The organism is Photorhabdus sp. RM71S, assembly GCF_042879355.1.
GTDB classification, from domain to species: Bacteria; Pseudomonadota; Gammaproteobacteria; order Enterobacterales; family Enterobacteriaceae; genus Photorhabdus; species Photorhabdus kayaii.
The window spans coordinates 1-82808 of sequence record NZ_JBHFKV010000020.1 but is presented as its reverse complement, the minus strand read 5'-3'; the positions used below and the strand labels follow the sequence as shown (position 1 = coordinate 82808).

The 82808-nt window shown below is 42.7% G+C and carries 76 protein-coding genes, 1 tRNA gene and 3 pseudogenes; 39 read left to right on the top strand and 41 right to left on the bottom strand.

Annotated elements, in window-relative coordinates; all coding sequences use genetic code 11:
• Positions 1-825: 825 nt before the first annotated feature.
• Positions 826-1248 (top strand): cupin domain-containing protein, encoded by a 423-nt coding sequence (locus ACGF5R_RS12585; protein WP_112879201.1) that lies wholly within the window; start codon positions 826-828, stop codon positions 1246-1248.
• 371 nt (positions 1249-1619) lie between these two features.
• Here ACGF5R_RS12585 and ACGF5R_RS12580 read toward each other — a convergent pair.
• Positions 1620-1811, bottom strand: a pseudogene (locus ACGF5R_RS12580) (hypothetical protein); the annotation flags it as partial.
• A 107-nt stretch (positions 1812-1918) separates the two neighbouring features.
• Here ACGF5R_RS12580 and ACGF5R_RS12575 point away from each other — a divergent pair.
• Together ACGF5R_RS12575 and ACGF5R_RS12570 are read left to right on the top strand one after the other, a co-directional pair.
• A complete protein-coding gene (locus ACGF5R_RS12575) occupies positions 1919-2122 on the top strand; it encodes a DUF4160 domain-containing protein (RefSeq protein WP_205068666.1) in 204 nt (67 codons plus the stop codon).
• An 84-nt stretch (positions 2123-2206) separates the two neighbouring features.
• Positions 2207-2458: a DUF2442 domain-containing protein gene (locus tag ACGF5R_RS12570; protein WP_112879200.1), complete on the top strand. Its 252-nt coding sequence runs from the start codon at positions 2207-2209 to the stop codon at positions 2456-2458.
• A gap of 260 nt (positions 2459-2718) precedes the next feature.
• On the opposite strand, the gene ACGF5R_RS12565 is transcribed toward ACGF5R_RS12570, so the two are convergent.
• The 5 genes and pseudogenes from ACGF5R_RS12565 to ACGF5R_RS12545 form a co-directional block, all read right to left on the bottom strand.
• The gene (locus tag ACGF5R_RS12565) at positions 2719-3186 is read right to left on the bottom strand and encodes a DUF6392 family protein (protein ID WP_112879199.1); all 468 of its coding nucleotides are present in this window, start codon (positions 3184-3186) and stop codon (positions 2719-2721) included.
• 107 nt (positions 3187-3293) lie between these two features.
• Positions 3294-3761, bottom strand: coding sequence for a DUF6392 family protein (locus tag ACGF5R_RS12560; protein WP_262980562.1), 468 nt, complete (start codon positions 3759-3761; stop codon positions 3294-3296).
• Positions 3762-3867: 106 nt separating this feature from the next.
• Positions 3868-4335, bottom strand: a complete 468-nt coding sequence (locus tag ACGF5R_RS12555; protein ID WP_262980561.1) for a DUF6392 family protein — start codon at positions 4333-4335, stop codon at positions 3868-3870.
• Between the two features lie 356 nt (positions 4336-4691).
• Complete coding sequence (locus ACGF5R_RS12550; RefSeq protein WP_262980560.1) at positions 4692-4880, bottom strand: CPCC family cysteine-rich protein; 189 nt, start codon at positions 4878-4880, stop codon at positions 4692-4694.
• Positions 4877-5617, bottom strand: a pseudogene (locus ACGF5R_RS12545) (S-type pyocin domain-containing protein); the annotation flags it as partial. The pseudogene ACGF5R_RS12545 and the gene ACGF5R_RS12550, both read right to left, overlap by 4 nt.
• A 215-nt stretch (positions 5618-5832) precedes the next feature.
• Here ACGF5R_RS12545 and flhB point away from each other — a divergent pair.
• The 10 genes from flhB to ACGF5R_RS12495 all read left to right on the top strand — a co-directional run bounded on the left by flhB (position 5833) and on the right by ACGF5R_RS12495 (position 20554).
• Complete coding sequence (gene flhB / locus ACGF5R_RS12540; protein ID WP_387691122.1) at positions 5833-6984, top strand: flagellar biosynthesis protein FlhB; 1152 nt, start codon at positions 5833-5835, stop codon at positions 6982-6984.
• The gene (flhA, locus tag ACGF5R_RS12535) at positions 6977-9058 is read left to right on the top strand and encodes a flagellar biosynthesis protein FlhA (protein ID WP_387691120.1); all 2082 of its coding nucleotides are present in this window, start codon (positions 6977-6979) and stop codon (positions 9056-9058) included. The genes flhB and flhA overlap by 8 nt, the downstream gene beginning before the upstream one ends.
• A 508-nt stretch (positions 9059-9566) precedes the next feature.
• Positions 9567-9986 carry a hypothetical protein gene (locus ACGF5R_RS12530; RefSeq protein WP_387691118.1) on the top strand — a complete coding sequence of 140 codons (420 nt, stop codon included), beginning with the start codon at positions 9567-9569 and terminating at the stop codon, positions 9984-9986.
• An 863-nt stretch (positions 9987-10849) separates the two neighbouring features.
• The gene (locus tag ACGF5R_RS12525; protein WP_112879191.1) at positions 10850-11293 is read left to right on the top strand and encodes a hypothetical protein; all 444 of its coding nucleotides are present in this window, start codon (positions 10850-10852) and stop codon (positions 11291-11293) included.
• A gap of 179 nt (positions 11294-11472) precedes the next feature.
• A complete protein-coding gene (locus tag ACGF5R_RS12520) occupies positions 11473-13044 on the top strand; it encodes a hypothetical protein (protein ID WP_387691116.1) in 1572 nt (523 codons plus the stop codon).
• Between the two features lie 18 nt (positions 13045-13062).
• A complete protein-coding gene (locus ACGF5R_RS12515; RefSeq protein WP_387691114.1) occupies positions 13063-13485 on the top strand; it encodes a hypothetical protein in 423 nt (140 codons plus the stop codon).
• 35 nt (positions 13486-13520) lie between these two features.
• A complete protein-coding gene (locus tag ACGF5R_RS12510) occupies positions 13521-15035 on the top strand; it encodes a hypothetical protein (RefSeq protein WP_387691112.1) in 1515 nt (504 codons plus the stop codon).
• An 84-nt stretch (positions 15036-15119) separates the two neighbouring features.
• Positions 15120-16631, top strand: coding sequence for a hypothetical protein (locus ACGF5R_RS12505; protein WP_387691127.1), 1512 nt, complete (start codon positions 15120-15122; stop codon positions 16629-16631).
• A 66-nt stretch (positions 16632-16697) separates the two neighbouring features.
• Entirely contained in the window at positions 16698-18185 is a 1488-nt protein-coding gene (locus tag ACGF5R_RS12500) for a hypothetical protein (protein WP_387691110.1), read from the top strand.
• An 860-nt stretch (positions 18186-19045) separates the two neighbouring features.
• Positions 19046-20554: a hypothetical protein gene (locus tag ACGF5R_RS12495; protein ID WP_387691108.1), complete on the top strand. Its 1509-nt coding sequence runs from the start codon at positions 19046-19048 to the stop codon at positions 20552-20554.
• A 149-nt stretch (positions 20555-20703) separates the two neighbouring features.
• Here ACGF5R_RS12495 and ACGF5R_RS12490 read toward each other — a convergent pair whose 3' ends face one another.
• From ACGF5R_RS12490 to flgA, 4 genes are all read right to left on the bottom strand, one after another.
• The gene (locus ACGF5R_RS12490) at positions 20704-21834 is read right to left on the bottom strand and encodes a hypothetical protein (RefSeq protein ID WP_112879186.1); all 1131 of its coding nucleotides are present in this window, start codon (positions 21832-21834) and stop codon (positions 20704-20706) included.
• Between the two features lie 340 nt (positions 21835-22174).
• Complete coding sequence (locus ACGF5R_RS12485; protein WP_112879185.1) at positions 22175-22615, bottom strand: flagella synthesis protein FlgN; 441 nt, start codon at positions 22613-22615, stop codon at positions 22175-22177.
• Between the two features lie 11 nt (positions 22616-22626).
• Positions 22627-22929: a flagellar biosynthesis anti-sigma factor FlgM gene (gene flgM / locus ACGF5R_RS12480; protein ID WP_112879184.1), complete on the bottom strand. Its 303-nt coding sequence runs from the start codon at positions 22927-22929 to the stop codon at positions 22627-22629.
• A 124-nt stretch (positions 22930-23053) separates the two neighbouring features.
• On the bottom strand, positions 23054-23713 hold the full coding sequence (gene flgA / locus ACGF5R_RS12475) for a flagellar basal body P-ring formation chaperone FlgA (protein ID WP_387691106.1): 660 nt from the start codon (positions 23711-23713) through the stop codon (positions 23054-23056).
• A 237-nt stretch (positions 23714-23950) separates the two neighbouring features.
• Here flgA and flgB point away from each other — a divergent pair, with 237 nt between their 5' ends.
• The 19 genes from flgB to ACGF5R_RS12380 all read left to right on the top strand — a co-directional run bounded on the left by flgB (position 23951) and on the right by ACGF5R_RS12380 (position 44793).
• Positions 23951-24364: a flagellar basal body rod protein FlgB gene (flgB, locus tag ACGF5R_RS12470; RefSeq protein WP_112879182.1), complete on the top strand. Its 414-nt coding sequence runs from the start codon at positions 23951-23953 to the stop codon at positions 24362-24364.
• 5 nt (positions 24365-24369) lie between these two features.
• A complete protein-coding gene (gene flgC / locus ACGF5R_RS12465; RefSeq protein ID WP_112879181.1) occupies positions 24370-24774 on the top strand; it encodes a flagellar basal body rod protein FlgC in 405 nt (134 codons plus the stop codon).
• Between the two features lie 12 nt (positions 24775-24786).
• The gene (gene flgD, locus ACGF5R_RS12460) at positions 24787-25482 is read left to right on the top strand and encodes a flagellar hook assembly protein FlgD (protein WP_112879180.1); all 696 of its coding nucleotides are present in this window, start codon (positions 24787-24789) and stop codon (positions 25480-25482) included.
• A gap of 27 nt (positions 25483-25509) precedes the next feature.
• A complete protein-coding gene (gene flgE / locus ACGF5R_RS12455; protein ID WP_387691104.1) occupies positions 25510-26724 on the top strand; it encodes a flagellar hook protein FlgE in 1215 nt (404 codons plus the stop codon).
• Between the two features lie 18 nt (positions 26725-26742).
• A complete protein-coding gene (locus ACGF5R_RS12450; RefSeq protein ID WP_387691102.1) occupies positions 26743-27498 on the top strand; it encodes a flagellar basal body rod protein FlgF in 756 nt (251 codons plus the stop codon).
• Positions 27499-27521: 23 nt separating this feature from the next.
• Entirely contained in the window at positions 27522-28304 is a 783-nt protein-coding gene (flgG, locus tag ACGF5R_RS12445) for a flagellar basal-body rod protein FlgG (protein WP_112879177.1), read from the top strand.
• Between the two features lie 76 nt (positions 28305-28380).
• Complete coding sequence (locus ACGF5R_RS12440; protein ID WP_112879176.1) at positions 28381-29133, top strand: flagellar basal body L-ring protein FlgH; 753 nt, start codon at positions 28381-28383, stop codon at positions 29131-29133.
• A gap of 12 nt (positions 29134-29145) precedes the next feature.
• On the top strand, positions 29146-30255 hold the full coding sequence (locus tag ACGF5R_RS12435) for a flagellar basal body P-ring protein FlgI (protein ID WP_112879175.1): 1110 nt from the start codon (positions 29146-29148) through the stop codon (positions 30253-30255).
• Positions 30255-31196 carry a flagellar assembly peptidoglycan hydrolase FlgJ gene (flgJ, locus tag ACGF5R_RS12430; RefSeq protein ID WP_387691100.1) on the top strand — a complete coding sequence of 314 codons (942 nt, stop codon included), beginning with the start codon at positions 30255-30257 and terminating at the stop codon, positions 31194-31196. Before ACGF5R_RS12435 ends, flgJ begins: the two co-directional genes overlap by 1 nt.
• A gap of 134 nt (positions 31197-31330) precedes the next feature.
• The gene (flgK, locus tag ACGF5R_RS12425) at positions 31331-32974 is read left to right on the top strand and encodes a flagellar hook-associated protein FlgK (RefSeq protein WP_387691098.1); all 1644 of its coding nucleotides are present in this window, start codon (positions 31331-31333) and stop codon (positions 32972-32974) included.
• Between the two features lie 419 nt (positions 32975-33393).
• Positions 33394-34359 carry a flagellar hook-associated protein FlgL gene (gene flgL / locus ACGF5R_RS12420; RefSeq protein WP_112879172.1) on the top strand — a complete coding sequence of 322 codons (966 nt, stop codon included), beginning with the start codon at positions 33394-33396 and terminating at the stop codon, positions 34357-34359.
• Between the two features lie 569 nt (positions 34360-34928).
• Positions 34929-36899 (top strand): type VI secretion system tip protein TssI/VgrG, encoded by a 1971-nt coding sequence (gene tssI / locus ACGF5R_RS12415; RefSeq protein WP_387691096.1) that lies wholly within the window; start codon positions 34929-34931, stop codon positions 36897-36899.
• Positions 36899-37825 carry a DUF4123 domain-containing protein gene (locus ACGF5R_RS12410; protein WP_262981640.1) on the top strand — a complete coding sequence of 309 codons (927 nt, stop codon included), beginning with the start codon at positions 36899-36901 and terminating at the stop codon, positions 37823-37825. The genes tssI and ACGF5R_RS12410 overlap by 1 nt, the downstream gene beginning before the upstream one ends.
• A 20-nt stretch (positions 37826-37845) precedes the next feature.
• A complete protein-coding gene (locus ACGF5R_RS12405; protein ID WP_387691094.1) occupies positions 37846-39441 on the top strand; it encodes a hypothetical protein in 1596 nt (531 codons plus the stop codon).
• Between the two features lie 49 nt (positions 39442-39490).
• Positions 39491-40465, top strand: a complete 975-nt coding sequence (locus ACGF5R_RS12400) for a hypothetical protein (protein WP_387691092.1) — start codon at positions 39491-39493, stop codon at positions 40463-40465.
• A gap of 181 nt (positions 40466-40646) precedes the next feature.
• Complete coding sequence (locus tag ACGF5R_RS12395) at positions 40647-41687, top strand: hypothetical protein (RefSeq protein ID WP_387691090.1); 1041 nt, start codon at positions 40647-40649, stop codon at positions 41685-41687.
• 181 nt (positions 41688-41868) lie between these two features.
• Positions 41869-42912, top strand: a complete 1044-nt coding sequence (locus tag ACGF5R_RS12390) for a hypothetical protein (protein WP_387691088.1) — start codon at positions 41869-41871, stop codon at positions 42910-42912.
• A gap of 181 nt (positions 42913-43093) precedes the next feature.
• Positions 43094-44137, top strand: coding sequence for a hypothetical protein (locus tag ACGF5R_RS12385; protein ID WP_387691086.1), 1044 nt, complete (start codon positions 43094-43096; stop codon positions 44135-44137).
• A gap of 386 nt (positions 44138-44523) precedes the next feature.
• Positions 44524-44793 (top strand): type VI secretion system PAAR protein, encoded by a 270-nt coding sequence (locus ACGF5R_RS12380; RefSeq protein ID WP_387691084.1) that lies wholly within the window; start codon positions 44524-44526, stop codon positions 44791-44793.
• A gap of 175 nt (positions 44794-44968) precedes the next feature.
• Here ACGF5R_RS12380 and ACGF5R_RS12375 read toward each other — a convergent pair whose 3' ends face one another.
• The 17 genes from ACGF5R_RS12375 to fliF all read right to left on the bottom strand — a co-directional run bounded on the left by ACGF5R_RS12375 (position 44969) and on the right by fliF (position 58586).
• Complete coding sequence (locus tag ACGF5R_RS12375) at positions 44969-45379, bottom strand: hypothetical protein (protein ID WP_387691082.1); 411 nt, start codon at positions 45377-45379, stop codon at positions 44969-44971.
• Between the two features lie 5 nt (positions 45380-45384).
• Positions 45385-45921, bottom strand: a complete 537-nt coding sequence (locus tag ACGF5R_RS12370; protein WP_387691080.1) for a LemA family protein — start codon at positions 45919-45921, stop codon at positions 45385-45387.
• Between the two features lie 11 nt (positions 45922-45932).
• The gene (locus tag ACGF5R_RS12365; protein WP_387691078.1) at positions 45933-46532 is read right to left on the bottom strand and encodes a hypothetical protein; all 600 of its coding nucleotides are present in this window, start codon (positions 46530-46532) and stop codon (positions 45933-45935) included.
• A gap of 543 nt (positions 46533-47075) precedes the next feature.
• Positions 47076-47483: a cytidine deaminase gene (locus ACGF5R_RS12360; protein ID WP_262981418.1), complete on the bottom strand. Its 408-nt coding sequence runs from the start codon at positions 47481-47483 to the stop codon at positions 47076-47078.
• A 186-nt stretch (positions 47484-47669) separates the two neighbouring features.
• Positions 47670-48452 (bottom strand): flagellar biosynthetic protein FliR, encoded by a 783-nt coding sequence (gene fliR / locus ACGF5R_RS12355; protein ID WP_387691075.1) that lies wholly within the window; start codon positions 48450-48452, stop codon positions 47670-47672.
• Between the two features lie 2 nt (positions 48453-48454).
• A complete protein-coding gene (fliQ, locus tag ACGF5R_RS12350) occupies positions 48455-48724 on the bottom strand; it encodes a flagellar biosynthesis protein FliQ (protein WP_049581963.1) in 270 nt (89 codons plus the stop codon).
• A 20-nt stretch (positions 48725-48744) separates the two neighbouring features.
• Positions 48745-49461 (bottom strand): flagellar type III secretion system pore protein FliP, encoded by a 717-nt coding sequence (gene fliP, locus ACGF5R_RS12345; RefSeq protein ID WP_262981421.1) that lies wholly within the window; start codon positions 49459-49461, stop codon positions 48745-48747.
• A 46-nt stretch (positions 49462-49507) separates the two neighbouring features.
• Positions 49508-49960, bottom strand: coding sequence for a flagellar biosynthetic protein FliO (gene fliO / locus ACGF5R_RS12340; RefSeq protein ID WP_112876879.1), 453 nt, complete (start codon positions 49958-49960; stop codon positions 49508-49510).
• Between the two features lies 1 nt (position 49961).
• Positions 49962-50381, bottom strand: a complete 420-nt coding sequence (gene fliN / locus ACGF5R_RS12335; protein WP_112876880.1) for a flagellar motor switch protein FliN — start codon at positions 50379-50381, stop codon at positions 49962-49964.
• Complete coding sequence (fliM, locus tag ACGF5R_RS12330) at positions 50374-51378, bottom strand: flagellar motor switch protein FliM (RefSeq protein ID WP_112876881.1); 1005 nt, start codon at positions 51376-51378, stop codon at positions 50374-50376. Before fliM ends, fliN begins: the two co-directional genes overlap by 8 nt.
• 5 nt (positions 51379-51383) lie before the next feature.
• Positions 51384-51860 (bottom strand): flagellar basal body-associated protein FliL, encoded by a 477-nt coding sequence (gene fliL, locus ACGF5R_RS12325; protein ID WP_112876882.1) that lies wholly within the window; start codon positions 51858-51860, stop codon positions 51384-51386.
• 173 nt (positions 51861-52033) lie between these two features.
• Positions 52034-53347: a flagellar hook-length control protein FliK gene (locus ACGF5R_RS12320; protein WP_387691073.1), complete on the bottom strand. Its 1314-nt coding sequence runs from the start codon at positions 53345-53347 to the stop codon at positions 52034-52036.
• Positions 53347-53790, bottom strand: coding sequence for a flagellar export protein FliJ (gene fliJ, locus ACGF5R_RS12315; protein WP_387691071.1), 444 nt, complete (start codon positions 53788-53790; stop codon positions 53347-53349). The genes ACGF5R_RS12320 and fliJ overlap by 1 nt, the downstream gene beginning before the upstream one ends.
• A 42-nt stretch (positions 53791-53832) precedes the next feature.
• Positions 53833-55197: a flagellar protein export ATPase FliI gene (fliI, locus tag ACGF5R_RS12310; RefSeq protein WP_387691069.1), complete on the bottom strand. Its 1365-nt coding sequence runs from the start codon at positions 55195-55197 to the stop codon at positions 53833-53835.
• Positions 55197-55901 carry a flagellar assembly protein FliH gene (gene fliH / locus ACGF5R_RS12305; protein WP_112876886.1) on the bottom strand — a complete coding sequence of 235 codons (705 nt, stop codon included), beginning with the start codon at positions 55899-55901 and terminating at the stop codon, positions 55197-55199. Before fliH ends, fliI begins: the two co-directional genes overlap by 1 nt.
• Positions 55894-56886: a flagellar motor switch protein FliG gene (fliG, locus tag ACGF5R_RS12300; RefSeq protein ID WP_112876887.1), complete on the bottom strand. Its 993-nt coding sequence runs from the start codon at positions 56884-56886 to the stop codon at positions 55894-55896. The genes fliH and fliG overlap by 8 nt, the downstream gene beginning before the upstream one ends.
• Positions 56883-58586: a flagellar basal-body MS-ring/collar protein FliF gene (gene fliF, locus ACGF5R_RS12295; RefSeq protein ID WP_112876888.1), complete on the bottom strand. Its 1704-nt coding sequence runs from the start codon at positions 58584-58586 to the stop codon at positions 56883-56885. The genes fliG and fliF overlap by 4 nt, the downstream gene beginning before the upstream one ends.
• A gap of 410 nt (positions 58587-58996) precedes the next feature.
• Here fliF and fliE point away from each other — a divergent pair, with 410 nt between their 5' ends.
• A complete protein-coding gene (fliE, locus tag ACGF5R_RS12290; RefSeq protein WP_088371893.1) occupies positions 58997-59308 on the top strand; it encodes a flagellar hook-basal body complex protein FliE in 312 nt (103 codons plus the stop codon).
• Between the two features lie 24 nt (positions 59309-59332).
• Here fliE and ACGF5R_RS12285 read toward each other — a convergent pair whose 3' ends face one another.
• On the bottom strand, positions 59333-59584 hold the full coding sequence (locus ACGF5R_RS12285) for a hypothetical protein (RefSeq protein WP_387691067.1): 252 nt from the start codon (positions 59582-59584) through the stop codon (positions 59333-59335).
• Between the two features lie 455 nt (positions 59585-60039).
• Between ACGF5R_RS12285 and ACGF5R_RS12280 the strand changes: the two genes are divergently transcribed.
• The gene (locus tag ACGF5R_RS12280; RefSeq protein ID WP_262981414.1) at positions 60040-60804 is read left to right on the top strand and encodes a DUF2829 domain-containing protein; all 765 of its coding nucleotides are present in this window, start codon (positions 60040-60042) and stop codon (positions 60802-60804) included.
• 384 nt (positions 60805-61188) lie between these two features.
• Here the strand turns inward: ACGF5R_RS12280 and fliT are convergent, their stop codons facing one another.
• From fliT to fliD, 3 genes are read right to left on the bottom strand one after another with little or no spacing between them, the layout of a single operon-like run.
• Entirely contained in the window at positions 61189-61563 is a 375-nt protein-coding gene (gene fliT, locus ACGF5R_RS12275) for a flagella biosynthesis regulatory protein FliT (RefSeq protein WP_112876891.1), read from the bottom strand.
• On the bottom strand, positions 61563-61973 hold the full coding sequence (gene fliS, locus ACGF5R_RS12270) for a flagellar export chaperone FliS (RefSeq protein WP_036775505.1): 411 nt from the start codon (positions 61971-61973) through the stop codon (positions 61563-61565). The genes fliT and fliS overlap by 1 nt, the downstream gene beginning before the upstream one ends.
• 12 nt (positions 61974-61985) lie before the next feature.
• The gene (gene fliD, locus ACGF5R_RS12265; protein ID WP_387691064.1) at positions 61986-63410 is read right to left on the bottom strand and encodes a flagellar filament capping protein FliD; all 1425 of its coding nucleotides are present in this window, start codon (positions 63408-63410) and stop codon (positions 61986-61988) included.
• A 274-nt stretch (positions 63411-63684) separates the two neighbouring features.
• Here fliD and ACGF5R_RS12260 point away from each other — a divergent pair, with 274 nt between their 5' ends.
• The 3 genes from ACGF5R_RS12260 (at position 63685) to fliZ (ending at position 66292) form a co-directional block, all read left to right on the top strand.
• Entirely contained in the window at positions 63685-64758 is a 1074-nt protein-coding gene (locus ACGF5R_RS12260) for a FliC/FljB family flagellin (protein WP_387691062.1), read from the top strand.
• A gap of 246 nt (positions 64759-65004) precedes the next feature.
• Positions 65005-65727: an RNA polymerase sigma factor FliA gene (locus ACGF5R_RS12255; protein ID WP_112876894.1), complete on the top strand. Its 723-nt coding sequence runs from the start codon at positions 65005-65007 to the stop codon at positions 65725-65727.
• A gap of 52 nt (positions 65728-65779) precedes the next feature.
• On the top strand, positions 65780-66292 hold the full coding sequence (fliZ, locus tag ACGF5R_RS12250) for a flagella biosynthesis regulatory protein FliZ (protein WP_011146218.1): 513 nt from the start codon (positions 65780-65782) through the stop codon (positions 66290-66292).
• A 630-nt stretch (positions 66293-66922) separates the two neighbouring features.
• On the opposite strand, the gene putA is transcribed toward fliZ, so the two are convergent.
• Positions 66923-70903, bottom strand: a complete 3981-nt coding sequence (gene putA, locus ACGF5R_RS12245; RefSeq protein ID WP_387691060.1) for a trifunctional transcriptional regulator/proline dehydrogenase/L-glutamate gamma-semialdehyde dehydrogenase — start codon at positions 70901-70903, stop codon at positions 66923-66925.
• Positions 70904-71389: 486 nt separating this feature from the next.
• Between putA and putP the strand changes: the two genes are divergently transcribed.
• Complete coding sequence (gene putP, locus ACGF5R_RS12240) at positions 71390-72874, top strand: sodium/proline symporter PutP (RefSeq protein ID WP_112876896.1); 1485 nt, start codon at positions 71390-71392, stop codon at positions 72872-72874.
• A gap of 175 nt (positions 72875-73049) precedes the next feature.
• Here putP and xylB read toward each other — a convergent pair whose 3' ends face one another.
• From xylB to cycA, 6 genes and pseudogenes are all read right to left on the bottom strand, one after another.
• Positions 73050-74561, bottom strand: coding sequence for a xylulokinase (xylB, locus tag ACGF5R_RS12235; protein WP_387691058.1), 1512 nt, complete (start codon positions 74559-74561; stop codon positions 73050-73052).
• 3 nt (positions 74562-74564) lie between these two features.
• Positions 74565-75593 carry an NAD(P)-dependent alcohol dehydrogenase gene (locus ACGF5R_RS12230; RefSeq protein ID WP_262981075.1) on the bottom strand — a complete coding sequence of 343 codons (1029 nt, stop codon included), beginning with the start codon at positions 75591-75593 and terminating at the stop codon, positions 74565-74567.
• A 472-nt stretch (positions 75594-76065) separates the two neighbouring features.
• Positions 76066-77082, bottom strand: coding sequence for an alpha-xenorhabdolysin family binary toxin subunit B (locus ACGF5R_RS12225; protein WP_262981074.1), 1017 nt, complete (start codon positions 77080-77082; stop codon positions 76066-76068).
• A gap of 42 nt (positions 77083-77124) precedes the next feature.
• Positions 77125-78351 carry an alpha-xenorhabdolysin family binary toxin subunit A gene (locus ACGF5R_RS12220; protein ID WP_315903391.1) on the bottom strand — a complete coding sequence of 409 codons (1227 nt, stop codon included), beginning with the start codon at positions 78349-78351 and terminating at the stop codon, positions 77125-77127.
• Positions 78352-78903: 552 nt separating this feature from the next.
• Positions 78904-79105 (bottom strand): annotated as a pseudogene (locus ACGF5R_RS12215) (NAD(P)H:quinone oxidoreductase); the annotation flags it as partial.
• Positions 79106-79463: 358 nt separating this feature from the next.
• Positions 79464-80870, bottom strand: coding sequence for a D-serine/D-alanine/glycine transporter (gene cycA / locus ACGF5R_RS12210; protein WP_262981072.1), 1407 nt, complete (start codon positions 80868-80870; stop codon positions 79464-79466).
• Between the two features lie 252 nt (positions 80871-81122).
• Between cycA and ACGF5R_RS12205 the strand changes: the two genes are divergently transcribed.
• Positions 81123-81198 (top strand) — tRNA-Lys (locus ACGF5R_RS12205).
• Positions 81199-81212: 14 nt separating this feature from the next.
• On the opposite strand, the gene ACGF5R_RS12200 is transcribed toward ACGF5R_RS12205, so the two are convergent.
• The 3 genes from ACGF5R_RS12200 to ACGF5R_RS12190 form a co-directional block, all read right to left on the bottom strand.
• Entirely contained in the window at positions 81213-82370 is a 1158-nt protein-coding gene (locus ACGF5R_RS12200; protein ID WP_387691125.1) for a site-specific integrase, read from the bottom strand.
• Positions 82253-82600 carry a helix-turn-helix domain-containing protein gene (locus ACGF5R_RS12195; RefSeq protein WP_387691054.1) on the bottom strand — a complete coding sequence of 116 codons (348 nt, stop codon included), beginning with the start codon at positions 82598-82600 and terminating at the stop codon, positions 82253-82255. Before ACGF5R_RS12195 ends, ACGF5R_RS12200 begins: the two co-directional genes overlap by 118 nt.
• A partial coding sequence (locus tag ACGF5R_RS12190) for a hypothetical protein (protein WP_387691052.1) occupies positions 82600-82808 on the bottom strand: 209 nt, incomplete at its 5' end. The genes ACGF5R_RS12190 and ACGF5R_RS12195, both read right to left, overlap by 1 nt.

Genomic DNA, 82808 nt, shown 5'->3' with positions numbered 1-82808 from the left:
CAGCAAAGACACTTAGCTTGAACGAAGAGAAAGCCGCGTCATTTAGGCGCAGTCGGTAACATGCCCTTATAGGGCTAGAGCAAACCACCCGCTATGCGGGTGGTTATGATTGTCTTATGTTTCCGTTTGTATTGAAAGAAGGTCCTCGGCGGATTTGGCTAAGAAAGTAGTATTTAATTAAAACGATGCTTGAGCAGTTAAAGGGTATTTCTCTAATGAGTATGTTAGCTGCTGTAGCATAATAAGATTTTTATTGAGAGTAGTAGTAGGATTAATTTTATATATTTCTTGGTTAAAATAAAAAATTTGTATTTATACCCGTCATCTTTCAAGTTGCCTCTTTGTTGGCTGCACTCGCTCACCCCGGTCACATAGTTATCTATGCTCCCGGGGATTCGCTCCCTTGCCGTCGCGATGCATCTTGAAATCCATAGGGTATATACATCTTTGAAATAGTTATTTTTAGTGAGGATTAAGGCCAGTTTGGTTAATGTTATTATTGTCCTGATTTAATAATATAATTAACCTAATTTTTGGATAATATCATTTTAAACTGAGGTTATCTTCTACAAAGATATTTAAAATAAGCGTTTTACAGTGATTGTTATCACAAAGTGAATATTTGTAAAATACTACTATGGAATTACATATTTCTGTTTGATATATTGTTAGTAACCAGTTAGTTTATTTGTCTATATGATTTGTGATGATTAAATTTTACTGGGAAATATTATTTACTTGATAGAGAGATAGTATTATTTCAATTAATAAAGAGAGATGATAGTTACTTTAAAATTTTATTTATAGAGATAAAAGGAAGGTAATATGGAATTTATTAAAAATAGGTTTTGTCACTGGAATGGTGAACATCTCGTTGTCGATACAATGGCTAGAAGTCATAAAATGGTTAACAGTATGGGAACGGGTGAGGGATTAGTTTCGTTTGATGGCTTTGGTGCTGATCTAATTCGTTTCAGCAAAGATGAAGGGATGCAGAATCATACTCACTTAGGGCATCATATCTTATTTGTGCTCGCAGGAACGGGTTATGTTATTTATGCGGGTGAAAAGCATGAAATAGAGCCTGGAGTTTGTTATTTTGTGAATGGACAAATAGATCACGCGATTAAAGCAACTAGCGATTTGGTCATGGTTGTTGTCGGTAATAATCATTGTGCGGTTGATTCGCAAGATAGGACGACGTTGGTGCCATATAGAGAGGGAACCCCAGAAGAATTAAAGGTTTAACTTGGGATAAATTGAATTAAACATGTGCTAGTGCTTGGTGAATTGCGAGAATGCCATGATATTCTGCCAGAGATAAAGTATCTAACATTATATTCATGAAGATAATTATAAATCAGGAGAAGTAATTGGAGTGATAAAAGGATGATATAAGATTTTTTCAATCAATATATATGAGCATCTCATGAAGGGGATCAGGTACTAGCCGATGAAACATTAGATTTACTGTAAATAAAATGGAGAAATATATTAGAGATAATATTCTATTGTAATGATAAAGGTGGAAATGACTATTGAAATTATTTTAATCTAATATTTAAATTGGAAAATAATTTCAATGGGTGGTGGTAATGAGTTTCCGGATGGAAATTAACTTAAATAACCTGAGTTCTGGTTAAGCCGTTACTAACATATCCATTTCTAAGCAGGAAATATTCAGTGACTTTGTTCTCTTTGTGACAATAAGCTATCTGTCCCTCTAACACATTTAACATTAATCCTTGCACACTACAGTGTCGTGAATGTTCTATCTGAGAAATATTGGGTATTCGTATTTGGGGATTGATGAACCAACTAAAGGATTCCTTTTCTCGATATTTATATCTCGTATTTAATGGTTGAGTAGTGTCAATCTTAGTGCTACTTTGAATAGCATTATGTGATTGGTGAAACATTGTTTCTCAGGCCATTACAAATGCCAACTATCAGTGAGTTTTTTGGCATCCTGATCCGGATGTACTACGACGACCATAATCCGCCTCATTTCCATGCTTACTACGGTGAACATGAGGCTATTATCTCAATTGAAACCTTGGAGGTCATGGAAGGCTCATTGCCCAAACGAGCAAAAGGCTATGGTCATCGAATGGGCGGTTGAGCACAGGCAGGATCTGCTGAATGACTGGCAACTGGCTGAGCAGCATCAGCCTCTCAACAAGATTGAACCGCTGGAGTGATTATCATGCGCAGAGTAACGAAAGTGGAAATAAAGCCAGAATACACCTTGGCGGTGACGTTCGATGATGGTACCTATGGAGAGGTGTGCATCGCGGATCGGTTGTTCGGACCCATGTTAGAGCCACTGAAAGAGCAGAAATTCTTTGCCCAAGCGCGTGTTGATGAGTGTGGCGCAGTGTGCTGGCCGAATGATGCTGATCTGGCACCCGACGCACTCTACAAAAAGCTCAAATCCCACTTAAGGGGTAATATATGATTGAACTGTTTGCATTGCTTGCGTTTGGATATTGGTAAAGGCGAGCGTTTTAGTCATTTTCTAGAAGGTTATTGATGGACTGACTAAAATACAATTTACGGATGAAAAATGGCGAGCATGGTTTAAGGGTGCTTTTTTTGCCTAAAATTCAATTAATTATTCCATTTTTGATTGAGTCAATTCAAATTCATTTTCAGTTTAATTTTTTAAACTACTGATTAATAAACTGGTTCTTAAGAAAAATCTTCTCTTTATGTTGACTACCAACGTACTTCTGAGGTGGGTAAGAATGTTATGTATTCTACACGGTCAAGTAAATCATAGGAGATCTGCATATTTGTCGGAATACGGAAATCAAGTAATGTATATAAGTCCTTACGACCAAACTGGTGCTTCATAATCATCTCAGGTGGATGCGACTTTTCAGGTTCTCCAAACTGTTCATGAACCCATTGACGAGACATCATCGAAATTAGGGGAGATGGCAACTCGTTGGAAAATTGATATGATGGCTTATCTCGATCAATTAAGGTAATTGTCACAACAAATAAAATCTTATTCTCTCTTTTAAATGCCAAATACACACTTTCTCTAACCATATTCAATGATACATAATCACAGCCTAAGTCACCTTTAAGCTTTGTTTTATAAGGAATTAACCCTTTACTATAAATTTCCTGATAAGTTCTACCTAAGTGATTAATTAACACTTCAATGTTAATCGTCATTATTTATATAACCTCTTTTCTCAACTAAGCCAATTAATTCATCTTCAATTTAACCTTTTAAGCTGTTGATTAATGAATTGGCTCTTAAGAAAAAACTCTTTTATTGACTACCAACGAACTTCTGAGGTGGGTAGAAAAGTCACTTCTTTAACGTGCTCTGATGAATCGTAATCAACTTGCATGTTAGTTGGTATACGAAAATCTAGTATCGTGTACAAGTCAACCCATCCAAACTCTTGCTTCATTATCACTTTTGGCTCTTTTGACTTTTCAGGCAATCCGAATTGTTCATGGATCCACTGACGTGACATATGTGAGATCAGTGGTGATGGTAACTCATTTGGAAATGTGTATGATGGTTTATCACTATCCAATAGGGTAAGTGTCACATCAAATAAAACTTTGTTCTTCTTTTTAAAAGCAAGATAAACACCTTCTTTAACCATATCTAGAGATATATACTCAGTTCCAGAATTTCCTGTTGGCTTGGTTTTATAAGGAATTAACCCTTCACTATAAATTTCCTGATAAGTTCTACCTAAGTGATTAATTAACGCTTCAATGTTAATCGTCATTATTTATATAACTCTTTTCTCAATTAAGCCAATTCATTTTCAGCTTAGCTTTGCAAGCTGTTGATTAATGAATTGGCTCTTAAGAAAAATCTTCTCTTTATATTAATTACCAACGTACTTCTGAGGTGGGTAAGAATGTCACTTTTTTGACACGCTCAGATAGATCGTAATCAATTTGCATACTGGTTGGTATCCGAAAATCCAACAGCGTATATAGTTCCGTCCAGCCAACATCTTTTGTGAGAAATTTTCTTGGTGGAAGGGATTTTTCCGGCTTACCAAACTGCTCGTGAACCCATTTCCTAGACATCAAGGGCTTCAAGGGAGAAGGTAATTCATTAGGGAATTGGTAGGAAGGTTTCTTCTGATCAAGCAGAAAAAGTTCTATAGCAAATAAAATTTTGCTATCTCTTTTAAAAGCTAAATGCATGCCCTCTTTAGCCATATTCAGAGCAATAAATGAAGCTCCAGGATATCCTATTGGCTTAGTTTTATAAGGAATTAACCCTTCATTAAAAATTTCCTGATGAGACCTACCCAAACTGTTTATTAATGCCTCTACATTGACTGTCATTTGTATAACCCTTTTTGCCTCCTGCTAGCTACCACCCTAGTTGATTCCGGTGGATAGTAGTTTAACACCTGAACCGACTGGAAATACCAAAATATTGTTATTCCTCTGTACCTTCATTCGATATTATTCTTGAAGTCAGCTTTTGTTTTTTAATTCCATCTTACATACTCTTTCATTCTTACAGAGTTTATTATAGTTATGACTGAACTCTGCTGGTTGCAGAGCTCAGTCCTTATAAGCCACTATTTTTTATTGATAATATTATGCGAATAATTCATTTGATAGTAATTTCACCTAAATATTAATCACTTACAATAAAAGCAATGAAATACTACAAAGAATATTTAACTCTAAAATCAATCTTTCTTTGAAAGATAGAGTTTCTTCGCATCTTCTAAACTCATAGAATTAGCTCCTCCTGAAAAATGTGGGTCTGCTGATTGAACAGGATCATCCTCCCAATTACATATCGGACATATTTCATATTCCCCTAAACGCTCAATTGTCCGTTTACCGCAACACGGACAAGTATTATATTCCATCATTGTCTGTTCCAATATTCTATTCCTCTTTCCGGTTTAAACATTGTCCTGGGAATACCATCTTTGCTCTTTGACGCAAATGTGTTTGAAAGTGGGTGATAAAAAATTTCATCACCGTTTGCTCTCTTTTTCCTTAAGGTTCCACTAGGAGGATTATTAACAAAGTCATGAGTAGCATCAACATATTCTTTAGAGTTTTTAAGCTCAGGAAATTCATGCTTATGTTTTTCCCAATGATTATATGCATTTGATACAGGTAGTAATTTCTTTGTTTCAGTCCAAATCTGAGTGTCTTTATTTTTACTCAAATACACATACACCGGCGGCATATTCGGGATGGGGAGTATCAGAATATAATCGCGAAAATCCTTCTCTTCCGGCATTGGCAACGATTCAATATCGCTGCCTACCTTATCCGGGATCGGCAATACGGTTATCTGCGATGGAATAAACGGCTGTTCCTCATTCCCGGTATGGGGTGGAACTTTGAATTCCTGTTCGTTTGGTGTCCATAAAATCGTCGGCCGGTATTCTCCCGGTTCCCAGAACTCATAATTACCGGTGACCGGAGTCCGTTTCATCATACGAACCGGCACTTTCTCCATACCGCTTTCCGGGCTGACGTGATAGCCCTGAACTGTCATCCTGCCGCTTTTTTCATCTCTGATCCAGCGAAAACGAACGCGAGTCGGTGCTTTACCGAACTGTTCAGCAATTTCACTAAGATGATATTGGTTTAAGTAAAGTACAACGTCGTTGGTTCTTACATTAATCGCATTTGCTGCCAGTCATTTGGTTATCTTGGATTGCTCATACTATTGAACTTGATCCCGCAAATACCCGGTCAAATTTCCCATTGTTCCAGCCATCGGATTTTTTCTCTTTTGTCATGCTAACAGCCATTTGATTCCATATTTTCTGACCGACAATGTTTTAAACGCTGACAAGGAAATCCGTGGCTGAAGATAGCGATCTTGAGAAAACAGAAGAACCCACTCCCCATAAGCGGGAAAAAGCCCGCAAAGAGGGGCAGATAGCCCGCTCCAGAGAGCTGAGTTCTATATTGATGTTGACCAGTGGTTTAAGTTTGCTCTGGATAAGTGGTCAGTCAATGACGCATGAATTGTCGTTGATGGTGTTTGAAGGGTTTAGCTTTGATCACAATGTAGTCAGCAATGATAAACAGATGGTTCAACAGATTGGCAGATTGCTCCAGCAAGCTGTTTTGGCTTTGTTGCCGGTTTTTGCCGGATTAGTGTTAGTAGCATTAAGTGCTCCGGCGCTATTGGGTGGATTAGTGTTCAGTACCAAATCCATCAAATTTGATCCGAAAAAATTGAATCCCATTTCTGGCCTGAAACGTATTTTTTCAATGAATGCGTTGGCGGAATTATTCAAAGCACTACTTAAAGCAGGATTTGTCGGTATTGGCGCCGCTTTGTTCCTTTGGATGAACTGGCCTGCCATGTTGCGGCTCATAGCTCAACCGCCATTGTTGGCGCTGGATGATGCTATGCAAATGCTGATATTCGCCGGTTATGTGGTGGTTTTCATGTTGATACCGATGGTGGCTTTCGATGTTGTTTACCAGATATACAGCCATTTGAAAAAACTGAGAATGACCCGGCAGGAAATAAAGGATGAATTTAAAGAACAAGAGGGGGACCCACATGTTAAAGCGCGTATCCGTCAGCAACAACGGGCGGCTGCCCGTCAGCGTATGATGGCGGATGTACCTAAAGCGGATGTCATTGTCACCAACCCGACTCACTATGCTGTTGCGCTGAAATATGATGAAAAAGCGATGGGTGCGCCGAAAGTATTGGCGAAAGGGGCGGGGATTATTGCATTACGGATTAAAGAAATAGGTACAGAAAATCGCATTCCATTACTTGAGGTGCCGCCACTTACCAGGGCGCTTTATCGCCATAGTGAAGTTGGCGGGCAAATCCCCGCGACGCTTTATGCAGCCGTCGCGGAAGTTCTGGCTTGGGTCTACCAATTGAAACGTTGGAAACGGGAAGGCGGCTTGAAGCCGAAGAAACCTGAAAATCTGCCAGTGCCGCCAGCACTGGATTTTGCTGGAGAAAATAATCGTCATGGCTAATCTGGCCTCTATACTTCGTTTACCGGGCAATATGAAAGGCTCGCAGTGGCAAATGCTTGCCGGGCCGGTATTGATCCTCTTGATTTTGTCGATGATGGTATTGCCATTGCCGCCATTCATGCTTGATTTGCTGTTTACGTTTAACATAGCGCTATCAATCATGGTGTTGCTGGTGGCGATGTTTACCCGGCGTACGCTAGATTTTGCCGCATTTCCGACCATCTTGCTGTTCTCCACGTTATTGCGCTTATCTCTTAATGTAGCTTCAACCCGTATCATTTTATTGGAAGGGCATACGGGTTCTGCGGCAGCGGGGCACGTTGTAGAGGCATTTGGCCATTTTCTGGTTGGTGGCAACTTTGCTATCGGTATTGTGGTATTTATCATCTTGGTATTGATTAACTTTATGGTCATTACTAAAGGTGCAGGGCGGATTGCCGAAGTGGGCGCCCGTTTTGTGTTGGATGGCATGCCAGGTAAACAGATGGCAATTGATGCCGATTTAAATGCCGGATTAATTGGTGAAGAAGAAGCGAAGAAACGCCGTGCTGAAGTGACACAAGAATCGGATTTTTATGGTTCGATGGATGGCGCCAGTAAGTTTGTGCGCGGCGACGCGATTGCGGGATTGATGATCTTAGTTATCAACGTCGTTGGCGGCTTAATTGTTGGTGTGGCCCAACATGGTATGAGTTTGGGGGATGCGGGAGAAGCGTATACCCTGTTAACCATTGGTGATGGTTTGGTTGCACAGTTACCTGCTCTCATTATTTCTACTGCGGCGGGTGTTATTGTTACCCGTGTAGCAACGGATCAGGACGTTGGTCAGCAGATGGTAACTCAACTGTTCAACAATCCCAGAGTGATGATGTTGAGCGCGGGTGTTCTCGGATTGTTGGGCATGGTTCCGGGAATGCCCAATTTTGTTTTCCTGTTATTTACCGCGGCATTAGCTGGTCTTGGCTGGTATCTGTATCGCCGTACTGATGCGCCGGCAATAAATACAGAAAAACCAAAAATAGAAGAGCAGCAACAGACATCAGAAGCTTCATGGTCCGATGTTCAGCTTGAAGATCCTTTGGGTATGGAAGTGGGATATCGCCTGATCCCGATGGTTGATTTTCGCCAGAATGGTGAGTTATTGGGTAGAATCAGCGGCATTCGTAAGAAATTTGCCCAAGAGATGGGATACTTACCGCCAGTTGTTCATATCCGGGATAACCTTGAACTGGCCCCAGCGGGCTACCGTATTCTGATGAAAGGGGTAGAAATTGGTCGTGGTGAAGCGCATCCGGGGCGCTGGCTGGCGATTAATCCCGGTGGCACCGTGGGGGAATTGCCAGGTGATATCACGAAAGATCCCGCTTTTGGCCTGTCTGCGGTTTGGATTGATGATAGCCTCAGAGAGCAAGCTCAGGTTCAGGGGTACACGGTGGTTGCCGCCAGTACGGTGGTTGCGACCCATATGAATCATCTGTTGACGCAATATGCCAATGAACTGTTTGGTCGTCAGGAAGCCCAGCAACTGTTTGAGCGAGTCAGCCAAGAGATGCCTAAACTGACCGAGGACTTTATTCCTGATGTTGTTAATCTGACAACCTTGCACAAGGTGCTTCAAAATCTGTTGTCCGAACAAGTGCCGATTCGAGACATGCGGACAATTATTGAAACCTTGGCTGAACATGCGCCTGGACAAACTGATCCTTATGAATTGACATCTTTGGTTAGAATTGCGCTTGGTCGGGCAATTGCTCAACAGTGGTTCCCCGGAGCGCAGGAAATTCAGGTCATCGGATTGGATGCGGGCCTTGAGCGCTTGTTAATTCAGGCGTTACAAAATGGCGGTGGTTTGGAACCCGGATTGGCGGATAACTTGCAACGGCAGGCAACGGAAGCACTACAACGTCAGGAAATGTTGGGCGCGCCTCCGGTACTGTTGGTTAATCATGCATTACGCCCGCTGTTATCGCGTTTCTTGCGTAGGGCTTTGCCTCAATTAGTGGTTTTATCTAATCTTGAAATCAGTGATAACCGTCAGATTCGTATGACCGCGACCATTGGTGGTAACGGATAGCGGTATCAATAGCATTTTTTTACAAGTATCACCGAAGTGATTTCTATTCACTTCGGTTTTTTCATTATTAAATAATAATTGCTAATGTACTTATAGGTTAGTAATAATAATCTAATATCAAAAAATAAGTGAATTATTTTTAAGTTAATTTAGATTCTTAAAAAATAAATTTTATATTTAATATTTGTGCGCTCATATAATAAGTGAACTTTTTTATGTGAAAATAATTCATTGGGTGTTTTGTGCCTAAATGTATTACGTGAACGATTATTAAGTTTATTCATGACGAATATTATGTCCGTGGCTGATATTAAAAAATTCTCGAAATAGATTAAAAATAGATCAAGTCATACTGAGTGAGAATAATAAATAACGGGTTAAACAGTCAAATGCTGAATAAAAGAGTGATAAAGGAAAGATAAAAAATAATACACAAAATTGGGTGACGAAAAAAGAAAATTCAGTAATATCTGATTCCCTACACAATTCAAAAGGATGAGAGTTAAATATGTATAAAAATATGTTAAATCCCGTAACATTAAGAAAAACAGAAAACGGACCTCAACTAAAAGGAAATGAGGACACATATGACACATCAATATTAAAGGGCAGTCCTGTAGGACGAAGGGATATTGGGAATTATGCACCACTACCCGCTCAAGCAGAAGTTTTTCAAACAGTTGTTGACGAAAAAATAGCAAACTTCAAAACAAAGGGAAATCCAATATCAATCGTTGTCTGGCGCAATAGCCAGACGGGGCTTACTCACATCATGGATGGTCAGCATCGGTTTATTGCTGCATGCATACTTGGAGTGTCTGTTAAATTAACGTGGAAAAAATTCGGCATACCACCCAATCGGATAGACTGGAGTGGTACGAAATTCTCAGATGGAATACCAGCTAAAACTAAGATATTTGGGAAATAATCGATTAAGTTAATTTAATGTGTATTAGGTGCGACTCGTACTGATACAGAACCTTGAAAAATTGAGAGTTGCCGGTTTTTGTATAGATTTGAAATCTTAAACAAAACGCCAGGTAACTCTCATGTTCCATACTATCAACCCTATTATCAGATATAAAGCTGGCTGACGAATGCTTAGTTTTCTATTCTATTAAATCTGAAATTCCATATTAGAAATTTATATTTTGCATATTGTTAATTTTTTATTATTCGTTAATAAATCTCTTAATTTAAATGAATTGTCCGTCTGGTTTAATATTGTGAAAAATTAAAGAGATAATTGACATGGCTATTAACAATTTTTTTGCATATATTAACCATCTCCCTTTAACATTTTATCGGTTCTCCCCAGTAATGAATTATTTAATGTGGATAATTATAATTCTAGTGTTATTTAAGTGTACGCGATATTCTCTTAATTATTAAAGTAAAATTTTTATTATTTAGCAATGAAATAGCTTGGTGTAAATATGTAACATTTATAAGTGTCATTGATTATTATATTTTTCATAATAAAATTCTTGGTTGATTGATTTAAATCTAATAAAATGAATGGTTATTGCGGCACTAGTCGAATGTTATTTAAATAATATCTTTTTATATGAGATTTCTAAAAAAAAGCAATTAAATTTTCATCAAATAACTGGCAAAAACTCGCTTTTCTATAATGCTTAAATATAGCTGGTTGTGTCATACGAAAAACGAATAGCGTAGTCAAGTTAAATATTAGATAAGAATCATCGGGAGCGAGTCTTCCGAGGGCAGTATCAACTATCAACTATAACACATTAACCAAGGTCTGACTTTATTAATAGGGGGAACATTATGTCCACCGAACCGCCGCTACATCAAGAAGATATTGTCGTGATACATGTTGCCACACCCGATGATTTGGCGAAGTTTGCTGATCAATCACTCTTCTGGCATGAAGAAACCTATGAACAGATGAAAATTGCGGAAGTGTTGTTTACGCCAGCCGGAGAGATTCCACCTGGCTTGGGAATTAAATATGTCGCCACGCCCGGTGATTTGGTGAGGTTTGTCGATGAAGAAGGTTACTGGAGTGAGGAAACCTACGAGCAGATAGAATTTGTAAGGGTGTTGTTTATACCCGCAGAAAAAATACGCGGTGTGGGGATTAAACATGTTGCCACACCCGATGATTTGGCGAAGTTTGCCGATAAAGAATTCTTCTGGAGTAAGAAAGACTACGAACAGCTAAAAGCCGCAGAGGTGCTGTTTGTACCCAGAGAAGGAATGCCCGTTTAGGGGCTAAACATATCACCATGCCCGACGATTCGGTAAAGTTTACCGATAAAGCGGTCAATTAGAATAAAGAGAAGTATCAAGAGAGGGATAAAGCCAGAATATTGTTTATCCCGAAAATAAAAGAATAGAACGGCGTGTAATAACATCAACTTATCTGTCATTCTGAATTGGAGGTATTAATGGCTAACAGCAAGACATCTATTACATCCAGCGAGAATAATCCGTTGGATAAAGAGGAAGTCAAATCCTGGTTTAAATTATATTCCCTGCCGAAAAGTGAAAATTATGCTCAATTGGTGCAAATAGCGGCGGAAGGGCGGCGTTTGGCCGGGCTGGATGCTGATCAGGCCGATAATAATCCAGGAGCAGGATTGAACCGGGATCTGGATGAAGTGAATTTACTCTTAGTGAATCCCGGAGAAGGGGTGCATATCGGGGAAGACCGTGAAATTGCTGTCAATATTGATAAGAGCAGCGGCTTACAGTTCATTAATGGCGAATTGGGATTACGCCCCGACTTTAAATTGTCGCTGGCATTGTTTGAGAGTTTTACAGAGGAACAAAAAAGGGAGCTTTACCGTTGGCTGATTCATGCTGAGGAGATGGCAGCAAGTAAGGCGCAGTTGCCCGCGTTTGATTTGCCGACCAACGGTAACAATAAAAACCTTGGCGCTGTTGTCAGTGTCAGCGGCGATGGGAAAACTATCGCGCTTAGTGGGGCAGAGGCTAAGGAACCTGTATATCTATTTTCTTATACCGATAATGGTTGGCGGCAGCAATTCGCTGATTACGTTAGTGGTTATGGCGGCAGAGCGCTAAGTCTGAATCGAAACGGTAATATTCTCGCGGTGGGTATTGATAACCGAAACAGTGATGGCGGGCATGGTTCAGTGTTCGTTTATCACAGATTGGCAAATGGTGTGTGGGAGAAATCGGCCAAAATTTGGCTTAGTGAGGCGAACGTTCAGCAGCATTTCGGTTGCGCTGTGAGTTTGAGCGCTGATGGCACACTATTAGCGGTAGGTTCTTATGGCTGGAGATCGGGTTTATTGACTAACTGCGGCGCAGCGTATCTTTATCAGTATGACGGAAAGAAATGGTCACAGCTTGGTGAGCGTCTGACCTTAGCTTCTCCGGCACAGGGCGATATGTTTGGCGGCAAACTAAGTTTGAGTGCGGATGGTTCAACCTTGGCAGTGGCGGCAACGGGGCGTAATGGTAATGGTGAAGTGACGATATTTCATCGTCATGGGGAATACTGGCAGCCGCAACTGCCGCTCAATCCGTTGACTTCGCCTTTAACCATCAGCAAAGACGACTTTGGCGCTAGTCTCAGCCTGAGCGATAGCGGCAATATTCTGGCGGTGGGGTGTCCGGGAGAGAAGAACAATATTGGTGCGGTCTATCTGTACCAGCGTCACAGTAATGTATGGCAAGTTATGGGGATACTGAGAGAAGCGGTGAGTGCCGGGGAAAGGTTTGGCAGCGAACTCTCTTTGAGTAGTGACGGCCAGATACTGGTGGTGTCAACACCTGTTGGTAAAAATGACACAGGTGTGCAAACCGGGGCGGTGTGGTGGTTTAGCTATCAGAATGAACAGTGGATTATGCAGGGCAGGTTACTGGAGCTAGATGGGGAATCAAACCATAAATTTGGCGCCGGTGTTTGTTTTAGCGGTGACGCCAATACATTGGCGATTGGCGCCAGTGGCTGGAAAAGTGGCGAAGGGAAAGTTTACCTTTACGACTAGCTAAATGAGGAAAAGACGATGGCGAAAGAGATAACAGATGAAACGGTCAGTCAGCTTGGTACCCACTTCGCCCCTGGCAAGATCCCGACTGAGGCTGCATTTTATTCACTGATTGATTGGGCCACGTTGTGGCGACAGCTTTTTGGTTGGCAGGATGGTGATCAAGCTTATCATCCGGGGGTCGGATTGCAGATTATCGATAACCGTTTGGCGGTTAAGACTGGCAATGGCATCGCGGTGGAACCGGGAGGGCTTGCGTTAAGGCTACAGCCCAATGGGGGATTGATGTTGGATAAATCTGGGGCGTTGTCGGTGGATGGTACTGTAGCGGTTTCAGCACAAGCTTTTAAATTGCTTCCTGAGGAGACGAGGGAACAAATTGCCAAGTTGTTATTGAATGCTGAGACAGAAAGCAGAAAACAGCGAACAGAAAACAGATGACGGTGACTGCCTAATACGGCTTTTGAGGACATATTATGACTGATAAAGAAATGAGTTCTGTTGACTCATTGAAAGCGAGTTTTAAGTCTGGTGTTCCGCCCATGCCTGAAGCATTTTCCCATTTGATTGATGAGGCATATAAGGCATATGAAATCATTGATGGTGATAAGCGGGATGGCCCGACCGCAGGGCTGGAACGAGATGACAAAGGAAAACTGGCCCTCAACACTCACCATTCTGGCGGGTTAAACCTTGATCAGAGAACTTTGGCGCTGTCACTGAAGCCAGAAGGTGGACTCTCTTTTGATGGAGGAAAGCGTCTGAAATTGGATGCCGATCGGCAGGTTCAGTTTGCGGATTTCTTCAGTTTATCGCGGTGGGAGCGGATGGAGATCGCACAGTTGTTGGGTTTGAAACGCAGTACCAACACCAAGATGACGCGTATTGTTGCTCCTTCCCCTAAAGAGAATGAACGCTTTGGCACTTCTGTTAGCTTGAACGCGGCGGGAGATTGCTTAGTGGTTGGGATGGAGAAAGTGCTCTATTTGTATATGTGCCGGAAGGATGAGTGGTGGAATACAAGCACGCCCATTGTGTTTGAGGCTTATGGCGATAAATATCGCAGTGCTTCATGGAGTGTCGGTCTGGATGCGGAGGGAGATAACCTGGCAGTAGGATACTTAAGAGAAACCGATGTTTATAAAATGGATGCTTGTGTGTATATGCGCACGAATGGCGTCTGGGATACAAAAAATCCCATTGTGTTTCCAATCCAGCGTTCTTATAGCGGCTATGATGTAAATGTCAGCTTGAGCGCAGTAGGAGACTGTCTGGTGGTGGGGGGAGACAGATCTCAGCTCTATGTGTATACACGCACGAATGGGATCTGGGACAGAGAAAGCCCCATTAAGCTTTATTTTTCGGATTATGGTAACGAGGTTGCCATGATTTGTCTGAGTGCTTCGGGAAACTGTCTGGCGGTGCATGGTACCAATATTAATTATCCTTCTCCTGCAATAAACATGGTTTGTGTGTATACACGCACGAATGGGACTTGGGATGAAAGCTACATTAGGTTCAATCCCCCTGAAGATAGCTCACCCGGTTTTGGCAAGGTTTTTAGCCTGAATGCAGAGGGAGATCGTCTGGCGGTGGGGGCGGATGATGACTCACCCATTATTAATGGGAAGGTTTATCTGTATACGCGTACGAATGGGATCTGGGATACACAAAATCCCATTAAATTTTCGGCTCCTGCAAGTGGCGTAACGTATTTTGGCTGCACTATCAAACTGAATGATGCGGGAGACCGTCTGGCAGTGGGGGCGGCTTCCCGAGTGTATGTGTATACCTATCTGAATGGTAAATGGAATATGGAAACACCTATCGAGATTTTGGACCCTTCAGGCAATTTAGACAATGTAAATGGTTTTGGTAAGGCTGTCAGTTTGAATAAGTTAGGAACGAGTTTGGCGGTTGGTGCGGTTTTAACCAAGGTCGGTTCCGCGCCTGAAGCCGGTGCAGTCTATATCTTTGATAATGTCAAATGAAGACAGAGGACAGAAAACGGAGAACAGAGAACAGAGAACAGAGAACAGGTGACGGTGACTGTCTAATACGGCTTTTGAGGACATATTATGACTGATAAAGAAATTAGTACTGTTGACTCATTGAAAGCGAGTTTTAAGTCTGGTGTTCGGCTCATGCCGGAAGCCTTTTCTCATGTGATTGATGAGGCATATAAGGCATATGAAATCATTGATGGCGTTCAGGGTGATGGCCCGACCGCAGGACTGAAACGAGATAGCAAAGGAAAGCTGGCCCTCAACACTCACCATTCTGGCGGGTTGAACGCTAATCAAGGCGCTTTGGCGCTATCACTGAAACCAGAAGGGGGACTCTCTTTTGATGGGGGAGGGTATCTGAAATTGGCTGCCGATCGGCAGATTCAGTTTGCGGATTTTTTCAGTTTATCGCGGCAGGAGCGGATGGAGATCGCGCAGTTATTGGGTTTAAAACGCACCATAGTGACGCGTATTGTTTCTCCCTCTCCCGAAAAGTATGAGTCCTTGGGTTATTCTGTTAGCCTGAATGAGGCGGGAGACTGCTTAGCGGTTGGGATGATTAATAAAGTCTATGTATATATGCGCCGGAATCGTGGTGAGTTGAGTACAAGCACGCCTATTGTGATTGAGTCTTTTCAAAGTGATTATGTTAGCTCTTCATGGAATGTCAGTCTGAATGCGGCGGGAGATTGCCTGGCGTTGGCAAGTAGTAGGCCTTATGATTTCGAAAAGCGGGTTGGTGTACATATGCGCACAAATGGCGTCTGGGATGCGAGAAAGGCCGTTTGGTTTCCGGCTCCGAGCAGCAATCAAATCTTTGGCTCGAATATTAGCGTGAGCGCAGCGGGAGACTGCTTGGTAGCTGGAGGCGAAGCCACTACGGTTCATATGTTTACACGCACGAACGGGATCTGGGATAGAGAAAATCCTATTAAGTTTCCGATCCCTTCGAATGCTATTCGGTTTGGCGATGCTGCCCGCCTGAGTGCTGCGGGAAACTGTCTGGCGGTGTTTGGAGAAGATTTTTCTTCTGCAAGAGGAACGATTTATGTGTATACACGCACGAATGGGATCTGGGATAGAGAAAACCCCATTGAGTTCAAGGCCCCTAAAGGTAACCTAGACGGTTTTAGTAAGGTTTTTAGCCTGAATGCAGAGGGAGATCGTCTGGTGGTGTGGGCGGATGATGATTCACCCATTATTAATGGGAAGGTTTATCTGTATACGCGTACGAATGGGATCTGGGATACAGAAAATCCTATTAAGTTTCAGTCCCCTGCAAGTGACGTATCGTATTTTGGCCGTTCTCTCGACCTGAATGATGCGGGAGATCGCCTGGTAGTGGGTGCGGCTTCCAGGGTGTATGTATATACCTGTCTGAATGATAAGTGGAATATGGAAACACCTATGGAGATTTTGGACCCTTCAGGCAATCTAGGCAATCTAGGCAATTTAGATACTTTTGGTGGATCTGTCAGCTTGAATAAGGCGGGGACGATTTTGGCAGTTGGTGCAGAGTCAGAGAGTGTAGATTCTCAACTCCAAGCCGGTGCAGTTTATGTTTTTGAGGATGTCAAATAGAGGACAGAGGGCAGAGAACACAGAGGACGGATGGCAGTGACTGTTTAATACGGCTTTTGAGGAAATGTGATGACTGATAAAGAAATTAGTACTGTTGACTCATTGAAAGCGAGTTTTAAGTCTGGTGTTCGGCTTATGCCGGAAGCATTTTCCCACTTGATTGATGAGGCATATAAGGCATATGAAATCATTGATGGCGCTCAGGGTGATGGCCCAACCGCAGGGCTGAAACGAGATGACAAAGGAAAACTGGCCCTCAACACTTACCATTCTGGCGGGTTGAATTCTAATCAGGGCGCTTTGGCGCTATCACTGAAACCAGAAGGGGGACTCTCTTTTGATGGGGGAGGGTATCTGAAATTGGATGCTGCTCGGCAGATTCAGTTTGCGGATTTTTTCAGTTTATCGCGGCGCGCGCGGATGGAGATCACGCAGGTGTTGGGTTTGAAACGCACTATGATAACGCGTATTGTTTCTACCCCTCCTAAGAAGAATGAATCCTTTGGCGGGTCTGTTAGCATGAATGCTGCGGGAGACTGCTTAGCGGTTGGGATGGGTAATAAAGTCTGTGTATATACGCGCCGGAAGAGTGGTGAGTGGAGTACAAGCACGCCTATTGTGCTTGAGCCTATTCATAATGAATATTATAGCTCTTTGTTTAATGTCAGTCTGGATGCAGCGGGAGATTGCCTGGCGTTGGGAAGTAGAGCGCCCGCTGATGGCGGAAAGATGGTTGGTGTATATACGCGCACAAATGGCGTCTGGGATGTAAGAAAGCCCGTTTGGTTTCCGGCTCCGGGCGCCAGTGAATTATTTGGTGTGAATGTCAGTTTGAACGCAGCAGGAGACTGTCTGGTGGCAGGGGGCATATACCACTCTACGTTCCATATGTTTATACGCACGAACGGGAGCTGGGATAGAGAAAATCCCATTAAGTTTCCGGTCCCTTCGAATTCTTATGAGTTTGGCTGGATTGCTCGCCTGAGTGCTGCGGGAAACTGTCTGGCGGTGCATTACCACGATAGTTACGAGCTAAGAGGCATGATTTATGTGTATACACGCACGAATGGGATCTGGGATAGTGAAAACCCCATTAAGTTCGAGGCCCCTGAAGATAGCTCACGTGGTCTTAGCAGGGCTTTTAGCCTAAATGCAGAGGGAGATCGTCTGGCGGTGGGGGCGGATGATAATTTGAAGGTTTATCTGTATACGCGCACAAATGGGATCTGGGATAAAGAAAATCCCATTAGGTTTTCGGCTCCTAGCGGCGTAACGTATTTTGGCAGCGCTATCGAACTGAATGGTGTGGGAAATCGTCTGGTAGTGTGGGCGGCTTCCAGTGTGTATGTGTATACCTATCTGAATAATAAGTGGAATATGGAAACACCTATCGAGATTTTGGACCCTTCAGGTCCTCCAGACTATTTCAAGGGTCTTGGTAAGGTTGCCTGCCTGAATAAGGCGGGGACAAGTTTTGCTGTTGGTGCAGTAGTAGAGAGTGTCGATTCTCAGCCTAACGCCGGTGCAGTTTATGTTTTTGAGAATGTTACATGATGGCTATAATCACTAAGCTGGATATTATCTTCTACCCTTGGCATTTCATCCACATTAAATTAATTCAATTGTTCTTTCTTGTAAGATTATTGGCGGCACACAACAGAATATGAGTATCTAACAATTAGTTCGCTTTTCACCTTAAAACATGGAAAATAAGCTTTAGATAAAATCTAAGAAAAATTAATTAAACATGACAGGGACATATTGTAAAAGGACGTGGTGTTATCATTTCGGATAATTTTATATTGTATTTAATTTGGTGGTAATTATGATTTTGATATTATTTAAATATATGCTAAGTTTTTCTTGAAAATTAAAATGGAATACACTTGTTGAATGATAATTAAAGGATTTTTTTAAATAATGATGTTTTGGTATGTTATTGGTTACTTTATTTTTTATTAAATTTTTTAATAGATTGATTTGAGGCTAATTAACTTTATAGTTGTTGCTACAATAGATAATAATAGTTGTTGAATTATTATTTAAGCGATATATCTTTATGTTATATTTTATAAAAACAATTAATTTTTTATTGAATAATTGGCAGAAATTCACATTTCCATAATGCTTAATAATATCAGATTGTGCTATACGAAAAGCGAATGACATATTCAAGTTAAATATTAAATCAGGTCATCGGAGATATGTTTTTCGAAGACAGCAACATATCTGAGGCAATAAGCGAAGTTAAGTGACGCCAAGCCGCAGGATATCGAGTTAAAAGGTGTGAAGGAATTAATTGTAGTGTATTTCGTGGTCAGTACTGTCGCTTAACTCCATCGACTTTAACGAAGTGGATAAAGCATTAACAGAAACCGATGGCACTGACAGTCTAATATGGCTTTTGGGGAAATGTGATGACTGATAAAGAAATTAATACCGTTGACTCATTGAAAGCGAGTTTTAAATCTGGTGTTCGACTCATGCCGGAAGCATTTTCCCGCTTGATTGATGAGGCATATAAGGCATATGAAATCATTGATGGCGCTCAGGGTGATGGCCCAACCACAGGGTTGAAACGAGATGACAAAGGAAAACTGGCCCTCAACACCCAGCATTCTGGCGGGTTAAACTTTGAACAGGGGGCTTTGGCGCTATCCTTGAAGCCAGAAGGTGGACTCTCTTTTGATGGGGGAGGGTATCTGAAATTGGATGCCGATCGGCAGGTTCAATTTGCGGATTTTTTCAGTTTATCGCGGTGGGAGCGGATGGAGATCACGCAGGTGTTAGGTTTGAAACGTACTATGATGACGCGTATTGTTTCTCCTTCTCCTAAAGCGAGGGAGTACTTTGGTACTTCTGTTAGCCTGAATGCCGCGGGAGACTGTTTAGCGGTTGGGATGATTAATAAAGTCTGTGTATATACGCGCCGGAAGAGTGGTGAGTGGAATATAAGCACTCCTATTGTGCTTGAGTCTTATCAAAGTGATCATTATGGATTTTCATGGGATGTCTGTCTGGATGCGGCGGGAGGTTGCTTGGCGTTGGCAGCTAGTGGGGCCAATAGTTCCGAAAAGAGGGTTGGTGTACATATGCGCACAAATGGCGTCTGGGATGTAATAAAGCCCGTTTGGTTTCCGGCTCCGAGCCGCACTGAAATCTTTGGCTTGGGTATCAGCTTGAACGCAGCAGGAGACTGTCTGGTGGCTGGGTGCGAATACAAACCACCTACGTTACATTCTACGTTCTATATGTTTACACGCACGAACGGGATCTGGGATAGAGAAAATCCCATTAAGTTTCCGGTCCCTTCGAGTTCTCTTGATTTTGGCAAGGCTATCGCCCTGAGTGCCGCAGGAAACTGTCTGGCGGTGCATGGTTACGATGATTCCACAATAAGCACGATTTATGTGTATACACGCACGAATGGGATCTGGGATAGCGAAAACCCCATTAAGTTTATGGCCCCTAAAGATGAATTACGTCGTTTTACCAAGGTTTTTAGCCTGAATGCAGAGGGAGATCGTCTGGTGGTGGGTTCAAGTTCTTATCAATCCACTAATGTTGTTAGGGAGGTTTATCTGTATACGCGCACGAATGGGATCTGGGATAGAGAAAATCCCATTAAGTTTTCGGCTCCTACAAGTGACGTATATTTTGGCAATTTTCTCGAACTGAATGATGCTGGGGATCGTCTGGCAGTGGGAACGTCTTCCAGGGTGTATGTATATACCTGTCTGAATAATAAGTGGAATATGGAAACACCGATGGAGATTTTGAACCCTTCAGACAATTTAAATGGTTTTGGTGGACCTGTTGGCCTGAATAAGGCGGGGACAAGTTTTGCTGTTGGTGCAGCAGTAGAGAGTGTCGATTCTAAGCCCAAAGCCGGTGCAGTTTATGTTTTTGAGAATATCAAATGATGGTCTAATCTAGGATAGCCCCATTTTTTGTATATATTACAAGGAAATGGGACTACCACAATGGGTGGTAATGCACTGACGCAGTGTGCGGCTAATGGTCGGTAAACTATATAAGTAAGCCGCTGAAATTTACGTCAGACTCAGCGGATTCAATATTGTTTGAAAAAATAGTCAATCATTTCTTGTTCAAATTCTAAGGCATCACGTCGTTCTGCAAGGTAGCTTTTTAGTACAGTGAGTGAGCGTAAGCTTTCGCGCAGTTGGATTTCGTTTTCTATATTTTGCCGCAATTTTTTGCAATGTTCGTGGAGGTTATTCTCTATTGCCTTCGATGTTTCACCTCCCAGTGTGCGCCAAATCATGCCCGGTAACGAATCAGATTTTTTTAGCTGATTAAGTTCATTGGCTAATATATCTATACGTGCTTTGAGCAATTTATTGATGTCGGATATATCCCGGCTGTTAAAACTGAAAGTTGGATCAATGTACTTGTGATACATGTTTATTATCGTCCAGACATCATTATCTTTCTTGGCTTGTGATAACTGTACCATCAATTGGTTTTTTTTCTTTTTCTCATCTAAATCCTGTTCACGATCTGGATGCAGTACCTTGGCTATTTTTCTATACATTTGGCTCACTTCCTGCGATTTAAACAAAGAATCCAGTTTTTTCTGGTCTTCTTCCGCAGGGTCGAAGTCAATGGTCTCTTCTGCATCATATTCATCGTAGAAATGTTCTGATTCCCGTTGAAAATGCTGCTCTATGGCGGCACGCATTTTTTCAGGGTTTTTCATCATATCAAGTAATTCTTCATCAGATATTTCTTCATTAAAATCAAAATATTCACCAAAAGTCTGCCGGATCTCAGCCATCTGTTCTGGTGTCGGAATTTCCTCTTCTTTAAACGCATGAAGATTGGAAAAGTGATCGGTCAACTTATTGAGATCAAGGTTTTCGTTAAAGGGGTAAGTACATAACTCAGCAAGCTCTTCTTCTATCCAGACAAATAATTCTCTTCGCTGGTTTTTCCCCAGCGATTTTTTATCGGCAAATGAAAGCAACCGTGCCGCTTTATCATATCTGGACTGCATATATTGATGTTCTACCGGTAAGATCTCCTGTTGAAAGCGCATGAACAATTCGTCTTGTTGCTGTTGTAGCTTGGCGATCTTCAATTGGTATTTTTCGATGGACTTCCAGTAAGTTTTGAATTGTTGCTGAGGCGTTTTTGGTATCTGTTGTCCGCTCGATTTTCTTTTTTTTAGTTGCTTGTGCATCAATATTGTTCCTGAAGTTGAAACTCGTATGTTGCGTAATTAAAAATTATATTGTCAATATTCGTTGTCGTTTATCCCTATTCTGCAATATATTTTCGTAACATGCAAAACGTTATCGTTGCACAATTGTTACGTTGGCTTACAAATGGTGATTTTTGCTAATCTTTTCTTCCCTGATTGCAACAACTGTTTCACAGTACATTTCGTTTCGTTTGAATTATTCATGCTTGAGGACTCTGTGAGCAGCGACGAAGCTCGGTTTGAACAGGAAGGTGGTGCTTAAAAATACTATCAAAACAATAAAAAGTAGCACTACCGCAATGGGCGGTAATGCACTGAATCAAACCTGAACTTTGTGGCCGGAAAGCATGCTGTAACGGGCAGCTTGGCCGTCTGAACCATAAAGAGATGGGCTATGATGACTTTTTAGGAAAGCAATGGCTTTGCTATTTAAATCAAGATGCTGGGTTAACAACGAACCGTTATGGGTGTTTAAATCACGAACCCGGATAACCGCTTTGCCGATCTGTTGCCATAATGTGGCCAGCAAAGGTTGCTTATCATAAGGCGCAATGATGTTTAATGCTTTGCTCAAATTAAGACGTTGCTGTTCTGAATGGCTAAGTGCGGACAACAGAAAAATTTTTCGTTCTGTTATCTGGTGCAAATCTCGTGCTTCAATAAAACCCTCACACAGAATACGTTGTTCTTCCGCCATAGCTTGGGTCAGCGAGGTCAAATAGGTCACTTGCTGTTTGAGTAATTGTTGAAGTTCTTCCATAGCCGGTTTAATTATTTCTTATCGTATTGAAAGTTTTCGGCGGCTTCTTTGAGCAGAGCGTCTGCTATTTTACCGCTGTTCATTTTTAAGGTTCCGTGAGCAATAGCTTCTTTCAACTTTTGCACCTTTTGGATATTGATATCCTGGCTGCTTGGTTGAACCAGTTTTGTTTGTGCTTCGCTCAGTTTTACTTGTGCATCGCTGCTTTGTAAGGTAACGCCGGCGGTTTTTCGGGTGCCCTGAGCGCTTTCATTAGTTGGTCGCTGTTGAACAGCAGCGATAGCTAATAAGGGGTGAGTGCGTTCGATACTCATAATCATTATCCTTTATGGCCAGGCATAGGTTCACCTATGGATCGGAGCAGGTTACATGCCATTTGCATACCTGCAAATCGTGCTCTGCTGGTTATATCGGCACAGTGAACGAAAACTTTAGAACTTATAACATGATTTTTACATTGCCGTTTTCTAATGCCTGGCCGGTTATAACATGTCCTGAATTTATTCGAACCCTGACTTTATCAGAAATAGCGGCGTTATTAATAGCTTTCCCTTCGTTTCGTATCTGAAAGCCATTTCCCTGTATAATCACCGCCACACTCTGGCCTGACCGTACAACCCACGGGCGGCGTAACATATTATGAGTAATTGCCTGCCCCGCCGGGATGTTACGTATCGCAATACTATTTTTTATCTCATTTTTGTTAATGACCAGATCATGCGGTAGTCTTTCCAGTAATCCACTTCTGACCCGAAAATCTTTATCTGATAAAACATCATTACGCGAGATAGCTCGGCGGGTAACCAGATAATTCCCTGTCACACTGACAGAGACTTGAATGAATTTGCGTTGTTGATAGCAGATCACAGGTAAAGAGAGATTTCCCCAGTTTTGACCACCGATAGCGGGTTGAATTTCTGGCTGTTCACACTGAGGCCATTGTTGTTCAGGGGTTTTGATGTTAACAGAAACTTTATGATGATTATCCCGGTGTATCCGCTGGAAATAGTGCTCTATAGCTTGGGGTAAATTATTGCCCCATGCCATCGAAGTGATAAAGAAAAATGCGAACAGCCCGATAATATTTATAGCTTGCATCTTCTCGCTCTCATTATTTCTGTAGGTCAATACGCTGCCTTTTAGTCGCGTACATTTAGTCGTATATAAGTGTACCTACATTGAATATCGGCCAATGGGATAAATAGCAATCCAATTAGCGTCTATTCATCCGATAGGCTTTTCCTTCTGCGTTTATTCTGTTTACTGCGAATTTCGCGATCGCGAAAAGCGCTATTAAGGTTCACAACATAAGTCAGTCACATTAGAGGGAGGAATATGCTCGATAAATTAGATGCAGCCTTTCATTTTCAGCAGGAAGCCCTGTCATTGCGATCACGGCGACAAGAAATATTGTCCGCTAATATCGCCAATGCGGATACGCCCGGTTATCAAGCGCGGGATATTGATTTCGCCACACAACTGAAAAAAACCATTGCACACGGTCGGGTTACCGGAAACGGGATCGGGCTGACGCTGACATCCGATCGGCATATTCCTATTCAGCCTCAGAAGAGAATGGAGATGGACTTACTGTATCGGGTGCCTTATCAGGCAGCGATGGATGGCAACACGGTGGATATGGATATGGAACGCAGCAATTTTATGGATAACAGCTTGAAATATCAGGCTGAACTGACTGCGACCAGCTCTCAAGTTAAAAGCATGATGTCAGTCTTACAGCAAGGATAAGGGCAATGTCTTTACTCAGTGTTTTTGATATTGCTAGTTCGGCATTATCAGCGCAATCCCAACGATTAAATGTCAGTGCCAGCAATATGGCAAATGCCGATAGTGTCACAGGGCCTGATGGTCAGCCATACCGGGCTAAACAGGTGGTTTTCCGGGTTGCCGCAGCGGCGGGGCAAGAAACAGGCGGCGTTAGAGTCAGTGAAATTGTGGATGATCCCACCCCTTTCCGCCTCGAGTACCAGCCGGGACACCCGTTGGCTGATGAAAAGGGTTATGTGCGGATGCCAAATGTTGATGTGGTCGGAGAAATGATTAACACCATTTCCGCTTCCCGTAGTTATCAAGCCAACGTTGAAGTGCTTAATACAACTAAATCGATAATGTTGAAAACATTGACGTTAGGTCAGTAACAGGAGGGATTCATGGCTATTACCAGTTCAGTGAATGAATCACTGAATAACACGATTGCTGGAGAGTCAGCATTGGCCAGTAAGAAGAAGGGTAGTGAAGAGCTGAATAGCAACTTCATGAAATTGCTGGTCGCGCAAATGAAAAATCAAGATCCAACTAACCCGATGAAGAACAATGAGCTGACCTCCCATTTGGCGCAGATTAACACACTCGCGGGGATCGAAAAGCTGAATACCACCCTGGGGTCTATTGTTGGTCAGATAAATAATAATCAGCCTGTACAGGCATCGGCCCTGATTGGACGGGGCGTGATGATCCCTGGGAATACTATTTTGGCTGGTTTAAACAAAGAAGCTGGGAACGTCAGTACGACACCATTTGGTATTGAGTTGGAAAGGCCCGCGGATAGTGTGCAAGTCACCATTACTGATAAACAAGGGACTGTTGTACGCCAAATTGATCTCGGTGGATTGGAAGCGGGTGTCCATAGCTTCCACCCTTGGGATGGCAAAAAAGAAGATGGCACTAATGTTGAGGATGGCGCTTATAACTTCACCATTACTGCCAGCTATAAAGGCGAACAGAGAGTATTTCAGCCGCTGAGGTTTGCGAAGGTAAATGGCGTTACTCGTGACGCGGACGGCGCTAAGTTAGATTTAGGACGGATCGGTACTGTCACAATGGATCAGATACGTCAGATTCTTTAACCAACAAGAATTTTAACGGAGAATAGTATGGCTTTTTCACAAGCAGTAAGTGGTTTGAATGCTGCGGCAGGTAATTTGGATGTTATTGGTAATAATATCGCTAACGCGGCGACATATGGCTTTAAATCCAGCACGGTTACTTTTTCTGACATTTTTGCCGGTTCTCAGGTGGGTCTGGGGGTAAAAATATCGGGTGTTAATCAGAATTTTAAAGATGGTACGCCGACCACGACTAATCGCCCACTTGATCTGGCGATCACTCAGGGCGGTTTTTTCCGTATGCAAGGCGGTGATGGTGAGATCTACTATTCCCGTAACGGTCAATTCAAGATGGATGAGAACCGTAATATTATCAACATGCAAGGCATGAAATTGACTGGCTATCCCGCAGTCGGTGTCAATGGCGGCGCGCCGGAGATTCAGAAAGGGGCTAACCCAGAGCCGATTACAATACCTCAAGGTATACTGGCGGCTAAAGCAACAACTAAGGTTACGATGACAACCAACCTTAATTCGATGCATAAAAAACTGGCAGATGTTTTCTCGCCAGAAAATAAGGATTCTTATAACTATCCTACCAGTGTTACCACCTTTGATAGCCTGGGTAACCCACATGCTATCAAGGTTTTCTTTGTGAAAACGAACGATAACGAATGGCAGGTTCATGCTCAGGATAGTGCGGTTGAGGGCGCTAAAGCAGCTCCATTGGGGACGTTGAAATTTGATGGTAATGGTAAGCTGATTGGTGACAATAATCAGTTTACATTTAATGTTCCCTCTCTGAATGGTTCTAATGCCGCTGATATCACCATTGATTTTAATGGCAGTAAACAGCAGAAAATTGATGCTGATAGCATATCGACGCTCAAGCAAGACGGTTATGCCGCAGGTGAATTCAATGGCTACCGTATTGAGGACGATGGTCGTGTCATCGGCACCTATTCCAATCAGCAATCTCAATTATTAGGCCAGATCGTTCTGACTAACTTTGCTAACCCAGAGGGGCTGGCAGCGCAGGGTGACAACGTTTGGATAGAGACGGGTGCTTCAGGTAGCCCAGTTGTTGGCATTGCGGGATCGGGGGGTTTTGGTAAATTGCTCAGTGGTTCGCTGGAAGCATCCAACGTCGATATGAGCCAGGAGCTGGTTAATATGATCGTGGCGCAGCGCAACTACCAATCCAGTGCGCAAACCATTAAAACTCAAGATCAGATCCTGCAAACGCTGGTCAGTATGCGTTGATAGTTTCAGGATAGCATTATGGATCATGTCATTTATACCGCAATGGGCGGTGCTCGTCAGACACTAGAACATCAGGCAGTGACGGCAAATAACCTGGCTAATGCCTCGACGTCGGGTTTTAAGGCGCAACTGGCTGCTTTGCGGGCGGTGCCTGTGGAAGGTGCTACCTTTAATACCCGTACTTTAGTTGTCGCTTCAACGCCGGGCTTTGACAATCGTCAAGGGCCGATGAACTATACTTCTCGTCCGTTGGATGTGGCGATTGGGCAGGGGGGATATCTGGCGGTTCAGCTTGAAGAGGGTTCTGAGGCTTACACGCGTAACGGCAGTATTCAGATTTCAGCGGAAGGTCAGCTAACTGTTCAAGGTAACTTGTTGATGGGGGACAACGGCCCGATCAATGTTCCGCCGCAGGCTGAATTAACCCTGGCGACGGATGGTTCTATATCTGCACTGATTCCTGGTGATCCGCCAACACAATTGGGACAACTTGGCAGATTGAAAATGGTGAAACCGGAGAGCGATCAGCTAGTCCGTGGTGATGATGGCCTATTTCACATGACGGAACAGGCACAGGCGTTACAGGGTGACGTCTTGCCAGCCAGTGATGAGGTGAAATTAATTCCCGGAGTGCTTGAAGGAAGTAACGTCAACCCAATGGAAAGCATGGTGAGTATGATTGCCAATGCCCGCCGTTTTGAAATGCAGATGAAAGTCATCCATAGCTCAGATGAAAATGCACAACGTGCTAATCAGCTATTAGCAATGAGTTGATTTAGACACAGAGGATAAAACCGATGATCCGATCATTATGGATTGCTAAAACTGGGCTGGATGCCCAGCAAACCAATATGGATGTGATTGCCAACAACTTGGCAAACGTCAGCACCAATGGTTTTAAACGCCAGCGTGCCGTTTTTGAAGATCTGCTTTACCAGAACATTCGTCAGCCAGGAGCGATGTCATCGGAACAAACCCGCTTGCCTTCTGGTTTACAGATAGGTACCGGGGTGCGTCCGGTAGCAACAGAACGTATACATAGTCAGGGAAACTTATCTGAAACTAATAACAGCCATAATGTTGCCATTAGAGGAAAGGGTTTCTTTCAGGTCCAGTTACCTGATGGTACCAGTGCCTATACCCGTGACGGTTCATTTCAGGAAGATCAAAACGGGCAGTTGGCAACCGCTAACGGTTTTTTGATCTTCCCTACCATTACCATTCCTGATAACGCGACGGACCTCACCATTAGCCGTGATGGTGTTGTCAGCGTGAAAGTACAGGGGCAATCGGCCCCTCAGCAAGTTGGTCAATTTACCCTGACAACCTTTATCAATGACAGTGGGTTAGAAAGTATCGGCGAAAACCTTTATGTAGAGACTAGCAGCTCTGGCATACCGATTGAAAACACGCCGGGAATCAATGGCGCTGGGTTGCTCCAGCATAAATATGTCGAAACATCTAACGTCAATATCGCTGAAGAATTGGTCAACATGATTCAGACTCAGCGTGCTTATGAAGTTAACAGTAAGGCGGTGTCGACGTCTGATCAGATGCTGCAAAAACTGACTCAGTTATAACCTAAATCGTCAATCAGAACTGCGGGGGAACATTCAAGTTTCCCCGTTATTCAGGGATAAATAAAGAGTATCGAAGATGGATACAATGGCTGTTGCCGAGACCAGCGCCGTTTGTCAGTTCCGCCATTTACGGAAAAATGTGGCGAATAAATGGCGTTGTAGTATAGCACTGGCGGTATTGTCACTAACGGGCTGTGCGTATATACCACAAAAACCCTTGGTTGAGGGGGTAACCACCGCAGCACCTTCCGCGGCAACCGCGCCAGTCCCTAATGGCGCTATTTTTCAAGTAGTACAGCCGGTTTATTATGGTTATCAGCCGCTATTTGAAGATCGCCGACCACGAAATATTGGCGATACCCTGACGATTACATTGCAGGAAAATGTCAGCGCCAGTAAGAATTCTTCGGCCAATGCCAGCCGTAATGGAAAAAACACGTTTTCCGCAGCACTGACTCCCCGTTTCCTGAAAGGGTTAATTGGTGGAGATAAAACCGATCTGGATATGGAAGCAGAGAATACTTTTGGTGGGAAAGGCGGCGCTAATGCGAATAACACCTTCAGAGGGACGATTACCGTGACAGTCGATCGGTTATTGGCAAACGGTAACTTACATGTGGTCGGTGAAAAGCAGATTGCTATCAATCAGGGAACCGAGTTTATTCGTTTCTCCGGTGTCGTTAACCCACGGACAATTAATGCTAATAACACCGTCAGTTCCAATCAGGTCGCTGATGCCCGCATCGAATATGTGGGGAATGGTTATATCAATGAAGCGCAGAACATGGGCTGGTTACAGCGTTTCTTCCTGAATGTTGCACCATTTTAACAGGGGATGGTTATGATAAAACAATTTGCTGTCAGCCTTCTTCTTGTATTGCTGACTCTGGTGACAACAACGGCATCAGCAGAACGTATCCGTGATCTCACCACGGTTCAAGGAGTACGGGAAAATGCGTTGATTGGTTATGGATTAGTGGTTGGGCTGGATGGAACGGGTGACCAGACGACTCAGACGCCATTTACCACTCAGAGCTTAAGCAACATGTTATCCCAATTGGGGATTACCGTTCCTCCGGGAACCAATATGCAGTTGAAAAACGTGGCTGCCGTGATGGTCACCGCGAAGTTACCGCCGTTTGGCCGTGCCGGGCAGAATATCGACGTAGTGGTTTCTTCACTGGGGAACGCGAAAAGCTTACGTGGTGGTACTTTGCTGATGACACCGTTAAAAGGTGTTGATAATCAAGTCTATGCTCTGGCGCAGGGTAATATATTGGTTGGCGGCGCTGGCGCCAGCGCGGGGGGAAGCAGTGTAAAAGTCAATCAGCTTGCAGGTGGTCGGATTAGTAACGGTGCAGTGATTGAACGGGAATTGCCTACGCAGTTTGGTGAAAATGGCGTACTGAATCTTCAATTAAATAACGAAGACTTCTCACTGGCGCAGCAAATTAGCGATACCATCAATCGTACGGGCGGAACGGGAACAGCAACGCCGTTGGATGCCCGCACAGTACAATTGCGTATGCCGAGAGATAAAAGTGAGCAGGTTAAATTCCTCTCCCATGTGCAGAATCTCACTGTCCGTGTTGATGTCGGTGATGCCAAAGTGATTATCAACTCTCGCACCGGCTCTGTGGTAATGAACCGTAATGTCATGCTGGATAGCTGCGCTGTTGCTCAAGGGAATCTTTCTGTCATTGTCGATAATCAGGTGGTTATTAGTCAGCCCAATACACCGTTAGCAGGTGGCAGTACCGTTGTTACTCGTAATCCCGCTGTTGCTGTCCGTGAACAAAATGGTGCGTTGCAGCAGGTTAACGCCAGTGCAAGTTTGAGCCATGTTATTCAAGCCTTGAATGCACTGGGCGCGACCCCGAATGATTTAATGTCAATCTTACAGGCAATGGAAAGTGCAGGTTGTCTGCGGGCGAAATTGGAGATCATTTGATGAATGATTTTTTAACCCTGCCCGGTGCGGCTTATGATGTACAGTCGGTTAACACGTTAAAATCCAATCTGGCAAAAGATCCACAACAGGGGCTACGGCAAGTAGCCCAACAAATGGAAGGGCTATTTGTTCAGATGATGTTGAAAAGCATGCGTTCAGCTCTGCCTAAAGATGGCATGTTGAGCAGTGAACAGACGCGCCTTTATACTTCGATATACGATCAGCAAATCGCGCAAAATATGGCTCAGAAGGGGCTAGGTTTTGCCGATATGATGCTCAAGCAGCTTGCTAACAACAAAACTGCCCCTGGCGAAATAGCGGGCAAGATCCCCATGACACCGGATAACGAAGTTTTACAAACCTTGCCAAGGCAGGCGCTTGAGCAATTTATACGTCGAACGGCACCGAAACCCGAGGCGGCACCTAAACCGCTTCCCCTAAACAGCACAAATTTTATATCTACGCTTTCGACCCCTGCCCGGATAGCTAGCCAACGCAGTGGTATTCCTCATTTGCTGATTATTGCTCAGGCCGCATTAGAGTCTGGTTGGGGACAAAGAGAGATTCTGACCGCTGAGGGTAAGCCAAGTCATAATCTGTTTGGTATTAAAGCGGGTAAAGGTTGGAAAGGGCCGGTAACCAATATCTTGACCACAGAATATATCAACGGTGAGCCTCAGAAAATGAAGGATAACTTCCGTGTTTATGGCTCTTATGTGGAAGCGATTGAGGATTACGTCACATTACTGACAGAAAGTCCCCGTTACGCCAACGTTGCCCGTTCTGTTACCCCGGAACAAGGGGCTTATTCCTTACAACAGGCAGGTTATGCGACCGATCCCGGATATGCGAAAAAACTGGTCTCAGTTATTCAACAGTTAAAAGGTGCTGGAGAGCAGGCGGTAAAAGCTTATACCTACGATTTGAGTAAACTATTTTGATCTCTATTTTGCTCAAGTTTTATTGAGCTCAGCCGATAAATTAAAGCAATTCAGACTTTGTTTTTAGTTATCTGAAAGATTGTTTGCCGCCACCCACTAGCGGAGACATAAATAAAACGCAAAAGGATCTTCTGATGTCCAACAGTCTTATTAATACCGCGATGAGTGGCCTTCAGGCTGCTCAGATTACTCTGGGAACCGTGAGTAATAACCTTGCAAATTCCAAAGTTCCTGGTTACAACCGGCAATCGACAGTTATCAATCAAAACGGTGGCACGATGACGTCCGTTGGCTTTATCGGAAATGGTGTTACTGTTACCAGTATTAACCGTCAATATAACGAATTCATTAATCAACAACTGTCTGCGGCTCAGGCGAAACAAGGGGCATTAACCACTTATACTCAGCAAATTTCCCAGATTGATAATTTGCTGGCAGACAAAGCGAATAACCTGTCAAACACCATTGATAACTTCTTTACCAGTTTACAAAATGTCGTCAGTAATGCGGAAGATGATGCAGCCAGAACGACAGCGATTGGTAAATCAAAGGGGATGGTAAACCAGTTGAAAAGTGCGGATGCCTTCCTGCGTAAAATGGAAAATAACATTAATCGGGGAATAGTTAACTCGGCTGAGTCTATTAATAACTATGCGCAGCAAATTGCTAAACTCAATGGTGAAATTACCCGTATGAGAGGCGGCGGTAGTGCTGAGCCGAATGCATTACTGGATCAGCGTGATCAATTGGTCAATGAACTGAATAAACTGGTTGGCGTGAGTGTGACTCAGCAGGATAGTGATTCTTACAATGTCGCTTTTGCAGGGGGATTAACACTGGTTCAGGGAACAACCGCTTACCGAGTTGAAGCGATTTCATCCAATGCGGACAGCAGTCGCATCACATTAGGTTATGATCGTGGTTTTGGTGATCTTGTTGAAATTGATGAAAAATTTATTGATAAAGGGCAATTAAGCGGCACATTGAGGGCGCGTAGTGAAGTGCTGGATAATTCCCGTAATCAGTTAAACCAATTAGCGTTGGTATTGGGCGATCAATTTAATCAGGTTCATCGTGCTGGTTTTGATTTAAAAGGCAAACCGGGTGAAGATTTCTTCACATTTAATAACCCGGATGTAATTGCTGATAGTAAAAATAAAGGTTCTGTTGATTTTAAAGTGGAATATACAGATACCTCAGCGGTGAAAGCCAGTGATTATCATATTAGCTACGATGGGGCTAATTGGAAAATCCAGCGAGCCTCTGATAAGGCGGATATTGCTGCCAAAGTAACAGGTAATACACTGGAATTTGATGGATTAAAAGTTGAAGTTGATCCAACCGATGCAAAAGAACACGATCGATATACACTGAAAGCGGTCAATGGTGTTATTAGCAGTATGGCGGTTAATATTAAAGATGCGTCGCAATTGGCGGTTGCCGGTACTAAAGATGGTGGGCCGAGTGATAACGTCAATGCCAAAAAACTCATTGAATTGCAGAACAAAAAATTGGTAGAGGGTAAAGCATCATTTTCTGGTGCTTATGCTTCGATGGTCAGTACTATTGGTAACCAGACTAGCACGGCGAATGTTGATTTAGAAACTCAGAATAATATTACTAAACAACTTTACGCTGAACAGCAGTCGGTTTCCGGCGTCAACGTAGATGAAGAATATGGCGCATTACAAAACTTACAGCAATATTATCTGGCCAATGCTCAAGTTATCCAGACTGCCACAACGCTATTTAATGCTATTTTAGAACTCCGTCACTAATAAACGAGCCATTTAATATACCCAATGGATTTCAAGATGGATCGCGACGGCAAGGGAGCGAATCCCCGGGAGCATAGCAAACTATGTGACCGGGGTGAGCGAGTACAGCCAACAAAGCAGCAGCTTGAAAGATAACGGGTATATACCCAATGGATTTCAAGATGCATCGCGACGGCAAGGGAGAGAATCCCCGGGAGCATAGCAAACTATGTGACCGGGGTGAGCGAGTACAGCCAACAAAGCAGCAGCTTGAAAGATAACGGGTATATACCCAATGGATTTCAAGATGCATCGCGACGGCAAGGGAGAGAATCCCCGGGAGCATAGCAAACTATGTGACCGGGGTGAGCGAGTGCAGCCAACAAAGAGGCAACTTGAAAGATAACGGGTATAGCTGAATATTTAAAAGGAATGAAATTGTGCGCGTAAGTACCAATATATTGTACGAGCAGAAAATGACGAGTATCACTACTGCTCAGTCGAAATGGATGCAGCAGGGAGCACAGCTATCCAGTGGTCAGAGGGTGATAAATCCATCTGATGATCCGATGGCGGCATCTCAGGGTGTCATGGTTGCTCAGGCTGAATCTCAGAACCAGCAGTATATAACCGCTCGCTCGTTTGCTAACAACGCGATTTCTATGCAATTGAGTGTGGTATCCAAAGCTGTCGGTGTGGTTCAAAATATTCATGAAAGTTTGGTAGCCACAGTAAACGGTGTATTGAGTGATGAAGATCGTAACTCGTTGGCTATTCAACTGACAGGGTTTAAAGAACAACTGGTGAATTTGGGTAATACTACCGATGGTAATGGCCGCTATATTTTTGCCGGTTATAAAACGGATGTGAAGCCTTTTGATGAGAGTACAAGCGGTACAGTGAGCTATCGAGGTGGCTCTGAGGAAATAACTCAGAAAGTAGATAGTAACCGCTCTATGATTATTGGACATACCGGGGAGCAGGTTTTTCTCTCGTCTACCAGTAATCCGATAAAAGAGCCGGATGGCAGCCCGAGTGAATCTGATATATTTAAAACCATAGACATGGCGATTCAGTCATTGAAAACACCCTTTACCGGGGCAGATCAAAATAGTCGTGATGATGCGCTGGAATTGTTGAATAAGGCTAACCGCGGCGCTCGCAATGCGTTGAATAATATCTCTTCTGTGGAGTCGGTATTGGGTTTACAACTGAGAGAAATAGAAGACTTAAATAATTTGGGGGCAGAACGCAGCTTGGCGAATAAAAGCCGTTTGAGTCAATTGGTTGATGTAGAATGGAACTCAGCGATTTCGAATTATTATCAGCAACAAGCCGTACTTCAAGCATCGTATAAAACATTTGTCGATATGAAAGGCATGTCGTTGTTTGAGATATTTCGTTAATTTAATTTTTACTTTAATCGCTGGTTTTTAGGCCAGCGATTTTATCAATTAAATATCTTACGTCATTATTTATTATTTAAATAATTCTGTTTTAATTTCTGAATTAATACTCCTATAGATGTTTACTTTTAATAAAGTGAATGCTGTTTTTTTGCAGTTAAATATATACAGCGGATTCGACTGATAAGTGGAAAAGAAAAGTATATCGTTTGAAATATTACGTTAATTTGGTTTCCTCTTTTGTTTTTATTACTGATTCAGGCCAACGATTTTGGTTAATAAAATCATTATCATTAATTTTAACGTAACTTATTTAATATATTGAAATTTTACGCAAAAATCCCTATTTTCACCAGAATAAAATATCATTTTTTTTAAAAAAATAAGTTGATTATTTCTTCCATCTTCTATTCTCCCGCTCATATGTTGAACAGAGGAAAATTTGGTAAATGAATATGCCGGTGAATAGGTGCGGTAATCATTTAAGTAAAAGAGGGTGAAATTATGGTTGTTTTACATGATCTGCTTAATTCCCTGAGTCTCCACTTCCTGCAATCAGGAGGAATGTCATGACAGATTCAGGGCTGGTTTTTACACTTACTGCGGGTAGTCTCCCGGAGAAAACTTTTGTTGTGGTTGACTTTACGCTAGATGAAGCTCTATCAACATTATTTTGTCTGGAGGTGACATTAACCAGTGCTGACCCGGATATTGATTTTGCGGATGTTCTGGATCATTTTGCGACACTAACCGTTTATCGCGATGGAAAAATAGAACGCAGTGTCACTGGGATTGTGACTCAGTTTGAACAAGGTACGACAGGTCGTCATCGCAGTTATTATTCCTTGACTCTTCACCCTGGTTTATGGCGTGCGGGATTACGGGTGAATTCCCGTATTTTTCAGCATCAATCTGTGACCGAGATTATTGAAATATTATTGAAAGAAAATGGCGTTAGAAACTTCCATTTCCTATTGCGTTATGAGCATCCTGAACGGGAATTTTGTGTTCAATACGATGAGAGTGATTTGGCGTTTCTTCATCGTTTATTGGCTGATGAAGGAATATTCTATTATTTTGATTTTAGTGAAGAGCGGGGAGAGCCATTAATTGTTTTTACTGATTCTTATCGGATAAATAGCAACCTTTCACTGCCTTATCATCCAGAATTGGATGCGACAGGAAGCCAATGCAGTATCAGTCGATTCTGTTGGCGTGAACAGGTCGGGATTGCCAATATTGAGTTGAAGGATCGTACTTTTAAAAATCCACTGTGGGGGGCTGAATATGAATATCACGAACGCCAAATTAACCACCAGCGTTCAGATTTACCCAGTTACACTTACTATGATTTTCCCGGGCGCTTTAAAAAAGGTGCGATTGGCGAGCGCCTGAGTCAATATCGTCTGGAAGCGCTCCGCACTGATGCTATGTTTGGCCGTGGGCAAAGTGACTGTTTTGCCCTGGCGCCGGCATCAGGGTTTACGCTGACTGATCATCCGAAAGCGCAATTTAATACCCTGTGGCTGGTCATTAGCATCAGCCATCACGGTAGACAGCCACAGGCGGATGAATCCCGTTTCGGTGAAATGGGGACGACCTTAACGAACGATTTCACCTTTGGCGATCGCAACCGGGTATGGCGTCCCTCGCCTTATCCTAAGCCGCGCATTGACGGCCTACAAATTGCGACCGTGGTTGGCCCTGAGGGGGAAGAGATCTTTTGTGATGAATACGGGCGTGTGCGGGTACAGTTTGCCTGGGATCAATATGGCAAATTCAATGACCAGAGTTCTTGTTGGATCAGAGTCAGTCAGGCTTGGGCCGGCAAGCGTTGGGGTATGATTGCTATCCCGCGTGTAGGGCAGGAAGTGTTGGTGGATTTTCTACATGGCGATCCCGATCAGCCAATTATTACTGGGCGTACCTATCATGCCGCTAATATTGTGCCTAACCATCTGCCGATAGCAAAAACTCAGATGTCAATTCGTTCAAAAACCCATAAAGGAGAGGGTTTTAATGAACTGCGGTTTGAGGATGAAAAAGACCGAGAAGAGGTGTTTATTCATGCTCAGAAAAATCTGGCGATTAAGGTGCTTAATTCCCGGGATGAGCGAATTAATTACAACCGTACAACCAGCATTGGACATGATGACGAACTGGTGATTGCCAACAACCGTAAAATAACGGTTGATGGGCAGCAGGAGCATAAAACCACCGGGAACTACGTTGTTCAGGTTGAGGGTGACAAAACTTTGCAAGCTGGCGGCAATGTGGCACAGAAAGTTCAGGGTATGCTCAGTATTGATACCAATGGTGATATTACGGTGCAAAGCGGCAATAAAATCAGTCTGAAAGTAGGTAATAGCTTTATTGTTATTCATGCTGATGGTGTCGATATTAAAGGTCCATCTATTAATCTGAACTCAGGGGGGAGTCCTGGAGATTTATTGCGACCGGCGAATCCGGTTATTTTGCAAGCTGCCGCTAGTGCTGGTTCCTTGTTTGTTGCACACTGTCCGAAGGAGGATAACAACTGATGGCCGCTGAAAAATATTATGCCGTCATTGACGGTGCGATTGAATACCGATTGTTTTTTATCTTGGAAAATTTTAATCCCCCTGCGGTTTGTCTTTATGACGAATCTTTATCACCTGAGCTGCTTAAGGTGGCGCCTTATTTGGTGGAGGTAACAGAAAAAGTCGGACTGTATTTAGAGGAATGGAAAACATGCTGGGGAATTTGTCTTCACTCAAAAGCGGATATGAAAACATTGCGTCAGCATTTACGCAAATATCTCCAAGTATTATTACCCGATCAAGATAAACCGGTATTTTTCCGGTTTTATGATCCGCGTAATATCTGGGAGTTTCTCAGTGTCCTCAGTGACTGGGAAATTCACTGTTTTCTGGGGCCGATAAATAAAATTAGCACTTCTCTGATGGGCGTTAAGCATGAAGATAATTTTCACGCGGTCAGAAAACAATTTCCCGCAGAGGCATGCTCCAGACAAAAGATGTTGCGGATCACAACAAAGCAATATGCTCAGTTAAATGAGCTATTCGAGCAACGATATATTAATAAACTGACGCAATTTATTAATGAAGTCAATTACCATAATGGCGCCGGTACGATAGATCTGCCATACGACTCCCTGTCGGCACATTCAGACCGGATATTGAAAAACCCGTTCCCTGAGACACATTATTTTCCCGCTTACATGGATGAGGCCACATTTATTCAACATAAAACCTTAGCAGAGGATTGTTTTTATTTTTGTCGTGATAATGAAATCACTGATGAACGCGCCATTGGAGGGTTTCTCTATTTACTGGTGGAGAGACATATCAATCAGTTTGAGCAAATCCCGCGGGCATGGTTAACCGCACTCAGAGACCCCCAGTGGCCGGGTTATTATCGGATGGAAACATTATTAAAAAGCGAATTGGGTTTTATCCCCGATTAGGTAATTAAAAGGTAATTGATATGGCTGAGCAAACTATTTCACACCGTGCTGGTGTTGCCTGCATGACATGCGACAACCCGGACCCCTGTATTTATAAAATCAGCGTCACTTTTGGTCAGAATACTCAGATTTGGCCTGAAAAGCCGGCAATTAAGATGAGCCTGATTGATCATGGAAAAGGTCAAAAAGGGACGATACAGATTGAAACTAAATGTAATAATGCGGCTAAACATCATGCGGTGCTAACGGGGGGGCAGAAAGAGAAAACGCTAGAATTTAATGCTCCGCAGGAGGTGACATTATTTTATAAAGATCAGTTGGCAGACGCTGAGATTGAAAGTGATTTGGAAAGTGTCTGGTTTTATTTATCTAATCTTGCCAACCCGACAGATATCTACAGTGAACCGCGTTATTATAAGTTAATAACCCAGGGCTGCCTGGATAGTCAACAGTACGCGACGATAGCGGTTTACCCGTCGGTCAGTTTTATGGTCTCGGTTGGATTGAGCTTTGATTTTTCTCATGGAGAACGCACTGTAAAAGAGCGACGTGATGAGCAGAAAAAAGCGCGTCAGGCGATGGAAAATGTCAAGCCTAAAAATGGCAATAAACTGCGCAGTGGGTGGACAACCCATACGGACCCATTTTATCTGACCCGACAGACGGCCATTAACGTCGAATACGCTTTAACGGTTCAGGATATGGATTATTCGGCGAAGTTTGCGGAAATTAATAAGGTGAGGAAAAACCTGCCCAATTTAGAGGCCATCAATCGGGTGGAAAAGCTACTGGGTTATACCAAAGAATACCTGGCGCCCGATCCGGATTCAAAAGGCACCCGCAGCTACCAACTGCTTGAGCTTAAGGTGGACCCCATCAATATTGGACTGGCTTATGCTTATGACCGAACCACTTCGATGGATGACCGTACCCATTTTCTAGGTTTCAGTGCCGCTCCTTTTTTGGGGATGACGGCAAAACTGGATCTCATTCAAATGGGGGCGGCGTATTGCAAGATAGAGCGTGTGGCAGCCAAATTCAGGGAGGCGGTGGCCCGCAGGAATTCAAATGATAAAAACTATTTAGATCTGGAATGTTGCATTATTTTGGCATGCAATCTGTCCTTTCAATTGGGTGCCGCTTATAAACAAAAGCAGTGGACTTTTGACGCCGGTGATAAGAATGATTTGAAATTGAGTCTGGAGGGAAAAATGAATGTCGCCTTTAAGACCCATATTATGATAATGGAAGTCGCAATGGGAGCGGGCGTGGCTGTAAAAACAGCGGCGGGTTTTGAACTTGATCAACATGATAAAGGGATCGATCTGGCTGGCTACCATAATGGAATTGTTGCGGAAATTGAGGTAGCTGCGGATGTGGAAAAAAAAGATGGTGAAAAATCTTTAATCCAAGTCAAAAAGAAGTGGGTTATTGCTGATCCATTAAAAGCCAAAGAATCCCCGTTAAGAATTAATCTGATAGGGGAAGAGCGGCCTATTACTCGACCAGAGATAGTCCCGGGCGCTGAAACAGCTTCATGGGAAATGGGCTATGATACTAACTTTAAGCCTAAGATGGATAACATCCCATTTATCACCGGGTTACCCGGAATGTGAGGATAAAATGAGATTGAAACTGTTATTGCTGTTATCAGGAGTGATTTTTATGTTGAGTGCTCATGCAAATGAATCGAGGTTATATATCCGCAGTTTATTTGATATTCAGTATGCCTTTTGTGATATTAAAACGAATGGAGTAACCGGGTTCAGTAACCGTAATTCGGCTCGGGAAGGTCGGGGATTTGGTACCGCCAGTACAGCATCTATGCTATTCATGGCTAATGGTGAAAATGAAATCAGTCTGGAGTTTGGTGCGTTGGATTGGTTTTCTCCAAGTGAAATGTCAGATAAAGCTCGTAATCATTTTAATCCTGAGGCTAAATGTAATCTGGAGCTAACCGCCATGCGTGGTAAAAAGAGCGAGGTGTTGACAGCGATAGAAGTGGCAATTGATGAAAATGGTGAGCCTGTAGCAATAACACCCGCAAATGAAGCGAAATATGCTGCTATTAGCACACCGGTGGTACGTCATGTGATACAGGCAGAAAATGTGGAAGCTGGACATAAAGATAAAAAGTTCTTTAAGAGCCGGAAATTTCCACCCAATATGACCTTATACCGATTTAGCAGGAATGTAAGAGTTAGTGGATTGCCTGAATGGGAATGGGAGAAAGCAACTCCTTATACTGATACCCCGGAACAACGTCAGCAATTGCAACAGGCTTATATGGCTGCTTGGCGGGCCTATAATTCTAAGGACTTGAATACACTCCGTGATCAACAAAAAATTGCGCTCAAAGCTTGGGCTTGGGTTACTAATGAAAGTGAAGAGAGTATTTTTGCTGATCAATCTATTAGTGATATCAATGCAAAAGACTTCAAAATGATACCAATTAACTGGGATGACTACCGGGTTAAAATAATGAATCAGGGCAGAATGGTTAGGTTAGTGAATAAGTCAGACTTAAAGAATTCTCCAATATCTTACTATTACGTTGATGAGGAAGATGGAGAAACAGTTTTGGCTACTACCGCGCCAATTTTTTCATTAATTAACGGTCGTTTTGTTCAGGTAATTTAATGGGTAGCAATATCGGGTTATTCGACCCGATATTTTTTTGTGATGGGAAATGCAATAAAAGTCGGTGATATCGATACAGCGTTTGGTGATTGTGAAGCGACACTGGGATTGTGAATTGGGTTAATATTAAAGTTGAATAATATTCCACTTATCACCGGGTTACCCGGAATGTGAGGATAAAATGAGATTAAAATGGTTATTGCTATTATTAGGCGTGATTACTATGTCTGGTTTAGGAGTAATGGTGATGTTTGGTGCTAATGCAAATGAGCCGCGGTTGTATATTCGCAGTTTATTCGATATCCAATATGCCTTTTGTGATATTAAAACTAATGGCGTAACGGGAATGGATAACCGTAATTCGGCTCGGGAAGGTCGGGGATTTGGTACCGGCAGTACAGCATCTATGCTATTCATGGCTAATGGTGAGAATGAAATCAGTCTGGAGTTTGGTGCGTTGGATTGGTTTTCTCCAAGTGAAATGTCAGATAAAACTCGTAATCACTTTAACCCTGAAGCTAAATGCACGCTGGAACTAACTGCTATGCGTGGTAAAAAGAGCGAGGTGTTGACAGTAATTGAAGTAGCGATAGATAAAAACGGTCAACCTTTGGCAATAACACCAGCAAATGAAGCAAAATATGCTGCTATTAGTACACCAGTGGTACGTCATGTGATACAGGCAGAAAAGGTAGAGGCTGGGCATAAAGATAAAAAATTCTTTAATAGCCGGAAATTTCCACCCAATATGACCTTATACCGGTTTAGCCGAAATGTGGAAATCAGTGGCTTGCCTGAATGGGAGTGGATAAAGGCAACACTTTATACGGATACCTCAGAACAGCGTCAGCAATTGCAACAGGCTTATATGGCGGTCTGGCAGGCCTATAACGCCAAAGATGTGAATACTATACGGGTACAACAAAAAGCATCTCTCAAAGCTTGGGCTTGGGCTACTAATGAAAGCGAAGAGAGTATTTTCGCTGATCAATCTGTTTACAGTGATATCAACGAAAAAGGTTTCAAAATGAAACCAATTAATTGGGATGACTATACCGTTAAAATAATGAATCAGGGCAGAATGGTCAGATTGGTGAATAAATCAGATCCAGAAAGTTCCCCAATATCCTACTATTATGTTGATGAAGATGGCGATACGGTTTTAGCTACTGTTGCACCGATTTTCTCATTAATTAATGGCCGTTTTGTTCAGGTAATTTAATGGGTAGCAATATCGGGTTGTTTAGCCCGATATTTTTTCTTGATGAGAAATGCAATAAAAGTTGGTGATATCAGTTCAGAATTGGTTGATTGTAAAGAGATACTGGGATTGTGAATTGGGTTAATATTAAAGTTGAATAATATTCCACTTATCACTGGGTTACCCGGAGTGTGAGGATAAAATGAGATTAAAATGGTTATTGCTATTATTAGGCGTGATTATTATGTCTGGTTTAGGTGTGATAGTAATGCGAGGTGCTAATGCAAATGAGCCGAGGTTGTATATTCGCAGTTTATTCGATATCCAATATGCCTTTTGTGACATCAAAACCAATGGCGTAACGGGAATGGATAATCGAGATTCAGCCCGTGAAGGTCGGGGATTTGGTACTGCCAGTACGGCTTCCATGTTATTTATGACAAACGGTGAAAATGAAATCAGTCTGGAATTTGGCGCCCTGGGTTGGTTTTCCTCGGATAAGCTATCAGATGAAACCCGTAACCACTTTAATCCTGAAGCAAAATGTAGTCTGGAATTGACGGCCATGCGTGGTAAAAAAAGTGAAGTGTTGACGGCAATTGAAGTGGCAATTGATAAAAATGGTCAGCCTGTGGCAACAACACCCGCGAATGAAGCGAAATACGCCTCTATTAGCACACCGGTAGTACGTCATGTGATACAGGCGGAAAAAATAGAAGCTGGGCATATAGAGAAAAAGTATTTTGATCCGAAAGAATATCCACTCAATATGACCTTATACCGGTTTAGTCGTAATGTAAAAATTAGTGGCTTACCTGATTGGGAATGGGCGAAAGCAACCCCTTATACCGATACCCCGGAGCAACGCCAGCAATTACAACAAGCTTATGTAGCGGTCTGGCAGGCTTATAACGCTAAGGATTTGAATACACTCCGTGATCAACAAAAAGTTGCGCTTAAAGCCTGGGCTTGGGCCACTGATGAAAGTGAAGAAAGTATTTTTGCTGATCAATCTGTTTACAGTGATATCAACGAAAAAGGTTTCAAAATGAAACCAATCAATTGGGATGACTATACCGTTAAAATAATGAATCAGGGCAGAATGGTCAGATTGGTGAATAAATCAGACCCGGAGAGTTCCCCAATATCTTACTATTACGTTGACGAGGAAGATGGAGAAACAGTTTTGGCTACCGTCGCGCCAATCTTTTCATTAATTAACGGTCGTTTTGTTCAGGTAATTTAATGAGTAGCAATATCGGGTTATTTGACCCGATATTTTCTCTTGATGGGAAATGCAATAAAAATCGGTGATATCAGTTCAGCATTTTTTGATTGTAAAGAGATACTGGGATTGTGGATTGGGTTAATATTAAAGTTGGATGGTATTCCGTTTATCACCGGGTTACCCGGAATGTGAGGATAAAATGAGATTAAAATGGTTATTGCTATTATTAGGCGTGATTATTATGTCAGGTTTAGGTGTGATAGTAATGCGAGGTGCTAATGCAAATGAACCGCGGTTGTATATTCGCAGTTTATTCGATATTCAGTATGCCTTTTGTGACATCAAAACCAATGGTGTAACGGGAATGGATAATCGAAATTCAGCCCGGGGCGGCCGGGGATTTGGTACTGCCAGTACGGCTTCCATGTTATTTATGACAAACGGTGAAAATGAAATCAGTCTGGAATTTGGCGCACTAGGCTGGTTTTCCCCGGATAAGCTATCAGATGAAACCCGCAACCACTTTAATCCTGAAGCCAAATGTAATCTGGAATTGACGGCCATGCGTGGTAAAAAGAGCGAGGTACTGACGGCAATTGAAATAGCGGTAGATAAAAATGGTCAGCCTGTGGCAATAACGCCCGCAAATGAAGCGAAATATGCCGCTATTAGCACACCGGTAGTACGTCATGTGATACAGGCGGAAAAAATAGATGCTGGGCATATAGAGAAAAAGTATTTTGATCCGAAAGAATATCCACCCAATATGACCTTATACCGATTTAGCAGGAATGTAAAAGTTAGTGGATTGCCTGAATGGGAATGGGAGAAAGCAACTCCTTATACCGATACCCCGGAGCAACGCCAGCAATTACAACAAGCTTATGTAGCGGTCTGGCAGGCTTATAACGCTAAGGATTTGAATACACTCCGTGATCAACAAAAAGTTGCGCTTAGAGCCTGGGCTTGGGTTTCCGGTGAAAGTGAAGAGAGTGTTTTTGCTGATCAGTCTGTTTACCATAATATCAAAATAAAAAGTTTCAAAATGAAACCAATTAATTGGGATGACTACAGAGTGAAAATAATGAATCAGGGAAGAATGGTCAGGTTGGTGAATAAATCAGACCCAGAAAGTTCCCCAATATCCTACTATTACATTGATGAGGAAGATGGAGATACGATTTTGGCTACCGTCGCACCAATCTTTTCATTAATTAATGGCCGTTTTGTTCAGGTAATTTAATGGGTAGCAATATCGGGTTGTTTGGCCCGATACTTATTCTTGATGGGAGCAGTAAAAGAAAGCTATTATCGATTACGCCAGAATAACTGGAAAAGATTGAGGGATTTGATTACGTCGATTAATCCAAACACTACTTACCGAGTTAAAAAGTATCGGTATTACGGCTGATCACAGTGTTAGGCGAATATTAAAGTTATTCTTCTCACGAAGATATCTATCTGTTGAAGAATCGCTTGCTCGTTGTAAACGTATATTGAATAATATCTGTGAACCGGGACATATGTGGGCTGAGACATTGCTATTGTAGGAGTTAGGCTATTCATCATCATCTTGGTTCCATTTTAAAGACTAATTATATTAATTTTGCCAGATATAGAGGAAGGAATATGGGTAATGCAGTAAAGATTGGTGATATTGGCACAGCGCATGGTGATTGTGAAGCGACACCGGTTATTTCGGGATCGACCAGTGTGAAAGTTGACGGTATTCCTTTAGCTCGTCAGGGCGATAGTTTGGCGCCGCATTCATCTCATTCACGAATAATTGCCGGTGGTTCTAGCACCGTTTTTGTTGATGGTAAACCTGCGGCGAGAACCGGTGATGCGGTGAGTTGTGGTGGAATTGTGATTGGTGGCGGCAGTGTTAATATTGGTTAAGGAAAAAACGTGCTCTCAGTTACTATGGAGAGTGTAATTTGTGATTGCTAGAATTTGGCTCCCTGTATTCTCGTTCACCTCGGTCACATAGTTAGTTATGCATAGTTATCTATGCTCCCGGGGATTCGTTCCCTTGCCATCTTGATGCACTTTGAAATCCATAGGATATATGTATTTATTTCCTCTGCTTTCTTTTCTTTTTCTTGGTATTATTTTTTCTTTCTATTTTCGAATGCCTCTGGCGTAGGGCGTCATCCTGTTCAGCCAGTTTAAACACAGCTTCTTTATTAATAAACCAAAAGGACAAACAGGCCGTTTGGACAATAATCAAGCTCCAGAACAGGCGGATAATATCGTTTGTAAAGATTAAATAAATGATAGCGACACAGAGTAAATTAATAAAAGCAGAAGTTAATAGACTGATAACCAGTGTTTGAATAACCTGGCTAATTCCTGGTATTCGAGCAAAGGGAAGTAGGCATAACATTGCACCCACAGGGCCGAAAATCGCAGTAACGATTAAAATACCCGGATTATTACGGATGGCGTCAACAAATCCGAATAAATCAAATGGAATGGTAAACATGGGTTTTATCCTTGCATGGGGTTCAGCATTGGGCTAGGTTTATATCTTAATATCTGGGCGAAAATGATATTGGGAAACTGCCGGATCCCGGTATTGTAAAGGGCAACACTTTCATTAAAGAATTCACGTCTGTCTGCAATCTGATTTTCCAGCAGAGTGATCTGCGCTTGCAAATGTTGAAAAGGCGGCTGACTGATTAGGGCCGGATAATTCTTTGCAAGTATCAGAAATGACAACAACTGATGTGCTAATGTATTACCCATTTTCACCTTTTCATTGGTTGTTTTTGCACTGGGGTAGTTTTTCCTGATTTCTGCTAGTTGCAGAAAGAACGATTTTTCATGGGCCATTGCTTGTTCTGTTATTGCGATAAGCTGTGGAATTAAATCAACCTGTTTTTTCAGTAAAATATCAATATTGGCAAATGCTTTATCCCGGTATCTTTTTAACATAACGATTTTATTAAAAACGCCTATGAGATAACGAACCGCAATGATCAGGATGACGGCCAGAATAAGAAAAGTGAGAAGATATCCACCCATTGCTGTTATCTCTAAAATAACCATTTCAGTAATGGAGATTCACGATAAAAAACCGTTAAATGATGAGACTGATATTCATAAGGAACGGTCAGAATAAAGGCAATCAGAATTGCTGCGCTAATGACAGTAATTGCAAGATTACGGCGCATTGGCGCAACTTCATTCCAGGTGCCTAAATATCCCTTAGAGGCAATCCCCAGTAATCTGTGAGGAGCAGCCTGAGTAATAACAATTTGATCGTCTTTTTCAATAGCTGTGCCAATAATTAAATACTCTTCATTTGGAAATAACAAGTACTCTTGGTAAGAAACGGAATCGGTTTCATCGTTCTGATAAGAAGAAAAATTCACAAATGTCAACGTTTCTGGCGTTGCATCAATACGGACTGATCCTGAATCATCGGTCAAAGTGAATTGACGGATTTTTTCTTCCGAATGACGCAAAGAATAACGTTTATCGCCTTCTGAATCTTTTATGACATCATATTCATAATAACGATAGCCATAGCATAGCTTGTTACTCAGAGGACTTTTGAAGTGAGTTCCCGCTGTTATTTTTCCTTCTACTTCTACCAAGCCCATAGCGATTGAACGGATTTTTGAGGTAGGCAAAATCTGCTGAAATTTAAGGAATTTTTTTTCTGGTGTTGTTTTCAGACCGTTATAGATAAATAGGGTAGATAAAATTAAATCCGAAATAGTGTCACCTATTTGTAAAAAATTTATTATTGTCTCTTATTTATTCTCGTAAATAATATTGTGAATTGTTTATTTAAAATATCTTTAATAAGTAAGATGATATATTGATAAGTCTTAGCTAAATTAATAAATGAAAATGATAGTCATTATTTTTAATTCTGGCTTGTTAAAGCTTAAAATTAATGTACCTTGATGATTAAATTATTTTGATGTCTTGGTGGTAATGTTTTGTTAAAATATAATTTCATTTAATATAACCAAGTATTAACCACAATGAATAGTTAATACTTGGCAATAAAATAAATAACCAAGTTAAAATAAATCACATATATACCAAATGGATTTCAAGATGCATCGCGACGGCAAGGGAGCGAATCCCCGGGAGCATAGAGAACTATGTGACCGGGGTGAGTGAGTGCAGCCAACAAAGAGGCAACTTGAAAGATAACGGGTATATTAGAGTTTCTCTCCATTAACGGCTGACCAATGATAAGGTTGCAGTTCACGTATGGCTTTAAATAACAGTTCATTTTTATCATTAGTCACCGCGGCTTTTACTGAGCCTCCCCAATGAACCAAACGCTCCTGACATATTCCACATGGCGTCAAAATGATATATTCACAGCCGGCATCTTCACGGTAGAGACATAAAGAGTGTGTCACCGCTTCATTCAGTTTATGGGCTTCCAGATAAGCGCCAACTTCCATACAAAGGGATAATGCGTCAATTTTGGTATCAGGGGCAATGCTGGTTAAGATTTTTCCCGATTCTGTCCGTACTGCGGCAGCGCCACCCCATCCTTTAGGGTATCGTTTTTCAATTAAGTTAACTGCGGCATTATATAACTCTTGTTCTATATTCATTAATTTATTACTCCGCTCTAATGAGCTTATTTTTTTCTATGTTAATAACATCTTTAAGAATAAGCGGTTAGTTGATAATAAAATGCGCTTGTCTTTTTCTTATCGACAGGAGTATAAAGCAATACGATTTATGTTGTATAGAATACTTATAATTTTTTCAGATCAATTCCGGTTTTAAAAATGCCTTTAGATAACCATTCCACTGATAATGACCGCCAGTCGATTAAATAATTCACTAAACATACGCTCGGTAAATGGCGCTAACATCGGGATTAAAAGCGTGAGTACCAATATACCGGTAGTCAGCGTTAACGGAAAACCGACCACAAAGATGGAAAGTTGTGGTGTCATCCGGTTTAAAATCCCCAATGATAAATTCAGTGTTAATAATAGTGTTATCAATGGTAGAGCCAGCATCATGCCGTTGATAAATATCATACTGGCGCTTTGTGCTAGCAGTAAAAATCCTTGAGCGCTGAGTTGCAGTGGTTGTACCGGAAGAATCTGGAAGGTGTCTGCCAGAACCGATAATAGCCATAGGTGACCATCAAAGGCCAGAAATAACAGTAAGGTCAAGAGGTTAAAGATTCGTGCCAAAATAGGCATATTGGGGCCGCCGGAGGGATCAAAAAAGGTAGCGAATGAAAGCCCCATCTGTAAACCAATTATTTCACCGGCGTGACGCACGGCTGCAAAGGCAATTTGCATTGTCAGGCCAAGTGATGCCCCAATTAAGATTTGCTGGAGCATCACCCAGAATGCCGCAACAGAGAAAATAGGCACTTGCGCAGGTTGCAGGTTTGGCATCAAGAGCAGTGTTACCATCACGGCTAGTCCAACCTTAACTTTCTTAGGCGCCTGTTTTTCACTGAATAATGGCGCAGTACTGAACAGCGCAAGCACCCGAACCAGCGGCCAGAAAAATTCACTGACGAACTGGATCAGCATTTCACTGTTAAAAGAGATCATAACTAGCCAATTATCACCGGTATGCTGCTGTAGAGTTCACGCATGTAGTCCAGCAATAGGTTTAGCATCCAAGGGCCGGCGATAACGGTAGTGACAAATACCGCCAGAATTTTGGGAATAAATGAGAGTGTCATTTCGTTAACCTGTGTTGCAGCTTGCAATAAGCTCACAATTAAACCACATAATAAAGCCGCTAACAGCAACGGCGCAGCTAGCGCCAATGCGACTTTCATGGCTTCTGTTCCCAATGCCATTACTGATTCAGGAGTCATAATGTTTGCCTCTTTTCAGGTCAACCGTAAAAACTTTGTGCCAGAGAACCCAGTAGTAATTGCCAGCCGTCAACTAAGACAAATAGCATGAGTTTAAAGGGCAGTGAGATGGTTGCAGGGGGGACCATCATCATCCCCAACGCCATCAATACGCTGGCGACCACTAGGTCAATAATCAAAAATGGAATAAACAGGGTAAAACCAATCTGAAAAGCGGTTTTCAATTCGCTGGTAATAAATGCCGGCATTAATACTCGCATAGGAACAGAATCGGCGGTTTCAAACGGCGGTTGATCAGCAAGACGTGCAAACAGCGCTAAATCGTTTTCCCTTGTCTGACGCAACATAAATTGCCGTAACGGCTTGGCGCCATTTTCTAACGCGGTTTCCAGACTCATTTTATCTTCACTGAAAGGCAGATAAGCATCTTGATAAACTTTATCGAAAACCGGTGACATAATGAAAAACGTCATAAATAACGCCAGTCCAAGTAAAACCTGATTCGGTGGCGCCGATGGGGTGCCTAAAGCATTACGCAGTAAACCCAACACGATAATAATGCGGGTAAAACTGGTCATCATGAGTAAGGCTGCGGGAATAAACGTCAGCGCGGTAATGAAAACTAATGTTTGAACCGGTAGTGACCAACTCTGCCCACCGTTTGCCAGCGGTTGACTGATGATGCCCGGTAACTGTGCCGCGGCATCTATCGGTAAAATAAGCGCAGCGAGTATCATCCCCAGGCGGCATGACAATGCAAACTTATCCCTTATAAAGAGAGAACTACTTTTTTTCATCATCTTTGCCTTGTCGCATCAGCGTATTTTTTAAAATCTGACCAAATAGTGCCGGTTTTATAGTTTGTTCTTCGGTGGTATTACGGTGGGATTCAGGTATTGGCATCTGGTGTAATAAATTAATTTGCTGAGCAGTGACACCTAATACCAGCCAGTTATCTTCAACTTCGACAATGACGACACGTTCACGTTGCCCCAGAGAGCAACTGGCTTTGATACTCAATTGTTGCTGAGTTTTCCCTTTGTTGGAAAACAACCCTATACGGCGTATTAGCCAAGTGAGGGTGAAAATCAATAGCAACACCCCCGCCAGTGCACTGCTGACCTGCATCAACGTCTGACCTGCGGGAAGTGGCGCGGATGTGGCGACTTGAGTAACCGCTTGGGTTTGCGCGGCAGAACCTGCCGCGCCATTATGCAAAGAGGGCTGGAAAGCCATATTAACGACTCAGGCGACGCATACGTTCAGAAGGGGTGATGATATCAGTGATACGGATACCGTATTTATCGGATACAACCACAACTTCACCCTGAGCAATCAGATATCCATTGATTAAAATATCCAACGGCTCCCCGGCAAGGCCATCAAGAGAAACTACTGAACCTTGAGATAATCTCAGCAGTTGTTTGATGGTCATTTTTGTCCGACCCAATTCTACGGATAATTTGACCGGTATATCCAGAATCAGGTCGATATCCGATAAGTGAGCCAGTGTATCCTGAGGCTCCAGAGATTCAAAAATTGCCGCGCTGCTGTCCGAGGTTTGTTGTTGCGCGGCCTGTTGTTCCAGAGCTTCTGCCCACATATCTTCGGCAGATCCGGTTGAAGCGGTATCTGTGGGTTGCTTAGCATCACTCATTGGGCTGTTCCTCATCCAGAGCATTTAAAACAGGGTTAATAAGATGTTCGACACGCAGGGCATATTGCCCGTTTAATGTTCCGTACTGACTGGTGAGCACGGGCACACCATCAACGTGAACGATCAGGCGTTCGGGTTTATCAATAGGTAAGATATCGCCCGGCTGAAGTTGCAGGATTTTTGACAGCCTCAGCGGGATATCAACAAAGTTAGCGACCAATTCCAGCTCTGAATGCTGAACCTGTTTTACCAGGCTTTCTCGCCACAGGCTGTCTTCTTGCCGGGCATTTTCTAATGGTGGATTGGTCAGACGTTCCCGTAGTGGTTCGATCATGGCAAACGGAATACAGATATTAAATTCACCACTCAACGCACCAATTTCCACTTGAAATGGCGTTGTCACCACAATATCGTTCGGTGATGTTGTAATGTTGGTGAATTTCACCTGCATTTCAGAGCGAATATATTCCACTTCAATTTTGAAAATGGCGCTCCAGGCATCACGATAGGAATCCAACGCCATGCGTAACATCCGGTTAATCACTCGCTGTTCAGTATGGGTGAATTCACGACCTTCCACTTTGGTCGGGAAACGTCCGTCACCACCAAACAGGTTATCTACCGCGATGTAAACCAGGCTTGGTGCAAATGCAAACAGCGCTGTTCCTCTTAGCGGTTTCAGATGAACCAGATTAAGGTTGGTCGGTACTGCCAGGTTACGGGCGAATTCATGATAAGGCTGAATTTTTATTGCGCCGACGGTAATGTCAGGACTACGGCGGAGCATGTTAAACAACCCCATCCTAAAATGACGAGCAAAGCGTTCATTAATAATTTCCAGTGCTTGCAGACGTTCCCGAATAACACGACGTTGGGTATTGGGATCATAAGGGCGAACCTCATTTTCCCCGGACGCGGTATTTTCTACGTCGTCACTGGCACTGTCGCCATTGAGCAGAGCATCAATCTCTGCCTGTGAAAGAATATTGTCACTCATGGTGATTATCGCAGAATAAACGTGGTAAACAGCACATCGGTGATGACCTGATCCGGTTCACCGGGTACCAAGGTTGGGCGAAGTGTTTGCTTGATGTCGTCCATCAGACGCAATTTACCGCTGTCATGAGCCAGATCGGCCGATTTTTGGCGTGATAATAGCAACAACATACGACTACGAACTTCCGGCAGATACTCGTGGAAACGCTGGCGAGTTTTTTCATCAGCTAAACGTAAAGTCACACCAATGTAGAGCACTCGGTCAAAGTGATCTTCATTGTCGATCAGGTTGACGGTGAAAGGCTCCAGAGTCATAAAGACAGGGACTTCTATGGCTTTGGATGCCGTGGAGTCACTCTCTTTTGCCTGTTTAAGCGCCCACCAACTGTATCCCCCGATGGCGGCGCCGATAACGGCAATCAGTACTAACAGTATCATCCCAAATGGATTTTTGCGTTTATGCTCGTAGCTATAGTCAGACATGGACAGACAAATTCCTGTTTTTGTTGCGGATAAGTGTCCACGCATTCCGTGGTGGGCTGACTTATCCATCAATATCGATAATCATTATCCCGCGTATTTCCGCAGGCAATAGCTGGAACAAACGGGGAAAAAACGACTAACTCGTTCGTTTGTTATGAAGCTACTTTCCACTATCAGGCGAAAATATCCACACCTCCTCGGGCGGACGCGAGTTGATGAGGTGTTAAATGTACTGTGGATTCAGTGGCTGAGTGATTTTCTGAGGTGGCATCAGCATTGCGGCTTGCGGTTCCGCCTGAATGTTGTGAATCAGAGCGTTGTTCTTGTTGCCATGGGCTAGCGTTGTCACTGCTGACACTGCTTTGGGTCAGTTGAATACCACTTTCTGCCAGTGCGTGGCGAAGTCCAGGTAATGCCGCTTCCAGTGCCGCCCGGACATGGCTGTGAGCCGATGCCAGATGTAATTGTGCTTGATTATCTTCAACGGACATGCGGATTTGCAAGGCACCTAGCTCTTGTGGATGCAGGCGTAACTCTGCCTGTTGCAGGCCGTTGCGGTTGAATAAAATGATTTGTTGATTTAATTGTTGTTGCCACTCTTCACTACCCAATTGGGCATTCAGTAAGGGGGTAGAGGCACTGGATAACTGAAACTGGGCGGTCTGATTGTGCCCTACGGAGAGCAGGGGAGAGGTTGCCACAGAGGAGATTTGCCCGGTTTGTTGATTTTCAGTGACTGCTGGCGCGGGCTGGATCTCAGCTTGAGCGGTAGTTTGAGTTAGTGCTGATTCACGTGGATGAGGCTGAGTTGCAGTTTCATGCTGGATAGTTGCGACAGCAATCTTGGGTTTTACCGAAGAATTTTGCCCAAATCGGTTTTCAGGTTTGGTTTTAAAAAAGGCTTCTGCTTTTTCTTCTTCCTGTTTTGGTTGTTCTGCAATCGCTGTCAGAGGATTCTCTTCAGTCGATAATCCTGTAACGACCAATTCTTTAACGCTAATTTGACGGTTTTTATCATTATGTTTAACGAGTCCGTCAGGTTGGAGGCTACTTTTCTGGTTTTCTGATTTGATGGCTAACCCGGATAATTGTATGGGTAAACTTGCCGCCAGCTCTTCTGCTGACATGAGTTTCTCATCAACAGCAACCGGTTGTTTGTTTGCATCTGCTTTTACATCAAGGGGAATCAGCGAGGAGGTAATAGGTTCCGTTGGTATTTCATTTGAGGTAGATAATTCATTTGCGATAGACAATTTGTTTGGGACAGATAATAGTGGCGACAAATCGTGGTCTGTATCATCTATAATCTCTTCTCCTTCTTTGGATGATATTTTTCCTGGTTTGGTCCCGCCTTTCTGCGCCAGTTCGGTTTCCAGATTAAGAAACTGAGCAAAAGCCGAAGGTTGATCGGCATCAGTGAGTGAATTGCTGCGCGGTGGTTGATTTTCTGTCGGTTTCAGGTCGGCAGGCAAAAGAGTGAGATTCATTATTTATTTCTCCGTTGTGCGCTACGTTGGGCATACTCATCCATCTGTTTCTGTTCCGTTCTGTTCTGATGTAATCTTCGGTTGTTATCTGCCCGTTGTTGCAAAGTATCGAAGGCATTAAGGCTCTGTTGTTTTTCCCGCCACTGTGATAAAGCCGTATCAAGCCGCTGTTGCCATTGATTAAGCTGCAATTTGTGCTGTTCAATCGCTTTTTCCAGCGTTTTCATGAATTGCTGATAATTTTGCCAAGTGGTACATGGCATACCATTACTCAATGTGTCATTTAGGCGTTCTCGGTATTCATCCTGATAGCCCATCAACGTTGCGAGTTGTTGCTCCATTTGCTGATAGTTCTGACGAACTTGTGCTAAGTGAGTGGCGGCTTTTTCCACTGCATTTTGTGCAAGGTCACGCAAGGTTATGAGAGGTGATTGTTGCTGCATCTTATTCCTCGCTTTAATGGCAACACCCAGAAAATCGTTACGTTATGTAGGTAACAACTGTTGTAATTGAATGCAGGCAGCTTCATATTCACTACGCTCTTCAATATCTTGCTGTAGAAATTGCGCCATGTAGGGATAAAGCTCAATGGCTTTGTCCAATAGCGGATCACTGCCAGCCGCATAAGCACCGACGTTAATCAGATCACGGTTACGCTGATAGCTTGCGAGTAGTTGTTTGAACTGCTGTACCCGCCGGTAGTGCTGCTTATCAATGAGCGCGGTCATTGCGCGGCTGATAGAAGCTTCAATATCAATCGCCGGGTAATGTCCTGATTCTGCCAGCGAACGGGAGAGGACGATGTGACCATCGAGAATTGCTCGGGCAGCATCGGCTATCGGGTCTTGCTGATCATCACCTTCGGTGAGTACGGTATAGAACGCGGTAATCGAGCCACCGCCATTCACCCCATTGCCTGCACGTTCCACGAGTGCCGGAAGTTTGGCGAAAACCGAAGGCGGGTAGCCTTTGGTTGCAGGAGGCTCGCCAATGGCTAGGGCAATTTCACGTTGCGCCATGCTGTAGCGGGTCAATGAATCCATAATTAGCAATACATGTTTACCCCGGTCACGAAAATCTTCAGCGATACGGGTAGCGTAGGAGGCGCCTTGCATGCGCAACAGAGGTGAGATATCGGCGGGTGCGGCGACAACCACTGAGCGGGCTAAGCCGGCGGCGCCAAGGATGTTTTCAATGAAATCTTTAACTTCGCGGCCACGTTCACCGATCAAACCAACGACAATCACATCAGCCTGTGTGTAACGTGCCATCATGCCAAGCAGAACACTCTTACCAACCCCGGAACCGGCAAACAACCCCATACGCTGCCCACGGCCTACGGTCAGTAGGGCATTAATCGCTCGTACACCGACATCCAGTACATCACTGATTGGTGTACGTTGCAGTGGATTGATTGGCGGTGTGGTGAGTGGGGCACGATAGCCGGTATCTGGCGAAGGAAAACCATCCAGTGGACGACCGGCGCCATCCAAAACTCGCCCTAACAGTTCCGGGCCAAGTGGTAACTGGCGCCCACTGCCACAATCTTCACTGTATGGGCGGGCGTATACCCGGGCGCCGGGTACAATCCCTTCCAGATCTTCAAGTGGCATGAGGAGAAGTTTTTCGCCATTAAAACCGACAACTTCACTTTCAACTTCTTCAACATTGCTACCGTTTTGTCGCTCAATCAGGCAGGTTGCTCCGAGAGGCAGATGTAAACCCGTTGCCTCCATCACCAGCCCGGTCGCTCTGGTCAGACGTCCATAACGACGCACTGGTGAAGTTTTCTCCAGTTTCTGCTCAAAAGCATCCAGTGTCGCCAGCCAGCGCCCGAGTCTTGCTGTCATTACAATTCCCCCGGTGCGGCCAGCCGGCATAACTCATGCCAGCGGGTTGCCAAACTGGCATCCAAATCGCCTTCATCGGCACTAATTTTACAACCACCGGGATGCAGTTTGTTATCTGCCAGTAAGCGCCAGCCGTGTAATGAGAGCGTGTTGCCTAATTGTTGTTCAACCATTGGCATATCTCGTGGATGAACCCGCAATTGGGGTTTTCCACTCAACATTGGCTCCTGTTGAATAAATTCACGGATCTGATTGAGCAGGGCAGTGCCATCACAAATCGCCGGTTGACCCAAGATCTGTTTCGCCGCGGTCAGTGACAGTTGCATCAAGCGGGATGCAATGATCGTGTCAAGCCCTTCCAATGAATGTTGGAAATCCGCTAGCAGATTTTGCCACTGCTCGGTGATAGGTTGCTGCTGCTGAATGGCATCTTTTCGCCCCTGTTCCAAACCGGCTTCTAAGCCGGCTTGGTAACCTTTTTCATAACCTTGCGCTTGACCTTCGGTAAATCCCTGTTCATGGCCTGCTTGTCGAGCCTGTTCTTTCAGGTTATCCAGCATTACCGCTTGTTCAAGGATTTCATTGTGCTCAGAGTCTTCCTGTGAGTCATCTACGGGTTCTGGTTTGGTCCGTAGTTTTTCCCACTGTGTGAGTTCGTTTGGTTTCCAAGGTTGCCAGTCAGCATTGTTTAACTTATCAGACATAGCTATCGTCGCCACCATTTAGGATAATCTCACTGCTTTCTGCCAGACGACGAACAATAAGCAGAATCGCTTTCTGTTCGCTTTCCACTTGCGACATCCGTACCGGACCACGGTTTGCCAGATCATCGCGCATAATCTCTGCGGCACGTTGAGACATATTGTTGAGGAAATGATCGCGTAGTTGCTGGTTGCAGCCTTTCAGTGCAATGAGCAGAGAGTCGGTAGTGATTTCCTGCAACAGGCGTTGGATACTGCGGTCATCCACATCAATGAGGTTTTCGAACAGGAACATTTCATCGATGATTTTTTGTGCCAGTTCATTATCGTAGGCACGCATGGCTTCGATAACATTCTCTTCTTGCTGACTTTTCATCAGGTTGATAATTTCAGCCGCAGTACGAACGCCACCCATTTTGCTACGCTTGAGATTCTGACCGTCTAACAGGTTATTGAGCACTTCTGTCAGTTCAGCCAGTGCCGCCGGCTGTACGCCACCAAAAGTTGCGATACGTAGCATGATGTCGTTGCGTAATTTGTCATCAAACAGCGCAAGGATATCGGCTGCTTGTCCACGATTTAAGTGAACCAAAATGGTGGCGATAATCTGTGGATGCTCTTCACGGATCATATCGGCTGCCATTTGAGGTTCCATAAAGTTGAGGGTCTCAATACCGGTGGTGGTTTCACGGGATTCGAGAATATCCTCAAGCAGACTAGAAGCGCGTTCTTCACCTAGCGCTTTAATTAACACTGAGCGCAAATAGTCACTGGCGTTGATACTCAGTGCCGCATACTGGCCGGCATCTTCTTCAAACTCTGCCAATACATCCACCAGTTGCTGGTTAGAAATTTGGCGCATGCCTGCCATTGTGATACTGAGTTGCTGGACTTCCCTGGAGTTCAGGTGTTTAAACACCTCGGCCGCCTGATCTTCTCCCAGGGTCATTAACATGACGGCGCTTTTTTCTGTTCCGTTCAGGCTCATTGTTCGTTACTCATCCATTGACGGATCACCAGTGCCACTACGCGAGGATCTTTTTCTGCCAGCTCGCGAATGCGTTGGCTTTGAATTTCAGCACTGACTCGTTGACGCGTCAGTTTCTGGCGCGTTTTTTCATCCATTTCTGCACTAGATTCAGTCAGTTGTTTTTTCTGAACTTTCTGTGCTTCAAGGGCGGCTTTTTCCGCAGCGCGTTTTTTGGCAAGTTGAGGAACAACCATTTTGCGCCATAGCAGCCATGCCACCAGAATCAATAGCAGGTAGCGGCCAAAATCGAAGGCTTTTTCCAGCAGAATTGGGTTCTGCCAGACAGGAATAACCTCGATGTTTTCTTTGCTTTCAGTAAATGGCGTGTTAACCACATTCAAGCTGTCGCCACGCTCTTTAGAAAAGCCCATCGCTTCTCTGGTCAGCGCTTCTATTTTTGCCAATTGCTCAGGGGTTAGTGCCTGAGTTTCCGGGCCATTTTTGCCTTCTACCGTGGCATAATTGACGACAACGGCGACAGATAAGCGTTCAACACCGCCGGCTTGTTGTTGCACATGGCGAATAGTCCGGTCCACTTCATAGTTTGTGGTTTCGTCACGGCGGTTATTGCGATTACTGTTGACCGTGCGTTCGTTACTACTACCGGTGGATGAGGTTTTCTTATCGCTCTTGTCGTTTTTGTTGTTCTCTTTGGTATTTGGTTTATCAATCGGCGCACTCGGTGGAGGGCTCGGTTGATTGGAAAGCGCACCGGGAATACCGCCAACCTGAGGGCCGCCACTCTGTTCGCTCTCGCTTAACTGTTTTGAGCGAACCGCCGCCTGATTTGGTGGCTGATTAGGTTTATATTCTTCCGCTGTCTCTTCACGACGTGAAAAATCCACCTGTGCCGTCACTTGTGCGTGAACGTTACCACGACCGACAACCGGAGCCAGAATCGCTTCAATACGATGTTGGAAGCGGTTCTCTACTTCCTGAATGTATTTCAGTTGACTGGTATTGAGATCGCGTCCGGTAGCATCGGCTTGGGTCAACAGACGTCCGGCCTGATCAACGATGGTGACATTGCCCGGCGGTAAGCCGGCGACACTGCTGGAAACCATATGGACAATGGCGTTTATCTGGCCTTCATCCAGGGTCCGGCCTTGCAGTAATCCAACGGTCACGGAAGCTGAGGGCGATTTCTGTTCACGGACAAACAGCGAGGGTTTGGGGAGTGCAAGGTGAACACGGGCATTTTGCACTGGCCCTAAAGATTCAATGGTACGTGACAGTTCACCTTCCAATGCCCTTTGGTAGTTAACTTGCTCACTGAATTGGCTGATCCCAAACTTTTCTTTATCGAGTAGTTCGAATCCAGCAGCTCCACCCTTAGGCAGCCCTTGTTGCGCCAATCTTAGCCGTGTCTCATGCACCTGTTCGGCAGGGATCATGATAGCAGCGCCATTTTCGGCAAAACGGTAAGGGATATTTAATTGGGTTAATTGTGTGACAATATCGCCACCATCTTTATCGCTCAGATTACTGTAAAGCACCCGATAATCGGGGCTGCGTAACCACAGGAAAAGGGCAATGACAATCGCAACGGCTGCGCTGCCGGCAACTAATAATGGCACTTTAGGATCAGCTTTTATCTGGTTAATGATAGCACTGAAACCTTTAGTTTGATTTTCAACGTCGGTTGTTGCGGCACTCATAGACGATCCTTGCCTTGCTGTTCAACATGAATACTAAAAGCGTGGCGTAACAAAACAGACTCCCCATACGCAATCGAAAAAATTCTTCCTATTTTCAGTTTTGTCATTATTCGCTGTTCACTCATCTTTTAATGGCACAATAAGCCCAGACTTTTTACTTTAATTACCCGCTTTAGATCGAGAGGGCTATGTTAGGGTGGCAGTCTAAAAATATGCCGTATATACCCAATAGATTTCAATTTGCAGCGCGGCGGCAAGTGAACGCATCCCCAGGAGCATAGAGAACTATGTGACTGGGGTAAGTGAAAGCAGCCAACAAAGCAGCAATTTGAAGGATGAAGGGTATAAACTTTGGGTTAATATGGCATTGAATTGAGTAGGTTATAGGGGTGGTTTAACACGAGGTTTTTATGTCAATTCAGGCAATTGAAGGCGTGCTGCAATTGATGCAAGCTCAGGCGTCACAGGCAGCAAGTATCGCAAAACCAATACCATTGCAGAGTGGATTTGCCAGTCAACTGATGGCGGCTGTTGGTAAAATTAATCAGACACGTTTGAATGCCACAAAACAAACTCAGGATTTTACACTAGGTGTACCCGGTGTTGAATTGAATGATGTTATGGTGGAGATGCAGAAATCCAGTATCGCTTTGCAAATGGGCGTCCAGGTAAGAAATAAGCTGGTGGCTTCTTATCAGGAGATTATGAATATGCCGGTGTAGGTATTAATTTATTGATATCTATTGTTAGTAAGACAGATCGCGAGTGTCGTGGATAAATTCCGCGGCGCTGCAAACAGGACATTCCATCGGTTTTATTTCTGGTTTTTTGTGTTGAGAGCTAATCCATAGCTCATACTGAGATTGCATTTCTGTCCACATTTCAGTACTGCCCATTTTGTTATAATCAGCCCCTTTTAGCGGATGAAGTTTCCAACTCGGAGCGTTCATATTATCTGGTTTTTTAGCCGTGTTTATTGCGGTTAACTGAATTTGCAACGTTACCGCATGTTTTGGTTGAATACTTGTTGTAGTTAGCGGTTTAATTAAGTGTTGTAAAACTCATAGTCAATAAAATATTTAAGGTGTCACGGTTTCGAATAATAATTCTCAACTCTATTTTATGAGGTTAATGTTAACTTATTGATAAGTATCAAAAAACGATAAGGAGAATGAACAGCATATCCTGTTATAATTAAATCTTAAGTTTTATGCTGGTTGCATTAATTCATAAAAATTTACTGAATGTTTAATGATAGATTGAAAGTTAAATCATGTGGTTTAATTTTTAATTATTTATACCCGTTATCTTTCAAGTTGCCTCTTTGTTGGCTGCGCTCACTCACCCCGGTCACATAGTTATCTATGCTCCCGGGGATTCGCTCCCTTGCCGTCGCGATGCATCTTGAAATCCATAGGGTATATAGATATAAGGAAATAATATTTCTGAAGTTATGAAACCTGAGAATGAATGCCCGTTTGATCCTAAGCAATATGAATGTCACAGTGTTATCGCTCCGGTTGGTTCTTTTTCTTGGGCTTTAATTCAATTAAAACTACGTAAGCGTGTCGTTCGTTCTGTTTGGAGCGATAAGAATATGTATTTAGTTATTATCCCTCGTGTGAATGATTTAACTGTGGAAGAAGGAAGTGCCTATGCTGTTGATGGTGTCGCTGTTGGTACTAAATATGATTACTTAACGCATATCGATTTATGCAATGAGCACGGCAATTTTGTACCGTGGCAGCCAACACAAGAAGATATGATGGCTTGTGATTGGGAATTAAATGTTGATATTTCAGTCCCTTATGAATACATGTTGGTTTTCGATGCAACTCCATATGAAATTTCGAAAAAAGAATCATATAAAGAATGGGGGGATCATAGTAATAAAAATTTAGTTACGATTGAAAACAATATAAGCAATGGGAATGAAACTGTTAGTGGTTTTTATTGGAAAGAAAGCGAAGATCTTATTTTTGGGCATACATTAGATATAAATTTGACCGAATTATCTATATACAAAGACCATCTGACAAGTGTTACAAATAAAAAACTAACAATTACAGTGGATGGAGTCAAATACCATCTTGGGCATCGTATAAAAGAGTCAGTTTATTATTCTCCACAATATAAAAGTAGTGAAGCTGAGAAAATAGGTGATCTGTTAAAACAAATAGATAAAACCTTCCGTTTTTACTGTAATTGGCATGATTAATTTATATAGCTGATTTTTTTCAACCTTGGCAAATGCTCTGTATCTTAGTCAGAGTTCTGGTTAAGAGACGGGCAACTGGGGGGATTCTTCGATATATCAGTAGTAAACTTAGAGTTTACAACTAAATATCTGGAATTTTTGTATTGCTAGATTATTCAAGGCTGCGCTCCGGCGTGGTCTTTTTATTTTTCACAATCAACTTAAATCACAGGGCTACATATAACAGCTCATTAATGCCTATTGGTCGTGATGGGGGGGAATATGAAGACGAAGGGCAATCCTGATTTGTAGATCGGAATACTACAAGGTTTTAAAGACATCCTAAACCAAGCTCACAAAACGGGTAAATAATGGTGATGAGAGTACATCACCTTTATTTCTCGATTACTTTTGTTCCGTAGAATTCATAAGAGTATAATAGGGTTCAACAGGGAATTGGCCGTAGCTATCATTTAATAATTGCTGTTGGCTTGCTTGTTTGATGAGTTTACTTAATTCATCAAGTCTTTGCTGTAGTAGTTTTTTAATCTCATTTTCATTATCTAAAATTATCTGCAAAATGTTGGTCATTTTTTGCTGTAACGAAAGAGAAACAGTCGATGATATTGAAGAGTGGCTGATCACTTCTACTGCTTTGAGGTAGGTGATTTCCATATCAACAAGTTCATCCCATTTTTCATTTTTAGCTAAATTAAGCATTTGCTCACTTAAACTTAGGATCCGTTGGTAAGCTGACAAAAGATCCATTTCATTATCCATTAAACAATATCCTGACTGGCGTTGTAATGAGGGCCAATTTGCCGCCAAGCGTCTGAAATCTCGGTGAGTAACTTTATTACTTCGGTAATGGCTGGCTCATCATTGCGTAAATTAGCGTGGAGTAAACGTTGGGTCATATAGTCGTAAAGGGAAGCGAGATTGTGTGCCAGCTCTCCACCTTTTTCATTATCTAACCCCTGTTTGAGGCCATTATCGATGATATTGATCGCTTTGGAAATAGCTGCGCCTTTTTCTGCGATATTACCTTGTTCCATCAGAATAATTGCTCGACGTAGGGCGCTAAGCGCCCCGTTGAACAAAATCTGAATCAACTGATAGGGGGAGGCGTTCATAATTTCGCTCTCCACATCTATCTGGGCATATAATTGACTTGCCGAACGTTGATACATAATTTCCTTTAATTATCTTATTGTCTGTAGCTGTGATAGGAAGTTACCGGTTTTTCCCAAGGAAGAGACCATTTTATCCAGTTGTGAAAATTGGCGTTTATAACGTTCAATTGTTGCGTTAATAGTGTCTTTCGTTCTGTCTACTTGTTTCTCAAGGGTTTTTAGATGCTTGTTAATGCCATTAGTCGCGGTAACTAAGGTACCTTCATGGCTATCCAGAGCATCTTTTAATAGCTTATGTGTCTGGGTGGCAAAACCCGTTTCTTTACCGTCACCCATAAAGAATGCTTTCACATTAACCGGTTTTTCTTTTAGATTTTTTTCCAGTTTTTCGTTATCAATTTCCAGCTTGCCGTCAAACTTTTGTTTAATGCCCAGTTTATTCAGGGTTGGAATATCATTGACCTTTTGAGAGCTGAAAATTTGGCTTCTTAGCTGGTTCTGTATTCCGCGTAATGTGCTGTCACCTAATAAAGCACCATTATCTTTCGACGGTTCTTCACCCTGTTTTACTGGCTTATATTTGGTCAGCGAATCAAACGTTGTTTGCAACTCATTATAAGCATCAACCCAGTTTTTAATCGCCTCTTTCATCGGCTCAATATCACGGGATATGACCAGTATTTCTGGATTATGTTCCTCAGGCTTGTCCTTATCATGGGTTGTTTTTTTCAGATCTAGTTTAACGCCTTCGGGTGCATCGGTAATATGGTTTGTTTGACGCTCAATTTCGATGTTGTTAACTTTCAAGAGTGCATTTTTAGCTTTGACTGTTTCAGTTAGTTTACTTGTTGCACCCGGCGTATAGTCTAAAAATTGGCTAAGTTTGTTATCACCTTCAACTTTGATGGTCATCACGGATTCAGTGCCAGCTTTTTTAGCCGTCAGCACTAAATAGTTTTCGCCATCTTTGGCCTTAAGAATACTGGCGCTGACATTACCTTCCTGTTTATTAATTGCATCCTTGATCTCAATAATGGATGTTTGTCTGTCTGTCAGCTCGATTTTCATCGGCTTTTTTTCGCCAGGTTGAGTAATGGTGATTGTCCGGGTTTTACCTTCACCCAAAGATTCGCCCATATACTCTTTGATATTACTGACTTTTTCTGCCTGTAATGATTGTGCCTGCGCCAACTGCGTAACTTCAATACTGTAGTTACCTGGGCTGGCTTTAGAATCAGTACTGGCAGTGAATGCGTCATGTTTTTCGCTGGCAGTGGTTGTATTAAGTTTATCGAACTTTTTCAGGGATTCAGACGCGGTTTCCAGCTTTTCCAAACTGCTTTTTAATGTGCCAAAAGCCGTTAGCTTACCTTTATAACTGGTTTGCTGTTCTGTCAGAGGGACTAAACGCTTTTGTTCTGCTGCCTGAAGTTTATCCAATATAGAACCAAGATCCATCCCCGACCCGGCGCCTAATGAAGAAATGCTAGCCATTTATTGACTCCTTTATTAGTAAAGCTTTATTGAACCGGTTATCGGTAAGTTTTTAGAAAAGTTTACTAATAAAAATAATTTTTCTATGGTAAGAATAGTCGTGAAGAACCGACGCTGTTTGGCTTATCAGGGCAAAGTGATAAAAAAGAAAAAGTTTTTTCAAGAAAAATTAAAGGTTCTTTGAGGGGCGCCGATAAAACTGTTGGCGGTGGTGAACACCGTGGGTAAAACCCAAACTTATATATCGACTTGATTTTAAAAAGGAACTCTAATTATGGCACAAGTCATCAACACCAACAGCCTGTCCCTGCTGACTCAGAATAACCTGACCAAATCCCAGGGTACTTTGGGTAACGCTATCGAGCGTCTGTCTTCTGGTCTGCGTATCAACAGTGCCAAGGATGACGCGGCTGGTCAAGCGATCGCTAACCGTTTCACTTCAAATGTTAGAGGTTTGACTCAGGCAGCACGTAACGCTAATGACGGTATCTCTATTGCACAGACTACTGAAGGTGCTCTGAACGAAATTAACACCAACTTACAGCGTATTCGTGAACTGGCTGTTCAGGCGAAAAATGAAACCAACTCTGCGAGTGATACCAAATCTATCCAGGAAGAAGTTACTGAGCGTTTAAAGGAAATTGATCGTATTTCTAAACAGACTCAATTTAACGGTGTTCATGTTCTAAGTGAAAAGAACGAAATGACCATTCAGGTTGGTGCTAACGATAACGAAGTTATCAAAATTAATCTGGAAGAAATTAACAGCAAAATTCTGAAAGTGGATACATTCACTGTTTCTGCGGCAGTTCCACACGGCGAAGAAGTTGCACAGGTTGACGATGGTAAAGGTGGTGCGAAGAAAAATATCGATTACACTGCTGATACTAAAGTTAAGGACCTGAAAAGTGTAGAAGTTTATAAAGCTGTTAAGGATGATGGTTCAGTTGATCCTGACAACTATGTTGTCAAAGGTACTGACGCTACAGATGGTAAAGTAAAATATTTCAAAGCTCAGATTGATAAGACCAATGGTAAATTAACCGCAGGTGATGAAGTCACAGCTAAAGCATCAGAAAAGCCTCTGGAAACTTTGGACAATGCTCTGGCAAAAGTTGACAGCCTGCGCAGTTCTCTGGGGGCTATTCAGAACCGTCTGGAATCTACCGTTAACAACCTGAACAACACCGTTAACAACCTGAGCGCTGCTCGTAGCCGTATCGAAGATGCTGACTATGCGACTGAAGTATCTAACATGAGCCGTGGTCAAATTCTGCAACAGGCAGGTACTGCGGTTCTGGCTCAGGCTAACCAAATTCCTAATAACGTATTGTCTCTGCTGCGTTAATTGCTCAGCTAGGGCAATATGTGAACCTGATTCACATAAAAATCCAAATAAATCAAGGATCGGCTCGCCGGTCCTTCTTTTTTAGGAGTTTATCAGGAACAGCCTAAAATTTGTGATACTATTAGGCAGACAATAAATTTCGCATAGGTGAAAAAGAAGCGTTTTTACTACATTGTTCAAACGATTGCCCTTGTTAGGGGATTGGATAATGAGGGTTAGTCTCTTTTTCCAAAGGTGTCTGTTGTTGTGAGCGATTTGTATACCGCCGAAGGCGTGATGGACAAAAACAGCCTCTGGAAGCGCTACGTACCATTAGTTCGCCATGAAGCGTTAAGGCTACAAGTTAGGTTACCCGCGTGTGTGGAGCTGGATGATCTACTTCAGGCCGGGGGAATCGGCTTACTAAATGCGGTGGAACGTTTTGATTCCTTACAGGGAACCGCGTTTACCACTTATGCGGTACAACGCATCAGAGGTGCAATGTTGGATGAGTTAAGGAGCCGCGATTGGGCTCCGCGTAGCGTGCGCCGTAATGCGCGCGAAGTGACGCAAATCATCCGAAAACTTGAGCAAGACTTAGGCCGTCCAGCCAGTGAGCAGGAAGTTGCTAAAGAATTAAAGATTGATCTGGTAGAATATCGGCAGATACTATTAGATACGAATAACAGTCAGTTGTTTTCGTATGACGAATGGCATGAAATGCATGGTGAAAGTTGTGAACCTGTCATTGAAGAAGGGCATGAAACCAATCCATTACAACAATTGCTGGAGAGTGATGTTCGTCAACGGGTAATTGAGGCTATAGATTCGTTACCTGAACGAGAAAAAATGGTTCTGACGTTGTATTATCAGGAAGAACTTAATCTGAAAGAGATTGGCGCAGTACTTGAAGTCGGGGAGTCCCGTATAAGTCAGCTACATAGCCAAGCGATTAAACGCTTGCGGGCACGCTTAAATCCGGAAAAGTAACTTTTTTGCTTATTTGTTTTTTGTTTAAGACTACACACAGGGCTTATCTCTTATGTCTGTTACAACACAAAAGAAACGGCCGCTCAGCCGTTACATTAAAGACTACAAGCATAGTCAAACTCATTGCTTGCATTGTCACAAAGCTCTTGACCGTATCTCTTTGGTTTTTAATGGCCAAGTGATCAACAAAGAGTCCATCTCCGAGATGACGGAGTTGATTGATGACAAGACTTGGGATGAGCTGCAAGATAAATTTGTCGCGTTATGTCGTTTTTGCAGTGAGATTTATTGCAATAGCGAGACAGATTATTTTGACATCATGTCGTTCAAACAGTACCTGTTTGAACAGACTGAAATGAGTCATAGTACTGTTCGTGAGTATGTGGTTCGTTTACGACGTTTGGATGAATTGCTCACTTCAAGCAATTACCCTGTAAAAGAGTTCACAACAGAGAAAATTCAGGAAAAACTGAGTGAAAAGCTGTCACAGTCGGCATTCAGTAACTACAACATTGCTTTGCGCAAGTATGAACAGTATTTGAGCTGGCAACAGGGCGGTCACTAAGCTGGAAATATAAACAGCAAAGAGATGATTAATTTTGGGGGAACACATGTTTGATGTGTTCCCTTTGGACCGTGGACAAACCACGTTAAAAATAACGAGGTTCGTTTCTTTCATTATGAATAATAATGCAACTTATTTTCTTCATTAATCCGGTTTAATCGCCCATCAGGGTGTGTAGAAGAATTTATACGTTGGGCAAATTACCTATTTGTTACGGGATTTTTTCTATTATTTCATTTGCTTAAAATTACAGAAGTGATGTGGGAAGTTTTTTAAATATCACAATAGGCGCCAATTTATTTTACCTTATTATTTTTTTTAGCCATCTCAACATTAATTCTCCCAATATCATTCGAAATCTTATTGATTTTTGTGTTCGGCAATATATTGTATACCCTATAGATTTCAAGATGCATCGAGACGGCAAGGGAGTGAATCCCCGGGAGCATAGATAACGATGTGACCGGGGTGAGCGAGTGCCGCCAACAAAGAGGCAACTTGAAAGATTACGGGTATATATGGCTAAAGGAATATCTGAAACAGTAATGAACCGTGGGCAAACAACCAGTGATTAAGCTAAGACTCTTGGGGAACACATTTTTGATGTGTTCCCCTTAGCTACAGCCGAAATTAACCGATAGTCATCAAACTGGCATTACCCCCCGCCGCCGCTGTATTAATGCTCAATGAGCGTTCATGTAGCAAACGTTCTAACAGCAGATTAGTTTCTCCACGGGCAAAACCTTGTACGGAAATGATAACGCCTTTACGTTGAGCGACTTGTTCGCAAACTTGACGCAGTTGATCAGAGTCGCCGTGGTAAATAACCGCTTCGAATGCCGTATCTTCACTCTGCCAGTCCTGAACCAAATTGATTGATTTACGGACGCTATCTGGCAATTGACGAAACAGTTTCTGATGTAGTTCATCATTTTGCCATAGCAATTGACAGCCTACAGACAGTGTTGCTGCCAGTTGAATGAATGTATCTTGTTGATTATCCGCCAGACACAGCACCTGACCACGAGGTAACAGGGTATAAGTATTACGTTCGCCCGTCGGCCCAGGCAACAGGCGGGTGGTGCCACCTTGTGCCAGCAATTTATATTGTTGAACTAACTGATTTAGCTCTTCGTTGTGCTGATTGGCTGCCCATTTTGTTAATGCATCAAAGGGAGCCATTAGCGCTGAACGGGCATTGGCATCCAATGGATATTCAGCATCTTGACGTTCCAACGTTTGGTTGATCGCATTTTGAGGACGGCAAGAGAGTAGACGGTACAAATAGAGTGGGCCGCCTGCTTTCGGTCCGGTACCAGACAAGCCTTCACCACCGAATGGCTGTACGCCAACAACAGCGCCTACCATGTTGCGGTTAACATACAGATTACCGACTTTCGCTTTAGCGGTAACTTGTGCAATCGTTTCGTCAATACGAGTATGGACACCCAGAGTCAGGCCATAGTTGGAACTATTAATTTGATCCAGCAATTTATCCAGTTCATTACGTTTAAAACGGACAACATGCAGAACCGGGCCGAAAATCTCCTGCTTCAATTCATCAAAGCTTTCTAGTTCAATTAGTGTCGGTTTAACAAAGGTGCCTTGATCCCACTCTTGATTGTCAACCACATTATCTTGTGCTGCCTGATAAATCGTGCGCCCTTTGGTACGCATTGCTTGAATATGACGATCAATGCCGGCTTTGGCTTCCGCATCAATGACCGGGCCGATATCGGTAGACAGGCGCTCAGGATTACCCATCCGGCATTCAGACATGGCGCCTTTCAGCATAGTAATGGTGCGTTCTGCTACATCATCTTGAATACAAAGGATACGCAAGGCAGAGCAACGTTGACCGGCACTGTCAAAAGCAGAGGCGACCACATCAGTAACAACTTGTTCTGTCAGTGCGGAAGAGTCGACAATCATGGCGTTCAGACCACCAGTTTCGGCAACCAGAGGGGTTGGGCGCCCTTGTGCATCAAGCCGTCCGGCAATATTACGTTGTAATAGGCCGGCCACTTCAGTGGAGCCAGTAAACATCACGCCTCGTACTCTCTCATCACCCACCAGAAGAGAACCAATGGTTTCACCTCGGCCGGGTAATAATTGCAATGCGTCGTGGGGAATACCTGCTTGATGCAGTATTTTGACCGCTGTTGCCGCAATTAATGGGGTCTGTTCCGCAGGTTTTGCTAATACGCTGTTACCGGCAGCCAATGCAGCCGCTATCTGTCCGGTAAAAATGGCTAATGGGAAGTTCCACGGGCTGATACAGACAACCGGCCCCAGTGGGCGATGCGTATCATTAGCGAAATCATGGCGAATCTGTCCCGCATAGTAGTAGAGAAAATCGACCGCCTCGCGTACCTCAGCAATCGCATTATTAAAGGTTTTGCCAGCTTCCCGCACTAAAATACCTAATAACGGTTGCATCTGGTTTTCCATCAATTCCGCCGCACGAACTAAAATGGCTGCCCGTTCTGATGGTGGCGTGGCAAACCAGATTGCGCCGGCTTCTGTTGCAACATTCAGCGCATGACCGACTTCCTGTTCAGTTGTTTCACGAACATGACCGACAATATCCGAAGGTGTCGCCGGGTTAATAACCGGTTTAGCGGCTGGTAACTCACCTTGATGGTGATAATTGCCGCCCAGTAGTGGCTCGCTATACTGCTCTTCGGTAGCAGAACTTAATAGCGCACTGGAAAGAGATGCCAGACGATGTTCGTTGGCAAGATCTAGACCGGCTGAGTTTGCGCGATCTTTGCCATATAAATTATGAGGCAGAGGAATTTTCGGATGTGGAAGACCGATTTGACCTTCGGTTTCGGCCAGTTTCTGAACCTTTTTCACCGGATCGGCAACCAGTTCATCCAGTGGTAATGTGGTATCGGCGATACGGTTGACGAAAGAGGTGTTAGCGCCATTTTCCAGCAGACGGCGGACCAGATAAGCTAGCAGTGTTTCGTGAGTGCCTACTGGCGCATAAATACGGCATGGGCGGTTTAATTTACCATCAGCGATTTTCCCGACCACTTGTTCATACAATGGTTCTCCCATGCCATGCAGACACTGAAATTCATATTGACCGGGATAATAGTTTTGGCCCGCCATATGATAAACAGCAGCTAAAGTATGGGCGTTATGAGTAGCGAACTGAGGATAAACCAGATTAGGTACTGACAACAGTTTGCGGGCGCAAGCCAGATAAGAAACGTCAGTATAAACTTTGCGGGTGTAAACTGGATAACCTTCCAGCCCGTCGATTTGAGCACGTTTAATTTCACTATCCCAGTAAGCGCCTTTTACCAGTCGCACCATCAGCCGACGGCTGCTGCGCTGTGCTAAGTCAATAACTGTATCGATAACAAAGGGGCAGCGCTTCTGATAAGCCTGAATGACGAAACCAATGCCATTCCAGCCAGCCAGTTGCGGTTCAAAACAGAGCTTTTCTAACAGATCGAGAGAAATTTCCAGGCGATCTGCTTCTTCGGCATCAATATTGATACCAATATCATATTGGCGAGCTTGTAATGTCAGAGAAAGCAGGCGTGGATATAGCTCATTGATGACGCGTTCATATTGAGCACGGCTATAACGCGGGTGCAGGGCAGAAAGCTTAATGGAAATTCCAGGCCCTTCATAAATGCCGCGGCCATTAGATGCTTTCCCGATAGCATGAATGGCTTGTTGATAGGAAACCATATAATTCTGAGCATCTTCCTCAGTTAAAGCGGCTTCACCTAGCATGTCGTAGGAGTAACGGAACCCTTTTTCTTCCAGCTTACGTGCACTTGCCAGCGCTTGGGCGATGGTTTCTCCGGTCACAAACTGTTCACCCATCAGGCGCATTGCCATATCTACGCCTTTACGCACTAATGGTTCGCCGCTCTTACTGATAATGCGATTCAGTGAATTGGAGAGTTTGGCTTCGTTGTGGGTAGAAACCAGTTTGCCGGTAAACAGTAGCCCCCAGGTTGCTGCATTGACAAACATGGACGAACTTTGGCCTAGGTGAGAATGCCAGTTGCCGTTACTGATTTTGTCGCGGATCAGCGCGTCGCGAGTGGCTTTATCAGGAATACGGAGCAGGGCTTCCGCAAGACACATTAGCGCAACGCCTTCCTGAGATGAAAGCGAGAATTCCTGCAATAACCCTTGAACCAGACCTGAACGACCCATGCTGTTTTTCTGGTTACGCAATTTTTCTGCAATGCTGTAAGCCAGCTTATGAGTCGCTTGTGCCTGATCTTCTGGCAATTGCGCCTGTTGTAGCAGCATGGGAACGGCCTGTGTTTCTGGCAGGCGATAGGCAGCAGTAATTGCGGAACGTTTTACTGATTGAGGCAGGATATGTTCTGCGAAGTCGAGGAAAGGTTGATGAGACGAATCTGTTACCGTTTCTTCTGCGATTATCTTCTCTTCTTTAACATCCTGACTAGCAGAGAGTTCAGCGATCTGTTCATCGTTTTCAAGACGTTCAAGATAATTAAAAATAGCTTGTTTAATTAGCCAATGTGGAGTGCGGTCAATCCGTTGTGCCGCAGCTTTAATGCGATCGCGCGTTGCTTCATCAAGCTTCACGCCCATTGTTGTACTACCCATCCTTGCTCCTTAATAGGTAAGGTTTATCTAAAATTGCATGATAATATCTGACATGTTGCAACTTTGTGCAACCTTATGAGAATCGCTTGTTTTATTTTTGTGAAATTAATCTAGTTATTATAATTAGGTGGATATATTTATTTTTGTGACTTTATTTGATTGATATATATTGGTTTAACATTTTGTGGCTAATGTAGGCGTATAACCCTAAAATGGTTAAAAAGTATAATTTTTAAATCAAATAAATGTGATTCAGTAAACGTTTTTTGTAAAAAATGGCGTTAATTAGTTGTTAAATTACCTGATGCTAATCTAGGATTCACTGTAACTTTCTAATTGGTTACAAAAATAATTATTTCAATTTAGAATTATGGTCCATCTTTAGGTGCAATCAGGTGCAACGTTCCTGAACCTGACAGGGAAAACTCTGTGTACCCGGGAGAACTGCGGATTTGCAAAACACAGATAACACTATGGAGAACTTGCATGACAGTAAATACACCAATGCTAATCACCTTTATTGTCTACATTACTGGAATGTTGTTGATAGGTTTTTTGGCTTATCGTTCAACCAAAAATTTTGATGACTATATCTTGGGAGGAAGGAGATTAGGTAGTGTGGTAACGGCTTTGTCTGCCGGTGCTTCGGATATGAGTGGTTGGTTATTAATGGGCTTACCTGGCGTAGTCTATTTTGCGGGGATTTCAGAAAGCTGGATAGCCATTGGTCTTGCTTTAGGTGCTTACCTGAACTGGAAATTGGTGGCAGGCAGGCTACGTATCCAGACGGAAGTCAATAATAATGCGCTAACATTGCCGGATTATTTCACCGGTCGTTTTGAGGATAGTAGCAAAATTCTACGTATTATTTCTGCACTGGTTATTCTGATCTTCTTCACCATCTATTGTGCTTCTGGCGTGGTTGCCGGAGGATTGTTATTTGAAAGTACGTTTGGTATCAGTTATCAGAAGGCCATGTGGCTCGGTGCCGCAGCAACAATTGCCTATACTTTCCTTGGCGGCTTCTTGGCGGTCAGTTGGACTGATACGGTTCAGGCCTCATTAATGATCTTTGCGCTTATCTTGACGCCGGTCATCGTTATTTTCTCTGTGGGTGGCATTGATACCTCTCTGGCTCTGATAGCAGCAAAAAGCCCGGCTTATATGGATATGTTTAAAGGGTTGAACTTTATTGCCATTATCTCGCTGTTGGGTTGGGGGTTAGGTTATTTTGGTCAGCCACATATTCTGGCGCGTTTTATGGCGGCAGACTCCCATCACACTATCCGCAAGGCTCGTCGTATCAGTATGACTTGGATGGTGTTATGTTTGGCAGGCACTATTGCTGTCGGTTTCTTTGGTATTGCTTATTTTGAAATGCATCCTGAACTGTCTGGCCCGGTCACAGCCAACCGTGAGCGTATCTTTATGGAATTGGCGGTTATTCTGTTTAATCCGTGGATAGCGGGCATTTTACTCTCTGCTATTCTGGCCGCGGTGATGAGTACCTTAAGCTGTCAGTTGCTGGTGTGTGCAAGTGCTTTGACGGAAGATCTTTACAAACCCTTTATCCGTAAATCTGCCAGCCAGAAAGAGTTAGTGTGGGTGGGGCGTTTCATGGTGTTGCTGGTGGCGGTCATCGCAATGGTGATAGCAACCAACCCGGACAATAAAGTACTGGCTCTGGTCAGTAATGCATGGGCTGGATTTGGTGCTGCGTTCGGCCCGGTCGTACTGATTTCTGTTATCTGGAAACGTATGACACGTAATGGCGCATTAGTGGGGATGTTGGTAGGGGCCGTCACGGTATTGGTGTGGATGAAATACCAGTGGTTTGCATTGTATGAGATTATTCCTGGCTTTATCTTAGCTTCTATTGCGATCGTGATTGTGAGTCTGTTGGGCAAAGCACCGAGTAGCACAGCGCAACAGCGTTTTATTGATGCTGAGGCGCAATATAAGACTAAATGAGTTGAAATAAAGTAAATTGAAATAAAGGTAAAAAAGCGTGAAGGCGAAACGCCTTCACCACACTGCCGACAAACCTCGTTTAAAATAGCTAGGTTTGTTTTTTTCATCATGAAAAATTATTGGATACCAGTGACCTTGAGTCATTCATTAAGAGAATTATCGGCGATCAATGTCGTCATATCTTCACCTCGGGATATTCAGTAGTAAGCAGAGATAAATAATCTTGATAAAACACATCATATAATGTGGCCGTTTCGGGGGTTGGAACGGTGCGGGTTTCTTCATCAAGATGAACAAAATATTGGCAAAGGTGGGCGAGCTGCGCTTGTTTATCTTTCTCTTCTGCCAAGGAATCACACCACATAGCTTGAATAGCCGCACCCAGTGCGGCAGCTTCTTGGTTAGTGACACAAATAACAGGCGTATTCATGACATCAGCCACAATTTGCCGCCATTTTTTACTGCGAGCGCCGCCGCCGGTCAAACGGATCTCATTAATTTCAATCCCTTGCTTGCGAAATAATTCAATACCAAAACGTAGCCCGTAGGTGGCGCTTTCGACTGCCGCCAAAATGAAATTTTGTTGATTCATATTGCTAATATCCAGGTTATGGAGACTCGCTTTGGCGTGGGGAAGCGGTGGAACACGTTCACCATTAAAAAACGGTAGCATCATCAAACCATTAGCACCGGGTTTACTCTGGTTCAATGTGTCATTAAAAGCCTGAATATCCATATTAAACAGCTTTTGAATGGTGGTTGTGGCTGAAGTCACATTCATCGTGCAAATCAATGGTAACCATCCATTATTAGAGGAACAGAAACCCGCGATCATTTCAGAATCAGCGACAATTGGTTTGTCAGAGTAAGTGAATAGGGTGCCAGAGGTGCCTAAACTCATGGTCGTGATACCTGGAATGATATTACCCGTTCCAATTGCAGCCATCATATTATCGCCCCCGCCAGACGCAACTTTGGTTGTCGGTGAAAGCCTTAATCTTCTTGCTATTTCAGGCTTTACTGTGCCAATACAGGTCTCAGCGGAAACCAATTCAGGTAATGCATTCCAAAGACGGCCATCTTGATCAATGAATTGGGCAATTTGGTTATCCCATTCGCGTTTACGAATATTCAATAATCCCGTTCCTGAAGCATCACCATATTCGGCAACTAATCTGCCTGTTAGCCAATAATTGAGATAATCATGAGGTAATAAAACGGCGTTCAGTTTTTCCCATAACTCAGGATGGTATTTTTTGAACCAAAGAATTTTAGATGCGGTATAACCTGTTTGCGGCATTAATCCGAGTTGTGCTAAAGCAGCTTGCGTACCACCGAGTGCATCAATAATTTCCTGATTTTCAGCCGTAGTTTCAGTGTCACACCAGAGTTTTACCGGCGCTAAAACATGACCTTCTGCATCCAGAGGAACAAAACCGTGCTGTTGGCCTGATACGGCAAGAGCGACAATTTCTGTACCAGAAATTCCTGCTTGCTTGATCGCCTGAGCAAAGGCATTTTCCAGTGCTTCTGTCCACCAGTGAACTTGCTGTTCACGACGGCCGTTTGAATCGCTAATTATTGGGTGAGGAGAGCTGCCTTCACCCAAAATATGCGCTTTTTGGCTATCGACAATAATGACTTTAGTACTTTGTGTACCGCAATCGATACCAGCATAGAGCGCCATGTGTTACTCCATTTCCAACATAATTTTGATATCTGTCGGACGACCCTCTGCGGCTCGTTCATACGCCTGAACGCTGTCTTTAAATTTATAGGTTGCGGATAATAGGGGGGTTACCTTGAGCTTGCCAGCGCTGAGTAAACGAATAGTACGAGGATACATATTTGCGTAGCGGAAGATTGTTTTGAATGTGATCTCTTTAGCTTGGGCAGAGACAATATCAAATGGCGCTGGATCAATAGGCATCCCGACCAGAACAGCTATTCCACCCGGTGCAATGTGCTCTGAAATAGTGGTAATGACGGGTTTTGCGCCACTACATTCAAATAGAATATTGACGCCATTACCATCGGTTAAGGTATTCACTTTCTCAGCAAGTACTTTGTTATTAACCGGGTGAAGACCTGGATACTGTTTTGCAATTTCTAGTTTTTCATCGAACACATCACAAATAATGACATCAGAACAACCACCGGCTAATGCAGCAAGTGCGGTAACAATTCCGATCGTGCCAGCACCAACAACTAATGCGATATCTCCAGGTTTAATTTCTGCTTTTGTGGCTGCTTGCATACCGATAGCTAATGGTTCAACCATTGCACCTTCGGCAAAACTGACATTATCAGGTAATTTGAACGTAAATGCTGCCGGGTGAATAACCCTTTCACGTAAGCAACCATCAATAGGGGGCGTCGCCCAGAAACAGATTTCTGGATCTAAGTTATAAATACCTGCCCGTGATTGTGGTGATTGCAGATTAGGAATTCCAGGTTCCATACAGACACGATCACCGATTTTTAAGTGAGTCACGTTTTTACCTACTGCTGTGATTACACCTGATGCTTCGTGCCCGAGGATCATCGGCTTTTCGACAACAAATGGCCCAATGCGCCCGTATTGATAATAATGCACATCGCTGCCGCAAATCCCCACTGAGTGAATTTTTATTTCAACATCATTTTCACCCAGTATTTCGGAGGCTTCCCAATCTTGAATTGAAATCTGACCTGCTTTTTCTAATACTAATGCCTTCATGATTTGCCCTCTTAATTTTGATGTTATTGATATCATTTATTTGAGGGGATATTAGATCGAAAATTATTATATTTATGTGATTTAAGTTAAGGTCTTATTAAATGGTGTATTTTATCGTCGATATTGAGAAAGGAACTGCCCACTTGATCACTATTTTGACATGTATATTGACAATATAATGATATCAATATTATGAGTATGAGCAAGCAACTGTATATTGAAAAAACAATAGCTTTTTTGGCAAAAGGTATATTCAACCGGTCGTGGATCAGCTCAAAAATATTTCTTAGATGGGCATTCAGGGCACCGCAATCAGCTCGGCTTTTTATTGGAAGTCGCCGTAGGCCTAATCGCTTATACGTTCCAACCTAAAAAAACCGAGCTTGAATTTACGGGATTATGATATCGCTATTCTTAAACGAAGTTGACGTTACCAATATATTTATTTCTATTTCAACATATTATATTGATATTACAAATTATCCAAGAAATTTAATTGTCCGTTTATCAGATTGGTTAGATAGTCCTGATTAATATCCTTATCTGATAATTCGTGTAATTGACTGGAGAATAAACGCCACGCTTTTTCTAGTTTACCCACTTCGTTAAGCATAGTGGTGCGTTCTGTATCGATTTGCATCACATCATTTAAACCAGAAAGCCTCAGCTCTGTTTCCTCTAATGTCGCTTTCAGTGCCTTAGATTCTTGCATGGTATGATCAATTTGCTCAGTGAGCTTCATTCTGGCATTTTCCAAATCGATGTATTTCAATCCTTCAGAAACCTTGCCCAATACTTTTTTTACTATCTCAATACTTTGTTTAATAATTTCTTTTTCAGGTTGAGCGAAATTCAGGCCATCGATATCATTGGTATTTGGGAGATAATCTTTAAACATATCCGCAATATTTTTTGCGCGAATAACATCCTGACTTTCGATAATTTTATTCCGTTCTGCATCTAAATTATTTCTTTCTTTGGTTTTCTGTTCAATATCACTCTGCAATTCTGCCTTTTGTTTTTTTGTTTTCGCCAACACATTTTTAAAACGCTCTGCAATCACTATATCGTTAATATCATTAATTTTTCCAGTCAGTTTGTTGATTCTGTCATCGAAATTAGCAATCACATTGTGAATATCTTTCGATAATTTCTGAATCAATTGATCGCGTCCTTTTAGTATGGCATTGCGATTCTCATCACTCAAATCATGAGCTTCCAGGGCTTTATCAATTTTACGGATTGATCGGAAAATATCTCCTGCTAAAAATTGACTTAATATTGGTGATAATTGTGATAAAGATTCACTTACCAATTCACTGAGTTCACGGCTATAGAACCTGATTCGCTCGGTTTTCTCTCCAATAGCTGTAATACCGGATGTTTGTCGTTCTGCCAAAAGCCAAATTTTATTTACAGTCTCATCCAAGGATTTGATATTAACTTTTGGATACTGGATTTCTTTTTGTGAGATGATACTCTCAGACATTTTTTAATATTCCTTTTTCACTTTATAAATTAATTTAAGAAATTATCTAGAGAGTTTTTTATATTCCGCCAATGCTTCATCAAAAATTTTAACCAATTTTTCAGCAGAACCTTGAACTTCTTTCCAGGGGCTAATAGCTTGCTTAAATGTTTCCTCAAACACTAAAAGCATCGATGCATTATCAATTTCAGCAAACGATTTTTTGGAGAGCTTAATTTGCATTAGCATTGTACTCCACATGAAATCCAAGTGTTTTAGGGCAACTTCTGCATCTTGCATACAGGTCTGAATACTAAGGCAGTGTAAGGATAAATTTTGGATTGCCGTTTGTAATGCACTTTTACCTTTAATTTTCTTTTGTAACTCTTTGACTTCCTCAATCAATTCATTTTTCCGTTTACGCGCATTTTCTGCTTTAGGACCAAAAATACCACCGGTAATCGCCCAGCCAATAAGACTAGCCGCGCCAGAAAATGACAATTCAACATATTTATTATAGTCTTTTTGGAGTTGCTCAATATCTTTTTTCTTCTCATTGATCTCATCTTGCAGCTCTTTGATAGTTGCAGAAAGATTATTATCATCCATCAGTTTTTGCTTGATATCAACCTGTGGCAGTAATCCATCAGCTTTTTTGCCATCTGATAAAGTTCCACCAAACAGTGTGATTTTAAAGTCGGTTATTGCATCTTTAACTCGCTGGCTATTCTCCTTATGTTCTTTTATATCTTTCTCCATGCTTTCTAGGATACTTTTCAATCCGACTGCTACTTTTTTATCAACATCGGTATAAGTTATTTTAAATAATTGCTCATTGGTTGGTTTGCGATTATTGTATGTGTTTTTTAATGTCTCTATACTATCTGTAATCGGCATTTTTTCAATGATTTTGATTATTGACTCTCCCTTTTGGGTAATTTGTTTTCCTGCATTTTCCAGATCGATACTCTGTCGTTGGACTTTATCTTCTACCTCACTCCAGCTAAGCGCATGGTTATGAATTTCTTCAAATAAAGTCTTAATATTTTCAGGTTTCAAACCATCAATATCAGTATCATTGTAATGAATATATTCCTTTACCGCCGGCAAAGTAAAAGGAAGTTCCAAGCCATTTTTAACATATAATTTGATATTAATGAGGTCTTCTTTAGTAAAGATTCCCGCTGAACGGGCTGCTCCTTGTGCTTGGCCGGTTAATATGTTTAAAGTAGCAGCAGGAACTTCTGATTCAGGTAATTTATTTTCTTCTAAAGATTGATTTAATAACATATTGTTATCCATTAGTGTTGATGATTTATCAAATTAAATTTAACTACATATTTAATGTTATGAAAACCTTTTTATTTAATTACAATTAAAATAGGTTTGCTTACATGGACTTTAATGACAAAAGTAAATATTTTCATCCAAAAATTTATTTTAGTTTATTTTTTTGTTTCTTTACAGAAAACATTTCTCAAACTGAAATTTGACTTTAATGAGATTAAAGTAAAAAAAATTTAATAATATGGTCATGTATTTAAAAGTTAGATTGCCTATCATCATAGCTGAATGCATTCCAATCATTTTCATTTGGTTAGGCATTTCATTCTGTACTGTGCATTATGATAGAGGTGTTAACCCTATTTTAATGAGTGCAGAATATACCGCCTAGCTGTGCGGAATTGGTTACCTTGCTACAGATTTAAAGGAAAAATGGGTAAATTGAATAAATTACAGTCATATTTATGACGTTAGTTGTGTAAAAATTTTTCAATAGATGAAACACAATTGTCGCTTCATTTATCGAGCAGATAGGGGAAATTTATCGCATGCGGCGGCATCATAATCAACCAGCTCTTGTACGGATGCAATCGGAGCAGATTGATCTACTTTACCACCTGCTTTGGTAAATGCTTCTGGTGGAATGGTTTCTGGCACGCGTTTAATCGTGACTTCTACGTCAGAGACTTTCTGCCACTGTGGATGCCAGCGCTTCAATATGACCGTACATGGAATAATAAAGCACAAGAATTTTAGTCATATTGCTTTCTCCTATAAGGTTAAAAAGTGGCTGCGAAGTTTACAATAACGGCAGCCTGTTATTTAAATTCATCAATATTATTGATGGAATAAGGTGGAATGACCTTATTTTGCAAGAAAGATTTTCTTAACCGATAGAGTAAGTGTAGTGGTGATTTTTCGGCTTGCAGCAATAGAAAAGACCTGTGGAGTATTATTCCAACAGGTCATATATACCCGTTATCTTTCAAGTTGCCTCTTTGTTGGCTGCACTCGCTCACCCCGGTCACATAGTTATCTATGCTCCCGGGGATTCACTCCCTTGCCGCCGCGATGCATCTTGAAATCCATAGGGTATAGATATTAAGGATTTGAATAAGTTAACTGTACAAACGTGTTCTACGTTTTTTTACAACTTGAAAACCGATAATTAAAACCATAAACCAGATAGGTGTGATGATTAATGCTTGGCGGGTATCATCCCGTAAAGTGAGTAATATCAGAACAAATGCAAAAAATGCCAGACAGACCCATGACATGATAATACCCAATGGCATTTTATAGGTTGAAGCCTTATGTAATGTTGGGCGACGTTTCCGGTAAACCAAATATGAGCACAGGATCATGCTCCAAATAAACATAAATAGAATGGCTGAAACGGTAGTGACTAGGGTAAATACATGCATAACATCAGGAATTAAATAAATCAGCACCACACCACAGGATAAACATAAACAGGTGAAGATTAACCCTGATGCAGGCACAGAACGGCGTGAAAGGCGGCTGAATTGCTGTGGCGCATCGCCTTCTTTTGCTAATCCAAATAGCATGCGACTGGTGGAGAAAACCCCACTGTTTGCTGAAGAGGCGGCGGAGGTTAATACCACAAAGTTCACGATACTGGCGGCAGCGGGTAAACCGATTAGAACAAACAGCTCAACAAAAGGACTTTTATCTGCAATGATTGAACGCCACGGTGTGACTGACATAATAATTATCAGCGCCAGTACGTAGAAGGTGATAATACGAATCGGGATGGCATTAATGGCTCTGGGCAGCGATTTCATTGGATCTTTAGTTTCTGCGGCCGCTGTGCCTACTAATTCAATGCCCACAAAGGCAAATATAGCTATCTGAAATCCGGCAAAAAATCCACTTAACCCTTTGGGAAAGAATCCACCATCATTCCATATATTTGCCAGTGAAGCGGTATGACCGGCTGGAGATTGAAAATGCATGCCAATCAGAACAGCGCCTGTCACGATTAAAGCGATAATGGCAACGATTTTTATCATAGCGAACCAGAATTCCATTTCCCCGAATAATTTCACTGTAGCCAGATTAAGGGAGAGCAGTAGTGAAACACAGAGTAGGGAAGTAAGCCATTGTGGAAAATCTGGTTGCCAATAGCTGATATAGGAAGTGATTGCGACTACATCGGCGATACCGGTAATGACCCAACAAAACCAATAAGTCCAGCCGACGAAAAAACCTGCCCAGGGCCCGAGCAAATCGGCGGAGAAATCACTGAATGATTTATAATTCAGGTTTGAAAGCAATAGTTCACCCATTGCGCGCATCACGAAGAACAGCATGAAACCGATAATCATATAAACGAATATGATCGATGGTCCGGCGAGAGAGATTGTTTTCCCTGATCCCATAAACAGACCCGTGCCGATGGCGCCGCCAATAGCGATAAGTTGTATATGCCGGTTGCTTAGATTACGTTGCAACTGCGTTTCCCCGGTTTTAGCGGAAAGTGAAGTGTGTATATTTTCTGCCATAGTATATAGTATCCAATATTTTCTTAGGTAAATTGTTACGGCTCTTTAAGTGGCCTTATATATGATGATGTTTGCGAAAAATATTGTGACACAGATTACTATAGTAATAACAGTCTGATCTCACTTTAAAAACAAATTGGTTGCAATTTAACTTGTCAATGCTGTTGGAATTGAATGTGAATTATTCTTTTAGAAAAAAATAGTCATAATATATTGACGACAGCTTTGTGTAGAGGAATAATTACTTGTATTGGGTTGTTAGCTCAGTCGGCAGAGCAGTTGACTCTTAATCAATTGGTCCGGGGTTCGAGCCCCCGACAACCCACCAATCAAATCAATTACTTACCCATTACTTGCCTTATTATCAAATCTCGCTTGGGACGTAGATGAGACGTGATTAATAAAGATTGAATCTATTTGTTTCGCGTGTTCAGTTAAATGATTAGGCGCTAAATGAGCATAGCGCCTTACCATTTCGATTGATTCCCATCCTCCCATTTCTTGCAGAATTGACAATGGAACTCCGGATTGAACTAACCAACTTGCCCAGGTATGTCTCAAATCATGAAAGCGGAAATTTTCTATTCCTGATCTTTTTAAAGCGGAATTCCACGCTTTATTATTATCGACACGCATTTTTCTTATTTTCGGGGTCATTGTTCCATCATTTCTAATTGCCGCTTTATTATGAACGAACACATATTTATGATGGTTTCCAATCTGATCACGAAGTACATGACATGCAGTATCATTTAAAGCAACCCCAATTGCTTTTCCTGATTTACTGTCTTCTGGATTGATCCATGCTACTTTTCTTTGCATGTCAATTTGTTGCCACTCTAGGTTAATGATATTCGACCGTCTTAAGCCTGTAGCCAGTGCAAATCTAACGACTGATTTTAATGGTTCATGACATTCAGATATCAATCTCATTGCCTCATGCGGCTCCAGCCATCGAATGCGTTTATTTTTTGGCTGGTTAACTTTTATTATTGGGGCCTTATCAAGCCACTTCCACTCTCTTTCAGCAGCTCTGAGAATAGATTTGATCAGAGTTAAGTGAGATGATTTTGTGGATTTTGATGCTGGCTTTGGTACATAGACAGGCATATCTTTACCCTTTCTTTTATTTGCTCCGCACTTTGATTGCCAATTTTCCAGATGTTTTCGATTCTGCATGTTACCTACAGCGGCGTAAATTTTTGCTGATGTAATGTTCTTTATGAGATATCCGGAAAAATGCTCCAACCAGAAACCAATCAGGCTCTTATCCGTATCAAGAGACTTTTTATCAGATTTATCTTCAAGCCATCTGATACAAGCCTCTTCAAACGTGACATCAGGATAATCACCGAGTTTATCTACCCTCCACAGGTCGGCCCTTAGTTTGTCGTGCAGTTCCTGCGCTTGCCGCTTGTCCTCTGTGCCAAGAGATTGCTTAATTCTCTTGCCGCCTGGGATCGTGATGTCGGCGTACCAGGTCTTGTTTCTGCGGAATATTGACATTTGTTACCTTCCTTAGCGTCAACCGCGCTCACTTTTATAGTGTTGATCGGATTGTTTAGTGCAGCAATACAATTTTGTCGAGTGATGAGATATGGTGATTGTGGTTTTGACGGGTCTTTTCTTGCTGCTACCAGCCTGCCAGTTCTAATCCAATTTCTTAATGTTGGCGGTGATACACCAACAAAGTCACACGCCTCTTCGAATGTTAGAGGGTATCTATCCATTATCTCATTCCCTTCAATTTATCTAATTTCTCTGCAAACTCCTTAGCAATAAATTCAACTCTATCACTGAGTTGTTGCAGCGTTTTAATATCAGCACGATTGACATCAAGCATCAATATTCTGTTTGTTAATTCTGAAATTGTTGTATATTGAGCGAAGTTGACTAGCCTTTCTTTCCCTTTATGTGGCCCATGAGTCCATACCTGCC

Coding starts and splice junctions, on each gene's coding strand:
- ACGF5R_RS12585 (WP_112879201.1), top strand. CDS start 826: ATGGAATTTATTAAAAATAGGTTTTGTCACTGGAATGGTGAACATCTC.
- ACGF5R_RS12570 (WP_112879200.1), top strand. CDS start 2,207: ATGCGCAGAGTAACGAAAGTGGAAATAAAGCCAGAATACACCTTGGCG.
- ACGF5R_RS12565 (WP_112879199.1), bottom strand. CDS start 3,186: ATGACGATTAACATTGAAGTGTTAATTAATCACTTAGGTAGAACTTAT.
- ACGF5R_RS12560 (WP_262980562.1), bottom strand. CDS start 3,761: ATGACGATTAACATTGAAGCGTTAATTAATCACTTAGGTAGAACTTAT.
- ACGF5R_RS12555 (WP_262980561.1), bottom strand. CDS start 4,335: ATGACAGTCAATGTAGAGGCATTAATAAACAGTTTGGGTAGGTCTCAT.
- ACGF5R_RS12550 (WP_262980560.1), bottom strand. CDS start 4,880: ATGATGGAATATAATACTTGTCCGTGTTGCGGTAAACGGACAATTGAG.
- flhA (WP_387691120.1), top strand. CDS start 6,977: ATGGCTAATCTGGCCTCTATACTTCGTTTACCGGGCAATATGAAAGGC.
- ACGF5R_RS12530 (WP_387691118.1), top strand. CDS start 9,567: ATGTATAAAAATATGTTAAATCCCGTAACATTAAGAAAAACAGAAAAC.
- ACGF5R_RS12525 (WP_112879191.1), top strand. CDS start 10,850: ATGTCCACCGAACCGCCGCTACATCAAGAAGATATTGTCGTGATACAT.
- ACGF5R_RS12520 (WP_387691116.1), top strand. CDS start 11,473: ATGGCTAACAGCAAGACATCTATTACATCCAGCGAGAATAATCCGTTG.
- ACGF5R_RS12515 (WP_387691114.1), top strand. CDS start 13,063: ATGGCGAAAGAGATAACAGATGAAACGGTCAGTCAGCTTGGTACCCAC.
- ACGF5R_RS12510 (WP_387691112.1), top strand. CDS start 13,521: ATGACTGATAAAGAAATGAGTTCTGTTGACTCATTGAAAGCGAGTTTT.
- ACGF5R_RS12490 (WP_112879186.1), bottom strand. CDS start 21,834: ATGCACAAGCAACTAAAAAAAAGAAAATCGAGCGGACAACAGATACCA.
- ACGF5R_RS12485 (WP_112879185.1), bottom strand. CDS start 22,615: ATGGAAGAACTTCAACAATTACTCAAACAGCAAGTGACCTATTTGACC.
- flgM (WP_112879184.1), bottom strand. CDS start 22,929: ATGAGTATCGAACGCACTCACCCCTTATTAGCTATCGCTGCTGTTCAA.
- flgA (WP_387691106.1), bottom strand. CDS start 23,713: ATGCAAGCTATAAATATTATCGGGCTGTTCGCATTTTTCTTTATCACT.
- flgB (WP_112879182.1), top strand. CDS start 23,951: ATGCTCGATAAATTAGATGCAGCCTTTCATTTTCAGCAGGAAGCCCTG.
- flgC (WP_112879181.1), top strand. CDS start 24,370: ATGTCTTTACTCAGTGTTTTTGATATTGCTAGTTCGGCATTATCAGCG.
- flgD (WP_112879180.1), top strand. CDS start 24,787: ATGGCTATTACCAGTTCAGTGAATGAATCACTGAATAACACGATTGCT.
- flgE (WP_387691104.1), top strand. CDS start 25,510: ATGGCTTTTTCACAAGCAGTAAGTGGTTTGAATGCTGCGGCAGGTAAT.
- ACGF5R_RS12450 (WP_387691102.1), top strand. CDS start 26,743: ATGGATCATGTCATTTATACCGCAATGGGCGGTGCTCGTCAGACACTA.
- flgG (WP_112879177.1), top strand. CDS start 27,522: ATGATCCGATCATTATGGATTGCTAAAACTGGGCTGGATGCCCAGCAA.
- ACGF5R_RS12440 (WP_112879176.1), top strand. CDS start 28,381: ATGGATACAATGGCTGTTGCCGAGACCAGCGCCGTTTGTCAGTTCCGC.
- ACGF5R_RS12435 (WP_112879175.1), top strand. CDS start 29,146: ATGATAAAACAATTTGCTGTCAGCCTTCTTCTTGTATTGCTGACTCTG.
- flgJ (WP_387691100.1), top strand. CDS start 30,255: ATGAATGATTTTTTAACCCTGCCCGGTGCGGCTTATGATGTACAGTCG.
- flgK (WP_387691098.1), top strand. CDS start 31,331: ATGTCCAACAGTCTTATTAATACCGCGATGAGTGGCCTTCAGGCTGCT.
- tssI (WP_387691096.1), top strand. CDS start 34,929: ATGACAGATTCAGGGCTGGTTTTTACACTTACTGCGGGTAGTCTCCCG.
- ACGF5R_RS12410 (WP_262981640.1), top strand. CDS start 36,899: ATGGCCGCTGAAAAATATTATGCCGTCATTGACGGTGCGATTGAATAC.
- ACGF5R_RS12405 (WP_387691094.1), top strand. CDS start 37,846: ATGGCTGAGCAAACTATTTCACACCGTGCTGGTGTTGCCTGCATGACA.
- ACGF5R_RS12400 (WP_387691092.1), top strand. CDS start 39,491: ATGTTGAGTGCTCATGCAAATGAATCGAGGTTATATATCCGCAGTTTA.
- ACGF5R_RS12395 (WP_387691090.1), top strand. CDS start 40,647: ATGAGATTAAAATGGTTATTGCTATTATTAGGCGTGATTACTATGTCT.
- ACGF5R_RS12390 (WP_387691088.1), top strand. CDS start 41,869: ATGAGATTAAAATGGTTATTGCTATTATTAGGCGTGATTATTATGTCT.
- ACGF5R_RS12385 (WP_387691086.1), top strand. CDS start 43,094: ATGAGATTAAAATGGTTATTGCTATTATTAGGCGTGATTATTATGTCA.
- ACGF5R_RS12380 (WP_387691084.1), top strand. CDS start 44,524: ATGGGTAATGCAGTAAAGATTGGTGATATTGGCACAGCGCATGGTGAT.
- ACGF5R_RS12375 (WP_387691082.1), bottom strand. CDS start 45,379: ATGTTTACCATTCCATTTGATTTATTCGGATTTGTTGACGCCATCCGT.
- ACGF5R_RS12370 (WP_387691080.1), bottom strand. CDS start 45,921: ATGGGTGGATATCTTCTCACTTTTCTTATTCTGGCCGTCATCCTGATC.
- ACGF5R_RS12360 (WP_262981418.1), bottom strand. CDS start 47,483: ATGAATATAGAACAAGAGTTATATAATGCCGCAGTTAACTTAATTGAA.
- fliR (WP_387691075.1), bottom strand. CDS start 48,452: ATGATCTCTTTTAACAGTGAAATGCTGATCCAGTTCGTCAGTGAATTT.
- fliQ (WP_049581963.1), bottom strand. CDS start 48,724: ATGACTCCTGAATCAGTAATGGCATTGGGAACAGAAGCCATGAAAGTC.
- fliP (WP_262981421.1), bottom strand. CDS start 49,461: ATGATACTCGCTGCGCTTATTTTACCGATAGATGCCGCGGCACAGTTA.
- fliO (WP_112876879.1), bottom strand. CDS start 49,960: ATGGCTTTCCAGCCCTCTTTGCATAATGGCGCGGCAGGTTCTGCCGCG.
- fliN (WP_112876880.1), bottom strand. CDS start 50,381: ATGAGTGATGCTAAGCAACCCACAGATACCGCTTCAACCGGATCTGCC.
- fliM (WP_112876881.1), bottom strand. CDS start 51,378: ATGAGTGACAATATTCTTTCACAGGCAGAGATTGATGCTCTGCTCAAT.
- fliL (WP_112876882.1), bottom strand. CDS start 51,860: ATGTCTGACTATAGCTACGAGCATAAACGCAAAAATCCATTTGGGATG.
- ACGF5R_RS12320 (WP_387691073.1), bottom strand. CDS start 53,347: ATGAATCTCACTCTTTTGCCTGCCGACCTGAAACCGACAGAAAATCAA.
- fliJ (WP_387691071.1), bottom strand. CDS start 53,790: ATGCAGCAACAATCACCTCTCATAACCTTGCGTGACCTTGCACAAAAT.
- fliI (WP_387691069.1), bottom strand. CDS start 55,197: ATGACAGCAAGACTCGGGCGCTGGCTGGCGACACTGGATGCTTTTGAG.
- fliH (WP_112876886.1), bottom strand. CDS start 55,901: ATGTCTGATAAGTTAAACAATGCTGACTGGCAACCTTGGAAACCAAAC.
- fliG (WP_112876887.1), bottom strand. CDS start 56,886: ATGAGCCTGAACGGAACAGAAAAAAGCGCCGTCATGTTAATGACCCTG.
- fliF (WP_112876888.1), bottom strand. CDS start 58,586: ATGAGTGCCGCAACAACCGACGTTGAAAATCAAACTAAAGGTTTCAGT.
- fliE (WP_088371893.1), top strand. CDS start 58,997: ATGTCAATTCAGGCAATTGAAGGCGTGCTGCAATTGATGCAAGCTCAG.
- ACGF5R_RS12280 (WP_262981414.1), top strand. CDS start 60,040: ATGAAACCTGAGAATGAATGCCCGTTTGATCCTAAGCAATATGAATGT.
- fliT (WP_112876891.1), bottom strand. CDS start 61,563: ATGGATAATGAAATGGATCTTTTGTCAGCTTACCAACGGATCCTAAGT.
- fliS (WP_036775505.1), bottom strand. CDS start 61,973: ATGTATCAACGTTCGGCAAGTCAATTATATGCCCAGATAGATGTGGAG.
- fliD (WP_387691064.1), bottom strand. CDS start 63,410: ATGGCTAGCATTTCTTCATTAGGCGCCGGGTCGGGGATGGATCTTGGT.
- ACGF5R_RS12260 (WP_387691062.1), top strand. CDS start 63,685: ATGGCACAAGTCATCAACACCAACAGCCTGTCCCTGCTGACTCAGAAT.
- fliZ (WP_011146218.1), top strand. CDS start 65,780: ATGTCTGTTACAACACAAAAGAAACGGCCGCTCAGCCGTTACATTAAA.
- putA (WP_387691060.1), bottom strand. CDS start 70,903: ATGGGTAGTACAACAATGGGCGTGAAGCTTGATGAAGCAACGCGCGAT.
- putP (WP_112876896.1), top strand. CDS start 71,390: ATGACAGTAAATACACCAATGCTAATCACCTTTATTGTCTACATTACT.
- xylB (WP_387691058.1), bottom strand. CDS start 74,561: ATGGCGCTCTATGCTGGTATCGATTGCGGTACACAAAGTACTAAAGTC.
- ACGF5R_RS12230 (WP_262981075.1), bottom strand. CDS start 75,593: ATGAAGGCATTAGTATTAGAAAAAGCAGGTCAGATTTCAATTCAAGAT.
- ACGF5R_RS12225 (WP_262981074.1), bottom strand. CDS start 77,082: ATGTCTGAGAGTATCATCTCACAAAAAGAAATCCAGTATCCAAAAGTT.
- ACGF5R_RS12220 (WP_315903391.1), bottom strand. CDS start 78,351: ATGTTATTAAATCAATCTTTAGAAGAAAATAAATTACCTGAATCAGAA.
- cycA (WP_262981072.1), bottom strand. CDS start 80,870: ATGGCAGAAAATATACACACTTCACTTTCCGCTAAAACCGGGGAAACG.
- ACGF5R_RS12195 (WP_387691054.1), bottom strand. CDS start 82,600: ATGGATAGATACCCTCTAACATTCGAAGAGGCGTGTGACTTTGTTGGT.